The sequence below is a fragment of the Brevibacillus sp. NRS-1366 genome, from assembly GCF_050467985.1.
This window is the reverse complement of the sequence record NZ_JBITPN010000021.1, coordinates 344,708-460,050: the sequence shown is the minus strand read 5'-3', so window position 1 is coordinate 460,050 and position 115,343 is coordinate 344,708. Positions and strand designations below refer to the sequence as shown.

At 43.2% G+C, this 115,343-nt stretch carries 82 protein-coding genes, 2 other RNA genes, 4 pseudogenes and 1 riboswitch (2 of these 89 running past the window's edge); of the genes and pseudogenes, 74 read left to right on the top strand and 14 right to left on the bottom strand.

The genetic code is table 11. The features are described 5' to 3' along the window. From ACIFQN_RS16290 to ACIFQN_RS16225, 14 genes are all read left to right on the top strand, one after another. On the top strand, positions 1 to 1,376 hold the 3' portion of the coding sequence (locus tag ACIFQN_RS16290; RefSeq protein ID WP_429834080.1) for an ATP-dependent helicase. Its footprint begins 373 nt before the window's first position; the window shows 1,376 of its 1,749 coding nt (coding positions 374-1,749); its start codon lies beyond the left edge, outside the window; the stop codon is at positions 1,374 to 1,376. 198 nt (positions 1,377 to 1,574) lie between these two features. Next, on the top strand, positions 1,575 to 2,567 hold the full coding sequence (locus ACIFQN_RS16285) for a DNA cytosine methyltransferase (RefSeq protein WP_429834079.1): 993 nt from the start codon (positions 1,575 to 1,577) through the stop codon (positions 2,565 to 2,567). 25 nt (positions 2,568 to 2,592) lie between these two features. Further along, on the top strand, positions 2,593 to 5,043 hold the full coding sequence (locus ACIFQN_RS16280; protein WP_429834078.1) for an ATP-binding protein: 2,451 nt from the start codon (positions 2,593 to 2,595) through the stop codon (positions 5,041 to 5,043). Then, complete coding sequence (locus ACIFQN_RS16275) at positions 5,040 to 6,719, top strand: DEAD/DEAH box helicase family protein (protein WP_429834077.1); 1,680 nt, start codon at positions 5,040 to 5,042, stop codon at positions 6,717 to 6,719. The genes ACIFQN_RS16280 and ACIFQN_RS16275 overlap by 4 nt, the downstream gene beginning before the upstream one ends. 4 nt (positions 6,720 to 6,723) lie before the next feature. Then, the gene (locus tag ACIFQN_RS16270; RefSeq protein ID WP_429834076.1) at positions 6,724 to 7,275 is read left to right on the top strand and encodes a hypothetical protein; all 552 of its coding nucleotides are present in this window, start codon (positions 6,724 to 6,726) and stop codon (positions 7,273 to 7,275) included. Between the two features lie 427 nt (positions 7,276 to 7,702). Continuing rightward, positions 7,703 to 7,999, top strand: a transfer-messenger RNA (tmRNA) gene (gene ssrA / locus ACIFQN_RS16265). A 243-nt stretch (positions 8,000 to 8,242) separates the two neighbouring features. After that, positions 8,243 to 8,575: a helix-turn-helix domain-containing protein gene (locus ACIFQN_RS16260; RefSeq protein WP_429834075.1), complete on the top strand. Its 333-nt coding sequence runs from the start codon at positions 8,243 to 8,245 to the stop codon at positions 8,573 to 8,575. Between the two features lie 241 nt (positions 8,576 to 8,816). Then, on the top strand, positions 8,817 to 10,646 hold the full coding sequence (locus ACIFQN_RS16255) for an ATP-dependent nuclease (protein WP_429834074.1): 1,830 nt from the start codon (positions 8,817 to 8,819) through the stop codon (positions 10,644 to 10,646). Further along, a complete protein-coding gene (locus tag ACIFQN_RS16250) occupies positions 10,639 to 12,339 on the top strand; it encodes a UvrD-helicase domain-containing protein (RefSeq protein ID WP_429834073.1) in 1,701 nt (566 codons plus the stop codon). Before ACIFQN_RS16255 ends, ACIFQN_RS16250 begins: the two co-directional genes overlap by 8 nt. A 935-nt stretch (positions 12,340 to 13,274) precedes the next feature. Next, entirely contained in the window at positions 13,275 to 13,937 is a 663-nt protein-coding gene (locus ACIFQN_RS16245; RefSeq protein WP_429834072.1) for a hypothetical protein, read from the top strand. Between the two features lie 129 nt (positions 13,938 to 14,066). Then, positions 14,067 to 15,518, top strand: coding sequence for a type I restriction-modification system subunit M (locus ACIFQN_RS16240; protein ID WP_429834071.1), 1,452 nt, complete (start codon positions 14,067 to 14,069; stop codon positions 15,516 to 15,518). 12 nt (positions 15,519 to 15,530) lie between these two features. Next, a complete protein-coding gene (locus ACIFQN_RS16235; RefSeq protein ID WP_429834070.1) occupies positions 15,531 to 16,718 on the top strand; it encodes a restriction endonuclease subunit S in 1,188 nt (395 codons plus the stop codon). 56 nt (positions 16,719 to 16,774) lie between these two features. Beyond that, the gene (locus ACIFQN_RS16230) at positions 16,775 to 20,116 is read left to right on the top strand and encodes a DEAD/DEAH box helicase family protein (protein ID WP_429834069.1); all 3,342 of its coding nucleotides are present in this window, start codon (positions 16,775 to 16,777) and stop codon (positions 20,114 to 20,116) included. Between the two features lie 142 nt (positions 20,117 to 20,258). Further along, entirely contained in the window at positions 20,259 to 25,991 is a 5,733-nt protein-coding gene (locus ACIFQN_RS16225; RefSeq protein WP_429834068.1) for an ankyrin repeat domain-containing protein, read from the top strand. A 137-nt stretch (positions 25,992 to 26,128) separates the two neighbouring features. Here the strand turns inward: ACIFQN_RS16225 and ACIFQN_RS16220 are convergent, their stop codons facing one another. Next, positions 26,129 to 26,521, bottom strand: a complete 393-nt coding sequence (locus ACIFQN_RS16220) for a DUF3870 domain-containing protein (RefSeq protein ID WP_429834067.1) — start codon at positions 26,519 to 26,521, stop codon at positions 26,129 to 26,131. Between the two features lie 270 nt (positions 26,522 to 26,791). Between ACIFQN_RS16220 and ACIFQN_RS16215 the strand changes: the two genes are divergently transcribed. The 29 genes and pseudogenes from ACIFQN_RS16215 to deoC all read left to right on the top strand — a co-directional run bounded on the left by ACIFQN_RS16215 (position 26,792) and on the right by deoC (position 61,515). Then, entirely contained in the window at positions 26,792 to 27,925 is a 1,134-nt protein-coding gene (locus ACIFQN_RS16215; protein ID WP_429834066.1) for a M24 family metallopeptidase, read from the top strand. 32 nt (positions 27,926 to 27,957) lie between these two features. Beyond that, positions 27,958 to 28,734, top strand: a complete 777-nt coding sequence (locus ACIFQN_RS16210; protein WP_429834065.1) for an SDR family NAD(P)-dependent oxidoreductase — start codon at positions 27,958 to 27,960, stop codon at positions 28,732 to 28,734. Between the two features lie 35 nt (positions 28,735 to 28,769). Next, entirely contained in the window at positions 28,770 to 30,812 is a 2,043-nt protein-coding gene (locus ACIFQN_RS16205) for a hydantoinase/oxoprolinase family protein (RefSeq protein ID WP_429834064.1), read from the top strand. A gap of 5 nt (positions 30,813 to 30,817) precedes the next feature. Next, a complete protein-coding gene (locus ACIFQN_RS16200) occupies positions 30,818 to 32,554 on the top strand; it encodes a hydantoinase B/oxoprolinase family protein (RefSeq protein ID WP_429834063.1) in 1,737 nt (578 codons plus the stop codon). Between the two features lie 34 nt (positions 32,555 to 32,588). Next, a complete protein-coding gene (locus ACIFQN_RS16195; protein WP_429834148.1) occupies positions 32,589 to 33,935 on the top strand; it encodes an MFS transporter in 1,347 nt (448 codons plus the stop codon). Between the two features lie 201 nt (positions 33,936 to 34,136). Next, positions 34,137 to 34,739, top strand: a complete 603-nt coding sequence (locus tag ACIFQN_RS16190) for a uracil-DNA glycosylase (protein ID WP_429834062.1) — start codon at positions 34,137 to 34,139, stop codon at positions 34,737 to 34,739. Between the two features lie 424 nt (positions 34,740 to 35,163). Then, positions 35,164 to 36,477 carry a transcriptional regulator gene (locus ACIFQN_RS16185; protein WP_429834061.1) on the top strand — a complete coding sequence of 438 codons (1,314 nt, stop codon included), beginning with the start codon at positions 35,164 to 35,166 and terminating at the stop codon, positions 36,475 to 36,477. A 54-nt stretch (positions 36,478 to 36,531) separates the two neighbouring features. Continuing rightward, entirely contained in the window at positions 36,532 to 38,118 is a 1,587-nt protein-coding gene (locus ACIFQN_RS16180) for an N-acyl-D-amino-acid deacylase family protein (protein ID WP_429834060.1), read from the top strand. Positions 38,119 to 38,138: 20 nt separating this feature from the next. Continuing rightward, a complete protein-coding gene (locus ACIFQN_RS16175) occupies positions 38,139 to 39,377 on the top strand; it encodes an MFS transporter (RefSeq protein ID WP_429834059.1) in 1,239 nt (412 codons plus the stop codon). Positions 39,378 to 39,854: 477 nt separating this feature from the next. Next, complete coding sequence (gene pssA / locus ACIFQN_RS16170) at positions 39,855 to 40,379, top strand: CDP-diacylglycerol--serine O-phosphatidyltransferase (protein WP_429834147.1); 525 nt, start codon at positions 39,855 to 39,857, stop codon at positions 40,377 to 40,379. 417 nt (positions 40,380 to 40,796) lie between these two features. After that, on the top strand, positions 40,797 to 41,540 hold the full coding sequence (locus tag ACIFQN_RS16165) for a hypothetical protein (protein ID WP_429834058.1): 744 nt from the start codon (positions 40,797 to 40,799) through the stop codon (positions 41,538 to 41,540). 189 nt (positions 41,541 to 41,729) lie between these two features. Next, positions 41,730 to 42,881: an HNH endonuclease gene (locus ACIFQN_RS16160; RefSeq protein ID WP_429834057.1), complete on the top strand. Its 1,152-nt coding sequence runs from the start codon at positions 41,730 to 41,732 to the stop codon at positions 42,879 to 42,881. Then, positions 42,834 to 43,131: a transfer-messenger RNA gene (gene ssrA, locus ACIFQN_RS16155) on the top strand. Before ACIFQN_RS16160 ends, ssrA (ACIFQN_RS16155) begins: the two co-directional genes overlap by 48 nt. Before the next feature lie 382 nt (positions 43,132 to 43,513). Continuing rightward, positions 43,514 to 45,592 carry an ATP-dependent nuclease gene (locus ACIFQN_RS16150; protein ID WP_429834056.1) on the top strand — a complete coding sequence of 693 codons (2,079 nt, stop codon included), beginning with the start codon at positions 43,514 to 43,516 and terminating at the stop codon, positions 45,590 to 45,592. Then, positions 45,589 to 47,469, top strand: a complete 1,881-nt coding sequence (locus ACIFQN_RS16145; protein ID WP_429834055.1) for a UvrD-helicase domain-containing protein — start codon at positions 45,589 to 45,591, stop codon at positions 47,467 to 47,469. Before ACIFQN_RS16150 ends, ACIFQN_RS16145 begins: the two co-directional genes overlap by 4 nt. 559 nt (positions 47,470 to 48,028) lie before the next feature. After that, positions 48,029 to 48,424: a GNAT family N-acetyltransferase gene (locus tag ACIFQN_RS16140; protein ID WP_429834054.1), complete on the top strand. Its 396-nt coding sequence runs from the start codon at positions 48,029 to 48,031 to the stop codon at positions 48,422 to 48,424. 185 nt (positions 48,425 to 48,609) lie between these two features. Then, positions 48,610 to 48,924 carry a hypothetical protein gene (locus ACIFQN_RS16135; protein ID WP_429834053.1) on the top strand — a complete coding sequence of 105 codons (315 nt, stop codon included), beginning with the start codon at positions 48,610 to 48,612 and terminating at the stop codon, positions 48,922 to 48,924. A gap of 3 nt (positions 48,925 to 48,927) precedes the next feature. After that, on the top strand, positions 48,928 to 49,926 hold the full coding sequence (locus ACIFQN_RS16130; RefSeq protein ID WP_429834052.1) for a metal-dependent hydrolase: 999 nt from the start codon (positions 48,928 to 48,930) through the stop codon (positions 49,924 to 49,926). A gap of 169 nt (positions 49,927 to 50,095) precedes the next feature. Next, positions 50,096 to 51,568, top strand: a complete 1,473-nt coding sequence (locus tag ACIFQN_RS16125; protein ID WP_429834051.1) for a spore germination protein — start codon at positions 50,096 to 50,098, stop codon at positions 51,566 to 51,568. After that, positions 51,549 to 52,634, top strand: a complete 1,086-nt coding sequence (locus tag ACIFQN_RS16120) for a GerAB/ArcD/ProY family transporter (RefSeq protein ID WP_429834050.1) — start codon at positions 51,549 to 51,551, stop codon at positions 52,632 to 52,634. The genes ACIFQN_RS16125 and ACIFQN_RS16120 overlap by 20 nt, the downstream gene beginning before the upstream one ends. A gap of 5 nt (positions 52,635 to 52,639) precedes the next feature. Next, positions 52,640 to 53,761, top strand: a complete 1,122-nt coding sequence (locus ACIFQN_RS16115) for a Ger(x)C family spore germination protein (RefSeq protein ID WP_429834049.1) — start codon at positions 52,640 to 52,642, stop codon at positions 53,759 to 53,761. Positions 53,762 to 53,864: 103 nt separating this feature from the next. Then, positions 53,865 to 54,017: pseudogene (locus tag ACIFQN_RS16110) on the top strand (transposase); the annotation flags it as partial. Positions 54,018 to 54,479: 462 nt separating this feature from the next. Continuing rightward, complete coding sequence (locus tag ACIFQN_RS16105) at positions 54,480 to 56,039, top strand: serine hydrolase domain-containing protein (RefSeq protein ID WP_429834048.1); 1,560 nt, start codon at positions 54,480 to 54,482, stop codon at positions 56,037 to 56,039. 397 nt (positions 56,040 to 56,436) lie between these two features. Then, on the top strand, positions 56,437 to 57,786 hold the full coding sequence (locus ACIFQN_RS16100) for an MFS transporter (protein WP_429834047.1): 1,350 nt from the start codon (positions 56,437 to 56,439) through the stop codon (positions 57,784 to 57,786). Between the two features lie 119 nt (positions 57,787 to 57,905). Then, positions 57,906 to 58,163: pseudogene (locus ACIFQN_RS16095) on the top strand (LysR family transcriptional regulator); the annotation flags it as partial. Between the two features lie 93 nt (positions 58,164 to 58,256). Next, complete coding sequence (gene pssA / locus ACIFQN_RS16090; RefSeq protein WP_429834046.1) at positions 58,257 to 58,748, top strand: CDP-diacylglycerol--serine O-phosphatidyltransferase; 492 nt, start codon at positions 58,257 to 58,259, stop codon at positions 58,746 to 58,748. A 193-nt stretch (positions 58,749 to 58,941) separates the two neighbouring features. Further along, positions 58,942 to 59,682 (top strand): GNAT family N-acetyltransferase, encoded by a 741-nt coding sequence (locus tag ACIFQN_RS16085; protein ID WP_429834045.1) that lies wholly within the window; start codon positions 58,942 to 58,944, stop codon positions 59,680 to 59,682. Between the two features lie 44 nt (positions 59,683 to 59,726). Then, entirely contained in the window at positions 59,727 to 60,662 is a 936-nt protein-coding gene (locus ACIFQN_RS16080) for a sugar-binding transcriptional regulator (RefSeq protein WP_429834044.1), read from the top strand. Positions 60,663 to 60,846: 184 nt separating this feature from the next. Next, positions 60,847 to 61,515, top strand: a complete 669-nt coding sequence (gene deoC / locus ACIFQN_RS16075) for a deoxyribose-phosphate aldolase (protein ID WP_429834043.1) — start codon at positions 60,847 to 60,849, stop codon at positions 61,513 to 61,515. A gap of 150 nt (positions 61,516 to 61,665) precedes the next feature. Here deoC and ACIFQN_RS16070 read toward each other — a convergent pair whose 3' ends face one another. Next, positions 61,666 to 62,757 (bottom strand): helix-turn-helix domain-containing protein, encoded by a 1,092-nt coding sequence (locus ACIFQN_RS16070; protein ID WP_429834042.1) that lies wholly within the window; start codon positions 62,755 to 62,757, stop codon positions 61,666 to 61,668. A 186-nt stretch (positions 62,758 to 62,943) separates the two neighbouring features. Here ACIFQN_RS16070 and ACIFQN_RS16065 point away from each other — a divergent pair, with 186 nt between their 5' ends. Next, positions 62,944 to 64,392 carry an amidase gene (locus ACIFQN_RS16065; protein WP_429834041.1) on the top strand — a complete coding sequence of 483 codons (1,449 nt, stop codon included), beginning with the start codon at positions 62,944 to 62,946 and terminating at the stop codon, positions 64,390 to 64,392. Between the two features lie 156 nt (positions 64,393 to 64,548). Here ACIFQN_RS16065 and ACIFQN_RS16060 read toward each other — a convergent pair whose 3' ends face one another. Further along, positions 64,549 to 64,983, bottom strand: coding sequence for a DUF488 family protein (locus ACIFQN_RS16060; protein WP_429834040.1), 435 nt, complete (start codon positions 64,981 to 64,983; stop codon positions 64,549 to 64,551). A gap of 326 nt (positions 64,984 to 65,309) precedes the next feature. On the opposite strand from ACIFQN_RS16060, the gene ACIFQN_RS16055 reads away from it, so the two are divergent. The 3 genes from ACIFQN_RS16055 (at position 65,310) to argH (ending at position 69,808) form a co-directional block, all read left to right on the top strand. Then, a complete protein-coding gene (locus tag ACIFQN_RS16055; protein ID WP_429834039.1) occupies positions 65,310 to 66,605 on the top strand; it encodes a hypothetical protein in 1,296 nt (431 codons plus the stop codon). A 281-nt stretch (positions 66,606 to 66,886) separates the two neighbouring features. Next, positions 66,887 to 68,452, top strand: coding sequence for an APC family permease (locus tag ACIFQN_RS16050; RefSeq protein WP_429834038.1), 1,566 nt, complete (start codon positions 66,887 to 66,889; stop codon positions 68,450 to 68,452). A gap of 36 nt (positions 68,453 to 68,488) precedes the next feature. Beyond that, complete coding sequence (gene argH / locus ACIFQN_RS16045) at positions 68,489 to 69,808, top strand: argininosuccinate lyase (RefSeq protein WP_429834037.1); 1,320 nt, start codon at positions 68,489 to 68,491, stop codon at positions 69,806 to 69,808. Positions 69,809 to 70,400: 592 nt separating this feature from the next. Here argH and ACIFQN_RS16040 read toward each other — a convergent pair. Continuing rightward, positions 70,401 to 71,672 (bottom strand): helix-turn-helix domain-containing protein, encoded by a 1,272-nt coding sequence (locus tag ACIFQN_RS16040; protein ID WP_429834036.1) that lies wholly within the window; start codon positions 71,670 to 71,672, stop codon positions 70,401 to 70,403. 383 nt (positions 71,673 to 72,055) lie between these two features. Here ACIFQN_RS16040 and ACIFQN_RS16035 point away from each other — a divergent pair, with 383 nt between their 5' ends. From ACIFQN_RS16035 to ACIFQN_RS16010, 6 genes are all read left to right on the top strand, one after another. Beyond that, complete coding sequence (locus tag ACIFQN_RS16035; RefSeq protein WP_429834035.1) at positions 72,056 to 74,287, top strand: B12-binding domain-containing radical SAM protein; 2,232 nt, start codon at positions 72,056 to 72,058, stop codon at positions 74,285 to 74,287. A gap of 235 nt (positions 74,288 to 74,522) precedes the next feature. Further along, positions 74,523 to 75,749 carry an MFS transporter gene (locus tag ACIFQN_RS16030; protein ID WP_429834034.1) on the top strand — a complete coding sequence of 409 codons (1,227 nt, stop codon included), beginning with the start codon at positions 74,523 to 74,525 and terminating at the stop codon, positions 75,747 to 75,749. Beyond that, positions 75,712 to 77,007, top strand: a complete 1,296-nt coding sequence (locus tag ACIFQN_RS16025; RefSeq protein ID WP_429834033.1) for a metallopeptidase TldD-related protein — start codon at positions 75,712 to 75,714, stop codon at positions 77,005 to 77,007. Before ACIFQN_RS16030 ends, ACIFQN_RS16025 begins: the two co-directional genes overlap by 38 nt. Position 77,008: 1 nt before the next feature. Further along, on the top strand, positions 77,009 to 78,265 hold the full coding sequence (locus ACIFQN_RS16020) for a metallopeptidase TldD-related protein (RefSeq protein ID WP_429834032.1): 1,257 nt from the start codon (positions 77,009 to 77,011) through the stop codon (positions 78,263 to 78,265). Between the two features lie 14 nt (positions 78,266 to 78,279). Further along, on the top strand, positions 78,280 to 78,873 hold the full coding sequence (locus ACIFQN_RS16015; RefSeq protein WP_429834031.1) for a flavoprotein: 594 nt from the start codon (positions 78,280 to 78,282) through the stop codon (positions 78,871 to 78,873). Between the two features lie 95 nt (positions 78,874 to 78,968). Beyond that, positions 78,969 to 80,348, top strand: a complete 1,380-nt coding sequence (locus ACIFQN_RS16010) for a radical SAM protein (protein WP_429834030.1) — start codon at positions 78,969 to 78,971, stop codon at positions 80,346 to 80,348. 411 nt (positions 80,349 to 80,759) lie between these two features. Here the strand turns inward: ACIFQN_RS16010 and ACIFQN_RS16005 are convergent, their stop codons facing one another. From ACIFQN_RS16005 to ACIFQN_RS15990, 4 genes and pseudogenes are all read right to left on the bottom strand, one after another. Then, positions 80,760 to 81,644 carry an IS3 family transposase gene (locus tag ACIFQN_RS16005; RefSeq protein ID WP_429834029.1) on the bottom strand — a complete coding sequence of 295 codons (885 nt, stop codon included), beginning with the start codon at positions 81,642 to 81,644 and terminating at the stop codon, positions 80,760 to 80,762. Beyond that, complete coding sequence (locus ACIFQN_RS16000; protein ID WP_429834028.1) at positions 81,545 to 81,907, bottom strand: transposase; 363 nt, start codon at positions 81,905 to 81,907, stop codon at positions 81,545 to 81,547. Before ACIFQN_RS16000 ends, ACIFQN_RS16005 begins: the two co-directional genes overlap by 100 nt. Positions 81,908 to 82,026: 119 nt before the next feature. Further along, a pseudogene (locus ACIFQN_RS15995) lies at positions 82,027 to 82,512 on the bottom strand (SDR family NAD(P)-dependent oxidoreductase); the annotation flags it as partial. 118 nt (positions 82,513 to 82,630) lie between these two features. Then, positions 82,631 to 83,011 carry a hypothetical protein gene (locus ACIFQN_RS15990; RefSeq protein WP_429834027.1) on the bottom strand — a complete coding sequence of 127 codons (381 nt, stop codon included), beginning with the start codon at positions 83,009 to 83,011 and terminating at the stop codon, positions 82,631 to 82,633. A 447-nt stretch (positions 83,012 to 83,458) separates the two neighbouring features. On the opposite strand from ACIFQN_RS15990, the gene ACIFQN_RS15985 reads away from it, so the two are divergent. The 4 genes and pseudogenes from ACIFQN_RS15985 (at position 83,459) to ACIFQN_RS15970 (ending at position 89,520) form a co-directional block, all read left to right on the top strand. Further along, positions 83,459 to 84,082 carry a hypothetical protein gene (locus ACIFQN_RS15985; protein ID WP_429834026.1) on the top strand — a complete coding sequence of 208 codons (624 nt, stop codon included), beginning with the start codon at positions 83,459 to 83,461 and terminating at the stop codon, positions 84,080 to 84,082. A 352-nt stretch (positions 84,083 to 84,434) separates the two neighbouring features. Further along, a pseudogene (locus ACIFQN_RS15980) lies at positions 84,435 to 84,611 on the top strand (transposase); the annotation flags it as partial. A 363-nt stretch (positions 84,612 to 84,974) separates the two neighbouring features. Beyond that, positions 84,975 to 86,819 carry a M14 family metallopeptidase gene (locus ACIFQN_RS15975; RefSeq protein ID WP_429834025.1) on the top strand — a complete coding sequence of 615 codons (1,845 nt, stop codon included), beginning with the start codon at positions 84,975 to 84,977 and terminating at the stop codon, positions 86,817 to 86,819. Positions 86,820 to 87,267: 448 nt separating this feature from the next. Next, complete coding sequence (locus tag ACIFQN_RS15970) at positions 87,268 to 89,520, top strand: N,N-dimethylformamidase beta subunit family domain-containing protein (RefSeq protein ID WP_429834024.1); 2,253 nt, start codon at positions 87,268 to 87,270, stop codon at positions 89,518 to 89,520. Between the two features lie 100 nt (positions 89,521 to 89,620). Here ACIFQN_RS15970 and ACIFQN_RS15965 read toward each other — a convergent pair whose 3' ends face one another. Next, positions 89,621 to 91,276, bottom strand: coding sequence for a peptide ABC transporter substrate-binding protein (locus ACIFQN_RS15965; RefSeq protein WP_429834023.1), 1,656 nt, complete (start codon positions 91,274 to 91,276; stop codon positions 89,621 to 89,623). 366 nt (positions 91,277 to 91,642) lie between these two features. Here ACIFQN_RS15965 and ACIFQN_RS15960 point away from each other — a divergent pair, with 366 nt between their 5' ends. The 4 genes from ACIFQN_RS15960 (at position 91,643) to ACIFQN_RS15945 (ending at position 96,340) form a co-directional block, all read left to right on the top strand. Beyond that, the gene (locus tag ACIFQN_RS15960; protein WP_429834022.1) at positions 91,643 to 93,709 is read left to right on the top strand and encodes a methyl-accepting chemotaxis protein; all 2,067 of its coding nucleotides are present in this window, start codon (positions 91,643 to 91,645) and stop codon (positions 93,707 to 93,709) included. A 22-nt stretch (positions 93,710 to 93,731) separates the two neighbouring features. Then, positions 93,732 to 93,866, top strand: coding sequence for a hypothetical protein (locus ACIFQN_RS15955; RefSeq protein ID WP_429834021.1), 135 nt, complete (start codon positions 93,732 to 93,734; stop codon positions 93,864 to 93,866). 534 nt (positions 93,867 to 94,400) lie between these two features. Then, positions 94,401 to 94,955 carry a sigma-70 family RNA polymerase sigma factor gene (locus ACIFQN_RS15950; RefSeq protein WP_429834020.1) on the top strand — a complete coding sequence of 185 codons (555 nt, stop codon included), beginning with the start codon at positions 94,401 to 94,403 and terminating at the stop codon, positions 94,953 to 94,955. Beyond that, positions 94,955 to 96,340, top strand: coding sequence for a hypothetical protein (locus ACIFQN_RS15945; RefSeq protein WP_429834019.1), 1,386 nt, complete (start codon positions 94,955 to 94,957; stop codon positions 96,338 to 96,340). Before ACIFQN_RS15950 ends, ACIFQN_RS15945 begins: the two co-directional genes overlap by 1 nt. A gap of 89 nt (positions 96,341 to 96,429) precedes the next feature. Here the strand turns inward: ACIFQN_RS15945 and ACIFQN_RS15940 are convergent, their stop codons facing one another. Continuing rightward, positions 96,430 to 97,305 (bottom strand): dimethylarginine dimethylaminohydrolase family protein, encoded by an 876-nt coding sequence (locus ACIFQN_RS15940; RefSeq protein ID WP_429834018.1) that lies wholly within the window; start codon positions 97,303 to 97,305, stop codon positions 96,430 to 96,432. Between the two features lie 176 nt (positions 97,306 to 97,481). Between ACIFQN_RS15940 and ACIFQN_RS15935 the strand changes: the two genes are divergently transcribed. From ACIFQN_RS15935 to ACIFQN_RS15915, 5 genes are all read left to right on the top strand, one after another. Beyond that, entirely contained in the window at positions 97,482 to 98,216 is a 735-nt protein-coding gene (locus ACIFQN_RS15935) for an IclR family transcriptional regulator (protein WP_429834017.1), read from the top strand. A 345-nt stretch (positions 98,217 to 98,561) separates the two neighbouring features. Further along, the gene (locus tag ACIFQN_RS15930; protein WP_429834016.1) at positions 98,562 to 99,200 is read left to right on the top strand and encodes a hypothetical protein; all 639 of its coding nucleotides are present in this window, start codon (positions 98,562 to 98,564) and stop codon (positions 99,198 to 99,200) included. Between the two features lie 25 nt (positions 99,201 to 99,225). Continuing rightward, positions 99,226 to 99,927, top strand: a complete 702-nt coding sequence (locus tag ACIFQN_RS15925; protein ID WP_429834015.1) for a tyrosine-type recombinase/integrase — start codon at positions 99,226 to 99,228, stop codon at positions 99,925 to 99,927. Next, positions 99,924 to 101,393 carry a hypothetical protein gene (locus tag ACIFQN_RS15920; protein WP_429834014.1) on the top strand — a complete coding sequence of 490 codons (1,470 nt, stop codon included), beginning with the start codon at positions 99,924 to 99,926 and terminating at the stop codon, positions 101,391 to 101,393. Before ACIFQN_RS15925 ends, ACIFQN_RS15920 begins: the two co-directional genes overlap by 4 nt. A gap of 427 nt (positions 101,394 to 101,820) precedes the next feature. Then, complete coding sequence (locus ACIFQN_RS15915; protein WP_429834013.1) at positions 101,821 to 102,288, top strand: hypothetical protein; 468 nt, start codon at positions 101,821 to 101,823, stop codon at positions 102,286 to 102,288. 308 nt (positions 102,289 to 102,596) lie between these two features. Here ACIFQN_RS15915 and ACIFQN_RS15910 read toward each other — a convergent pair whose 3' ends face one another. From ACIFQN_RS15910 to ACIFQN_RS15900, 3 genes are all read right to left on the bottom strand, one after another. Next, positions 102,597 to 103,568 carry an NAD(P)-dependent alcohol dehydrogenase gene (locus ACIFQN_RS15910; protein ID WP_429834012.1) on the bottom strand — a complete coding sequence of 324 codons (972 nt, stop codon included), beginning with the start codon at positions 103,566 to 103,568 and terminating at the stop codon, positions 102,597 to 102,599. A 334-nt stretch (positions 103,569 to 103,902) separates the two neighbouring features. Beyond that, entirely contained in the window at positions 103,903 to 104,538 is a 636-nt protein-coding gene (locus tag ACIFQN_RS15905) for a CatB-related O-acetyltransferase (RefSeq protein ID WP_410713847.1), read from the bottom strand. 428 nt (positions 104,539 to 104,966) lie between these two features. After that, the gene (locus ACIFQN_RS15900) at positions 104,967 to 105,848 is read right to left on the bottom strand and encodes a hypothetical protein (protein ID WP_429834011.1); all 882 of its coding nucleotides are present in this window, start codon (positions 105,846 to 105,848) and stop codon (positions 104,967 to 104,969) included. 184 nt (positions 105,849 to 106,032) lie between these two features. Here ACIFQN_RS15900 and ACIFQN_RS15895 point away from each other — a divergent pair, with 184 nt between their 5' ends. Continuing rightward, positions 106,033 to 106,911, top strand: coding sequence for a GNAT family N-acetyltransferase (locus ACIFQN_RS15895; RefSeq protein ID WP_429834010.1), 879 nt, complete (start codon positions 106,033 to 106,035; stop codon positions 106,909 to 106,911). On the opposite strand, the gene ACIFQN_RS15890 is transcribed toward ACIFQN_RS15895, so the two are convergent. Further along, on the bottom strand, positions 106,901 to 108,193 hold the full coding sequence (locus ACIFQN_RS15890; protein ID WP_429834008.1) for an ATP-binding protein: 1,293 nt from the start codon (positions 108,191 to 108,193) through the stop codon (positions 106,901 to 106,903). The genes ACIFQN_RS15895 and ACIFQN_RS15890 overlap by 11 nt on opposite strands. A 206-nt stretch (positions 108,194 to 108,399) precedes the next feature. Then, positions 108,400 to 108,525: riboswitch (SAM riboswitch) on the top strand. A 116-nt stretch (positions 108,526 to 108,641) separates the two neighbouring features. Between ACIFQN_RS15890 and ACIFQN_RS15885 the strand changes: the two genes are divergently transcribed. From ACIFQN_RS15885 to ACIFQN_RS15855, 7 genes are all read left to right on the top strand, one after another. Continuing rightward, a complete protein-coding gene (locus tag ACIFQN_RS15885; RefSeq protein ID WP_429834007.1) occupies positions 108,642 to 109,655 on the top strand; it encodes a sugar ABC transporter substrate-binding protein in 1,014 nt (337 codons plus the stop codon). Between the two features lie 76 nt (positions 109,656 to 109,731). Further along, positions 109,732 to 111,222, top strand: coding sequence for a sugar ABC transporter ATP-binding protein (locus tag ACIFQN_RS15880; RefSeq protein WP_429834006.1), 1,491 nt, complete (start codon positions 109,732 to 109,734; stop codon positions 111,220 to 111,222). Position 111,223: 1 nt separating this feature from the next. Then, positions 111,224 to 112,222, top strand: coding sequence for an ABC transporter permease (locus ACIFQN_RS15875; protein WP_429834005.1), 999 nt, complete (start codon positions 111,224 to 111,226; stop codon positions 112,220 to 112,222). Between the two features lie 243 nt (positions 112,223 to 112,465). Further along, the gene (map, locus tag ACIFQN_RS15870; protein ID WP_429834004.1) at positions 112,466 to 113,209 is read left to right on the top strand and encodes a type I methionyl aminopeptidase; all 744 of its coding nucleotides are present in this window, start codon (positions 112,466 to 112,468) and stop codon (positions 113,207 to 113,209) included. 187 nt (positions 113,210 to 113,396) lie between these two features. Next, a complete protein-coding gene (locus ACIFQN_RS15865; protein WP_429834146.1) occupies positions 113,397 to 113,951 on the top strand; it encodes a DNA-3-methyladenine glycosylase I in 555 nt (184 codons plus the stop codon). Between the two features lie 32 nt (positions 113,952 to 113,983). Beyond that, positions 113,984 to 114,460: a DinB family protein gene (locus ACIFQN_RS15860; RefSeq protein WP_429834003.1), complete on the top strand. Its 477-nt coding sequence runs from the start codon at positions 113,984 to 113,986 to the stop codon at positions 114,458 to 114,460. A 342-nt stretch (positions 114,461 to 114,802) separates the two neighbouring features. Further along, positions 114,803 to 115,343, top strand: partial view of a hypothetical protein gene (locus ACIFQN_RS15855; RefSeq protein WP_429834002.1) — the 5' portion only. It continues 137 nt past the right edge of the window; the window shows 541 of its 678 coding nt (coding positions 1-541); its start codon is at positions 114,803 to 114,805; its stop codon lies beyond the right edge, outside the window.

Sequence of the window (115,343 nt, the reverse complement as noted above, 5' to 3'; positions counted from 1 at the left end):
TCAATGGCGCACGAAACGACTTCATTTTGAACTTTGACAAGCTGTATCCGAACGCCAGAACGATTACACTCGACATTAATTATCGTTCCTCCTCAAGTATTGTTGGGCTGGGTAACGAAATCATTCAACACAACACTAGGCGTAAAAAGAAGACATTGAAAACTACTAAGAACGGAACAACACCGAGATATATGAGTCCAAAAAACACAGATGATGAAGCGGAGAAAATCCTAAGTCACATTCTGCGTGAAGTAGGGAATGGCAAACGACGCTATAAAGATATTGCAATCCTTTATCGTAGTTCGAACAACAATCGGGCAATTTTGGAGCAGTTGATCCAGCATGATATACCTTTTGTTGATTTTGGTGGCGATGAATCTTTTTACGATCACTGGGTAGTCAAGCCTGTATTGGATCATCTACGATTGGCGTTAAATCGAAGAGATTTTGAGGCTATCGAAGGGGTTTTGCCAACCTTGTACATCAACAGGGAGCAAGGATTGCAGTTCATCCTTGACCAAGAAACCTTACAGAAGAAGCAGTGGCCTCTGATTCATCTTTTATCGCTTCAGGATACTAAGGACTATCAGAAAGAGAAAATCATGGAGCGGCTGAAGTGTATTAAGGCGCTCGAATCAATGACACCGCTTGAAGCTATCCGGCAAATTCGGCGGGAGTTCTATGACCAATTCCTTGAAACAAACAAAAGGCATAAGCTTACCCACCACAAAGAGATCATCAGGGAAACGCTCGATGAACTGGAATCATCCGCAAAGCGGTTTAATACTCTCGGAGAGTTTCTCTCTTTCATAATCGTGGTGACGGAGAAGCGGCAGGAAATGAAACATCGAAAAAAGGATGATCATGCCGATGCTGTCCAGTTGATGACCATACATAAGTCAAAGGGACTTGAGTTCCCAGTCGTTTTCCTGATCAGTGCTTCTGAAGGCAATTTGCCTCATAGTTCTGCGATAGATGCTGATCGGATGGATGACTTGTACGCCAACCTTCAAAATGTTGAGAAAGTGTCCACCGCATTAGAGGAAGAACGTCGTTTAGCCTATGTCGCTGTTACTCGTGCTCAGGAGGAATTGATTATCAGTTCGCCGCTATATTATCGGGGGAAGAAAGCAGATGCTTCTCAATTTATTATGTCTGCTTTTCCACGATATGAAGCCAATAAGAGTAAAGCTAATAGTAAACAACTCAGGGCTGAAAAGCAAGAAACAGTGTATGCTTGGCTGTGCACAACTGCCAACTGTAATGTGTGGAAACGAATACTGACATATGAAGAAACTCAATCGGACTTGGAGAACTGTCCTGTTTGCAAAGCTCCAATGGAGAAAGGTAGTAAAGAGATCTTTGGTAGTCACTGATCGAATCGATCAACTATGATACCACTTTACTTCACAACAGGGTATGTACACCTTTCTGTTATTTAAGTAAAGAAATGGTACTTGTAGCCAAAGAATTCTATCATTATACCTACACATCTAATATAATTGCATTAGTAAGCATATAGCTAACTCTTTGTTATTGCAAAACTAGGGCTATTATCATTTGGGGTGATGTTTTTGATTACACATACAGAATTACCTACCGTTACTAATAAGAAAACCTCATCCGTTCAGACCTGGCCAGTATGCTCTCTTTTTGCGGGATGTGGTGGTCTTGATTTAGGTTTTAAAGGTGGGTTCACTTTTAAAGATGAAGAATATACAGAATCTGGTTTTACTATCAATGCCGCTTATGAAATTTCTCCGCAGGCAGTTGAAACATATCGTTTAAATATTGGTGATCACATTCACGAAACTGATTTAAGTGTTGTAGACCCAAACGATATACCTTCTCATGAAGTACTCATTGGCGGTTTTCCTTGCCAAGATTTTAGTTCGTGTGGGCCACTAAAAGGGCTAACCTCAGAGAGAGGTCAATTGTATAAGGTTTTCTTAAAGGTTATGCGTGTGCATAGACCGAAGGTAGTTATCGCAGAGAATGTTCCGAATTTGTTACGAATGAAAAAGGGAGAGGTTGTTCAAACCATCCTTAATGACTTAGAGTCAGAAGGTTATAAATTTCAAGCCTGGACATTGTTTGCTCCAGATTATGGTGTACCACAAAATAGAACAAGGGTATTTCTTATCGGAGTTCGAAATGACCTAAGTGGATTCCCCATACCTCCAATGCCCACTCATACTTTGAATTATAGGTCTATTGACTGGGCTATTTCTGATCTTGAGAATGTACTTGATGAAAGTATTCCAAATCAGAGTCAATATTTTAAAGCAAATAGAGCTAAAAGAGGGAACGGCCAAGGGGATGAAACAAGCCGCATTGGAGAACCAAGTTATACAATTCGTGCCAATGCTAAGTCCAGAGTTCAATTCCACTATAGTCTACCTAGGCGATTAACGGTTCGTGAATGTGCAAGATTACAAACATTTCCTGATGATTTTGTGTTTAAACATTCGACAACGACAAATGTTATGCAGATCGGGAATGCAGTACCTCCTGTATTAGCGCATAATGTAGCACAATCTATCGAAACGTATCTACGAAGTATATAAAATAAAGTAATGAGGTGTAAGAATAATGAGTTTTTCATTATCTACCCATCTGGATATTACACCAAGCCCTAGAGTTTTACGTACTCTAGGGGAGATACCTTTTGAGCCATGGCAATGTTTTGCTGAGCTTATTGATAATAGTATTGATGCTTTTGATTATGCCGACAGGAGTCAGATTCCTCTTACAAGGCGACAAATCGTGGTCTCCTGGTCGTCTGAGTCTGCGGCCGCAATTGATAGGAGAATAGAAATAAGAGATACAGGCCCAGGAATGTCGCTGGAGATAATTCGTGAAGCTGTACGGGCTGGTTTTTCCTCTAAAAACCCCATGAGTGACTTGGGGTTATTTGGAATGGGTTTCAATATCGCTACAGCTAGATTGGGTGAAGAAACTATTTTTCTTTCAACCAAAAATGGTGATTCTGAATGGGTAGGTATTCAAATAGATTTTGACTCGATGATACAAAATAAAGATTATCAAGTTCCAATTATTCGGTTGGAAAAAAATGATCCAACAGAACACGGAACAAGAGTAATTATTAAAAAGCTAAAACCAAGTATATTTGAGCGACTTAAAAGCAAGGAAGGTCAGATAAGATCTACATTAGAAGATATATACTCTCCTATTCTTCAAGGCGATCAAGGCTTAGAACTATTAGTCCAAAGTAAAAAATGCAAGCCGCGTCCCTATTGCTTATGGGATGAAAATCGTTATGTCATTCATGCCAGCGAGAACGTTCCAGCTATTATTCCCATAGATGAAGTAGTCGGAACATCTTTGTTCTCAATAATAAAGAACCGTTATCTATCATATGAAGAGGAAGAAGAAGCGTTTCAGTATAAGAGAGAACACGGCTTCTTTCAAAGTGATATTGTTGAGCGTGAAAAGCGAATCTCAGGTTGGTTAGGTATTCAAAGATATTCCGATACGTCTTTTTTTGGTATTGATTTTGTTCGAAATGGAAGAAAAATTCTTCGCAAGGATAAATCATTATTTAGTTATTTTATTGATCTAACAGGTACAAATAAATTAGAGTACCCAACAGAACTAGGCTCAACTTGGGGTGGGCGAATAGTTGGGGAAATACATGTCGATCACTTAATGCCAACTTATCAAAAGAATGATTTTGATCGGAACGATAGATCTTGGTATGAGGTTTTAAATATTTTACGTGGAGACGGCCCGATATTACCTAAAACAAGAACTGAATTGGGATATTCAGGTGCAAATGTGTCTCCACTTGGAAAGCTAATAAAAGCATATGCCAGGATGAATCCTGGTACCAAGTGTTTAGCCATCTCCAACGCTACGGCAAAGGATTGGAGTAAAAAGTTTGATGCAGGGAATTCGGATTATCAAACGGATATTAAATGGTGGGAAGCCGCACTACAGGCCGATCAAGAGAAAGCAAATAAGGGAGCGGCCACAGCAGGGCCTGTCAATCACGGATCGACGGCGTCAGATAGTGTAGACGAGTACGGCCCGCCGGATACAAGTAGTACAACGATTACCAATACAGGCAATACTAATACTGCTGTAGTTTCAGATTTAACAAGTCCCGTTGCTACTACCATTGCTTCAACACAAAATACAACAACGGTTACACCACCATACGATGAATTTCAAGACTTGTACGACAGGTCTAGTGTAGATCACTATTTATCAAAGGATTACAGATATCGGAATTGCCCCGCATCTTTAAATGTCGAAGCTCGCAAAATGACATCTGGATTCATTGGAAGTGGTTCTAGCTCTGATGGTGATCCGGTTCGATGGGACATGCGTAATGCAAGAGATTATAAATTTTATTATAATGATGGACATCCGTTCTTCTTATCCAGAAAAACAACTCCGCAAGAAATAATGCTACTACAACTTGCACAAACATTTTCAGTACGCGATAGACTAGACCGTAGCATTTCAATTGTATATGTGGAGTTACTTGAAGAGATGTTTCCAGATGAAAAAATCGACCAAATCACAATACAAGAGCGAGCGGACAACTTTTTTGAAAGATTACGTACATCTTCCGTTAAGCTTTTAAGTAGCCGTGAGTCAGAAGTGCTAGATTCTATTCATGAACATGCTGGTGACTTAGAAGATACGTTGACGAGATTGATGTCGACACCAGATTTACAAGTTAAATTACAAACAAGGGCCCCAGGTGGAATAGCCGCTTTATTATTTGTTCCAGAACGTACCCTTGTCCGTCTTGCTTCAAGATATCCAGAAGAATTTTTTGATGGTAAGTTTTTTAATACTAACTATCAGAATATAAATCTACCTTCTCAAGAAGCGACGGATCGAGTGAGGGAAGAGGCAAAAGAGAGAATTATTGCATATATTAAAGATGCTTTATGGGTATTGAGTCCGTGGGGAACCACGCAAAGAGGAGCATCTCTAAAAAGATCGAGGGAAGAGCTTCTAAGATGTAGCCACAGTCTTGAGTTGCTGGAGGGGGTCATTAACGATTGAGCAATACTGGTAGCTTCCTAACCGAGGAGTTAATGAAGGGTACCGATTGGAGAGCCATGGAACGAGCAGTGGCACGATTAATGTCCCATTGTGGCTGGACAGATGTAAAAATAATTGGTCGGAGAGGAGATGGCGGAGGAGATATTCTCGCAAAGAGAAGGGTTGAAGGTGTTGATAAAATATTTGTCGTACAAGTTAAAGCAGTTACAGGTACAAGATATGTAGGGCCGGATGCTTTACAAGAAGCGGTGGATGCGTTGGCTCTTTATGCAGGAGATGTTGCTGTCGTTGCCACAAATGGTGACTTTACGGAGACCACCAGAAAAAGGGTTGAAGAATTACGTCGCCATGGGTTTGACTGCAGAGTGTGGAATGGTACGTTTTTGAATGAAATACTAAAAAAATGGCCTGATGAGCATTGTGAAAAGAGAAATTCACGCCCATATCAGGAAAAAGTCATCAAGGACTCAATAGAAAAGTATAGCCAAGGGGGGAAGGCTGTACAATTTGTTGTGGCAACGGGTTTAGGGAAAACAACTATTGCGGCAGAGGTCGTTTCCTATCTAAGGAAACACGGTCTCTCGAGGGTGCTTGTACTTTGCCATTCACAGGATCTATCATTGCAGTTAGAACAGAGTTTTTGGCCGCAAATAGAAAAAAATGTTCCAACTCATGTTTTTTTTGATGGTGTCCCCCCAAAGAGATTCAATGGCATTAATTTTGGCACCTATCAAACTTTAGTTAATTATCTTCCTAGTTTTAAACAGGATGATTTCGATGTGGTGGTAGTTGATGAAGCACACCATGCCTTATCTGATGGTTTTTTACTATGCTTAAACCATCTTAGGCCAAAGTTATTAGTAGGTATGACCGCGACACCATGGAGAGGCGATGGTCTTAGTTTAGACACTGTCTTTGGAGAGCCGATCGCCCAAATTTCTCTTGTAGATGGTATGAAAATGGGTTACTTAGCGAAGGTTTCCTATAAGATTTTTTGCGATACAATTGATTGGCAAAGTGTTTTTGAACAGGAAGAAGCCAAGTCTTTTACTATTCGAGATTTAAATAAACGCCTTTTTATTCCGCAAAGAGATGAAGCATTGATAAACGATACAATGGAGGTTGTCTCTAGGACTCGAAATCCTAAAGTGATTTTCTTTTGCTCAAGTATAGAACATGGGAAGAGAGTCGCAGATATTGTAAATCTGACAGGTCTCCTAAAGTGTCGTCCATTATCAGGTGTTAGTCGAGTGGAACGATATAGAACTTTAATGGAGTTTAGCGCTGGTAAAATTCAAGCAGTTACTGCAGTTGACGTATTAAACGAAGGGATAGATGTACCCGATGTAAATGTCATTGTATTTTTAAGGGTAACACATTCTAGAAGGATATTCGTTCAGCAGTTAGGTCGTGGTTTACGCTTGTCCCCAAATAAAAATGAAGTTCATGTACTTGATTTTGTATCTGACATTCGTAGAATAGCTGAAATTCTAACTATGGATGCCGAAGCGAAAAAACAAAACAACGATCCTTCTGCTACACTTTATTTCCCTAGTGGGATAGTGCAGTTTGAAAATACAGGTATCCTTCCATTTATTGAACAATGGTTACAGGATATAACGAAATTAAGTTTCGCAGAAGAAAAAATGACGCTATCTTTCCCGCCGGAGGCTTAACGTGATGAGGATACCAGATACCATACGTGATGAGATTCTTGAGAGGATTTTTCAACTTGCAGATAGGGAAGGATATTTGACTAATAACAGAGTAAATAATGCCAATTTTATGGAGAGGTTGTTATCCAATCCTGAAGTGGGTGGGATGTTAGAGGCTTTCATGCCAAAGGAGAAGGTCAGGGTTTACATCAAAGATAGCATGTTGAATCGATATGCAAAGGATCGACGTTCAGTAACTGAAGAGAAACTTCTCGAAACCTTAACTGGTACGTTTCAGGAGTCAGTACTATTAATCGAAACTAAAAATGATGTTTCACTGTTTAAAATGTCTTCTGGTTCTCATATAGTGACGACTGTTGGCTCGTATGTAAAATGGGAAACAGCTCTTAGAAAAATTTTGCTTTATATTGGGAAAAACCGATGTTTAAGAGATGGAGAATTTAGTCTAAAAAAAATGATAGTGATCTCCACTGGGGGTGTCCCTATTCCAACTGGGGAAGAAGATGTACTAAAGCGAGCTCTTTCTGAAGTAGGAGTTGGGGTACTTGTACTGTAGGCTTTAATGATGTTTAGCTTCCACTCGCTTAGACTTTCGTTTGACACGGAAAAGTGTTGGCGCTCTCCAAAGTGTGTGCAATTTATCGAAATTGATTTTGGCATAGACTGTTTAATAAGGTCGAACTGTTTATCCGTTAAACGGTTGATTCCAAAGACATCTTTGAGTGCTCTGCGAATGCCTAAGTCTAATTGAACACCTGCTTGTGTTTCCACAGTTAATAATACCTCCGCAGGAATGGTCTCATCGATTATTGTACCAGATCCCCCAGCAAGAGGTTTATATTTCCTCATATCCTTTTGTTTTATGCCAGTGATCCCCATAGTCTGCTGTTTTTGATTTTCTAATTCCACTGTGCTTACTAGTAACGCGAAATCTTGTTTTGCCAATATCGCCACCTCCTTTGAATATTTTAGCAAATTCAATAGACATTGGTAATGACCGATGCAAGTTTGTTAAACAGGCAGTTCGATAATCTATCCTGCTTAATAACCAGTGAGGCGCTACCATTCCATCGCCCATGTGGCATGACTAGCGCTCAACTTTAGTGGGATACGCCGGAGGCTTCCGTCTGGAGCCGAAGGAAGAAGATCAATCAGGCTAGGTGCTGGGTCAGCGCGTCACTCCGCGAATCCATCACTGAAATTTAAATGAGTGACTGCGCTCGGAGATGCTCATGTATCGCTGTTTTCGGACGGGGGTTCGAATCCCCCCGCCTCCACCATACATATCCACAATTATGATCTTAAAGATATGTGAGTTAAACTAAGATTTTGCCACAGTGGCAAACATATGCTTTAAATAACTCGCGGCAAACATATGCTTTAATGTTTTTTTAATCACTCGATTTTCCACTACTAAACATGTTCGTAATTAAAAATGCATGCATATTCTTGTCGGCCCGTTGACAGGAGTATGCTTTTGTTTTATAAAAATAAAATATTTACTTGCCAAGCTAGGTGGATTAATGAATTCAATTGGAGAACGTGTAAAATTAATACGGAAGCTTAATAAGTTGACCCAGATTGAATTTGCTAAAAAACTGGATATCTCGCAGGGGACACTAAGTGAAATTGAGTCTGGAAAAGCTAAGCCATCGTATGATGTATTAGTTTTTTTAGCTGAGAAATATGACATTGATTTGAACTGGTTGGTATTAAATTGCACCACAGAAAACACTTTAGATTTGAGTAATGATGAGCTAGCATTGTTAGGTAATTATCGTTTACTTGAGGACGACGCAAAGGCCGAAATGCTTGATTATACCGAATTAAAATTAATAAGATATAAAAAGAAATGAAATAAAACCTGTTCGATAGAACGATCAATTTCTCGAAATAAATAAGATGATAGATAAAAGACCTCGATATTAATCGAGGTCTTTTATCATTGTTATCTTTATTTGAAGCTTATCAAAAGCAAATGGGGGCTTACACGTAACAAAACTATTTTTGTAGTTAATTAGGATATGATTAAATGGAGAACTCATGTGACTCCGAGGTATAATAGGACTTGCACTGGAAAAATAATCAAGGGGGAATTTGGTAATTTTACTAAATAAAGTCCTACTAAATAATTTTAGGAATTATTGTAATGTGGAAGTGAATTTTAATAATAAATCCCTAATAATCGGAGCCAATGATGTAGGTAAAACAAATCTAATTGACGCTATCCGACTCTTATTAGACAAAACCCTTTCCGAAAGTGATATAGAACCTACCGATGAAGATTTTTGTGCAATTAATGCCTCTTTAAATTTTAGTGTCATTCTACATTTTACAGATGTCGAAGAGGATTGTGTTACTGCTAAACTTGGAGAGCATATTAGTGAGGAAACCAAAGAGTTATACCTTGGTTATTTTGGCTTTAGGGAAAGCCCCGGAGGAAAGAAAAAATATGCAATTAAAGCTGGCCCCTCCGTTGATGAGTTAATTGATATTCCTAGTAGACATTATTTGAAGGTCTTAAATCTAAAGTATGTCGGAGCTAATAGACAGATAGATAGTTTTTTAAGAAGCCACAAAAATAAATTATTGGAGACCCTAAAGAAGGGAAGGGACGATAAGCAAGTTGAGGCAGATCAAAAAAATCTCCAAGATGCTATTGATCTAATGTCTGATGTACAAGGATCATTAGATAAACTTTCTTATATTCAGAAAGCAGGAACTCTTCTTAACGAAGAATTACAAAAATTATCTGAACATCATGTTTCTCAAGAGATTAAACTAGGTGTAGACCTTCCGCAGGAAAATGATCTTCTTAAAAAAGTTCAGTTATTATCGTACATAAATGAAATGTCAATTCAATTAGGTGGAGATGGAAGAAAAAATCAAGCTTTCATTGCCCTATGGGCTGCTTTAAATACAGTAGAAAAAAACAATGGCAAACCGGAGGAAGTTTCAATTTTCTGCATTGAAGAACCCGAAGCTCATTTGCACCCACATCAACAACGAACGTTATCAGAATATCTGGTAAGGGATCTTGATTCCCAGGTAATTCTAACCTCGCATTCACCATTTATCACAGCTGAGTTTGATCCTAATTCGATAATAAGGTTGTATACAATAGAAGATAAAACTTCTGAAGTTGCACAAAAAGGGACTTCAAATGTAATTGCTGAGAGCATTAAGAATTTAGAGTTTCGTTCGAGTGTAATTTCATCTGAGGTTTTTTTCAGTGACTGTGTATTTTTGGTTGAGGGTTCTTCTGAAGTTATCTTTTATAAAGGATTAGCAGCTCAGTTAGGAATTGATTTAGACAAGTTAAACATCAGTATATTATCAGTTGAAGGTGTCGGCTTTAAACGATACATCGAGCTTTTTGACCGTCTGGAGATTCCATGGGTTGTAAGAACGGATAACGACTACTTTAAAGTAGTCGTTATGAAGAAACGTAAGAAAGTGGATGAATATTTCCGCTTAGCTGGCATTCAAAGAGCAATCGGCTTGTTGTTATTAAAATATAGACTCCGCAATGATACGAAAATTGGGGATGTTATAAAATCTATACAACCTGAGGTTCACGAGTTAAAGGAGATTAGAGACCCAAGTAAAGAATTTAGAGAAAAAATGTACCAAAAATATTATCCGCTATTGGAGGAACATGGGATTTTTGTTGCTGAAATTGGGTTAGAAGAAGATTTATTTTATACTTCATCCCAAGTTAAAAATGAGATTAGGGAAGAGTTAAAACTACCTGAAGAGGATTATTCAGACGAGGAAGTTATTGAAGGCATGAAAAAGAAGAAATCAACTTTCATGTATTATTTTGTCGACAATCACTTGGCATCCCTTTCTGATATTGAAGGCTATGATCTAGCAAAACCATTGTTGCATTGCAAGGAAATAATTGAGAGGTTACGCCATGTTTAATCCTACACCTCAACAAATAGCCATATTAAGTTGCAATGATAATTGCGTTATAGATGCTGGTCCGGGAAGTGGAAAGACAACTACCATTTCACATAAAATTAATCAAGTTCTTTCAGAAATTCCTTGGTATCAAGGTGTAATAGCCATTTCATATACCAATAAAGCCAGTGATCAGTTGAAGGGCAAAAGCAAATCAATTTGTGGTGATTTAAAAAACTCCTTCTTTGGTACAATTGATTCATTTTGTATTGCAAACATCATATTACCTTTTGGAGGACGTTTTTTTGGCAACCCTGATAGGAAGGTAAAGGTAGAGAAATTTATTGAAGATGAAACTCTCTTAAATAAAATTTTGCATGACCTGGATCGGGTTCTTAATTTGTACAAGGACATTACGATTGACGATATTGATCATGGCAAAATGAGACCCATCTACGATATTAAAGAAGAGTACCTAACGTTTATCTCAAATAAATTTAAAGAAGGGCTTTTTGATTTGCGCTTCGTTGGCTGCGTTGCCTATCTGATCTTTTTGAGCTCCAAAGCCTGCCGTAGATTCTTTAAAGCTAGATTTACGCATCTGTTCATTGATGAATTTCAAGATTCAGGTAAGGAACAATATTTTTTGTTTTTACGTGTAGCTGAATTAGGAATAATAAGTTGGGCGATCGGTGATGTTAATCAATCAATCTTTGGTTTTACAAATAAAAGCTCGAAATACCTTGCTAATCTAATGGTTAACAAGTCCTTTGTTTTATTTCCAATGAATATTAATCATAGGTGCCACCCTTCGATTGACTTGTATGGTAAGGTATTTCTTGGTATTACAGTAGATGAAGAACCAGATGAAATTAACGTTTTTGAAGCTGTTATTGAAGGAAATGAATGTGATCTAGGAACTTGGTTTAACAATCGAATTGATCTGATAAAAGAAAGATTCGATGTTAAAGATAATTCGTCTATCGTTATCGTTGCAAGAAAGGATATCCACCTTGAGTTATTTTCACAGAGTTTAACCGTTCCATTTAAAATCCATAGTAAGAATTTTCTTGATGATGATCAATCAATTTGGGGATCACTCTTTAAAAGGATTTTGGATTTAGCCTTCGACAGAAGAAAAACCATCTATAATTTCGTAAATGAATATCTTAATAGAGAATTATCTTCTGATGGTTCAAAAATAAGGCTCATATCACAATTAATAAATCATATTAGAAAAATATGTGATGAGGTATTAACAGGATCTCAGGTAGATCCTAAAGATATTGGTGACTTATTTAAAAAGTCAGCACTTCTTCTTTTTCCTGACTCTCCAAATGATTTTTCAGTTGAAAAAGTTGAGTACATGTTTAAAAATCCATCTTTATTAGAAGCATTTTATCCTGTAGAAACTTCGCAAATACAGCTAATGAACCTTCACAAAGTAAAGGGATTAGAATATGAAATTGTGATTCATTTAGATTTGTATAATTATGTATTGCCGGGGTTTAATTATTTTTCAGGTGGTGACACTGAAGAATTAGATGCAGCAACTCATCTTCATTATGTTGGAATAACCAGAGCGATGAAAGCGCTGCTATTACTTGTTGGTTCCAAAAGATATCAGCAAAACCGTGATAGATTTATATCAGCAGATAAATCGATGTTCTTATCTGGAGATGTGGAAAATTATCGTCTGGCGTGGATAGATTGATTAAGATTTTTATAAGCGAATAAAGTGATATGAAGAAAGTAGCCTTTATTGGCTGCTTTCTTTTTTGGCTTCATCTTGTCATTAAGATAAGGGCTGTATTTTACTATTTTTATTGATTTGAACTTGCGATAAGAGAGGGCGAAGAGGACAAGGGAAACAAACAGTCTAGTGTTTCGTTCGGATCTGAAAGCTGCTGGAGTTGTAAATGCTAATCAAAAGGCTCGCCATATTTGGGATAAACGCTCATCTCCGAGTAGACAACAACGATGCTTTATTTCACATTTCCTGCACCAAGGATCGTCAAGGATAAACCCCTTTGTATACGGCAAAATAAAAGTGCAGAGTTTGGCAACCGTTTTTTATACAATGGCAATTCATTAGGTTTTACATGGAGAGGCGGGCATGATAGGCTTAGTAGCCTTGCGAAACCTTGGTATACCGCCTTTTTGCAAGAAATCATGCCCGTAGAGGCTCCATGTCAAACGTTGCATAATTATGAATTTCAACTGCATATCCGTGAATATCGCTCATTGCCAAACTCTGCACTTTCCGTTTGCCAAATACACCCCTTACTGCGCAAGTCCTTGACGATCCTCGGTCTAGTAGCCAATAGGTGTAAAATTATAATTTGTGTTCAGTCTGCAAGGTGGGTAACTTTATGTTGAGCAAAATGGTCAACATTTTGGCGAGTGTTCACAAGTTATCGCAGGATGTCCTCTGTGATGACTGTTTTTTATTGTTAAGATCGAGTTCTTTGAAGCGTCATAGCCAAGAGGCGCAAGTACGTCAGTATGCTTGCAATGGACGCTGAGCTACTATAGCCAGTTGAATACCGCTTGCAGCTACTGGACGAATACAGGGAGATACAACAGAAAAACTGTCAGCAGAACTGATGTTCTCTGACAGTTTTTGTCCTTCTCATAGGTAAGATGGGAATGAGAACAAAAGTGAATCAGAAAGGCGTGACCAGCTTGCAAACCTCCATTCTATTCTCAATTCTTCTCGCTGCATATCTGACGGTTGGTTACCGATTGGGAGTAAAATTCTTTAGGGAGATAGAACATGAGGAAATTGAAGTGTATACCAGAAAGAGGGCCAAAGAATTGGAATTATTACAACGGTATAAAAAAGCTGCATTGGCATTCTACATTCTCTTTGGAGTATGCATTTATGCATTGTTTTTTGCAAGAGAGTTTTTCTCCAAAATTCAGAAGTTGTTTTCTACTACGTCGAGAGAATGGATGATCAGCGCTGATCTTGTTTCATATGCAGACAAAAATGACTTAATCAAATCTGAATTGCAACAATCCTTGGTTGGATGTGAAATAGCAAAAATATCAGGGGATACGGAATCCTTTGACGAAGATGACCTGATCAAAATCAATCAGCCTTTGGAGCAAAGCTTTAAGATTGATACTATATCCTGGAAGGTAATAGAATACGAGTATACTAATGACGAAAACAACCCAGAAGACATCACAATTGGAAAAGGGAGTCGAAGTAAAAATAAACGGAATCTCGATGATTCTGGAAGGAAGAACGGTAAAGATTTCGATTCATCATTTTTGGGGTATGGAATATATCAGATGTGTTTCTGAACTGGATGGGTATGAGGAGGAAATAAAATTACATGTCATACATAAACGCTGACAACAGAATACCTATCTGTTTAAACATAATGAAAATCCATATATAATGGATGTGAAACAAACGAGGGAGGCTTCTTCATGATTACAGGTGAGTTGAAAAATAAAGTAGACAAGATATGGGAGACGTTTTGGACAGGCGGGATTACCAATCCACTCACGGTCATCGAACAGTTTACCTATCTATTATTTATAAAAGGACTGGATGAAGTAGAAGAAACAAAAGAAAAAGAAGCGTTGTTTCTAGGAGTTGAGTATCAGGGACTATTTTCCGTTGAGACGAAGCATCTCCGCTGGAATACTTTTAAAGATCTCGGTGCGGAAGAGATGTACAACATTGTCTCCAAAGAGGTTTTTCCGTTTATTAAAAACCTTCATGGAGATAAGGCATCTGCCTATGCGCAATATATGGATGACGCCATTTTCATGATCCCGACCCCACAACTGTTAGCCAAAATTGTGGACGGAATCAATAACATTCCCATGCATGACCGAGATACCAAAGGGGACTTGTACGAATACTTGTTATCCAAAGTGGCGACAGCAGGAACAAACGGACAATTCCGTACACCGCGCCACATCATTGATATGATGGTCGAACTGATGAAACCGACTCCAGAGGATATCATTGTGGACCCGGCAGCGGGCTCGGCAGGATTTTTGGTTTCGGCTGGAGAGTATTTGCGGAAGAATCGAAGTGATCTGTTCCTTGTTCAAGGATTGAAAGAGCATTTTAACAACGATATGTTTTACGGCTTTGACATGGATCGTACCATGTTGCGTATCGGTGCCATGAACATGATGCTGCATGGCGTCGAAAATCCTAACATTCAATATCGTGACTCGGTATCTCAGCAGAATGAGGATAAAGAAAAGTACACCCTTGTCTTGGCAAATCCGCCGTTTAAAGGATCACTAGACTATGATTCTGTTGCTCCTGATCTGTTGAAGGTCACAAAGACGAAAAAGACCGAGCTGCTTTTCCTGGCCTTGTTCCTCCGTATGCTAAAGCCAGGCGGACGTTGTGCTTCTATCGTACCGGACGGGGTGTTGTTTGGAAGTTCTACAGCCCATAAGGAGATTCGCAAAGAGATTATTGAGAACCACAAGCTGGAGGCAATTATTTCGATGCCGAGTGGTGTGTTTAAGCCGTATGCTGGAGTTTCGACTGCGATTATCATTTTTACCAAGACGGGTGCAGGCGGTACGGACAACGTCTGGTTCTATGATATGAAAGCAGACGGTTTCTCACTGGACGACAAGCGCAATCCGATCAATGTGAACGATATTCCAGACATCATTGAGCGATTTGGAAATCTGGATGCCGAAAAAGAGCAGAAACGTACGGAGCAATCTTTTTTTGTACCTGTGGATGAGATCCGTGGGAATGGCTATGATTTGTCGATTAACAAGTACAAGGAAGTAGAGTATGAGGAAGTGGAGTATGAGAGTCCGAAAGAAATCATCAAAAAAATTAGTGATCTTGAAGGTGAGATAGTGAGAGGACTTGAAGAGCTTAAGAAACTACTATAAGGCAGTGATAATGTGAAATTTAAGAAATATAAATTAGTAGATATTGGGAAAATCGTCACTGGTAATACTCCAAGTAAATCTAATTGTTTATATTACGATTCTAAAGATATATTATTTGTTAAGCCTGATGATCTATCTGTTGATAGGGTTTCACATATTACTTCATCTAAAGAATATATATCCAATAATGCATCCCTCAACGCTCGAATTTTACCAAAAGGGAGTGTATTAGTCACCTGTATTGGAACGATTGGTAAAGTAGCCATTACTGACCTTGAAGCTGTTGCTATTAATCAGCAGATTAATGCAATTATACCTAATAAACAAATTGTTGATGAGGGATATCTCGCCTATCTCATGTGGCATTTAAAAAAGCAACTACAGTTTATTGCTAATGCACCAGTTGTTCCTATAATAAATAAGTCACAGTTTTCTGAGTTTCAAGTAGAGATCCCTGACTTAATCTATCAACAAAGAGTTTTGTTAATTTTAAACAAAGCCCAAGAACTAATCGACAAACGGAGAGCCCAAATAGAAGCATTGGACCAATTAACGCAAAGCGTGTTTTTGGAGATGTTTGGGGATCCAGGAAATAATCCAAATGAATATCAATATGAAAAGTTAGAAAACCACATTGATTTTCTTACAAGTGGATCAAGAGGATGGGCTAAGTATTTTGCTGAATCAGGCGAAATGTTTATTACAATTAAAAATGTTAAACAAGGAGAGATTATTTTTGACAATGTTACCTATGTAAATCCACCAAAGACTAAAGAGGCGGAAAGAACCAAAGTACAAGAAGGTGATTTATTGATATCGATAACTGCTGATCTAGGGAGAACAGCAGTTGTAAGTGAAGAAGTTGCTTCAAAGGGAGCTTATATTAATCAACATTTGTCGTTACTAAGATTAAACAGTAATTGTAATCCGACTTATATATCATTCTTTTTGGAATCTCCTGCTGGGCGAAGACAATTTCAATCTCTGAATCAAGAAGGTGTTAAGGCTGGTTTGAACTTTACTTCTATTAAATCCTTGGAAATAATGGTTCCGCCCCTACATCTACAAAATAAATTTGAAGAAGTGTACTTAAAAGTAAAAGAATGCAAAAAAAGTCTCCAAAAAAGCCTGACCGAACTCGAAAACAACTTCAACTCCCTGATGCAACGCGCTTTTAAAGGAGAACTCTTCAACGACTAGATAAACGTACCCGTCTAACCATGCAAGCTTATATCCTATTCAAAGGAGGAACCTCCTTGGTATCCAACTTCCAATTTCTGAACGGGAAACCCTTGTACGAAAAATTCACATCCGCATGCCTGGAAGCAGAGAAAGCATTGGTCGTCAGTCCGGCGACCAGTGCCATCCTTTCGCGTAGAGCGTTGGAGCTTTCTGTCAAATGGATATATACATATGATAGCGATCTTACTGTACCGTATCAGGATAACCTGTCCAGCCTCATTCATGATCGAGGCTTTCTTTCTATCCTGGACAGTAAGTTATTCCCACTCCTGAAATACATTATCAAACTTGGGAATGTAGCGGTTCATACCAACTCGACAATCAAGCGGGATGAGGCGGTTCTCTCTTTGCACAATCTTCACCAGTTCGTCTCCTGGATCGATTATTGCTATTCAGATGAGTACACCGCGTCCGATTTCGACGAAACGCTCTTGCTAATAGGCGAAGAGAGAAGAGAGCGACCTGAGGAACTGAAAAACCTCTACGAACGGCTAAGCTCCAAGGATAAACGCTTGGAAGAAATGATGAAGGAAAACGCGAAACTTCGCGCACATATCACCGAGAAACGCGAGGCGAATACGCAGGACTACAGCTTCCAGGTCGATGAACTCAGCGAGTTTGAGACGAGAAAGAAATACATCGATCTTGACCTGAAGCTGGCCGGATGGGAATTCAAGAAAGACATCGTGGAGGAATATCAAGTCGAAGGGATGCCGAATGAAGCAGGCATCGGCTATGTGGATTATGTCCTTTTCGGAGATAACGGAAAGCCTCTCGCATTGGTCGAAGCGAAACGGACCTCAGTTGATATCAACAAAGGAAAGCAACAGGCAAAGCTTTACGCTGATTGTCTTGAGCAAAAATACGGTCAGCGTCCCGTGATCTTTTATTCCAACGGTTTTGAAACGGAAATCTGGGATGACTTAGCCTATTCTTCACGCAAAGTCTCCGGTTTTTACACAAAAGAAGAACTGCATCTGTTGATAAACCGCAGATCCATGAAACGACCATTAACTAACGTCGAAATCAACGACACCATTACCAATCGCTATTATCAAAAAGACGCGATCTTAGCGGTCTGCAATGCATTGGAATACAAAGAAAGAAAGACACTCCTCGTCATGGCGACGGGAAGCGGGAAGACGAGAACAACGATTTCCATTGTCGATGTTTTAACCAGGCATAATTGGGTGAAAAATGTGTTGTTCCTGGCAGACCGCAAGACGCTTGTTTCCCAGGCGAAAAACAACTTTACTCATTTGCTTCCCAATCTGTCCCTATGCAATCTGTTGGATAACAAGGACAATCCAGAAGCAGCCCGGATGGTTTTTTCTACCTATCCAACCATGATGAATGCCATTGACGAAGCCAAGCGCAAAGACGGGAAACGCCTGTTTACCGTAGGTCACTTTGATCTCATTATCGTGGACGAGTCCCACCGCAGTATTTACAAGAAGTACCGCTCTATTTTTGATTATTTTGACGGCTTCCTGTTGGGGTTAACTGCCACACCAAAGGATGAGATCGATAAAAATACCTATGAAGTTTTTGAACTGGAAAGCGGAGTACCAACCTACGCCTATGAACTGGAAAAAGCCGTGAATGACGGATACCTTGTCGATTACAGGACAATGGAGACCTCGTTCAAGTTCATGGATGAAGGAATTCGCTATGATGACCTCTCCGAAGAGGAGAAAGAACAGTACGAAGCGACATTTGATGAAGAACAAGGCGATGAGATTGAGAACTCTGCCATGAACGAGTGGCTGTTTAATGCAGACACCATCGACCAGGTATTGAAGCTTCTGATGGAAAAAGGAATTCGTGTTGAAGGCGGAGACAAGCTGGGCAAAACGATTATCTTTGCCAAAAACCATAACCATGCGTTAAGTATTGAACAGCGTTTTAACAAACTGTTCCCCGAGTATCAAGGTTCTTTTGCCCGTGTGATTGACTATAGCGTGAATTACTACCAAAGCTTGATTGATGATTTTTCAGAGCGAAACAAGCTACCGCAAATCGCCATCTCGGTGGATATGCTGGATACAGGGGTAGATATTCCAGAGGTCGTAAATCTCGTGTTCTTTAAAAAGGTTCGTTCCAAGTCAAAGTTCTGGCAGATGATCGGTCGTGGAACACGTCTCTGTCTCGATCTATTAGGGATTGGCGAAGATAAAACACATTTCCTGATTTTTGATTTTTGCCGAAACTTCGAATTTTTCCGGGAGAATCCGAAAGGCACGGAGGGTGTAGGGACAACCAGTTTGACAGAACGGCTGTTCAATGCGAAGGTGGATATCATTCGCGAATTGCAGGCTTTGGAGTACCAGGAAGAGAAGTATGTGGCTTATCGCAATGAACTGATCGATGATGTACTCTCCCATATTCAAAAACTGGATGACGAGAATTTCCGTGTTCGACAACACATTCAGTACGTACATAAATTTAAGAATCGTTCGAATTGGAATTCGCTCAATGTCAAGGATGGGAATGAAATAAAGGAGCATATCACACCGATTATTGTTCCATTTAAAGATGACGAGTTTGCAAAGCGCTTTGATATGGTGATGCATACTATTGAGCTTGCTAAACTTCAGACGAAAAATGCCACAAAACCGATTAAGAGTGTGATCAGAACGGCTGAAGCTTTGTCCAAATTGGGTTCTATACCGCAAGTGATGGAGCAAAAAACCATCATTGATAAAGTGTTGACAGAAGAATTTTGGGAAGAGGCAGATATCTTTGAACTGGAGACAGTTCGTGAAGCATTACGAGATTTGATTAAGTTCCTCGAGAAAGAAACACAAGAAATCTACTATACCAACTTCAAGGACATGATGTTGGAAATCAAGGAAAACGGTCCTATCTATCATGCGAATGACCTGCAAAACTACCGGAAAAAAGTAAATCAATATCTCCATGAACACAGAGACCAGATCGCCATTTACAAACTCCGAAACAACAAGCCGTTGACGATGCAGGATCTCAAAACCTTGGAAGACATTCTGTGGAATGAACTTGGTACAAGAGAAGAATATGAAAAAGAGTTTGGGAATACGCCTGTTACAAAACTGGTACGTCAGATTGTCGGTTTGGACCCTCAAGCGGCAAATGAAGCTTTTTCAGACTTTTTATCCTCGGAGAGACTCAACACGACGCAGAGCAGATTTGTGAAACTCATTGTCGATTATGTGGTAAAAAACGGAGGCCTCGAGAAAAAAGTACTGCAAGAGGAACCGTTTAAAACGGTGGGAAGTATTGTAGAGCTGTTTAAGGACAACCTGGATGATGCACGAAAAATTATCGGAATCATTGACGAGATCAACAGGAACTCGGAAGAAGTATCTGGGGCTTAGTGCTCGAGGCTGTTCGTAGAGGGTTTACCTCAGAGAACAGCTTTTATTTTAAATCGAATTTACCCGTTTTCTATTTTCCATCACAGGGTATGGATACAGTAGGAAAAAAGCCGCATCATAAATCGTTCGTGGAGTGAAAAACATGGAAGCAAAGTCAATAGAAAATAGTATTAGATCCCAGGTCGTTCAAATATTTGAATATCTCCTTGCCGTCAAAAACATGAATGAAAAAGTGATCCGAAGTGTTAGGGATTACGAAGAGGTTTGGTGGCAAAAAGATTTTCCAAACGTGGAAGGCTGCTATTTGAATGGTACTGGTGTGAACCAGGAAGCATGGTTAGAGGTTCATAAGCAAGAAGTACCTCCTGCTCCTGCACTACCAACCGTTCTTTCTGGCTGGGTAATGAATTGGGATAACCCGGATAAGGAACCAGAGATAACTCGTACCAGATTGAATAAGACCTCAGATGGGGAAGAGAAAGAACTGTTAGAAGACAATCAGCAAAGGTTACTTGCACTGAAAGACTGGTTACAAAAGTGGCGTAATTGGGCACCTGATGCATCCATCAAGAAGAAAATACAAGCCCTTTACATGAGCTTTTTCAGTTTATATCAAAGATTTCAACGCGAAGGGGATACGATTGAATTAGCGTGGGGACATGGTACACTCCTCTGGAATGTCAATGGAGAGAACATCGAGAGACCCTTGCTTGTTACCAGACAGGAGTTAATTTTTGATGCCAAGAGAGGGATCTTTTCCTTGATTCCTACCAGTCGCGGAACATGGCTGGAAATAGATATGTTAAACAATTTGGATATCCCGCACATAAAACGCTTGCAAACGATGGAAAGGCAAGTAGAGGAGACAAATCTGGATCCGCTTGAGAAAGACTCCACCATTGTTTTTCTAAAGGAAATCGTTCATACCATTCATCCAGATGGGAAGTATGTTGAACGGGAGGAAAATGCCAAGAATTCCTCTATTCCAGTTATCATGTATAACCCTTGTATTTTTTTACGTAACAGCGGTGGGCGATTATGGCAGAATGAACTGACGCAAGCCATCGAAAAAATAAAAGAGGGTTATTCAGTTCCCGGAACCATCAAGTCTCTTGCCACTATTGATACGGATACAATGAAACAAGTCGATGAACTGGATGGGGAGTGGAAAAATGTCGGGGAAGATTTACTGTTCCCTTTACCTGCAAACCAAGAACAGAAACTGATTTCGCAACTTCTCGCTACAAATGATGGCGTTGTTGTACAAGGTCCTCCCGGAACAGGAAAAAGTCACACGATTGCCAATCTGATCAGTCATTTGCTTGCTCACGGAAAACGCATCCTGGTTACTAGTGAAAAGGAGCATGCTTTGAAGGTTCTGCGAGATAAGATTCCTGCAGAGATCCAGTCGCTTTGTGTAAGCCTTCTGGGTGGTGATTCCCGCTCCATAAAAGAAGTGGAGGACTCAATCAAAAATATTGCCGAGAACCTGGATAGCAAGCAGCCTGATCTATTACGGAAAAACATCGAACGTCTGGAATCGGAATTAAAGGAAGCGAGAAAAAACATCGCGAAGTACCAAACGTTTTTAAACCATGCAGCAGAACGTGAAAATCAAATCATTCAGATTGGTGATTTCCATGCAAACCCTATGGAATTAGCAAAATGGGTGAAAGAGAATGAAGTTCATTCATGGCTGCCAGATGCGATTGAGATCACGGATGAATGTCCTTTGGCCCTCGAAGAAATGGAGAATTTCTTCCAACTGGCAAATCGATTGAACCAAAGTGATATCGACCGATTACAGCTTTCCCGTCCAAAAGTAGCTGAATTGCCAACTTTAAAAGACTTCGAAGATTATGTAGAAGCTTTCAATTCCATTGATAAACAGTTGGCCGAGTCCACTAAATACCTGGATGGCTGGAACCTGCCGGATGTAATTCCGCCAGAACACAAGCATGTTCGAAGTGAAGTTACGCAACTGTTGGATAAGCGTGGAGGTTTTCAAGAGGAGTGGCAGCTTTCTATTCTTCGGGAACTGGAGACGAAAGAAAATAAGCGTTCCACTTGGAGAGAATTTGTCGAAGAAAACGAACAGAGACTAGCCAGATTACAAGATATTCATAAATCATTGCTTGAGTTTGAGCATGTCTTGCCAGCATCCTATCACCCAACTACTTTGCAGGAAGATTTAATGATCTTAAAAAATGAACTGCAGGGTAAAAAAGGTTTTAGCTGGATATTCAAGAATGTGACTGGGCGAAAGTATGTTTATATCCTTGATGGTTGTAAAGTAAATGGGTTGCCGATCAGACAAGTGGAAGATATTGATGTCCTTCTCAAGGTACTGGAAAGAGACGAGCTCAAGACAAAAATTTCGTTAAAATGGAATAGAACCATGGAAGAAATAGACGGGGAAAAGCTGGAAGCCGCTCATTCCAGGTTTGTATCCCATCTGGAAAACACGCTGGAGGAGTTATCCAGTTTACTGGCGTGGTTTGACAATGTTTCAACCTTGTTAAAACCGTATGCAGAACAATTTGGCTTTCCAATCCCAATGAAATGGACAGATAGTGGCTATCTTGAGAAGGTAAAGCTGGGACTGCAGGCTATCGACATTCAAGAGAGATGGAAGCATGCTAGTACAGTTTTTGCAAACTTGACAACATTATTAGATGCTGAGCGAACAAACACGCAAGCAGATTCTTCATGGGAGACATTGTACCGAGCTTGTGAACAGAAAGACGTAACCAGTTGGGTAGCAGAATATAAAGAAATCGTTCGCTTAGAGAGTCTGGAGATAAGCTTTCAGCAATTCCGTTCATTCAAGCAAAAACTGGAGAGCGTTGTTCCTCTATGGATCAATCAAATCATATCGGAAAAACGAACTGGGAAAACAGTGGCATTGCCTCCTGACTGGGAACTGGCTTGGAGATGGAGCAAAGCGAATCGTTGGCTGAATGATTTGCATGCTATGAACAATGTGGATGAATTGCAAGAGGTGATTGACCGAGAGAAGAAGGTAGAATCACGGATTATTAAAGATTTGGTTGCTGAATCTACGTGGCTCGCTCAATTGGAGAGAACGACAGATGAGCAAAAAAGAAGTTTGCACGCATGGGTCAAAGCCATTCAAAAAATAGGTAAGGGTACAGGCAAATATGTGGACGTGTACCGAAAAGAAGCTAGCAAAGAAATGAAAGTTTGTAAAGGTGCTATTCCTGTATGGATTATGCCTATTCAAAAAGTGATCGAGAATCTCCAGCTTTCCAATGAGATGTTTGATGTTGTCATTGTAGACGAAAGCTCACAGAGTAACCTGTTTTCGCTGTCAGCTTTGTTAAGAGGGAAGAAAGCAGTTATCGTGGGTGATGACAATCAAATCAGCCCGGAATCAGTCGGAACAGATCTGTCTGAGATTCACAAGCTTATTCAAAGACATTTAAGCAGCATTCCAAACTCTCAATCTTTTGAGATTACAACAAGTCTTTACGATATCACGAATCAAGTATTTTCAGGAAAAGTCGTGTTAAAAGAACATTTCCGATGTGTTCCGGAGATTATTCAATTTAGCAATGATCTGATGTATGGCGGCAAGATTGATCCGCTTCGCTTGCCTTTGTCTCATGAAAGATTCAAGGAACCGGTAAAAGCTATACGTGTTGCAGAAGGGTATCGAGATGAAAATACGCGAAAAATCATCAATGTACCGGAAGCGGAAGCCATTGTAAACTACGTCAAAGAATTGATCCGCAATGATCGTTATGACGGAAAATCAATTGGAATTATCTCGCTGCAAGCACAGGATCAAGCAAAGTACCTTGAAAATTTGCTGAGAGAAAAAATTGGGGAAGAGGAAATGATCTCACGCAGATTGATCTGTGGGGATGCCTATTCTTTTCAAGGTGATGAGCGAGACGTGATCATTCTCTCTATGGTTGCAGCTCCCAATGTAGGGATCGGAGCTTTGGTCAAGCGGTCCGATTACCAGCGATTTAACGTTGCTGCGAGCCGTGCCAGAGACCAAATGATCCTATTTCATTCAGTTGATTTGAACCATTTGAATCCGCAATGTGCCCGATTCCGACTTCTTCAGTACTGCCTCCACCCACACCGAGTGAATCTGGAAGTGGAACATGCAAAGGATTTGCTAGAGTCACCATTTGAAGAGGACGTCTATCGCTTGATCGCAGCAAGAGGATATAGGGTGATCCCTCAAGTGAAAGTTGGCAGCGTAAATAAGCGAATTGATCTTGTCATCGAGGGGATGAGTAATCGACTAGCTGTTGAGTGTGATGGGGATAAATGGCATGGGCTGGATAAGTGGGAAGATGACCTTGAGCGTCAACGTATTTTGGAGAGAGTCGGATGGAATTTCTGGCGAATCAGGGGCAGTGTCTTTTACCGAGATCCTGAGAAAGCTATGGCATCGTTGTGGAGAAGGCTCGATGAGATGGGAATTATGCCGAAAACGTACTCCCAAGTCGTTTTCGAAGAACAGATACAAGTTGAGAAAGTTGATAAGACAGATGCTATCGTCCAACTGGTACAGACTCTACAGCAGGTTAAGGAAGTTAGGTTTTATCCGCAGAGAACGACTGAAAATCTTGCTGTGACGGAAGAAATAGAGGATCTCAATCATTCTGAACTGGAGGGGCCTTTTATTGAAGCTATTGAGGAAGGCAATCTTTCATTGGTTCAAATTCTGCTACGAGAAGGGTGTAATCCGAATAGCAAGAATGGTTCCGGTGAACCTGTCCTGAGTATAGCCATTGAGTATGGATATTTTGAGATTGCACTTGAGTTAATGAAGAAGGGTGCCAACGCTAATATTGTCAATCAATACGGTACACCAATTCTGTTGAGTGTTATTGAATATGGCGAGGAAGAGCTGGTTGGACATCTACTTGCGAACGGAGCCGATCCGAACCTGACAGATAAATATGGTCAAACTCCATTAATGGAAGCACTTGATTACGATAACTATGAGATTGCAAGGCTTCTTCTTCAGCATAGAGCAGACCCTAACAAACGGGCAAAATATTCAACACCGATTGAATATGCAGTTCAGCAAAATGATGCAGATCTCTTAAAACTATTGTTGGATCATGGAGCAACTGTTCATGAAGAGAATGCATCTATCCTCATTGATGCTGTGGAAGAAGAAGATATTGACATGGTTAAAGTTATCTTGGAGTCAAAAGGGAACCCGAATGGGAAGGATACTTATGGAAATACTGCCTTACATCTAGCTGTCGAAAGAGACAACGAAGAAATCGTGAGAGCATTACTTCAAGCAGGAGCTAATCCAAATATGACGGATAATTACGAGAAAACCCCACTTGGTGTTGCCATTGACTATGCGTCAGAAGAATTGGTTAAGATTTTATTGAAGCACGGGGCAAACCCTAATCTAAAATCGTCGAACGAGTATCTCTTGATCAATGCCATTGAGGAAGAGAAGGAAGAGGTAATCAAAGATTTGCTTGCTCATAAAGCTAATCCCAATGTAACGGATAACTACGGGAATCCTGCACTTGAACTAGCCATTGAAAGAGGGAATATGGATATCACCAAAGAACTACTTGCGTCCAACATTGAGCTCAACTTGAAAAACAAATACGGAAAAACAGCGTTGTGTGTAGCGGTGGAAAATGAAGAGAGAGAATTCGCACGGATGCTCCTGAAAAAAGGCGCAGACCCCAATGTAGGTGAAAGCAGTACAGACTACTATCCGTTGCGATTTGCTTTAGACAATGGTGATACCAGTCTAATCAACCTATTATTGGATCACGGTGCAAAACATTATCTAATTAATTCCTATCATTGGATGGATCATGAGCATCTGTTAAAGAAAAGAGGACTGAAGTCGTAGAATTAGTATAAAGGCCCTGTCGTTTTACTACGACAGAGCCTTTTTTCTTAGTATAGTGAAATCTATTTTAGCGTTTCGCCTTAAACAGGCGTCCGCGGGGTGGATGAAAACAAGCCCGTTGACAAAGGAGGGGGTTGTCACGGGCTTTGCTTTTGGGTAGCTGGCTTTATAACAGTAGTGGAAGCAATATCCTGAGGGTAGTACATCGATTTATATTCTTCAAAACTTTTATAGGCGTCTTTGATCGCCGCAATAATCGCTCTTTTTCCGGTACCAAAGTATCGACGTTCGATTAATGAAACGGGTTCATCTATACCATGTTTAAGAATGTTGTGACCAATCAGCATGGAGCAGATAAAATCATTTCCTGATTTTCTAACGAGGGTCGACTCGGCAGCAACGATCTCTCCTGTCAAGAAGTCAACCATCAGTCCAATTCCAAGTACGCCATAAACTTCTTTGGCTGTCATGCCCTCCGGCAACCGGGCATATCCTGCACACGCAATGATGGAACTATTCTTGTAATCCATGCGTTATCCCCCCCTGTTTTTCGCTGAGACTTATCATTAGGATAACCGAGTTAAAAAGGAAAATGCAATAATCAAAACAATAAAAATAATCGAAATCGTATTTACAAAAAATGAAACCTGTATTATTCTTGTACTAAATTAATATGAACTGCACTGTCGTCCATGTAAGGCAGCACCTTGCAAAAACCGATGACAGATTCACAGCTTTTTTAAAAAGAGCGGAATCTGTTGTCGGTTTTTTTATTTTCTAAAAAACAGGAGGAATTGTTCATGGAAGGTAAAAAGCGACTGGAACACTTGAGAAATGTGATGGAGGAGAAACAACTTGCAGCCATTGTGATTACCGACCCGTACAATCAGCATTACATTAGTGGTTTTAAGGCGGTGATTTATTCCCGTCCCATCTATTATCTCGTTACTCGCCAAGAAACAGTGTTGGTTGTACCAGGTCTAGAGGAAGAGCACGCTCGTGCCAAATCGGTGGTAGATCGCATCTGTGTGTACTACGAGCATCCGGAAAAAGCAGGTGAAGGGATAGATCCTATTCGTACGCTTCTCCAATACCTTCAATCACTCGACATGAGAGGAAAAATAGGTGTTGAGTTTCCATCTATGTCGATCACGCTTGGGAGGGCTTTAAAACAAGCCGATTGGGAACTGATCGATATCTCGGAGGCGATTATGGCTCAACGTGCAGTAAAAAATGAAAGAGAATTGAAGACCATTCGGAAAGCGGGGCATTTAGCCAGTTTGGCGCTGCGAGCATCCTTGGAGGCGGCGCGAGTGGGGATTACGGAGCTTGCGATTGACCATATTGGAAACATAGCTGTACTGGAAGAAGTCTCAAAAACAGATCCTGACGCGGTGGTCACGCTTGACGTTATTAGTCCCTCTGGCATTGAAAGGTCGCTACTCCCACATGTATTCTCTACTACCAAAAAAGTAGAAAAGGGCGACATCATCATTCACAGCAGACAACTCTCGCTGAATGGATACAAAGCAGAGTCCGAAAGAACCTTCTTTGTAGGAGAGCCCACCGAACGGCAGAAAGCAGCGTTTGAAGTAATGGTTTCTGCACAGCAAGCTGCGTTGGATTCGATTAAGGCAGGGATTCCGATGAAAGAAGTAGATAAGGCAGCCCGTTCTGTGATCCAGAAGGCGGGGTTCGGAGAATATGCCATTCATCGCAGCGGTCACAGCATTGGGTTGGCGGTACATGAACCGCCGTATCTACGGTTTGATGAGAATGCCCCTCTGTTGGAAGGAATGGTATTTACGATTGAACCCGGCTTTTACGTACCGGGGATCGGCGGCTTCCGCCATTCGGACACAATCATCGTGACAAAAGAAGGTTATGAGATGGTAACGAATTATCCGTCCTTATTACATGATCTAATCTTGTAAACATCTCTTCAACTTGGAAAGGAGAGAACATCGTGAGATTAAAAGACAAGGTGGCGTTTATCACTGGAGCGGGTTCAGGTATCGGCAAGAGTATCGCAATCTTGTTCGCCCGTGAAGGAGCCAAAGTCATCGTAAATGACATTTCTAACCATCTAGGAATGGAAACGGTAGATGAAATTCAACGGAACGGTGGACAGGCTGTGTTTATCCAGGCTGATGTCACCGATGCTGTTCAAGTCGAGAATGCCGTCCGTCAGGCAATCGACCATTATGAACGTATCGAAGTATTGGTGAACAATGCCGGCATTTTGGCGGTGGGAGCCCTTCACGAAACGAGTGAAGAATTGTGGGATCGTGTAGTTTCTGTGAATCTCAAGGGAGTTTTTTTAGCAAGCAAGTATGTAGTACCACACATGATGGCGCGTGAGCAGGGAGTCATCATCAACATGTCGTCGATCATCGCGGAGATGGGGCTGAGCAACCGGGCAGCCTACTCCGCGTCCAAAGGAGCGGTGCTGGCTTTGACTAAGTCCATGCAGGTGGATTATGCCCCGTTCAACATTCGGGTGAATGTACTTTTGCCAGGAATCACACTGACGCCGGCGGCTGAAGCCCATTTCAATTCAATCTTTGCTGACTTGGATGAAGCTTTTGACAGCTTCAAGCAGCTTCAGCAGAGTCCCAAATGGGGGCGACCCGAGGATGTAGCATTGGCAGCCTTGTTCCTTGCTTCGGACGAATCCAGCTTCATGATGGGGGCACCGCTTTACATTGATGGAGGGCTCGCTTTTGGGAAAACAATGGCATAAGCCAAATACTTGAGGCAAGAAGAAAGGTGGTTTCTATGCGAGTAGCGACTGATATCGGAGGTACGTTTACAGATCTGGTTTATCTCGACCAAAACGGAAAAATTGGGCATGCCAAAAGCGATACGACTCCTCCACATTTTGAAAAAGGCGTTTTAGATGTTTTGGAAAAGAGTGGGGTATCTTACGAAGAAGTTGACAGCTTTATTCATGGTTCGACGGTGATCATCAACGCGCTCACAGAGCGAAAGGGAGTAAAGACCGGCTTGATTACGACAAAAGGATTTCGGGATGTCCTTGAAATCGCCAGAGGTAACCGACCCGATCTTTTTAATATCCGCTACCAGAAGCCTGTCCCGTTTGTCCCGCGTTACTTGCGGATGGAGATAGACGAACGTATCAATTACAAAGGAGAAGTCATAAGGGAGCTTTCATCTGAAAACGTAAAGGCGGCTGTGGAGCAGCTGAGAAAGGAAGGGGTCGAAGCAATTGCTGTCTCGTTCCTGCATGCATACGCGAACCCTGAACACGAGAAGGCGGCAGTCGCCATCATCCGGGAAATATGGCCTGAAGTAGCGGTTACCGCCTCGCACGAAGTGACGAAAGAATGGAGAGAGTATGAACGGACCAGCACAACGGTTCTAAACTCGTACGTGAAACCAATTGCTGCAACCTATATCGATAAACTGGATAAGCAGCTAAACGGGATCGGCATGCGAGCCAACCAGTATATCATGCAGTCCAACTCAGGTACTACCACATTTGCACAGGCAAAGGATACACCTATTCATATGGTTGAATCAGGGCCTGTCGCTGGTATCTTTGGCGCCGCAATTTTGGGAAAAATGCTGGGAGAAGAAAACATCATCGCTTTTGATATCGGCGGTACGACCGCCAAATGTTCCCTGGTCGAAAGCGGCGAGGTGAAAGTGACCACGGACTACAAGATCGAGCACGATGAACGTAATGCCGGATATCCGATCAAGGTTCCAGTGGTGGACATCGTGGAAATTGGCAACGGCGGGGGATCGATCGCCTGGATAGATGAAGCGGGTTCGATGAAAGTAGGTCCCCAGTCGGCCGGAGCCATGCCTGGGCCAGTAGCGTATGGACGGGGCGGAATGAATCCAACGACGACGGACGCCAATTTGGTGACCGGGCGGCTATCGCCGAAGAATTTTCAAAATGACTTCGATATGTTGGCAGTAAGGTCAGCCATTCAGGAAAAACTATCCAAACAATTAGATGTTTCCGTTGAGGAAGCGTCGCTAGGGATCATTCGTATTGCCAATTCTAATATGTTGAATGCACTTAAACTGGTTTCTGTTCGGAAAGGGTACGATCCCCGTGAATTTTCTCTGGTTGCATTCGGAGGAGGCGGGCCCATGCATGCCTTGGCGTTGGCAAGGGAATTGGGCGTGAAAAAGGTGATCATCCCTGTTGCATCGTCTGTCTTTTCTGCGTGGGGGATGTTGATGACGGACCTGCGTCACGATACTATTCAAACATTTATCCGCCGCATGAATGAGCTGCATCTGGACGATTGGAACAACCAATGGACCAGTATGGAGAAAGAAGCGAGGGGACAGTACGAACAGGAGGGAATCGAAGCCGATAAGGTGGTATTTGCCCGGTTTGTCGATATGCGCTATGTGGGCCAGGAACACACGGTAAAAGTCCCGGTTCCGAGCGGTGTGCTCGACCAAGATCAAGCAGAGGAAGTCATTCGTCGTTTTCACTTCCTGCATGAACAGCATTACAGCTACCAATTGGCAAATGCTCCGACGGAAATCGTTAATCTACACCTGACTGCATTGGGAGCCGTACAAAAGCCGGAAATCGCCAAGTTAACTCGAACCGGGAACGATACACAAAAATCCTTGAAGGAAATTCGTCCTGTCTTGTATGAAGGATTCGGTTGGCTCGATACAAAGGTATACGACCGTGAAGAGCTGAGTGCGGGCAGCGTCATCCAAGGGCCTGCGATTGTAGAAGAGAGCTCATCATCCACTGTCATGTACCCTGGCCAGACTCTGACTGTGGACGAATATGGAAATCTGATCATCAATACGGGGGTGTGAGCTGCATGTTTGACATGAAGACTAATGCGGATCGGTTTACGGTAGAAATCGTCAAAGATTCGTTGGTAGCGATTGGTGAAGAAATGTTTCACACTTTGTCCCGGACATCGATGAGTCCCATTATCTATGAAGTACGAGACTTTGCCTGCGGACTGACCGATGCGAAAGGACAAATCCTTACGCAAGGAAACGGATTAACCGCGTTTATTGGCATGCTGAGCTATATGGTGAAAGGGGTGTTGGAAAAGTTCGGTGAAGAGGGGCTGAGGCCGGGCGACATCATCATTGTCAACGATCCCTACGGTGGCGGCGGTTCGCACTTGTCGGACGTGGGGTTGGTGATGCCGATTTACTACGATGGCGAACTGATTGGCTTTTCCTGCAACAAGGCGCATTGGACAGAAGTTGGCGGGAAAGATCCTGGCTCCTGGACGACGGATTCCACTGAGATTTTCCAGGAAGGACTGCAATTCCCTTGCGTCAAGCTGTTCAATGAGGGACGGGTAAACGAAGCGCTGGTCGATATGATCCGATCCAACGTACGATTCCCCGACCTCTCCATAGGTGACATGTGGTCTCAGGTGGCCGCCTTGCGAACGGGGGAAAAGCGATTCTGTGAGCTTTGCGACAAATACGGGAAACAGGTGGTGATGGGTTCCATTGAGCACCTTTTGAAACACGGTGAGCAGCTCTCCCGCAAGGCAATCAATAAACTTCCCAAGGGTACCTTTGAAGCTCACGGTTTCATCGATAATGATGGCATGGGGACAGGACCTATTCACGTTCAAGTGAAAGTCACGATTACAGATGAAGAGTTTATCTGTGATTTCCGGGGAAGCCACCCTCAAGTGAAGGGACCGATTAACTGCTCATATACGACCTTGGTTTCGGCAGTGCGAACGGTATTTTTGGCTGTAACCAATCCTTCGCAGGACGTCAACGATGGTGTATTCAGTCCGTTGAAAGTAATTACAGACAAGCGTTCCATCTTTTCTGCCGAACGTCCGGCTGCCGTCTCGACCTATTTCGAAACGCAAATGTTTGGAGCTGATTTAGTGTGGAAAGCATTGGCCCCGGTTGTTCCTCACCGCTTGACTGCAGGAAATCTGGTTTCTGCCTGCTGTGTCATTTTGTCGGGCACTCACCACGATACCAACGAGCCATTTCTGATTGTGGAGCCATCAGCAGGTGGCTGGGGGGCAGGCGAAGGGCTGGATGGTATGCCGGGACAGTTTTGCATCGGTGATGGCGAGACTTACAATGTGCCCGTAGAAATTGCCGAGACGAGGTACGGTGTGATGGTGGAAGAATACAGTCTTCGTGCCGATGGAGCCGGAGCGGGTGAATTCCGCGGTGGTTCCGGTGTAGTAAGAGCGTATCGAGCAATGAGCGATGGGCAGATGCTAACGGCTTCTTTCGAGCGGCACAACTTCCTGCCTTGGGGCTATAACGGTGGTATGGACGGTTCACGAAATGAATTTATCATTGAAAAGGCAAACGGAGAAGTTGCCGGGCCGTTTGGCAAGTATGCACGTTTTCCATTAAATAAAGGGGATGTTGTCCGGTTGATTACGGCTACAGGAGGAGGTTATGGTGATCCACTTGATCGTCCTTTGGACAAAGTAGTACAGGATGTAATAAATGGCTATATCAGCCTCAAGCAGGCAGCAGAGATTTATGGGGTTATTTTGGACCCGGTAACATTTGATGTGAAAGAAACGGTACCACAGAGGCAGAAATAATCAAAACAAGATAAAGGGGGTTATCAAATTGAGTGTGCAAACGAATTACACCATGGAAAACCCGGAGAATGACAGACTGCTAGAAGTGGGAAAAGCTTACGAAGCCATGCCATTCACGTTTCAGCATTGGAAAGCGGGATTTGCTATTTTCTTTGCATACGTGATCGAAGCGTGGGAATTGATGATCATGATCTTTATTATCGGCGGGATCGCGAATGACTTTGGACTAGATCAGATTCAGACTGGGACGCTCATGGGCTCCATCTATTTAGGCATGATCCCAGGTTGCTTGTTGTGGGGGAAGATCATCGATAAGATCGGACGAAAGACATCAATTGTGCTCAGCTTTATCCTGTATGGCATCATTTCGTTGATTAGTGCTTTTTCAGTCAATTACGATATGCTGTTCTGGACGCGATTTTTGGCAGGTGCTGCATTTTCAGGTGCGACGGTAGCTACCTTTCTGTACTTTGAAGAATTGCTCCCTGTCAAATCGCGTGGAAGGGCAGCGGTATATCTTGCTGCCGGGTGGCCGATTGGCACCTTGATTGCTGTTGGTATCGCGTATTTTTTCAGCGACCTTGGCTGGCATTGGGTTCTAGGGATCAGTTCACTGGGGGGCCTCTGGTTTCTGGTTATTAAAAAGTTGGCACCCGAATCGCCCTACTGGTTAGTTGGAAAACAGCGGTCAGATGAGGCGAAAGCAGTCCTCATGCAGCTCTCAGAGAACAAATTGGAGGGCCTGCTTTCCGAAAGGGAATTGTATGTGAGACAAATCAAGCAAGGATCATTTTTACAAATTTTTAAAGGGAAGCTGGCGTCAGTGACGATGTTGCAAACACTGGTTAATTTTTGCTTCTCGTGGGGATACTGGGCCTTGTTCCTCTGGATGCCATATATGCTGGCTGAAAGCAAAGGATTTACGTTCGTATCAAGCCTTGGCTTCGTGGTCGTTGCTGCGGTAGCCCAGTTTCCGGGTTTTCTGGCCTCTTCTTGGCTGACAGAAAGATACGGTCGAAAAAAAGTCATGTTCACCTTCGTCACCCTGGCGGCAATCGGCGGATTCGGATTTGCCTCATCGGATACGCTGTCGGAATTGTTGATCTATTTGATTATTTTATCGTTCTTTAATCTAGGTGCTTGGGGCGTATGGGATGTCTGGATGGGCGAGTTGTACCCGACAGCGATTCGGGGAGCAGGCTATGGATTCGGAATGACCGCCGCTCGGGTAGCTAACTGGATGGCCCCTTCTGTGATCGGCGCTTTTCTCGCTGCAAATCAGAGTTTCCTGATAACAAACGCGTTTATAGCCAGCTTCCTTGTGATCACAGCCATTGCCGTGTTATTCCTGAAAGAAACCGAGGGAGAAATTCTTCATTAAAGCATAACAGCGAAAAATCAGCCAGCAGGGAAAAGGAGTGGAGATCTGGGGATTATTTTTGCAAAATTGTATAATTAGGGAAGAGGTCGCCGGCACCCTCTCGTGGGTGTCTTTTTCTTATAGCAAAATCCGTTTGAAATCATTTGACTCACCCCATCCTATAAAAAAGATACAACCAAAAAGCGATCGGGAGTGACCTATATGCACAACAATTGCCCAACCATCTGGCCCGAAGATATGCCCCCGAAAGGTACCGAGAACTGTATGGATTGCGGACTTTTTCAACATTCTCGGATGATCTGGGGAGAGGGGAACCCAAATGCTTCTGTCATGATTCTGCTCGATAATCCGGGGGCAAGAGAAAATCGGGAGGGGAATCCATTTCTATGTGGGACGAGGGAGACGATGCAAAAAGCGGCCTATGAGGTAGGGTTTCGCGAACAAGATTTATACGTCACCTATGTTTTAAAGCGACGGCCTGTTCGGGCTTACGACAAGGCGAAAGCGAGAGAGGCATACATGCAGCATCTGCTTGCTCAACTGCAAAGCAAGCCGCCCCGGTTTGTTTTTTGTTTAGGAAATGTGGCTACACAAGTCTTTTTCGTAGACCAAGAGGCGGAAGTTAAAAACTTGCGGCAAGAGTGGCATTCGCCAAGGGGAATTCTAACAGCAGTTTCCTACCATCCTTTGGCTGTTCGCAGGCGCCCCAACCTATGGATGCATTTTGTTTCTGATTGGAAGTTCCTTAAGGCAGCCTGTGATGAAATCTACCAAAACCAAATAATCGTCAGGAAAACCGGATAGAGCTTAGATTCGTAAGCGCTATGAAGATACTGCCATATTTTTTTGCAAGTGGCACGAGTTTGAAGGAAATTGGATATCTGTAGTTTCTCAAAAGAGGAAAGAACGGACTACGCCCTTTTCTCTTTTTCTCCTGTTTTTAAGGTCTATTAAAAGACATTTACTTTAAAATTACGGATAGTTAATATAGTCATAACGCTAAACTAACTATTCTGTTTTTTAGAAAGATTCGGTTAAGGGGCGGAGATCCATTATGCATCCATATTTTTGAAAACCAGGGGCTCCCCCTGATGGAACACCCCCTCTGAATCCATATTTATTAAGCTCGACGATATTCTTCTTGAAAGCGTATCCAGTGAGAATTTAAAAACGGTGAAATAGCGAGATTGAGAGAGAAAAACTTAATTTATAGGGGGGGAGGAATTTTATGGAAACTAGGGTAGGTGTTATCGCTCCGCAAGATGTAGTGAACCGAATTTTAGAAGTAGGAGCTTCCTATGGAGGTATTCAATTCCTACAATGTCCGTATGTACACCAACAAGAAACTTTGGAAATAGTGAAGAAGCATGCTAACGATTGCGATATTTTCTTGTTTGGAGGACCTATTCCTTACGATATGGCGAAAAAGAGTCAAATTACGGATAAACCTATGGTATATGTTCCACTTAATGGTACTTCGCTGTATAAGATTTTCTTTAAATTTATTACAGAGAACGTTCTTGATCAAAGTACTTCTTCCTTGAGATGCAGTATCGACACATTAGATCGAGCAGAGGTCGAGGATTGTTTGGAGGAACTCGAGATACCGCTTGAAAAGGTCTACATCAATCCGGACCAAGACGCAGAAGAACTGGTTCAGTTTCATTACGCATTGTGGTTGGATAAAAAAATACATGCGGCTGTAACCTGTGTAACATCTGTCTATGAAGCACTAAAAGAACTGGGCGTAGTTGTACACAGAGTTACACCAACGAAGTTGTCTATACGTGCTAGTCTTCAAAATGTCCTGTTAGAAGGAAAAACATTACACCACAGGAACACTCAAATTGCAATAGGTATCCTTCGATTAAAAGGTCCATTTGTGGATGATTATCCGCACTACGGTACAGAACGCAAGAGAGCTGCCCTACAACACCTGCTAATTGACTTCGGGGAAGAAGCCCAAGCTATTTTCGAATGGTCAGAGCGTGATGAAGTCCGATTCATCACAACCCGAGGGGCAATTGAAAAATCCACTTCCAACTTTAAAAAAGTTCCGCTATTAAATGAAATCGCTATGAAGATTGATATTGAGACCTCTCTCGGAATTGGGTTCGGCCATACGGCGCATGAAGCCGGCATCAATGCCAGGCAAGCTCTTAACAAAGCGGAATTTGATAGCCGAAGCTGTTATGTGGTGGATCTGAACGGGATCGTATGCGGACCACTTGGAAAAGGACAGCTGCAGTACTCTCTGCGCAGTGAGAATTCTTTTCGCATGCACCTTGCAAAAGCAACCGGCCTAAGCATTGCGACGATAAATAAGCTGTGTTCCTTTTATGAGAACATCGAGAATAAAGAAATCACAACCCTTGATGTAGCTAATAGTCTCGGACTAACAAGCAGGAGTGCGAACCGTATCCTCAATGTACTTGAACGCAGTCAGTTAGCAACCGTTGTTGGAGAAGAACAGCCGATTCATAGGGGGAGACCAAGGCAATTGTATAGGTTGTATCTGTTGGATGAAAAGAAAGATGTATAAAATTTCATTTTCAGAATACCAGCAATAGTTCGACTATAAAAATGAGGTGGTTACATGAACATTATTTTACGTAATTGCAGGGTTTATGATGGGAGCGGAAATTCCTGGTACGCTGCAGATATCGCCATCAGCGGGGACCGCATCGCTCGCGTTGGCAATGTTAGTGGATTTTCTGCCGATGAAGAAATTGATGTTCGGGGACTAGCGGTTGCACCAGGTTTTATTGATATCCACACACATTCAGACAATGCATCATTTCTTCCTGAACTATCGAAGGGAAAAATCATGCAGGGAGTGACCACGGAAGTAATCGGTAACTGCGGTATGAGTGCTTTTCCGGTTCGTGCGGAAAATGCGCCACTGTTAAAAAAATATCTGAGCAGCATTTTTGGTGACATAGAATGGAGTTGGTCTAATCTCGCAGAGTTCGCTGAGGTGACTACCTCCCGAGGCATTGTAACAAATATGATCCCTTTGGTCGGACACGGTTCTATACGTATTGCCGCTATGGGATTTGACAAACGTCCCGCAACAGATGATGAAATGGAATTCATGAAAAAGCTTTTGGCCGAAACAATGGAGCAAGGTGCCTTTGGACTTTCCAGCGGATTGATCTATCCACCGGGGGTATACAGCACAATGGAGGAATTGATTGAACTTTGTCAGGTTGTTCGGAACTATGGCGGTATCTATACGACACACGTGCGCAATGAATCAGATCTTGTAGAAGAATCGGTCAAGGAAGCGATCACTATTGGACGCAACTCAAATATTGCCGTTCAAATCTCTCACCATAAAGCAGCAGGCAAGGCAAATTGGGGAAAGCCCAAACGGATTACAATCCCACTGATCAAGCAAGCAAGAGAAGATGGCGTTGATGTCGATATGGATTTATATCCGTATACGGCTGGAAGCACCCTCCTATCCGTCCTATTGCCCCCTTGGTGCCATGAAGGTGGGGTAGCGGAAATGTTGGAGCGTCTTCACGACGAGGAATGCAGACAAAGAATTCGCTACGATATGGAGCATGGAATTCCAGGTTGGGATAACATCATAAAAAGCTCTGGCTGGGATCAAGTATTTGTCGCCTCAGCCAAAAACAACAAAGAAATCGAAGGGAAGAGCATGGAGGAAATTTCTAAAAAGCGCGGTCAAGATCCACTAACCGCCCTCATGGATACCTTGATTGAAGAAGAAGGCACCGCCACGATGGTTGTATTCATGATGAGCGAAGAGGATGTTCGATTCATTATGAAGCAGCCTGAGACCATGATTGGTTCCGACGGCATTCCGGACCCGGGGAAAACGCATCCTCGCTACTTCGGAACCTTCGCAAGAGTATTAGGCCATTATACAAGAGATGAGAAAGTTCTTCATTTAGAAGACGCCATTCGCAAGATGACTTCATTCCCAGCGAAAAAATTAGGTCTGAAGGATCGCGGAATCATCCGTGAAGGAGCATATGCCGATCTGGTAGTATTTGATCCAAAAACGGTGGATGACGTTGCGTCATATGAGAATCCTTCAGAAATTGCCATTGGGTTTACGCATGTGTTTGTTAATGGCTATCCGATTGTTCGTAATGGAGAATTTAGCCTAGTCAAAAATGGGAGATTTATCAAAAGGCAAAATCAAACTTAAAAATAAATTGGGGTGAAACTATGAGTCGAGTAGCACCTTTGGCGCAGAACAAATATTTTATTCTTGTTTTATTGTTTGCGGGCTGGATTGTATCTTACTTGGATCGCATGGTTGTAAGCGTCGCTCTTGCGGACATTGGAAAAGACTTGCATTTGTCCGAAGCTTCCTTAGGTGTGGTTATAAGTAGTTTTTTTGCTGGCTATGCGTTATTCCAAATCCCCGGTGGTTGGTTAGCGGATAAATACGGTTCCAAGAAAATCATGATAATTGGAATTGCTACGTGGTCTCTGTTCACCATATTCACAGGGTTTGCCTGGTCTTTAACGTCATTACTGCTCATTCGCTTCTTTTTCGGAGTGGGGGAAAGTGGTTTCCCTGCAGCAAGTTCGAAAGCCATTGCTGAATACTTTCCTAAAGAGGAAAGAGCAAAAGCCCAATCGTTTATGCTTTCATCCAATGCCTTTGGTGCAGGCCTTGCCCCCTTATTTGCGGCCCCAATGATGCTTTGGTTAGGCTGGAGAAACATGTTTTTTGTGATCGGATGTATCGGATTTATTTTTGTCGTGCTGTACTGGATATTCTTAAAAAAGCCAACAATGCAAGGTATGCAAGTAGAAAAACATACAGTGAAAAAATTGTCTATGAAAGATTTGCTTCGTACGCCCACAATGTGGAAACTGGTGATCGCTTGGTTCGGATTGGACGTCGTTCTATGGGGATTTGCTTCCTGGCTGCCATCCTATCTACTTAAAGTTCGTCATTTAGATCTGCTACATGCCGGGTTCGTCGCTTCGCTTCCTTTCCTTGCTGGTGGGATTGCCATGATTGCCGGTGGATGGGTGGTAGACAAGTATTTTGTTGGGAAGGAAAAATATTTTGCGATTGTCGTCGAAGTGTTAGGCGCGCTTTTTCTCTATCTAATGTTTAAAACCGCATCACTTGAATTAGCTGTTATATTTCAAATTTTGTCAGCATTTTTCCTATACGTTGGATTCGCTTGTATTTGGTCGCTGCCGCTAAAGGTACTTCCAACGGAGATAATGGGATCTGCAGCAGGGATGATTAACTTTGGAGGTCAAGTGGCGGGGTTTATTTCCCCAATGGTCATGGGCTTTTTGATTTCTGCCTTTAACGGTTCCTACAACGCTGCGTTCTATTTCCTAATCTTTTCCGCAATTATTTCTGTAATCGCTTGCTTCACACTTGATGATGCACATAAATCGTTGCATTCCAAGGCTACGGATACACTTGTTTCATAAGGATATAATTGTGTGGCTCCACGATCATATCAGAATGTATTCTCTGTGGCAATCCAGTCGTGTTCGAGATAACGCCGGGGTCCCTGCAGAGTGACACGATTACTGTTCCGTGATGATTGTATCCCCTTACTTTGAAGAAGATTTGATTAATAATCTCAGAAATGATGGGTCATTCGGATATGGGCACCACAAGCAGAAAATATAACCATAGGTTCGATAATACGTACAAAGAAAAGTTGAGTGTGATGAGTAAGATTTTATCTAGTTAACCGTTCGAAAGGCGAAGCTCCTAAACAAGGATGCATTCGCCTTTATTATATTTCTGCAGGACTTACTGCAGAGCTAACACCATAACATCAGTCATAATACACCTAGTCCTTTCTATTATTCTGGTTTTTGTGCAAACAAACGTTCTTCATTGTTCATTCCCGTAATGAATACTCCAGTGACTAATAGATACAATAAATATGAGATACCATTCTTGGATTTTATCGTTGTGGAAAGGGGGACTTATCCTCTCGATTTGTCAAATGGTTGCCTAATGCATTTACAATGGGAAATTTATTGAGTGGTCTATTCTCGATTACCTTTATTATGAGTGGTTATTTGCGAATGGCGGCCCTTCTAATTTTTTTAGCCGCTTTTCTCGATTTGTTCGATGGAAAAATTGCAAGAAAATTAAAAGTGGATAGTGAGTTGGGAGTTGAATTGGACTCGCTTGCAGATGTAGTCAGTTTCGGGGTTGCCCCCGCTTTGCTTTTCCACACTTTATCCCCGCATTCTTTGCTAACCTCACTTGCCTTTGTTCTTTACCCTGCAATGGGAGCCTTTCGATTAGCGAGATTTAGCGCGAAACCGACAATCGGGTACTTTCTGGGGATTCCCATTACTCTCTCAGGACTGATAATGGCGGGTATGGGGTTATTTCTCTATAGCAATTCTTTTATAACCATTTTGCTCGCTATTTTGATGGTAAGTCCAATACGCATGAAAAAATTATAAAAAGCTTAAGGCTTTGGCTCAATCTGTTGAAACAAAACGTATTCGAGATTGCAATCGAGCGCTTGCTCGTACAATAACCTGTGAGACGCTACTGTATCGCTGATTCACCATTCGGGTACTGGCGTCGGACTGGGGTTCGAATCCCCCACGCCTCCACCAATACATATCAGTGATGTCACCTGTTGAGGTGGCTTTTTTGTTTTTTTTTAAGGGCGCTTTTATGTTCAAATGTTTCGGAAAGGATCGATATAACAAGGTTTTCGATAGTACTCGTTGAAGTTAGCATTTTGTAGAATTTAAGGATTTACAGTATTTTGTCGAAGTATGAAAGAAATCATGTATTATGAAAAGGAGAAAGAAAAGGAAGGCTTTCAGATAATATTAAGTAGATAAATAGGAGGGATTCTTCTGGAAGATTTGATATCTAAATTTTTAACGGAATTACGTTTTTCCACGGCAATCATTTCTGGGCTTTTAATACTTGTAAAGATAAGACTAGTAACATTTATCACTGCCAATGATATCGAGAGAGCGATTTACTCAAAGGAACGAAGGGTTCTTTATTCAATTGTTCATTTTATTTTTAACATGATTATTATATCAATGTTCATGATAATGATGGGTGATGTATTTTCTGATCATCCAAGTTGGTATAGAAGTTGGATAGCCATTTTTGCGTCCATCGTAGTAGTTCTAGGTTATTTATTCGTGTTTTGGATGGCTGATAAAGGAATAACTTTAAAAAATGTTCCCCAAGGGAAGCAGAGGATTTGGACTGCATTAAGTTTGCTTTTATATGCTATATCTTGCATGTTTCTTCCGAGTTATTTTGTGGGAACTCAATTGTTTGATAATGTTACAAACAAATCAATTGAGTACGATATTGTCATGTTTGTCTTTTTGTTTTTAATATCTGGGTTAGTTGTTGTCCTATTTAAACCTCTTTCTAAAGTGTTTGAATTTATAGTGAAAAAAGTTGTGTATATTGAAGTGGAAAGCGCAGAAGGAATTAAGAAGTGGTACCTACTTCACCCTTTAAATAAGGATGAATTCCTTATTGGAGACCATCATCAGTCGTTTAACTGTAAGAAAGTTAAGGTGATAAAAAAGGAAGAATTGTTGAACTATGATTTTAATTTACATAGTACGGAGAATTTATAAGTAAAAGCGTTCAATTCAGATAACAACTACTTAAAGAGGTTTTTCACTATGTTATTCCCGGAAAATAGTTGTCAAGATTCATGTGGAAACTGGGCGAGTATTCCATTTGATTTACAATACGTTCCTACTATTGCAGATGCATTATAAAAATGAGATTTTTAGGTCAAACAATTTTAGGAGGGGAAACGCGTGCTATGTGTTTACTGCGGGGGAGAAAAACCAAATGAAGAGTTTACGGATGAGCACATAATCCCTAAAGCAATCGGAGGAAATATTAGTCCCGTAAATCCCTTTTTGATAAGAAATGTTTGTAGACGATGTAACAACTTGTGTGGAGTGTATGTAGATGGTCCATTTATTAAAAGTTGGATGACACAAAATAGCAGGGCTGAAGTTGCTATGAAGTATATTGATTTTTCAAAGAATCCAATACTTCCATTGACTTATATGGGAATAATGAAAGGCATATCTTATCAAAATAAAATTTGTGAGTTTTGGATGGGGCCAACAGGCGATACGATATATCACTTTCACGAACCGTATCCTGAAGAGCCAGATGTAGGCCCGATGGTAGGTATTCCAACTCATGCGAGGCGAAACCAAATCGATCATGGCTTTGCTTTTCTATTTGGACGATCCAATAATCCAAAGTGGCATCCGGCAATTGTTTATTCGTTTGTAGAAAATTTTAAACACTCTACCCTATTTCTAGGAAATGGCCCGACCCCAAAAGGTGGACGCTTTTCAGATATCCCAGCTGAACATCAAGATTTACACCAGCAACTAAGACAATTAGGTGGCAAAAACCATGAGATTTCTATGGGATTAAATATGGGATATGGAGATCGTTTTTTAGCAAAGGTTGCATTGGGATTGGGGAGTATCCTTCTGAGTGAAGATTTTATTAGCAGTGATTCTGCTATTTTACTACGTAAATTTTTGTGGACGAAGGGTTACCAAGAGCGTGAAAATATTCCGCTTCATGGTGCAGGCTTTTTTGATCATCAATTGGAACAAAATACAAAAGAATTTCTTAATTGGTCAGGGGGACACTCCTTGGTCATTATGAAGAGTGGAGAAAGTATAAATTTGTACGCTAGCTTTTACGAGCGGCAAATCGCTGTTATTAGAATATCCTCGGAGCCTGAGCATTGGAAAGGTAGAATAGGTGATGTAGGCTTAATTTATGTTATAACCCCTGGACTACAAAAATTTGCAGGGCCTATTCCACTTTCCTCTTATATTGCGCATAAGATAGAGAAAGATAGTATTCATCCAGATCTTCAGGCTTTAGAGGTGGAAATGAATTCATTTTCTGATCTCCCTCCTTTTATTATTTAATTAAAGTGAGGATGTAATAACCAGTGAGGCGCTACTACTCCATCGCCCATGTGGCGTAACTAGCGCTCAACTTTAGTGGGATACGCCGGAAGTCTCCGCCTGGGGACAAAGGAAGAAGATCAATCAGGCTAGGTGCTGGGTCAGCGCGTCACTCCCCGAATCCATCACCGAAATCTAAATGAGTGACTGCGCTCGGAGATGCTCATGTATCGCTGTTTTCGGACGGGGGTTCGAATCCCCCCCTCCACCATACGTATTCACAGTTTTGAGTTTGAATATAACATCTATGGACAGTTTATAGATTGGCTCTTTCAACAAAGTACTAATGAATTTCGTGATTTCAGGAAAGTTTTACAATGTTATATAATATTTGAACGTAGCGGACAGTTATTACAGAGTTTCTTCTGAGATGGCTGTCCTTTTTTGCTGTAGATAATTGTGTGTACTTCACTAATTGAATGACATGTATTCTTCAGATTAACTGTCAAATTGAGACTTATTTTCAAGTGATTATCTCAATGGAGGAAAAATATCTCTTTTTGTCAAATATTTTTAACATCCATTTATTTTAACGTTTTACAATATTTATTTAGTAGATCTAATAACTTTATCGATAAGATGAGGAGATGTTTATGAAACTAGTTAAAGTAAAAATCAGGAATTTCCGGGCTTTTGGGGAAGAGGAGATAATATCGGTATCAGACCTTACGACATTAATTGGGAGCAACAGTAGTGGTAAGACTACTTTCTTTAATGCGTTGCTTAAATTGTTTGGTGAATCAGGAAGAGACAGAGAGATCACAAGAGCTGATTTCCATGTACCTTCTGACGTAAATCCAGATACTATTCTTGAGAATGATTTAAGTATTGAAGTGATATTCGAGTTTCCGGAGGTAATAAAGGAAAATGGTACTGAAAAATTTACTGTACCGATATTTTTCCAAAACTTTGTTGTCGATGCTACGGACAATAAGCCACCGTATATTCGAATCCGTTTGGAATCAAGTTGGAAGCGAAGTAATCAACCTGAAGGATTAATAGAGACCAGTTGCTTTTTTATCGTTGCACCAGAGGATACAATCGTAACGAATCAACACAAGAAGGGAATTACACAATCTCAATTATCACAAATTAAAATGATTTATGTCCCTGCGCTTAGAGATCCTTCTACACAACTAAGAATGGTAGCTGGAACGTTACTATGGAGACTTATTCAACGAATTAATTTTGATAATTCATTCAAAGAATTGATTAGCGTGAAAATGCACGGTGTAAAAGAAATCCTAAATCAGCACAGTGGGATTGCGCAGGTAAAAGATATTATCAAAGACCAATGGAAGACCTATCATAAGGATGTAAGATATTCGGAAGTTGATTTGCACTTTAATACCCAAGATATCGAAAGCATCTTGAAAAAAATAGACCCTTTTTTTTCACCAACAGAAGTAGAAAATGGGTATACCGTGGATACTCTCGGAGATGGGTTACGATCTCTGTTCTACTTCTCCCTGGTCGGATCACTCCTAAAGACGGAAGAGATAACGTTACGTGAAATGCTGGAAGATCCAGAGAAGTCTATAGATGATCGCTTATTTAGCATTATACCACCATGCTTGACAATCGTTGCTGTGGAAGAACCAGAGAATCACGTAGCCCCTCACTTATTAGGGAAAATCATACACAATCTCCAGTCTATATCAGATCAAAATAATGCCCAAGTAATTCTTTCATCCCATAGTCCCGCAATTGTTAAAAGAGTTGACCCAACCGAAATCAAACATTTTCGCATGTGTAAGATTAAAAAATCTACTATTACTAGGTCAGTTTTATTACCAAAGGATGATGAAGCTGCCTATAAGTATGTTAAAGAGGCTGTTAAAGCTTACCCTGAAATTTATTTTTCGAGCCTCGTTTTACTTGGAGAAGGGGACAGTGAAGAAATTATTATTCCACGCATATTGGACTTGATTGATGTAAATATCAATGTAAATGAGATTTCGGTTGTACCCCTAGGTGGCAGACATGTTAATCATTTCTGGAGGCTTCTTTATCAGTTGGACATTCCATTCATTACACTTCTAGATTTGGACTTGGAACGAGGTGGCGGAGGATGGGGCCGAATAAAATATATTTTAGACCAGTTAATATTAAATGGAGTGAAAAAAAACGAATTACTTGAACTCAGTGATGGAACAATTTTGAGTGATGATAGACTTAAGGAAATGCATAATTGGGATCCTGGGATGAGCTATGAACTGCAGGGGTGGATAAACTACTTAGAAAGATATAATGTATTTTTTAGTACACCACTTGATATCGATTTTTTAATGCTAGAAAGTTATTTTGAGGGGTATACATCACAACTAGAGTCTAGTGAAGGTCCTAAGCTTAAGGTAGGGAAAACCAACAAAAAAATACTGGAACTGAATGAGTCGGATAAAAAAAGTGATGAATACAAAGCACGTTTAGAGCTGGATATTGCTTGTACACTAAAAGATGAAGAAAAAGAAGGTAAATACTATTCTGATCATCAAAAAGAAATGATGATCTGGTATAAATACCTATTTCTTTACCGAGGAAAGCCTTCTACACATATGAAAATGCTCTCACAAACAGAAGACGATGTTTTACGGGTAGCTTTGCCTAGCGTTTTTAATAGAATAGCAGATTCAATTAAAACAAAGCTACAAATAAGGGAGGATACAGTTTGAATAGATACATAACCATTAATGAATGGAAGCCTGCCAGTAATTTGTCTTTTGACCCAGTAACTCTAAAGGTGATTACTTCTGAAAGTAATATGATGGTCTCGGCAGGTCCAGGTGCTGGAAAAACAGAGCTATTGGCACAACGAGCGACTTTCTTGCTCCAAACAAATAAGAGTATTTATCCTCGCCAAATACTAGCGTTAAGCTATAAAGTAGATGCTGCAAAAAATTTGGAAAGTCGAGTCAAAGAAAGATGCGGTGATTTGCTTTCCAAGAGATTTGCTTCAAGAACATACGATGCATTTGCTAAAACAATTCTTGATCAATTTGGTAATTTATTACCGTTAGAATTACAACCCGCAGTGGATTATGAAATTGCTTCAATAAAAGATGTAAAAGAAGCTTTCATTGCCACTGGCTATCAGACCGAAGTAAAGAATAAATTCTACACAAATTCTTATTTGGCAGAATTTAAACTGCCTTTTGCCGAGACTGAATATGGAGATATCGCAAGGAAAGTTTGGCCAGTTATGCTAAGAGGAAAAGGTAAGTTAAAACCCAAACTTACATTTGCAATGATTGCACGATTAGCTGAATTGATTGTACGAACGAACCCAGCAGTCTGGAAATCTATCCGATTTGCTTATGGTCATATCTTTTTAGATGAGTTTCAAGACACACCTAGACATCACTATGACCTAATTAAAAGTTGTTTTATGGGGACTGACTGTATACTTACAGCTGTAGGTGATAACAAACAGCGTGTAATGGGTTGGGCAGGAGCGCTTGAGAAAGTTTTTGAATTGTTTAAGAAAGATTTTTTTGCAAGCAGTGAAACAATGCTAGTCAATCATAGATCTGCACCGCGACTTGTTAGATTGCAAAAGCCGGTCATCGAGAAATTAATAGGTCAGTCTCTAGATATTAAGCCAAACGATAGATGGTCCGGGGATGAAGGGGTATCCGAGGTATGGCAATTTCTTAACGAGGAACATGAAGCTATGGTTGTGAGTAACAAAATAAAAGTTTTAATGGATCAGAATCGATTAAAGTGCAGTGATATTTGCATTTTAACTAGAAAACTACCAGCAGAATACACCAGTAACATTATCTCTTTGTTAAAAAAACTAAATATTGAATCTCGTGTAGAAGAACAATATCAGACTTTATTAAAGGAAGATCTTATTCTTATTTATCAATGTGTATTTCAACTAGCCTCAAACGTAAAATCGCCTGATGAATGGACATTTTTGATAGGGATATTAAGGAGATTAAAGGGCTACTCAGCAAGGACACCAGACACATTATTAATCGATCTTGAAAATCGCTTCAACATTTATCTTGAGTCTGTTCGCCATAGACTTCCTACGATTTCAACTGAGGAAGACCTTTTAGATCTTACTAAAGGAATGTTGCGGTATTTTGATCAGGAACTACTACATGGACTCTACAGACAATACAATAAAGGTTATGTGGAATTATTGACAGGACAATTTGTAGGATTGGTATGGAAGGAATTTTCACAATGTAAGGATTGGATACTCTCCATTGAAAGATTTAAAGGTATCCATTCAATCCCAATCATGACAATTCACAAAAGTAAAGGGCTAGAATATAATACTGTATTTCTCATTGGTTTAGAGGATTCTGCTTTTTTTGGTAGTCCAGATGAAGAATTGTGTACATTTTTTGTAGCCATATCCAGAGCAATCGAACGGTTATATATTACTACCTGTATAAAAAGGGGTGCTGATAAGAATTCTACAAGTAAGATTAAGCTATTTTATAATCTATGGAAGTCAGCGAATATTGGACAAAGCATTTCGTTCACACGAGATTTCGAGGAGAAGTATCAAGAATATTTTGGGGAAGCAAAGTAGGGAATTCTATTGGTCTTAATACTGGGCGTCCTAGTAGAGGGAGGATGCCTTACTAAATTAATTTAGTTTTATACGACAGATCGTGGATTTGAGCTGCCACGACCCGCCTTCACCAAATACATAAGCTAAGCCACCTGATGAGAGTGGCTTTTTTTCTTCTAGCACGCAATACATCAAGCCAGAAGTACTCTCATGCACATGCAGCTTTGATTAATGGTAAAGTACAGCTTTGCAATTAACAAAAAGCTTCCTGTATTCCGGGAAGCTTTTCCGTATTATTCTCCAGAAAATTCCGCATTCATGTAAATATCGTAAAGATCTCACCTGCAATCTTCGGAAAACCTTTACCTGCGATTTATCGAATGGAAGTCATTCGCGAGTAGAGTGAAAGAGAAAGGATCACCTTGGGACAATAGCAAAGGGGGAGATCAAATGGAGAATACAGGAAAGCTCGTAGAACAGCGTCAAGTATCACTTGCGGTGAAACTGGCTGATCACGATGACGAACGTCAGCAAGTATGGAAGCTTCGCTACGAGGCTTTTATCGAAGAGGCTGGACTTGCAGACGGAGAAAATGAACGAAGGCTGGATCAGGATCGCTTTGACGACTGGTGGTTTTTTCTCGGAAACGCTGTTCGACCTCAGTCAATCTCTTCTCCCTCGCACACGGATGCTGGAGCTCGGCCGAAGCTGTGTGGATCCTGCCTACCGCAACGGCAGGGTGATTCAACTGCTGTGGGAAGGGATCGCTGACTATGTAAACGAGCATGGTTATGACTATCTGGTTGGTTGCGCCAGTTTGCGAGTGATCGATGCCGAACGGTTGAACCGTATTCATGCGCTGTTGCACCGCTTTTCCTTTCTTACCGATCGATATCTCGTTTATCCACGCCCAGAAAATCGGCGGGTGGGAATCCAACCTGTTCAGGCAGAAGAAAGTCTCAAGGAGATGTAGCGTCTACTGCCCCCCTTGATGAAAGGCTATCTCTGGCTAGGTGCCGAGCTTGCCTTGGAGCCTGCTTTTGATCCTATCTTGAGGAGCACCGATTACTTTGTCGTCCTGGAGCAAAAGCAAATCACGGAAAAATACCGTCGTCGGTTTATCGAGCGATAACCTAAGAAAAGAGAGGGTGGGTCGGCATGTACCGCTGGATAGGGTGGTTGACACGTCCAAAGCGCGTTCGTTTGCTAGGCAGGATTCTCGAATGGATCCCGCGCCCCTTTTTGCTAACTCTCTTTTCGATGGCTGCTCAGTTGTTGGCCCGTTTTGGAGGCCCCATCAGTCAACGAGTGAAAGACAACATGAGCGTCATTCTCGGGGCACAGGCTCCTGTGCAGTACTTGCGCAAACAATATTTTTACCAGGTTTGCCTGACTCTCTACGAATTGCTGTTTGTAAGCAGCCGCTTGCCGAAGCACGGAGGAAAGCGTTTTTGCCCAACAGGGGATGGATGAAAGATGGACAACCGAAGAGCACACTGCGGGGAGGTATCATCGTGGACACAGGTAGCCATCTCTTATTTGGCGTTGTTGGCGGGATTGGCACACGCGACTGCACTTGTCGGGAATGATCCGGCGGTGAGTCAGGCGCTGATGATTGCCACAGTCGTAGGATCACATGCACCTGATTTTGATACGGCAGCCAGATTGCGCGGTTTTTCCTTTTACATTCGTTATCATCGGGGCATTACTCATTCGATCCCCGCTTTATTCCTTTGGCCGCTCGTCATCAGCCTCCCTTTGGCGTGGGCTTTTGATGTGATGGGACAGATGGGCGTCTTATATTTCTGGACGTGGATCGCGGTGGTATTCCATGTCTTTCTCGATATGCTAAATGCGTACGGTGTCCAATGCGTACGCCCGATCAACCGTCGTTGGGTCCATTTGGATGTGTTGGCGATCTTTGAGCCGTTTCTATTCGGGCTTCATTCGGTAGCAGCTGTCTGGTGGCTCGCTTTTGGGGGAGAGGCATGGATACTCTTTCCTGCGGCATACGGTATCACCTTGCTCTACGTTGGAGTGCGTGCTTGGCAGCATGGGCGATTGGTCAAGCGCGTAGCATCAGCGCTCGAAAAGAAGGGCGTGTGCCATGTCATCCCGAGTTTTCACCCGTTTCATTGGCGGTTTGTCGTGGAGACGCCAGAGGTGTTTTATACAGGAAAGATCGAATACGCGCATGTGATACTGGAGGAGATTTATCCCAAGCAGCAGCGTAATGATATTATCCAGGCAACGGTCGGTGTCGACGGTGTACGTACGTTTCTCGGCTTTGCCCAGCGAATCCACGTCACCTGGAAAGAGTGTCAGGACGGCTATGAAGTGGTTTGGAGCGATGTTCGTTTCTGGTACAACCGCAAGCTGCCCTTCGGTGTGGACGTCCGGCTAGACAGGGATCTCAATGTCGTGCATCATCAACTGGGATGGAGAAAAAAAGCGTGGGCCCCTCCGTTTGTATAAGGGGGGCCTGACAAAATTGCTTTCGTTTATATGGATGCCACCTGATGAGGGTGGTTTCTTTGCGTTTCTAGGCATCTTCGCAATACAAGAAGGCTACTGCGAATGTTAGGATAATGCCCCTCTTAATGGTTAAAATAAGAAAAATTGGATGTAATTCAGGAGAAGTAACATGATGGAAGTAAGCGTATCTCTTTCTTTACAGAAAAATAAGGAACACATTCAAAACCAGCTATTTCATTCAAGTGATCTGAAGTGGCGGAGCATTCGGTTTAATCAATTGGAGGGGCTTATCTTCTTTCTGGAATCCCTGTCTGATCAACAGAGAATTCAAAAAGAGATCATTCAGCCTTTAGAAGAAACGAAAGTAGGAACGGTAGATGAGATCATTGTTTCTGTGGGGATTGAGAGGATATCGAATCTCAGCCGGTTGCCCCAAGCCTTAGTTCAAGGTAATTGCGTATTGTTATTTGAAGGTATAGAAGAAGCTTTGATTGTCGGAGTCGCTGCAGATTATAAACGAAGTATCTCAGAGCCAGTGAACGAAGGGGTCGTTCGCGGCGCTCATGATGGTTTCATCGAGCATCTCATCACGAATCTGTATCTGATTCGAAAGCGCATTGAGGATCCCGACTTGGTCGTTCGTTATTATGAGGCCGGAGAGGCAGCCAAAACGAAATTGGCGCTTCTCTATATGCACGATCTAGTGAATCCGGATCTGGTCAAGGAAGTCGATCGCAGGCTTGGTTCCATTGCGATGGATACCACTATCTCACCCGGATTCATTGCCGAATTGATTGAGGATAATCCGTTTTCTCTATTTCCACAAATCTTATTTACGGAAAGGCCGGATCGGGCGGTAGCCCATCTCATGGAAGGCCGTGTCGTTCTGGTAACTGATGGAGACCCGAATGCACTGATTTTGCCCGTTACTTTCTTTGCTTTTTTTCAAAGCCCGGATGATTATCACAGCAGGTGGATAGCCGGGTCGTTCATTCGCATGATTCGTTTGATGAGCTTTATCACCGCAACTCTAGTACCTGCTTTATATATTGCCATTGTTGGCTTTCATCCCGAAATTCTTCCATCAAATTTGATTTTTACGGTAAAAAGCAGTATCGACCGAGTTCCATTTCCACCTATTGTAGAAGCATTACTGATGCAGATTATCCTAGAGGTGCTTCGCGAAGCAGGGATTCGTTTGCCAAGCCGAGTCGGTCAAACCATCGGCATTGTTGGCGGTTTGGTCATCGGTGATGCGGTCGTGCGAGCTGGATTTGTTTCCTATCCCATGGTTATCGTTGTCGCCTTGACCGCTATTTCCTCATTTGTGGCCCCGTCTAATGAAATAAGTACGGCTACTCGCATTCTGGGTTTCCCGCTCATGATCCTTTCCGCGTTGTTCGGATTGATCGGGATCACGTATGGTTTGCTTTTTATCTTCATCCACTTATGTAAATTAGAGACCTTTGGTACCGCCTATTTTGCGCCGGTTATGCCTCTGCGAATCAAAGATTTGAAGGATACATTTGTCCGCTTTCCAATCTGGAGTTTGAATCAGCGTCCCCATGACCCGCATCCAAAACGACTAAATCAAGAAAGATATTCAAGAGGGTGGGAAAACGATGATCCCGGAAAAGAATAGAATTACGCAGGGGCAGCTCATGTTTTTTGTTATGCAGTCTCAAGTAGGGGTCGGAATTTTATCCCTTCCCCATAAAATGCAGGCAATCTCCAAGGGAGCCGGGTGGATATCTACCTTGATCGCCGGATTGGCCGTACAAGTGGTTATTTTGATTCTTTGGGCTCTTTGCAGACGGTTTCCTTCCGATACGATTTTCAGTTTCTTGCCGAAAATCACCGGAAATCTTCTCGGGAATCTGCTTGGTTTTGCTTATATTGGCTACTTCCTGTTTTTTACGGGAACGCTATTAAGCAAATTTGCCGATATTACGGGAAAGTGGGTGCTGCAAACAACGCCAAGATGGGCATTATTAATTCTCACCCTTCTCACCTGTATATATTTGGCGAAAGAAAACGTTCGAGTGATGGCCAGAATGTTTGTCATCTCTTCGTTAACGATCATTGTCATGGTGATACTATCCTTGCTCGGTTATGCAAACGCGAATTTTAGCTACATGTTTCCCATCTTGGAAGTAGGATGGTGGAAAATCATCAAGAGTGCGAATGAGGCAGTGTATCCTTTAGTGGGGTACGAAGTTCTGTTGGTGATTTATTCTTTCGTTGAAGGGAAAGAGGGTGGGAAATTAAAGGCAGCATCTTTAGGGAATATGGTGATTACCCTTTTTTACGCATTTGAGGTGTTTACGTGTTTAGTCATTTTCAGCCCGGGAGTCATGCCCTTTGTTTCGGAGCCTCCCCTTTATATGCTGAAAGGGTTTTCCTTCCAGATTATCCAACGGATCGACTTAATCTTTTTTTCTTTGTGGATTTTTATTGTTGGAACCGCTACTTCCTCTTGGTTATACATGTCAACAGCAGGCTTGGGTCGCTTTTTTCACCGGGGTGAACATAAAAAGGCAGTCCTCTATGCTGCTTTGATTGTCTTTATCCTGGCTATGATTGCGCAAGATCCAGCGATCTCCGACCTTTACGATCGAATACTTAAGATTGCACATTATACATTTGCGGTTGGACTTCCTTTGATCTTACTCATCTTTTCGTATTTTTCACGCACAAGGAGGGCGTAAACCAGATGAAAAGGATCTGCTTTTCAAGCACGGTTATTTTTGTTCTCCTATTGATGACTGGATGTTGGGATCAAGATCTTTTAAAGAATGCTCGTTTGTTGTATGGAGGAGGGTTCGATCTCGCGCCGAATGGAGAGCTTCTATCCACCTTTGTTATCCGGGACATGCCTATTGGCGAACAACAGAGTCCTAAAAACGATATTATACACACGGTTGGCAATACGCCAAGGGAAACCCGCGATAAAGCGGATGATCAGATATCCCGCCTGCTTCGCATTTACAAAAATCGGATCGTTCTCATTGGAGAAGAGCTGGCAAAACAAGATATTTATCCGATCCTCGATATTTTTTACCGCGATCCGAAAAGCGCTTTAAATGCAAGGATCGGAGTGGTACAAGGGAGGGCGAAAGACATGTTATCCCTGAAAAAAGTAGGGAATGTTTTAATTGCAGAAGAAATAGATGAATTAATCAAGAGCAACGAAGAGGCTACAGCCGTTCCAAAAGTGAACATTGAAACCATTTACCCTGTGATGATGGACCCCGGAGAGGATTTTGTTTTGCCATACCTCACGATAAAAGGGGACCGAGTAGATGCTTCGCGAACTGCCATGTTTCACAAGCACCAGTTTACAGGGACACTCAGCCATGATGAATCGACCATGTTTTTATTATTGAAAGACAAAAAGGGGAAATTGACGAGACTCACCAAAAAAGTAAGTAACCAGATGGGTCAACAAAACGCCAAGCATTTTGTGACCTTTAATATAGAAAAATCAAAGCGAAAGATGGAGGTGTTGATTCAACCGGACAATCAAATCACGGTCAGGCTGGATCTGAAGCTAAAAGTGAGTATAGTTGAATATCCTAAGGATCGCTTAAGTGATAAAAAAATGGTTGCCCAATTAAACCGGATTCTATCTAAAGAGATGAACGATTTGGGAAAAAAAACGCTAAAAAAATTGCAAGAAGCCCGCTGCGACGGATTAGGGATCGGCAGACAGCTCATGGCTTTCCATCCTGATATTTGGGAGAAGCAGAAGAAAGACTGGGGGAGCAACTATAAAAAAGTGCAATTTGTTCCTGTAGTTCAAGTAGAAATTACTAAAAAAGGGATTATTAACTAAAAAATCGGTGATGTCACCCGAACGGGTGGCTTTTTTGTTTTTGAGCATTTTGCAGAAATCCGAGCCCTTGAGCCTCAGGGTTTTACGAGCATAAAAAAGGACTTCACCCCGTGGTGCTGTCGAACATTGCAGGCAAAGTATTCTCCGAGCATTATTAGCCGCACCGCTTGAAAACATTGATTCGTTTTCGGGTTTGCATCATCGGTTGGATGTGGATCTTCGCTTCCGCTATCAGTGCGGGCTTCGGCTGGATCGAGGTCATCGGCATGATAAATGATCGTAAACAACGCCATTAGATGAAGGAAACTTCTACACGTTAAAACAACTTTATGCGGCAGCCACTCCCGTTCGCCATAAACCGGGGATCCTTCGTTCTGTTTGCGTCCAACTTAAAAATTTAACTTAACCTCGTAAAGGACAGACGAATGCATCCGCTCGGCCTGTCCTTTCCTTACGAAAATAGATGTCGCACAAGGGGAAGGGGGAACGAACAGTGTACCCATTGGATTACGATCATGATGAGTTTTCGGAATTTGTCTAATATTTGTACAACTGTAACTTTGGGGATATAATTGAATTTAGTTATTTAGCTTATATAAGGAGGTGACATCGACTCGAATATTGAGCCTCTTTTTTCCCTTAGACCTTTCTTATCAGTTAGTTAACATTATCAGAAATTTATATTCGCAAGTATCATTTAAAAAAGGAGATCTTGAATATGAAAAATGAGCTTTTACGCTGTTCACCAGAATCAGTAGGGGTTTCCAGTCAAGCTGTATGGAATCTAATAGATGCTCTTGAAGGTTGCGGTTTTAGCGAGATGCACAGTCTGATGATCATGCGTGACGGGAAGGTTTTCGCAGAAGGATGGTGGGCTCCTTATGTACCCGGTCGTGCACATATTTGTTGGTCAGTGAGTAAAACATATACAGCCACAGCCATTGGTATCGCCGTTACGGAGGGAGTCCTATCTCTCGACGACAGACTTGTCGACATATTTCCTGAATATGCACCGGAGCTTGAAAACGAAAACCTTTCTGCACTGAAGGTTCGACACCTGTTATCAATGAGTGTGGGCATGAAAGAAATGGGGCCCGAGGGCGAGGGTTGGTTGGAAAATTTCATGAAAATGAAGGTTGATTATCAACCGGGTACGGTATTCATGTACAACTCCATGGGGAGCAATACGCTTGGCGCTATTATACATAAAGTGACCGGTCAAACCATGGATGAATACCTGAGGCATAGACTTTATGACAAGATTGGAATGAACACAGAGCAGTTATATTGGACAATCATTCCCGGAAATTATGAATGGGGTGCAGGAGGGGTGTTTTCAACGACGGAAAATAACCTGCGCTTGATGCAGTTGTATTTGCAGAAGGGCATTTGGAACGGAGAGCGAATTTTGTCTGAAGAGTATGTCAAGCTGGCCACTACACCGCAAATCAATAACACAATTGCTTATTTTCCGGATGGGATGCAGGTATCCAGCGGGCCGGATGGTAATGCCGGTTACGGTTATCAGATGTGGATGTGCAGCTATGACGGCGCATTTCGGGCCGAAGGTTCTCAAGGCCAATTTTCTATCGTCTTCCCAAAGGAAAATATGGTTGTGGCAATCAATCAGACCTGTCCAGATAAAGACACACAAAATATCTTGAAAATTATTTATGACGTGCTATTGCCAGGGGTAAAGCAAGAGATACTGCCTGAAAACCCGGATTTGTTGAAGAAATTACGCCTTCGCCTGAAGAAATTAGCATTGCCTGTACCCGACTATCGACCATTTTCTACTATAGCAAATAGAATTTCAGGAAAGTCTTTTCATATATCCGAAGGTGCATTTACCTTTCTTACTGGGTTTGAACCAAGAGAATACAAAGGTACCGGTATTCGCGTATCCGGTGGTATACAGAGCTTCACGATGGAATTCTCAAGTCGTTCGTGTATGATTAAATATTTTGAAAACGATTTACCTTATGAGGTCCGGGTGGCGCTTGACGGAACTAGGGCGGCAAACCAGGTGATTGTGCCGAAACATACACCCAAAGAAGTTTTGTTAAGTGGTGCATGGACGAAGGATAACCTTTTTGAGGTGAAAGCACGCTGGATTGAAACCACCGTGGAAAAAAGCGTGTATTTTTGTTTCGAAGAAAACCATGTGGAGATTATGGCTCGGCTGACAACAGGGACACTGGGGGCTTATGTCCAGCCGGATGAAGTTGCGCACGGTGAGATAAACATTCCCACCATGGATATTCAATTTATGTCTTGAGAAGGAAGTGCTGTGAGGCATGATGGAAAAAAGTCCTCCTTTGCTTTACTGAGAAATGGTTTCGCAAGCCAATTATCAAGCAAAGGAGGGCGGTATCCATGGGTGGTAGCAGTCAGCCCACACCCGGTGGGATGCAGTTATCATATCATACTCATCTCAAAATTTTGCCGAAAAGGTTTGATCGTGCCGCTTTGGGAATAAATGAAAGGAATTACATTTTTGTGTTAAGTATATTCTAAACATTTTTAATTATGTGTCATCGTTCGGTTTCGGTGAGATTTTATGAAAGCGCTGACAAATCCTGACTGTTTATTGGGAAACGATTATACTCTGAAAGAAACGATCGGGTATTTAAAATAATGTTGTTATATTCTATTCCGTTCGGGAGGGCATACCGATGAAAAGAGGTTCAGCGTTACTTTGGAAATACCGAATTATCGTGCTATTGATTGTTTGGCTTGTCTATATTATTAATTATTTTGACCGATTGGCTGTTTTGGTTTTCCTTCCGAATATACAAACCGATCTTAATCTTACACCGGTTCAGGTAGGATATGCTGCATCCGTGTTTTTCTTCGCCTACGCCATAGCTCAGGTCGTTTCCGGATTTCTTGCCGACAAATTCGGTTCCAAAAAGATCATGACCTTTTCAATCATCGTATTTACCGCCATTACTTTTTTGACGGGCACTGTTAAAAACTTTACTCAATTCATTGTGCTCAGGCTCGGTTTGGGATACGGGGAAGGGCATCATTACACGCCGGCTTCCCGGACCATCAACCACTGGTTTCCGCTAAAGGAACGGGGACGCGCCATCGCGTTCTTTACGGGGTCATCGGCGGTCGCGCCTGCCCTTGCGCCTATCATCTTGACCTTTTTATCTGCCTCCTTCTTTGATGGCCAATGGCGACCGATTTTTTATTTGCTTGCAATTCCGGGCATGATAGGATTGTTTGCTTTGTGGTATTTTGTCAGTGATTCTCCTAAGGAAATGCTGGATAAAGGGAGATTAAGAGCAGAAGAATACGAAATCATCGTACAAGATTCCACGCAAGAAGTTGGAGACCGAAGGAAGAGCAACCGCCTTTTTCTGAAAGACGCCTATTTTTATGTTTATGCCGGCATATTGTTCCTTCATTGTATGGTTTTATGGGGACTTACGAGTTGGCTAACGACGTTTCTCGTCAAACAGCATGGCATGGACCTTAAACAAATGGGCTTATTCGCATCGGCCCCTTACATTATCGCAATATTTTCCGTTTTTCTCGGTGGATGGCTGATGGATAAAGTGTTTTTGAGAATGAAGCCGGTTGCCTTAATCTCTTATTTGGGTTGCGTCCCGGTTTTGTGGCTGCTCGGTACGGTTGAGAAAGGCAATACTGGCATTTTGCTGACGCTCCTGCTGCTCTCAGGATTTTTTGTCAATATGAACCTCGGTTCTATCATTGCATCCGCACAAAACCGGTACCCGAAAGAAGTCGTCGGAAGCGTCGTTGGAATGGTAAACGGAATCGGGCAAATGGGATCGTTTGTTTCTCCGCTCATAGCCGGATATCTGGTGGAAGTTGGAGCGAACGGTTCCCAATATTTTGGCAAAGTGTTTGTATTTTTCGCTATTTGCGCGGCTGCTGCAGCAATGTTGTCTCTTTTCCTGAAAGAAGGACAGATCAAAACCGACCAAGGCGCTTCAGGCAAAGAAGCATTGCCGGACCATCTGTCGCCAATGGATATGGCCGTCAAACAATAGATGCCGATTGAACAAGCGAAAAGCGGCTCGGCGGAGCTGCTTTTCGCGTATTCGGCAACGGGTCCGGCGGAAAAAAATCGTTTTGCCTATATGGGGAGAGGCGGTTCGAAAGATGGATATTAGACAACCCTTCCATCAGCAAGATGATCAAAAGCCTCGAAGATGAATAAGGCGTTACATTGCTTGACCGTTCTGAGAGGGAGGTTGTACTCACAGATACGGGACAGCTTGTTTATGAGAAGGCTTTAAACATTTAGCATTTGCTGGAGGACTTGTCCTCTTCTGTTAATGAGCTGCTTCAAGTGCAAAGAGGAAAAGTGAAGATGGGAATATTGCCTATCGTCGGCGCATTGCTTTTTCCCATGCAATTTCGCGGGAGTCAGCCCGCAATGAATACTCTAGTAGGTATGAGATACAATAAAGCTATACGCTTGGATTGGATTTTATAGTTGTGGAAAGGCGGACTTCTATTGCCCTCGCGCATTGTAAAATGGGTACCTAATTTATTTACGTTGGGAAATTTAATAGGCGGCTTATTTTCGATTACCTTTACGATGAGCGGTTACTTTCGAATGGCAGCTCTACTTATTTTTTTAGCCGCTTTTCTCGATTTATTCGATGGAAAAATAGCAAGAAAATTAAAAGTGAATAGTGAGCTCGGAGTTGAATTGGACTCGCTCGCAGATATGGTCAGTTTCGGGGTTGCCCCTGCTTTGCTTTTCCATGCCTTGTCACCGCATTCATGGATAACCTCTCTTGCCTTTGTCCTTTATCCGGCGATGGGAGCCTTGCGATTGGCGAGATTTAGCGCGAAACCAACAATCGGGTACTTTATGGGTATTCCCATTCCTCTTGCTGGCCTTATCATGGCAGGGATGGGGTTATTTCTGTATAGCAATTCCATTGTAACCATTTTGCTAGCTATTTTGATGGTAAGTCCCATACGCATCAAAAAATTATAAAAAGAGCAGGTCGAGTTCCTAAATGGTAAAAGCCACCAGTCGTGGCTTTTTTGTGATACAATTGAAAGTGAATTGAAATCTTTGGGGAATTGTTCAGTTTCAGAGGAAAGGACTTGAGCAGGTATGGTACTTTTGATTGCGGTGGCCCCCAAACATTTATAAAAAAGCATGAATCCATTGGGGGGACGACGACATGGAATACAACATATATACATTGGATAAGCATCCGGAAATGGCAAGTCATTTTGATAATTTGAATGAAGCGGGCTGGCCGCCGTTCATGTTATTTGATGAGGTGGCGGTACAGTATTATGCCCAGGTGGTTGAATTTTTCCCGCATTTCCAATTTTGTATCGCAGATGAAAGCGGGACTGTACTTGCTTGCTGCAATTCTGTTCCATTTTATTGGGACGGAACAGAGGAAGGATTGCCGGCTGGATGGGATGATGTATTTATCAAGAGCATCAGGGATTACCGTGAAGGAAGAGAGCCAAACGCGGTATCGGCCCTTGCGATCGTGATCCATCCCGCGGCCCGTGGGAAGGGAATCAGCAGCATAATGATACAGACGCTAAAAGATCTGGTTAAGAGCCAATCCATCAAGCATCTGTTTGCACCGGTAAGACCTTCTGTAAAATCGAAGTATCCGCTAAATCCAATGGACCAATACATCAAATGGCAAAATGACAATGGAGATCCATTTGATCCATGGATCCGGACGCACCTGCGTACAGGGGCTAAAATCATCAAGCTCGCTCCAGAGTCAATGATCATTAAAGGAACGGTTGCAGAGTGGGAAAGCTGGACAAGTATGAAGTTTCCTGAGTCAGGGACTTATATTGTGCCTGGTGCGCTTGTTCCGGTTGCGATTGATGTTGAAAAGAATGAAGGACGTTACGTTGAACCAAATGTTTGGATCCAACATTTTCTCTAAACACGATTCCTTTTACAAATATTTTGGGAAGGAAGTGTGAGACGATGGACAAAGAGAAACAGAGCCTGAGCATTGAAGCGGCCAAGCTTTATTATCAATTCGATTACAGCCAGCAAGAGATTGCCACCCAATTGGGAGTGTCCAGGCCGACGGTTTCCCGATTACTTCAGCATGCAAAAGAACAAGGGTATGTAAGAATTGATATCATTGACCCGCGTGAAGATTTACATATGATAGCGAAAGCACTGGAAAATAAGTATCGATTAGACACAGTCCGCATTTGTTATTCCCCGCTCAATGAGTATGAAGAAATAAAGAAAAGCATCAGCAAAAAAGCATCTGCCTTTATCCACGAGATTGTGAAAGACGGGGACATTATTGGTGTCACCTGGGGCACAACCATGTACGAGGTAGCTCTGCAATTGGAGCCCAAACCAGTCCGAGGGGTGGAGGTGGTCCAATTAAAAGGCGGTGTCAGCCATTCCCAAGTGAATACGTATGCGGTAGAAATCGTCAATTTATTTGCGGAAGCGTTTCAGACCGTTGCTCGTTATTTGCCGTTACCCGTTATTTTTGATCATATGACGGTCAAAAAAATGGTAGAAGAAGACCGGCACATCAGGCGAATCATCGAGCTCGGGAAGCAGGCGAATATCGCTGTTTTTACCGTTGGAAATGTAAGAGAGGATTCGCTCCTCTTCCGTCTCGGTTATTTTAATCAAGAAGAGCAGGAACTGTTGCAGCGGACTGGGATAGGGGATATTTGTTCCCGTATCTTTGATGCGGAGGGAAAAATATGCAGCGAAGATATCAATAACCGAATCGTAGGGATTGATCTATCGGATTTGCGCCAGAAAGAGAAATCGATCCTGGTTGCAGGAGGACAGAGTAAGATTGAAGCCATACAAGCGGCACTGGCTGGTAGATACGCGAATGTATTGATTACCGATCAGTTTACCGCACAAGCCTTGATAAGATAAAACAAAGGGGCATTCCACTAAAGTCGCAGGACTTATGGGATGCCCTTTTTTCTATACAGCATTCTTCATATTTTTAAAAGTACTGAATTGAACATAATTTCATTATAAAATTTACATATGTTCACACCCGTGTTACTATAAGTCTACGATAAGCAAATAGGAAGAAGGAGAAGGTGAAAGCAGAATGCTACATTTATCTGGAATGATTGACCATACCCTTTTAAGCGCGGATGCAACAAAAGCTGAAATTGCCAAACTAACGGCGGAAGCAAAAAAATATGAATTCGCGACCGTTTGCGTGAACCCAGCGTTTGTCTCTTATGCGGCGAAACAGCTGGCAGATTGCAACGTAAAGGTCTGTACGGTGATTGGATTTCCGCTCGGGGCTACCACTTCTGAAACCAAGGCATTTGAAGCGAAAAACGCGATCAACAATGGGGCCGCAGAGATTGATATGGTCATTAACATCGGGGCTTTGAAAGCCGGCGAACATGAGGCTGTTGAAAAAGATATTCGAGCGGTTGTGGCTGCAGCCGATGGCAAGGCGCTGGTGAAAGTCATTTTGGAAACCAGTCTCTTAACAGATGAAGAAAAAATTCGGGCTTGTGAACTATCGCTCAAAGCCGGAGCTGACTTTGTCAAAACCTCGACTGGTTTCTCTGGTGGCGGAGCAACGGTTGCTGATGTGAAGCTCATGCGTCAAACGGTAGGGGATCAGATGGGGGTAAAAGCATCCGGAGGAGTTCGTTCTCTGGATGATATGAAAAAAATGATGGAGGCTGGTGCAACTAGAATCGGTACGAGTTCCGGGGTAAAGATCATGGCCGGCGAGGAATCAGCGTCATCCTATTAAAGGAAATCTTGTCCTGCTCCGTCCGCTTGAAGCCGAAGGAAGAAGTGAACCCACCTACTATCTAAACGAAAAGGTCGTACCCAGTATTTCGGTACGACCTTTTTGATATTCTCTATCGCGATACACTGGGGCTTCATGGCGGCAAGGGAACTACGAGTTAAGCTTGTAGCACAAGCTCGTTCTGTTCGTTACTCCCAATTTCTTATAAATATTTTGCAAGTGCCTTTTGACTGTATTAAAACTAATGTGTAATTCGACCGAAATCTGCTGATTTGTATACCCTTGCTGCACAAGATCATAAACTTCCCACTCTTTTCGGGTCAAGAGGGCGGGCTTGTCACTATCATGCGAAGCTATTCGGCTGGCTGACTGACTTTTCGGGATAAGGTAAACGACATATTGAGGCTTTCTTTGAAAGGAAGATTGAGTCTGAATCGAGGGCAGGACATGTATCGTTATTTCCAGCAGCGCAGGCGATCGGACTGTCGTGACAAAAGGCAGAATCCTGCTGTAGGAATGATTTTCTAAAAGTTTCCCAATAAAGGATTTGATCGAATTCGTCCCTTTATTTTCCCGGGTCAATTCCGTGCAAATGTCCTGGGCAGCCGGATTCACATAGCGGATAGAGGCAGGGGGCTCGACGATAATCATGCCGATCGAGGACATATTTGAATGGGCCTCAAAAAGTATTTTTTCATGCGCAATCCCTTCCAGACGAGCAAACGTATCCAAGGGACTAACGATATATTTGGACAGGATGCCTAATACCTGGGTATCATAAGCGGTAAACCCTTTTTCCTGTTTGGAGCCTGCAAATCCAATAACGCCCAGCAATTTGTTTCCCTTTTCCAGAAAAACCCCCATCTCATCATAATAGCCGTATGCTCGCATAAATTGCTTATAGTAAACGGATTGTTCGTATTCCTGAAAGGGCATGATGTCATTGATCCGTAACGTATTACTGGTGGAAATCCGGTGAAGAATCTTTTGGGGATGCAGCAAATCGAACTGAGAATAATAGGAAACGTAATCTTGAATCAGGCTGTCCTCCAGGTTGTAGGTGAGCGGATCGTACAAATTGCCCTGACTGTCAGCTGTCCAAAAGATCGTTCTGTTAAAGCCAAATATTTGAGACAGAGACACCAACACCTGCTTACGGAAGTTTTCTTCGGGAACCATAATAGAGTCAATGAATTTCAGAACTTTCAAACAATTTGTTTTAGATACGCCCTTTTCCAGCAAAATGTCTTCCCCCCTATGGTACAGGTTCCTACAATCATGATACATGCACTCATTGGGAGCAATATGGCCTGAAAAGAGCGGGGAAGGAAACGCAAAAATGACCCTTTCGGGGAATAGTCAGCTTTCTTGGCATTTGTCATAATAAAGCCAGAAAACAAGTACCGCATAAAGAGGAGGCTTGGCACGATGCAATTTTCCCAATATTCTGCGTATGATGGAATTGGTTTAGCTGAGTTGGTCAGGCAAAAGGAAGTCACTCCAAGGGAACTGAAAAAGGCAGCTCTAGAGGGAATTGCCAAGGTTAACCCAAAACTGAATGCCATCGTCCATGTTCTTTCTGAACAAGCGGACAAGGAAATTGATTCCGGTTTGCCGGACGGACCGTTCAAGGGGGTTCCTTTCCTTATCAAAGAGATCGTTCTTCACGCCTCTGGAGTTCCCAGCAGCATGGGCAGCCGACTGGCAGACGGGATCAATTTTCCTTACGACAGCGAATTGATGGCCAGATTTCGCAAAGCAGGTCTGGTCACGGTCGGAACGACGACGACCCCAGAATTCGGTTACAACGCCACAACGGAATCGCTCCTGTACGGTGCCACTCGAAATCCATGGAATCCCGCCCATAGTCCCGGAGGATCAAGCGGTGGTTCCGGAGCAGCCGTTGCCGCGGGCATTGTCCCTTTTGCCCATGCCAACGACGGCGGAGGATCAATTCGCATCCCGGCTTCCTGCAACGGGCTGGTCGGTTTGAAGCCGACGCGCGGACGAGTCCCAACTGGTCCGGACTATAGTGAGCCGCTTAACGGTCTTGGTATCGAATTTGCCTTGACCCGTAGTGTCCGTGACGCTGCCGCGCTGTTGGATGCCGTCGCCGGACCTGATACCGGATGCTATACGTGGGCAGAATCGCCCAAGCGGCCTTTCAGTGATGAGATCAGCAGTCCTCCCCAGCGCCTGCGAATCGCTTGGACGGCGAAACCGGCTTCAGGTGTCCGTGTCGATCAGGAGTGCCTGGATGTCCTGTACGAAACCGTCAAGCTATGTGAAGAGCTGGGACACGAAATGATCGAAGCCGCACCGGAAATCGACAATGACCTGCATATGCTCGCTACACTGCGAATCTGGGCGGCAAACGTAACGAATTGGATCAACGGGGTCGCCCGCGCACTGAACCGGACTCCATCTGAACAAAATCTTGAATCGGCGATTCTCGCTTGTTACCAGTTCGGTCAGACGATTACGGCAACAGAATTTCTGGAGGCCCTTGACATTCAGAACATGGTTTCCCGATCAGTCGGAAGGTTTTTCACGGAATACGACGTCTTGTTGTCCCCGACAACGGCCCGTCCGCCATTGCCTTTGGGCGAGCTGAACGCGAATGCGTTAGGAATTGACGCAAAGCAATGGACGGAGCAGATTTTCACCTATGCGCCATTCACCAATTTGTTCAACACTACCGGTCAACCCGCCATTTCTTTGCCGCTCGGCGAAAGCAGCGGCGGCCTCCCGATCGGCATGCAGTTTGCCGGCCGCTTTGCTGACGAAGCCACTTTATTACGATTGGCTGCGCAACTTGAGCAAGCCCGGCCGTGGAAAGATAAACGCCCTTTGGTTCACGTCACGGGACAGGAATAGGATCCATTGGCATTAACGTTCGTTTTCGGAACAGGTGTAAACCCAGGATATATTTTGGAGCGGCTGATCCCAGAAGAGGGGGATCGAAAGAGGTCAGGGAAAGGCAAACGGTAAACGCCGGTTGCCTTTTTTTGAGTATGTACAAAAATGGCATCGCTATAGATGAACGATCTCGATGCGATGATCAAATTCCCGCAAATATTCCACAACCAATTTTCGGTGGCAATGATGCGGTTTCTCTTCACTGCAGAGGAAACAAGGAACGCTGTCACCCACCCAATCATTCATTCTCGTTTCGATTTTCCGCTGCTGCAGTAAATCTGTAAACGTAGTCTCGAACTCTCTCCAAGAAATTTCTTTTTGCTTGATTGCCTTCAGCAGGCTTTCGGTCGGGGCTAAAGAAAGGTCATGCAGGTAATCAATTTGCAGTAGCTCCAAAATGAATTCCAGATCATCCTTTTTGGCAAAGCCAGCGAGTTGGGATGTATTGTGCAGACGTGTATCAATCACGCGATCAACCTTGTGATGCTGAAGGGCTGAGGCAAAGGTACGCAGTGATTTTTTAGAGAAACCGATGGTGGTAACGAACATGTGCATTCTCCTTATCTACCTTTGCTCATGTCTCACGTGCAGAGTCCATGCCGGTACGAGTGATAGAGTAACCTATTCGACCAAGCGGACAGGCGCTCCTCTTTTATCACATGGAGAATAACGATGCATATTTACTCAATAATTCGTATTTTATTTCACTTAACATTCAAAATAAACTAGACAATCAGCACCAATCATAGATATTGTGGAACTAGGTTGTTTATCAAAATGTGGATCTATAGTACCTGGGTCATGCACGCGACTGTCATTTTTTTACCATTCTAGATACAATGATCGTTAGGGAGTTTCTGTAGCAGGAGGGAATCATGTATAGAGTTGGGGTTATCGGTCCTCATTCATCCGTAGAACGCATCATTCAATTCGGGAAAGAATATGAAATGACGATGGAATTTACTGCGTATCCGTATAAGGACTTCCATGAGACGGAAGGTATTGTCAGGGCACACAATCAAGATGTTGATGTCTGGCTCTTTTCCGGCCAGGTTTCATACATGATCGCGAAAAACACGTTATCCTCGGAAGAAAAATTGGTTTATATTCAGCATACAGAGTCTGGCATTTATAAAAGCCTTTTGCATATGGGATATTACCAGCAAGAATTTTTGAATCGAGTGAGCATCGACGAGATCACCACATCTCATTTGGAGCAGGCGCTTAGGCAAATCGAAATTGCACCCAAAGAAATGTATGTGAAAACCTTTGATGTGAATTCAACCATACAAGAGTTAATGGATTTCCACATGGATTTGTGGAGAAGCGGGAAGACGAAGGGCGCTTTGACCTGTTTTGAAGCGGTTTATCTCGGTTTAAAAGAGGCCGGGGTACCGACTTACCGAATCTCAACGACTGAATTGGAAATTCGCCAGGCCTTACGAATTCTCGCAGAAAAGACGAGGACCTTTTACTACAAAGACACACAAATTGGGGTTCAAATCATAGAAATGGAGCATTTCGATAAAATATCGGAGAAAGTGAAAAGCTCGTATCATTTGCAGTACTTTGAAATGCAGGTAAAAGAAACGCTGCTTCGCTATTGTGAGAGATTAGATGGCTCTCTATTAGAGAAAGGGAACGGCCGTTATGTAATTTTCAGCTCACGAGGTGCAATCGAACGGGAAATTAAAGTGTTGCAAAAGACAATCTACCAGCTTTCCAATGAATCTGATGACACAGTTACGGTAGGAATCGGGTATGGGGTAACGGTTCATTCAGCCGAAATAAACGCGCAGCGTGCCATTCAGCTGTCGAAAGAAAGAGTCGAGCACGGAATCGTCATTATTCGAGAGGACGGGACGATGATTCAATCGGCAGGGGAAGAGGAGGAGCTTAGCTATTCCTACCGTTTTGATGACAAACAACTGAGCGAAAAGCTCAAGGATGTCAAAATCAGTGTGAAAAACTATAACAAACTTACGGCCCTCATCAAGAGAATGAATTGGAACGATTTTACCATCAAAGATCTAGCTACGCATCTCTATTGGGATGAACGCAATGCGAGACGCTTTATGGTGAGCTTGTGTGAGGTCGATTTAGCAGAACATATCGGAGAAGAGTCATTTACTTCACGTGGAAGACCAAGTAAAAGATATCGCTTGAAATAACCATTCAAAATCTGGATGGTTATTTTTTTTATTAAATTTTCAGAATGCGCATTGAAAAATACAAATGATTCAAATATAATCCTTTTAGGTTAATTACCCGTTTATTACCCTTAATTGATTTCATCTGATTCAAAGAGCTCATTCAAAAACGAAAAATCAATCTGGATTGAAGGATGCTCTCCGTGTCAAAAAATAAGGAGAAAGGAGAAAGCGTGTTGCCTATTTTCATGATTGTAAAAGGGAAATACCGATAAATACGAAGCGAAGAGAGAGGTACTTTCATGAATCAAGAACAATACTTGAAAAAGAAGATGGGATTTTGGTCTCTTACGGCACTTTCTCTTGGGGGAATTATTGGATCAAGCTGGCTTTTTGGTCCTTGGGCAACAGCGAAATTAGCTGGTCCTGCTGCAATCATATCTTGGCTGATCGGTGCAATCGTCATTACTTTTATCGCTCTCGTTTATGCGGAATTAGGAAGAGTCAAGCCTGAATCAGGTGGTTTAGGTCGCTATCCACTCTATTCGCACGGAAAAATGCTGGCAACAGTGACCAGTTATTCGATTTGGCTTGGGTATTGTGCCACGGCGCCAGTGGAATCGGCAGGAGTGATCCAGTACGCCAATCAGTTCTGGCCCGGACTTTATGATGTTGCCAAAGAGCAGCTTACAACTACAGGCATGTTGGCAGCATGCGTTTTGATGATATTCTTTGTCATTTTTAACTATTTTGGTGTGAAGCTGTTTGCTGTCACGAATACGGTAATTACCGTTATTAAATTCGTAGTACCTGTGCTCACGATTATCGCCTTTTTTATGACGGGTTTTCATACGGAAAACTTTACGAGTCAAGGGTTTGCCCCGAATGGGTATAGCGCAGGCTTAAGCGCAGTATTGACGAGTGGTATTTTCTTTGCTTACACCGGATTTGGAAACGTCATCATGATGAGTGGAGAAGTCGTCAATCCTAGACGGAATATTCCGTTAGCCCTGATTGCCTCGCTTGTCGTTGCAGCGATTATGTATGTACTGCTGCAAGTGGTCTTCATCGGAGCCGTTCCACCGGAGATGCTGGCTAACGGCTGGAGTGGCATTAAGTTTGATTCTCCATTTGCGAATCTCGCTATGATAGCCAATATGGTATGGCTGTCTTGGATCATTACAGCAGATGCTATGGTTTCGCCAACGGGCTCAGCCCTCGCTTATACGGCTGGAACTTCAAGACATGTCTTCGGTATGGCGAAGAGCGGTTTTCTGCCCTCTTACTTCAGCGTGATCAACCCGCGATTTGGTGTGCCGACTCGTGCACTCGCTTTCAACTTCGTTATTGGCTTGCTCTTCTTGTTCCCGTTGAAGAGCTGGACGGCCATCGTCGCCATTGTAGGGGCGATTGGAATCTACAAGTATGCCTCGGCGTGTGTAACCGTAATGGTATTTCGCAAGGTTGGCCTGACGAAAGATAACGGTCTTCCGGGTATGAGTGTGATTGCTCCCTTAGCCTTTGTCTTTGCGACACTTCTCATTTATTGGACGAAATGGAGCAAGGTGCAGCTTGGAATTACAGGCCTCATCATCGGAGTAGGCGCCTATTTAATCATCCATTTCATCAAGAAGCATAAATCAGAAGAAATCCTCGGTGGATTGTATCTGATTGTTTATATTCTCTTGCTTATCGTGATGTCCTATATAGGTAACTTTGGTGGTATGGGCATCCTTCCAGAGCCTTATATGTCTATTCTTGTGGCGATTGTAGGGTTTATCTTCTTCAACTTCGCGGTGTACAACGGCGTATGGTATATGCGTAAAAAGGGGAACATTACAGAGCTTGCGGAAAGTATAACCCAGTAATCGCAAACATTCACATCTATAAAGGAGAACTTGGATATGAAGCTTTGGGGAGGACGTTTTAGAAAAGAAGAAAATAAATTGATGGAGGACTTCAACAGCTCTCTTCATGTTGATAAGAGACTATATGCGGAAGATATTAAAGGGAGCATTGCTCACGTAAATATGCTCATGCAATGTTCCTTGCTCACACAGCAAGAGGGAGAAGACATTGTCCAATCGCTGATTTCGATCCTCGATGATATTGAAAGTGGAGCACTACCGATCGAGGGAAATTATGAAGATATTCATAGTTTTGTGGAAGCGAATCTGACAGAGCGAATTGGAGCAACAGCCAAAAAGCTCCATACAGCACGGAGCCGAAATGACCAGGTTGCTGTCGATATTCGGTTGTATGCGAAAAATAAAGCGCTGGAAGTCATCGAAAATATTGAAGAGCTCCAGAACAGCCTGGAAAAAAAGGCAAAAGAAAACAACGTCATCATGCCAGGCTACACCCATCTCCAGCGTGCGCAAGTCGTTACGTTTCAGCACCATCTCATGGCGTACTACCAGATGCTGAAGCGTGACCAAAGGCGAGTTCAAAATGCGATCGAAATCATGGATGAAAGTCCACTTGGCTGTGGGGCGCTGGCGGGCACGACTCATCTTATCAACAGAGAAATGACTGCAAAAGAGCTGGGATTCACAAAGCCGGTCGATAATTTCCTGGATGGGGTAAGCGACAGGGATTACCTTTTGGAATTAATGTCTGGTTTCTCCATTCTCATGATGCACCTCAGCAGACTGAGTGAAGAGTTGATTTTGTGGAGCAGCCAGGAATTTAAGTTTGTTCAGATCGATGATGCATACTCTACAGGGAGCAGTATCATGCCGCAAAAGAAAAACCCGGATGCGGCGGAGCTCATTCGAGGCAAAACAGGACGTGTTTACGGATCGCTGACATCGCTGTTAACCACGATGAAAGGCTTGCCTTTGGCCTACAATAAAGACATGCAGGAGGACAAGGAGCCATTCTTTGATGCACTTGATACCATACTCTCTTGCTTGAAAATCATGTCCAAAATGATCTCTACGATGAAGGTCAACAGTGAAAACATGAAAAAAGCGGTGAAAGAGGGCTTCCTCAATGCAACAGAGGTTGCTGACTATTTAGTTAGCAAAGGGGTTGCCTTTAGAGATGCCCATAGTATCGTAGGTTCCATCGTCATCTATTGTGAGGATAATCAAAAAGCGATTGAAGAATTGACGCTGGATGAATTGAAGCAGATCAGCTCCTTTATCGATGATGACATCTATGAATTTATTGACTACCAAAATATATTAAACAAAGGGATTAAGGTGGGCTTACTGAGATAATTACTTTGAGCTCACTGAGTCAGAAGAGAATAGTAAAGCCGGTACACCTTTTCATATGGTGAAACCGGCTCTTTTTCAGTTTGGATTGTTTAACGTTTATTTCTTAATAGTCAAATCAGCTCCTCGCTACTAGCCTTATTACTTTTCCCTAGTATGATGTTCGGCGACCTCCAATTCCCTGGGAGTTAGAAGCGAGGCATTTCAGTTAGTCTTTGTCGCTTCTATGCTGTCCATGACAGGCATTCAGATGTCCATATCCATCGTCTATTACAACAATTCAATCCAAATGAAATGAATCGCATCTTACAAACAAACAATTTACGAATAAAAAAAGCCAGTGCGCTTCGGTTGACACACTGGCTGCTGCTGTTTACTTGACAGGTGTATGACTATTAAGCGTAAAAACCGTGTACAAATGAAATCGATTATACGAAAGTCTTATCAATGATTTTGTCGATATTAGAAAAATTGCTACTGATAATCTTTGGCTGACTCCGTTCTGGTTTAGGATCAGGATAGTCTTCCGCAAATACTGGAAAAGCACATAACATACTAATGAGAAATGATACAAGTAAAGAAGATATGAGTTTCTTCATAAATCAATTGTCACTCCGTTCAATTTTTTTCGTGATTCATTGGAAATAGCATAATAATGACTTGATTTTTTGTATTGGTATCTCTGTGAATATAGATCAGCAAGTCTCTCTGAATAAGTGCTGATAAAGTAATACTCACCACCTTTCTGTTGAAAGAATGGAATAGCCTCATTCTCCAAAAAACGAATTAATGTCTCATCTTCAGTCTCCTTTAGTTGATGCAACAAATAAGTAAGTTTGATTCGGTAGTCCTCAAGGTCATGTTCGCCTGCTATTTTTAGACCTTTACGTATCCATTTCATTGCTTCCGTCTTGCGACTACAGAAATGGAGTTCTTTAGAAAGGAAGTAGACGGTATTTACAAATCTCGGGAAATCCTTTTGATTTCTTACTTTTAGACAGTGGAGGTAGTATTCGATTGCCGTTTCATGATCCTTTTTAATTGAATATAGATAGCCAAGGTTATGCAATACGATTCCAGTAGTATGAAGACAATTATTTAATTTTGCAAATTTGAGTGCGCTTAACAAGATGGACTCCGCCTTCTGCAAATCGTGTATACGAATGAGATTAATTCCCAACAGTATCTTACAATCAATGCTACGCATATAATCAGCACTATGGTCAAAATGCCCGATGGCTATTTGAGCGTAGTGAATACTAAACGGAATCTGATACAGACGTGTATAAACTAAAGCAAGTTGATAGTATAGTTCTGGCCGTATTTGTTGGTCCTTTCCTCCCATATTGAGTGCATTGAGTAAGTGTCTTAAAGAAGATTGCATGTCATTAAGTGCGTATTTTAACAATCCTTGAAATTGGTGATATAAATACAACTGTTCAGAGGTGAAAAATTTACTAATTACTTCCAATTTTGAGTAAAGTACCTCAGCTTGACTTAAGTTTTTCACTAGTATTTGAAAACCAAAATCAAGGAGTAAAGCAAATCTTTCAAAAATTGCACTGAATTTTTTATCTTTTAACTTCTGATCTATTTCTATCTTTAGAACTCTTGCGCGACCAACTTCTCGGCTTAGAATCACTTCCTTCCAATTTGTTAACAATGCATCGAAGTCATCATCTACTGTTAAAATATCTAGTTCTGAAATGCCGAGTCTTGAAAATAGTAGGGTGACAACCTCTTGACTCGCTTGAATTTTATTATTCTCTATTTTACTGAGATATGAGATGGAACATATGCCTCTTGCTAAACCTTCTTGGGTGAACCCGTTTTGTATTCTATGTGTATATATAATTTCTCCTAGCACTATGGTCACTTCCTTTATGAAAAATTGAGAAATATTCCCTAACACTACCTACTAATTTTACCATTTTTCAAAATGTTTCCTCAATACCCCTTTTCTACTCAATTTGTTATTATCTGTATAAATCCAAAAACGAAGTGAGGAATGGTAATTTTTATACCTTAATGTATCTAGATTAGGTCATTGAACAAAGTTGCGAAGATACATCCTGATACACTTTTATTTACATAATAAGTATTCAGGATCTAAGGTTAGATTTAAAAATTCAGATAACTAATTAGGAAAATCAATACACAATTCGTAACGTCTTATAAATGGGATAGTTCGTTATTTATTTTAAAACCATAGTGGACCTATTTTTCTTTTTTCGAAAGGAAGATAAAAAAATGTCGACTCTACTTATTTACCCACCGATTTGTGATCCGACATCAGGATACCATAGCTTGTGTTATTTAGAGACGTACGCGAGGACCTGTGGTTTTAATGACATCGACATCGTTGACACCAATATCGAAGCGTTTTTATACACGATCAGGCCAGAACAATTTCAGTCGGTTAGGAAGCACATTGAAAACCGGTATGAAACTTTAAAGGGTAAACACTTATTAAACGGATATGAACAATTAGAGCTTCAATATGCATGGAGACTGCGGTCGCTAGACTTCGACAACTTACCACAAGCTATAGATACCCTAAGAAGTCACGAGGTCTTCTACGATTACAGTAGATATAGATTAGCTGTCCAACTAATAACGAGCTGGATGGATGCTCTCTCCTTATTGGCGTATCCAGGACAATTTAACGGATTTAATTTATCCGTCAGTGCGTTCTTCAATCTACAAAGTTCAGTGGACATCAGTAGCCATGAAATCTGTGAAAAAATAACTGCCCCTTTTGAACCCTATTTCCGAAATGTTCTACTACCTAGAATCCTCGAGTCTGGTTATAAAACAGTAGGGATTAATGTTACATATAATTTTCAGTTGCCTTTTGCCCTTACTATCGGACGTATGATCAGGAATACTTTTCCGAATATTGTGGTTTTATATGGAGGCACGGAAGTATCAGATGTGTGGAAGTATTTGCAGGATAAAAGTAAGTTTTTTTCTATATTTGATTCGGCCGACGCATGTGTGATCGGCGAAGGGGAAGTTGCATTTACCAAATTACTTGGAATGATTTATGAGGGAAAGGGGTTCAGTGTAATTCCTAACGTACATTTTCATCCCAGGCATTCTGTTACAACTGAGCTTCCAAGTATCAATTATTTCAATCTCGCAGAAATGCCTACTCCTGATTATTCCAAGTTGAACTGGAGCCTATATTTATCTCCAGAGCCTTTTGTATATTATTCGCCTTCACGTGGGTGTTATTGGAACAAATGTACATTCTGCGATTATGGATTAAACGGCGATTCTCCAACTAGTCCTTGGCGTCACAACTCTATTGATAAAATAATAGAAGATTTAGAAATATTTTCAAAAAAATATAAATTTGTATACTTTTCTGTGGATGTACTTAGTCCATCGATGTTATTACAGTTAGCTGAAGTTATTATAAAAAAGAAGATAGATATCCGCTGGGGCGCGGAAATTCGATTGGAAAAATATTGGTCAAATGAGCGATGCGAGCTTTTGAAAAATAGTGGGTGTGTAGCTATTTCCGTAGGATTCGAATCAGGTAATCAACGAATATTGAATCTTATTAATAAAGGAACTCAAGTTGAGCGGGTTGAAGAAACTATAAAAAATTTCCATAGTGCAAACATCGGAGTTCAGATAATGGGTTTCACAGGCTTTCCTACAGAAACTCTCGAAGAAGCTATGGAATCAGTCAACTTTTTGAACAAGTTACGTGCTCATTGGACATTTGGGGGCCTAGGAACATTTGCGCTAACACCTGGAGCGATTGTAGCGAAGAAGGAACAGGAATTCAATATTACTGATGTTACCCCTTATGATCAAGAAGATATTGTAAGAAATCTTTATTACAAGGAAAAGGGCGGTAGTAGAACAAACGATGAAAGAGACTTTCTGAAGAAACAAAAAGGCAAGCTAATGCTGACGCAATTCGATCGACCGTGGGTTGGAGGTGTAGACTCTTCGCATTCATTCTTTTATCATGACCGTTTTGGAACAGCTATTCTGCGCGAATTGAATCTTCAGGCAAATCCAATTACTTATGATCAACTGTATATACTAAATGGATATGTGGTTGAGGATATTAAAACCTATCCTATTGAAAAACTCTTAAAAATGTCAGATGTCACTTCCTGGATGGTTAATAGTAAGAGGGAACATAAAAAAGGCTTTCTTTTAAAAGATACAATGAGCATGCTCGAACAACATGTAATAGAGTCTGCTCCAACGGCTTCTCCCAAGCGTTTTCTAATTAGAACGGATGGGAAAATAATCAGTCATGTGGATCAATTTATACAGTTTCTCTACTTTTTTACAAATGAGAAGTCTTTTAGCGACTACCTTAAAGAACATCCGAATGCAGAAGAAGAGTTATACTATCGGCTTCTACGGATTTCTGTAGCAAAAGACTATATTCGATCGGTAGGTTCTTTGAACGTTATTGAAAGATTAGCTTCAGAACAACCCCTGATGACTTAAAGGTTAATATCAAAGCGCCTTGAAAGGAGGTGATACTTATGGAAGATCTGAAAAAAGAGATCGAGGCTTTAGAACTAGATTTGATTGACCTGGCAGACGATGAATTTTTTAACAACACGAACAATACACTGTGCTGATGGCTGTAAACTTGTGTAAGCAAATAGGCTCCCCCTATTTGCTTACACACCTTTTTTAGTGAACATGGTAAAAATCTTTACTGGTTAGGAGTGGCTTTATGAAATTTCGCAACCGAAATATTTTATTAAGTGCTCAATTCTTGTCTGAAATTGGTGACTGGGTAGTTTTTAGTGCTCTTATGTTACAGATTTACAATATTACTCACAGTCCGATTCTGGTAAGTCTTTTAATGGTAAGCCAGAATGTTATGATTATTTTCGCCTCAGGATTCGGAGGAATTATTGCTGATCGTTACAATCCCAAAATGTTGATGATTGTAACAGATATTCTTCGGGCTCTTATGATAATTCTTATTCCCTTTGTTTTTAATACTATTTGGCTAATTTATCCAATATTAATGCTTGTTATTTTATGTTCATGTATATTCAACCCCGCGAAAATGAAAGTAATTCGGAGAATTTCCTCAGACGATGAACTAGCGACAATAAACAGTTATTCATTTGCTATTTCTGGTGTGGTAAAAATACTAGGTTTTCTGTTTGGGGGACTCTTAATTGGATTTTATGGATACAAAATCCCCTATTACCTCGATTCACTGACTTATATCCTCTCTTGTATCATTTTGACCTTTATAAGTTATCCTTATACCAAGATCAGAGCGGAACGACAGCAACAAAGCTCTTTCTATAATGACTTCAAAAGTGGAATTAGTGAATTAAAAGGGATACCGTTTATTCCGAGGCTGATAATTATCTTTACTACAGGTAGCTTTATTATAGGAATGATAGTAACCCAATTAGTGGTATTTAACAGTCAATCTCTAAGTGGGAATGAGTTGACATTTGGTTACTTAAATGGTGCAATCGCAGCTGGAATGATTATAGTTTCAGCGTTTTATTCCAAATACGCAAAAAACTGGGAGCCTTACCTAACTATTATTTTCAGTGCTTTTTTAGGAATTGGTACTTCTCTAATACTTATAACAACGCTTCCGTACCCATATGTACTAGTTGTCATGTTTTTGCTTGGTTTTTTCCAAACTCTCCCTAATTTAGTTGCTTTAACACTTTGTCAAAAAATAGTACCTGAAACTTTTTTAGGTAGATTCTTTGGTGTGCTCAATATTTTTACTACATCATTCTACGTTATAGGGATGCTTCTAGGGGGGACACTTGCTACGTTGTCAGTAACATGGATGTATCGCGGTCTGGGTTTTTTTTCCATCCTAGTTTTTATTATCGCTTTTGTATACCGAGATAAATTTCTTGGGAGGGAAGCAGGCTCCAATGCTAAAGAAACTGCAAGATCTTTTGAGTCGATGTGAATACATGATAGAAGTGATGTGGAAACAAGGTGAATTAATTTATACTGATGCTTCAAATTTTCATATGCCTCGCGTACCTACATATCACCAAGGGGGGAGGCTTATCATTACTGATGGGAATTACGAAGGCAACGCATCATTTGATAGCATCTCTAATTTTTCGATTGCTTTAGAAGAAGCAAAAAGAAAGCTTTCTTCCAGACAGTTTATTACCACGGCTATATTTAACGATCGTATGAGTAGAAAGAAAATTGAGGATAACTATTTGCCTGAACCAATTCCAGATGTCGATACTACCAGTAAATTAGACGAATTATCTGATTATTTACGCTGTATTTCTGACGGTTTATTAGTCTTAAATTCCACAATTGATTCATCTCAATTCTATTACATAAACTCTCGGGGTGGAGAATACGTTCGAAAAGAATACTATTCAAGTATCATCATGGAATTAATTGATTCCAAAAGATTTGATTCAATTAACTCTATATCAGCGAGTTCTTTGGCTCATCATATTGATAGGATCCGCCCGGAGTTAGTGAGTTTGATCACACGAAGGGAAAGGATATCGAAGACGATTCAAGCAGGTGAATACCCAGTTTTGTTCTCTAACTCTGCATCTGGAATATTTGCTCATGAGGTCGTGGGTCACATGTTTGAAGCAGACACTTCTACAGCGCAACGTTTGAAATCCAGAACTGGTGAACAAGTTGGCCCTTCCTTTTTATCAATCGGGGATCATCCAATATACTCCAGTGACGATGAGGGTGTCCCAACAAGTGAAACATGGATGATACGAGAGGGGAGAATTGAACAGTTGTTACACTCGCGTGAAACCGCACGAATTTATGGTGGCGTGTCAAACGGTCATGGAAAAGCAATATACGGTTGGCTGAAGGCAATACCGAGAATGAACCGTACCGTAATACAAAAAGGAGAAGCATCGAGGACCGAGCTAAGAAGCGTATTCAACCGATACATCTTTGTCAAGAAAATTGACAATGCCCATTCCTACTTAGGTAGTTTTGTCTTGCATGTTGGGAACGCTGAACTAATGGAGAACGGTGAGAGTATTTGCCAATTAGGAAAAATAATAATCAGGGGTGATTGCATGGAAGCACTACGTAATATCCTACTGGTTGGAGATCAGATTAAAGAGCATTTTTTTACATGTGCAAAGAGAGGGCAAAACGGATTGAAGGTGTCTTCAGTCTCACCAGAAATCTTAGTTAAGTCATTGTGGATAGGTGCAAGCTGAGATGGGAAATCAACAAGTTTCGACTGAAACATGTTCAATTTGCTTTGAAACTGAAATAATTAATAGCAGTGATTCGGTCCAGTCACCCTTCAAATCAGTTAATAAAATAAACACAATTCGTCTCGTTAATGACGGTAGATTGGGTGTTGCAGTTTCAACTGGCTCCTTTAATTCGGATTTGGTGGCTTTTGCAACGGACTATTCCAAATTTGGTCCAAAGGTACCGAATGATTTTCTGCGTTTTCCCAAACCTTGTCGTCAAAATAATACAAGTGATAGTGATAGAGAACTACTATTTCGTTTATGGTTGAACAATGTAAATAATTTTTTTAATCGTAATGTTTATGAGTATAAATATATAATACGAAAAATAAAGCGGACTTTACAGCTTGCAGTTGATGAGGATCAATTCTTATATTCCGAACATCTCCATATTGAATGCATTTTTCGTTTGCGTTACGAAAGCGGAAGTCATGAAATGATCATAAAGAAATCTTGTATGAATCATTTTCCAGATCCACTGGAATGGTTTAACGTCCAGCCTTGGAGATTCGAGACCTATCATAAGGTTAGAATAGAATCGGGTATATACGAGGTTGTCTTTGCGCCCGAAGCATTCCAAATTCTACTAGATATGTTACTCCATAATTTTTCTGCACAAATGTATCCCGTCAAAGACTTACTGATTACAAAAGAAAGTATAGGGGAAAAAGTATTTTCTTCTGAATTATATATTGAGCACTCATCTGGTTCTGAAATTGACTTTGATGATGAAGGAACTCCCTTTTCAAAACAACCTTTGGTACAGGAAGGTATCCTTAATGGATATTACAACGATCGCTTTCTAAGCGTAAGGCAGGAGGTAAATACTTCTGGTAATGGGTTTAGATGTTTGACTCCCGACTTTGAATTGAAGGAAGGCATTCCTTCTCCGCGCTATCCTTTTGCAAAAGTTAAATGCGGAAATCATGATCTGATGAATGTAATTGAAAATATGAGAAATGGCATTATCATAGAAGAATTATCACGTTCTCACAACTCAGACTTTCTTATTTCTTTTGCACATATTCCTATTCATAAGGCGTTTTATGTAAAAAACGGAAAAGTTGTAGGTGAGTTATGCGGTCACCCAATTCTCTTCTGTATCCTTAAAGATCTGTTTGCGAACATTACTATTGCTTCCGATCGATCTTACTATATCGGAGGTAGAACGCTGCCGTGGGTCTACGCTCAGACTCATATCATGACCAGATTCTAATAACGGAGGATATTATGGAAAATAATGATGGAAGAATAGAGAGACTGTTGATTGGTGCAACAGGTTCAATTGGAATCGTTAATCTGATTCCATACATTGTTGAATGGAAAATGAATAATTGGGTTAAGGATGTTCAGGTGATCCTAACAGAAATGGCAACGTCTTTCATACCACCGTCCACATTTGCATATTTTTGTAATGATGTGCATGTTGAAATGAGAGATTTCAGTGGAGGAAGAATTAAGCATATCGAATTGGCAAGTTGGGCTCAACTATTTCTGATAATGCCGGCATCAGTCAACATCATTGGAAAAGCTGCATGCGGGGTAGCGGACGATTTACTAAGTACAAGTCTAGTAGCCTCATCTTGTCCTACAGTCTTCGTTCCAAATATGAATCCCATTATGTACGCTAAGCCGACAGTTCAAAGGAATTTACACCAACTAGTAAAGGATGGTTATTACGTAATCAAGCCCACTAGACAGAAAGGATTTCAGGCTTCCATTGGGGAGGTCGTGGACACCCTAGGAATACCCCAGCCTCATATAATAATGCAAGAATTATTGAAAATCTTACAGTTGAGTCAAAAAGTTAGTGAGATGAAGTGAAGAGCTTAGTTATAGATTAATAAGTCGGAATGATTTATTCGATTAGACCTTGGGCTTATATGCATAAATCGTACGTAAAGAAAGGGCGTGAAGAGATGGTTCAAAGAATGAAAACGGAAAATTTAACAAGTCAGAACAGTTTACGCTACATTGCTTCGAGATATAATGTTAGGACTTATGATGATCAGGAAAATTTGCTGCTGTATAACAGTTTTACTGGCGAATTTGTCACTATCTTAAAAGATGATTGTGAATTTATAATTAATATTTTAATGAAAGGGACTGACAAGTGTACCGACTTTCGTGTGCAAGAATTGATCCAAAGAGGGTTCTTAGTCGATGAAAAAACCGATCAGATTCAAATAGCTAATTTTCAACAAAAGCAGGCACTTGTCAATAACCGAGTATTAAACTTAATTCTTATGCCTAATGAAGATTGTAATTTTCGTTGCATCTATTGTTATGAATCATTCGCAAAAAACAAGATGGAAGAATCCGTGCAGGAAGGAGTGATCGAATACGTTAAGCGAGAAATTCGGAAGTTTGAACTGTTGCACATCTCATGGTTTGGCGGGGAACCTACGACAGCTCTTGAAATCGTTGAAAAGTTGTCTGTACAGATGATAAAAATATGCAAGGAGAATGGCAAAGCATACACTTCAAATATGACGACAAATGGCTACAATTTGAATTTGGATGTTTTTAAACGTTTATTACGCTTAGGTGTACGCTCTTATCAAATAACCTTTGATGGGACTATAGATGAACATGATCAACATCGCGTCTTGATTGACGGTGGTCCAACATTCGAGAGGATATATTCTAATTTAATGGATATTAAAAACTCTGACTTAAAAGGATTTAAAATCATCATTCGGACAAATGTGGACGAACAAAATAAAAGCAACATGAATCAATATATTAGATTGATGTCCGAATCATTTGGTGGAGACCCCCGCTTTACCAATCATTTTGTTCCTGTACAAAAACTCGGAGGTACTAATGACTCCAATTTGCATTTATGTGATACAAAAGAATTATTACCTTTTATTGACCAGGCTCTCGATGCAGGATTAGATTTTAGTCTTTATCGACAGCTATTTAAACCGCATGGAAGCGTTTGCTATGCTGCCAAACCAAACTCGTTTGTGATCGGTTCAGACGGAATGGTGTATAAATGTACAGTTGCTTTTGACGACGAAAGGAACCATGTCGGCCAGTTAAATAAAGATGGAAAAATGGAGCTATATCATAATCGACTAGCCCTTTGGGTTGCAAATGGAGCTGCTGAAGATGTTACGTGTCAAAGTTGTTACTTTCGCCCATCTTGTCAAGGTGAAGCTTGCCCGTTAGAACGTATTGAAAATGGAAAGACACCTTGTCCTCCTACGAAAAAAAATCTCAAGGGATATTTAAGGGTACTTGCAAAAGAAAAGAATCATGTGGTATTCTCGCATGGCGATGACATCTCTTAATTAGTATTATAGTTTTGGTTGAATTTAATGGGGATAATGGTATATAGATCCTGAGAAAAATATTACAACTTATTTCAGTCTGCTAGTTTTACATATGCTATTTCTTAAAAAATTTTCTTATAAACAGGTCTTTGGGTCATATGAGGTTATTTCTCAGTCGATCCAAAGATATTTTTTTGAGCGAGACAACGGAAAAGCAGAGACAACTGATCGCGAAAGTGGAAGCTGTTTTTATGTAGGAGAACTGATTATTCCACTCCTTACCAACATGGGCACTGGGTGCAAAACAAGCGAAAAAAGGTGTGTAGCTTAATGCTCTCGGCTATGCAGATTTTAAATGGGCACGGGAAAAGAGAGGAGCCATGTCCCATTCTGGTCAAGACCCCAAATTGTGGACATCTAAGAAAAACCCTACCCAATAAGCTGGCACCGGTACTGTACCGGGGTCAGCTTGTTTAACTTTCTTTGTGGTCGGCTGTTGTTGTAAAAATGAATGTATTCTTCAATTCGCCTTTGTGCTTCTTCCACAGATCGAATATGATAGGGATAGAGTGCTTCTGTCTTGAGATGCGAGAAGAAGCTCTCCATCGAGGCATTGTCATAACAATTCCCTCGGCGAGACATGCTGATTTGGGCGCCAACCTTTGGCAGCATGTCGTGGTAATCGTAGGACGTGTACTGGAAGCCCTGATCGCTGTGTACGATCAGTCCGGTCACGTCCTTTTCCTTTTCAAACGCCTTGGTGAAGGTTTGAAGCACGAGTTGTTTATCGTTGCGTAGACTCATGTGGTGTGCCACGATTTCGTTCTGAAACAAGTCCTTAATCACGGAGAGATATAACCATGTATCACCGACCCGGTATTGCGTTACATCTGTCACCCACTTCTGATTGGGGGCATCGGATTCAAACTGTCGCTGTAATAAGTTTTCGGCGACCCGATCGCTTATCGTCGAAACGCTGTGATGACGGTATTTACGGCGCATCCGGGAGCGAAATCCCATCTCCTGCATTAACCGAAGAACCTTTTTATGGTTTATCCATACACCATGGTCTTGTAGGACGAAAAGTTGAACCTGGCGATAGCCGTAGACGCCATTATAGCGTTTGTATGTATCTCGAATCATTTGCTTAAACGCTCCATCCGTATCCATTTTCTTGCGGCTTAAATAAGCGTAAAATCCGCTTCGTGAGACGCCTACTTCTTTGCAGAGAACTGCAACGCTGAAACTTTTCCGGAGTTCATCAATGAGCCGATGCTTGTCTGGTACACCTCCCCCTTCGTAATCGCTAACCACTTTTTTAGGACGGCATTCTCCATCTCCAACCGTTTGATATAACGCTCCTGATCGACGTACTGCTTACGACGTCCCCGTGTATCCAGCAACCCAAACTCGCCTTGCTGCTTGTATTTGCGCATCCATACCTTGAGTCGTCCCATATCTTTAATCCCTAATTCCTGCGCCACTGCTGCCTTCGTCATCCCCTGTAGTCTCATTTCAATAGCCCGTTGCTTTAACTCCGAACTGTACCTTTCATATTTCTTTTCCTTTGTCCCCATTACGAAAAGCACCCCCTAGAATAGAGATCGGCATTGAGAGGTCTATTCTCAATGTCCATTCTAAGGGGTGCACTTCATTCAGGAGGGTGGCTCTTCTTTGTTTGAAAAAGGTCATTTTCCTAAAAGGAAGACGGAATGACGAACGTCGGATTTTGCTGATTCAATATGTCTTCCATCCGCTGTTGTACGGTCTTTTTGTAGGTTGCATCAGTCATAATGTAAAACCGATTATGTTTAATTGCAATAAAGATCAGCTCAGCCACTTCTTCTGGAGAAATTCCTTGTTCAACGCCTGCGCGGATAAATTGGTCAATCGCATTTGCCATGGCCCAGGGGGTCGAGATATCGCCGGGCCTTTTGAATTCGGCAGGGCGATTGCGGTGAGCATCGCATATTTGCGTGCGTACGAATCCGGGGCAGAGAACGGAGACTCCGATGCGTGCGCGAATGATCTTCAACTCGTGGTAGAGGGTTTCTGTCAGGCTGACTAGTGCGTGTTTGCTCACACGGTAGATGCTGTTCCCCGGATCCGATTCAAGACCGGCCTGGGAGGCAGTATTAACGATGTGGCAGTCCGTTTCCTGTTCGAGCATGATCGGGACAAAAACCCGGGTGGCAGTTTGTGGAGGGCATTCCTACCAATTTGTTTTGTCACCGTTTCGTTGTGTTCAATGTACTTTTCCTCCTCAATCATAATTGAATACTGGATTATGTTTAATTTCATTAATCCCCATTTGAAGAATATAATCTAAATTCACCGATTACAGTTTTACCATCAGACTTATACAGTGGAACAGATTTGTAACCGATTGCCTCTATTGATTTTTGGTAGGCAATAGCCTCTTCCGGTGAAGAAACCTTTGGATCCAAATCGGTGGCTTTTACATATCCAACAACGCCATTTTCTCCTGTTGCCGAAATTAAGTCTGGTAAATGTGTTGATTTAGAAGAGTGAGGTACTGGTCCATAGGTTTGTCCTTGTTCGTTGAATGGATAGTTAGAAGCTGAATCTGCGTTTGCTGCATGATTTAAAGTAAATACAGTAGGGATACCAATTATAGTTAGTGCCAATGCGCCCAAAACTGTGATGTTTTTCATCTTCATAATCAACACACGTCCTTTCTTTGATGCTTTTTAACGTTAATACAATGGGTGTCCGGCAGATGCTAAGGTCCCTTCAAAAAAATCTGTCTCCGGTTTCAGCACAAGAAAGTTCAATGTCTCGTTTTAGTCAGTCGGTTATTTTATTAGAAGTACCAAAAAATAATTTTTGCTGGAATGTGGATAAAATTGTATAATCTAACTGATTTTGGTATCGTAACACGATTTTTGAGGGGAATGTTGTCAAATTATAATTATGCTGTTCACGGAAATTTCAAAATTTAAACGTTATATTCTTCCAAATTACACTTCCTCTTATAATTGACGGAAATAACCTGTACAGCGTTTCAAAAAATGATACATTCACCACGAAACACGACACATAATGTTTCTTCTGTGACGTGTTTCGTGGTGAAATATAGGTAATAGAGCATCGTGGATGGTACATAAGTGAGTAAAAACACGTCACGAAAGTTATTGGCGGCCTACGACCCAGTCGAGGATAGCTTGCAAATTTGGAAGGACCGGTATATCCAAACGGTAATTTCTATGGATCGGTCCCGAGAAGTGGAACAAAAAATTGAGTTGCAGCTGCAGCGATTCGTGGATTTCCTCCAGAAGAAGATGGGGCATGACAAAGTAACCACGATTGTACAGCGAACGGTAAAAGAGTGGCTGTCCGACTTGTACCGAGAGGGGAAGGGGTTTGCCCCATCTACGGTGAATCATCATCAAGCCAACTTGTCAAAATTTAAGGGATGGTTAAAGTTTCATGTCCCGCATTTACTACCGATGGATCCAACCAAGAAGATCAAAGCCATGGGGCTGCCAGTACCGGAGCGGCGAGCCTATAACGAGGACCAGGTTTGCTCCTTGAAAAGCGTTTGTGACCGGCTGGAGAGATTCCACCAATTGAAAGGCCGGAAGTGGAAGGGAGTGGATGCGCCTCTAAAAGCCTATGCGTGGCCTAAGCGCGATCGTTCAATTGTGTTTACGCTTCTGTCCACGGGGCTGCGCCGTGAGGAACTGGTAATACTGGATTTGGATCAGCTGCAGCCAAACGATCGCTCGTAAAGTTGGAGGGTGGATTTTAGAGCGCTTTGAATACTTACTATTTAGTAGCCAAATATTTGGATAGTCTCCGTGATTTAGTAGTCATCACTGCTTCCTAGGAAAACATTACATACAAATGGATGAATGTGTAGATCGGCGGCTGAAGGCAAATAGAGAGCAATGAAAAAAGGCACTCCTTATCAGGTGTGCCTTTTTATTGTTTCAAGCCAGATTGACGTGCATGTCGTTGAGCCGGTAGTTCTTTCACGCTACAATCTTTTCATCTTCTCCAGCAAATAGTTGACTGCAAACCGGACGAATGCCCAATTCCCCCCCATAAACACGTCAAAATTACGCTGCCAAAACAAAAGACTGCAAAATATGCCCGTTGCGAGATCAGTGTTTTACTCGATCAAAGCCATACCGAAAAATAAAGAGAGTTCTCTTCCACGAAGTATTAGAGCGTAAAAAAGAACGGGCAAAGACGGAAGATTATCGCAACATCAGGCGACTTCGTAGCATCTGGTGCGAGGGTCATTTGGTACCATGAAACGCGCACACAATTTAGCGAAAACGTACAAGAGGGGCATTTGAAAAGCACTCGAGCACTGCCTCTTTTCAGCGTTGTCTTTAAACATAAAACGAATGATAAAAGCCGGTACATAATAGTTGATAGGACAAAATTTTCGAGTCAAAAAGACAATTGAGGCAAAAAAACCGACAACAAAAGGGTTGGGACAAAAATCCCAACCCTTTTGTCAACACCCCCCTTTAGGGAAAGGGGCTTTTCTAGGTGCAGGACTTCTGTACTGTTCTTTGGATTGTATTTCTATAACGGGAATAAACGGATACCCGTCCTAGTAAGGATGTAATATATTTCTGAAAATTTGGAATTTTAGAGGAGCGATTACAGTTGAAGCGTTGGATTCCCGGACTTCTGGTCACCATTCTCGTGTCACAGGCAGGACTGGTTTCGGCTGCTTCTCCAGCCGGACAGGTGCCATTTTTGAAGCGGCCCTTTATCCCGGCCCAGGCAGCCTTTGAAGTGGATCAGTTTGCCTATCCCGAGACCAAGCCGAAAAAGGCAGGCACTTTCGACATTCAGCACTATCCGCTTTACGATGAGGTATTGTACTGGCTGGAGACGTGGGCGAAGCAATACCCCGGCCTGGTCGAGCTGTATTCCGCCGGGAAGTCGCTCGAAGGCAGGGATATTTGGCAAATCACGATCACCAATAAAAAGACCGGATCTGCTACTGACAAGCCGGCCATGTGGGTGGGGGCAAACCGGCATTCCGGTGAGGTGACTACGCGCGTAGCTGCTCTCCATTTTGCGAATGAGCTCCTGTCCAAGTACGGCAAAGATCCGGAGATTACCCACCTGCTGAATACGCGCACCTTTTACGTCAGGCCTGTAGAGAACCCGGACGGTTCGGAGCTCTACCTGAACACGATTCAAACGAACCGCTCGACCAATCGCCCGGTAGACAATGACGGCGACGGCGTAATGGATGAAGACATCCTCGAGGATCTGGACGGCGACGGGTATTCCCGGCAGATTCGGAAATATGTCGGGATGGGCAATGGCGATTACACGAAAGACCCCGCAGACCCCTCCGGACGATTGATGAAACAGGTAGGCCAGGGGAAAGGCGATTATCTGGTCTTGCCTGAGGGGATTGACAATGACGGGGACGGCAAATACAACGAGGACGGCATCGGCGGCCTGGATCTGCACCGCAATTATCCGGAAAACTGGCGGCCGATGTCCGAAAATACAGGAATGGGCTGGACTCAGGGCGGAGCGGGCGAATACCCGTTATCCGAGCCGGAGATGCGCTCGGTCGTCCTGTTCCTGCTGGAGAATCCCCATATCTCCGTAGTGGAGACGATGGATACGACAGTGCCGATGCATCTGCGTCCGCCATCCACGAGCAAGAGTGAGGAATCGATGTTTCCCGAAGACCTGGCGTACTATCAGCATCTGGACAAAAAAGGACAGGAGCTGACCGGGTATCCGTGGGCGGGCGACGTCTACTACGACTACAACACACGCAGGGGCGGCACCGAAGGGAATCCGCTTTTTGGCCATTCGCCGGACTGGGGCTATTTCCAATACGGGACGATCTGGTACGGCGACGAGCTCTGGGGAAAACAAGAGTACGTCAAGGACTACAACAAGGACGGAAACGTGGACGAGTTGGATCAGCTCTGGATGAACGACCACATGCCTGAATTGAAGGGCAAGCTGTTCCAAAACTGGACTCCTGTCGAACATCCGCAGCTGGGGAGAGTGGAAGTAGGTGGATGGAACCCTAAGTTCTGGAACCAGAATGCGCCTGCCGGCAGCATGTTGAAAACGGCCGTAGAAAAACAGAGCGCGTTTAACCTGGAGCTGGCCAAATCACTGCCGCTGCTCACCATCAAGGGCAGCGAGGTGAAAAAGAATCCGGACGGGACCTCGACCATAAGTGTCACGGTGTCCAACGAAGGCTTTTTGCCGGATGCCTTGAAGCAGGCTTGGCTGGTGAAAGTGGTCCGCAAAGGGACTGCCAGCATCAAACTGGAGGATGGACTGACGCTGGCGGGTGAAGAGGCAGGGCAAACGCAGGATGCCGGTTTCTTCGGCGGGGCGCTGGATGATGGCGAGGAGCGGACGAAGACCTTCTCCTGGACGGTCGAAGGAAAAGGAAAGGCCCAGGTGACAATCCGGTCCACCCGCGGCGGGACGGTAAGTGTGACGGTGCCGATTCCTTAATTGAAAGGCATCCGGTTCAAACAATTGTCGCAACTCAGGCACAGACTCCATTCGTTCATATGATTAAGAATTTAGTCATCGATGAACGGATTAGTTTGGATTTTGACGAGTGGGATGAGGTGAGGACAGATACATAAATATACGTGATTCATCCGGAAAGGCTGATGTCGTGGAAAACGGTGTCAGCTTTTTACGGTTGTAGCTGAGCATTGGTATAATCGGGTTAAATAGGGTTGTTTTATCCCATTTGCATTCGTTTATTTAGGAAGTTCGTTTGTAAAAGTCGATAAAACATACCGTTTCACATTTGGCATCAATATTGCTTTCAACTTTGATTAACAAATAAATATTTACATAATTTCGAATAGACGGACAAAATGTGTGTAACGATTATTGAATCAACGGCGGAATAGGGAGTCAACCATTCTTTCATGGAGGCGATGGAAATATGGAAACGAATGAAGAGAGCTTACAGGAGCATATGACAATTGTCGGTTACGCAGATCAAATCAGCGTACAGCCCGGGCAAGAGCTGAACTTTATGATCAGCACTGCACGTCCTACTTACACAGCAGGTGTCGTTCGATTAAAGGGAGGTATGACGGACCCGGACAGTCAGAAACTGGAAAGTGAGCCGATAGCCACTGAAATTGCAGGAGAATACCCTGGTCGTCTCCAAAAAACAACGGCCGGATCATATGGAGAGCTCCCTCTCCCTACCGACTGGCTGGACCAAGGTCAGTTCACGGTACACCTGTGGGCATGGCCGACAAAGCCGGCTTCAGGTCGTTGGCAGACGATCTGGTCAGCACGTGCAACAAATGGGGATTCGGGTGCCGAGATGTCTCTGGATGCGGACGGGCGTCTTGTATTTATGTTGACAGACAAGAACAGGGAAGCGATTCAGGTGTGCTCCGAGAAGCCCTTAACGGCTAGGGTTTGGTATGAAATAGTGACTCAATACTGTGCACAAACAGCTACTCTCACCCTGCGTGTAAATCGATGTGACGGATGGACTTCCGCCGATGAAGCCCAGTTATCTGCCGTAAGTGCAAGGCTGGATTTCTCAGAGGTCATCATTTTACGTGTACTGCTCGCCGCAGCATCAGATACGAATGGGACCAATCAGGTTCATCAACACTATAACGGTAAAATCGAGAACCCGAGCTTTTTCCGAACCGTATTAGATTCGACCAGTTTAAAGGAGCTTTCTGCAGGAGTAGACCCACTCATGATCGCGGGGGACAATCTCGTCGCTCAGTACGATTTTGGGCAAAAGATCTCTTCCTCCCAGCTTGTCGACCGCTCGAATAATGGTTCCCACGGGATTCTTCATCAAGGGCCGACACGTGCGGTTACCAGCCACTCTTGGAACGGTGAGCATCTGGACTTCTCAACCGCACCGAATCATTATGCCGCGGTGCATTTTCATGATGATGACATGGAGGATGCTGGATGGGAAATAGATATCAGCTGGAAGGTGCCGGACAATCTGCCGAGTGGGGCATATGCCCTGCAACTCATTGCTGACGATCAAACAGATTACATCCCGTTTTTCGTACGACCTGCACGTGGTGCGGCTGCGTCTCCAATCCTGTTTCTGGCGCCGACCAATACCTATTTGGCCTACGCCAACGAGCGATTGTTCGAGCTGGGACTCGAGCCTCTGATGGGGCACGAGCTAAGACTCTCTTCGCAGGACCGTTACCTGATTGATCATCCGGAGCTTGGCAAGTCTATCTATGATACACATAGCGATGGAAGCGGGGTTCACTACTCCTCTCGCTTGCGGCCGATTATGAATATCCGTCCGCATTATCGGAGCTGGCTGAATGGTGCCGTACGTCATCTGGCTGCTGATCTCTACATTACAGGCTGGCTGGAGAATCGGGCAGAGGGCTATGATGTAGCTACTGACGAAGACCTTCATCGAGACGGAATAGAACTGCTCTCCAATTATAAGGTACTTGTCACTGGCACCCATCCGGAGTATTGGACACGACCCATGATGGAGGCGCTGCAGGAATATTTAGCGAACGGCGGGAGGCTTATGTACCTGGGGGCCAACGGCTTCTACTGGGTGACCAGCATTGACCCGCAGCGGCCGCATCTGATCGAAGTGCGTCGCGGCAACGCAGGAACACGCTCGTGGGAGTCCCCGCAGGGCGAATTGTATCACAGCTCGACAGGGGCATCAGGAGGATTGTGGCGTCACAATGGCATTATTCCTCAAAAATTGGTAGGTATCGGCTTTACAGCCCAAGGATGGGGTCCAGGCAGCGGATACAGGCGTTTACCGGACAGCAACAGCCCGGAAGCCAGCTTTATCTTCGAAGGAATTGGCGAAAACGAAGTCATTGGTGACTTTGGTTTGGTGATGGGCGGAGCTGTTGGCGACGAAATTGACCGTCTCGATTTTGAGCTTGGGACCCCGCTCCACACACTGTGGCTCGCTACGTCCCTTGGAGTTGACAACCGATACCAGTTAGTGCACGAAGATCAATTGTTCACATCACCCGGCCAAGGAGGCGAGGAACACCCTTTTGTACGGGCAGATATGACCTGCTTTGACATCAAAGGCGGAGGCGCTGTTTTCTCCGTCGGCTCCATCAATTGGGCTGGAAGCATGGCCTGGAATGAATACAACAATAATGTAGCTCGTATAAGCGACAACGTCTTGAATCGCTTTTTGGATAAATGAGTTTGAGGGAGGAACCCCAGCAGATGTGGGGGACGAAAGCGGGCAACACCTTTTTTTGTAGGTGTTGCCCGCTGTTATTTTTGGGTATTTGTGCGTCAGTTTATTTCTCTATAAACGCATATTTAAAGTAAGAACCACCCAACGGGAAAATGACAAAGTCTTTTACTTTATCGTTCTTTATATACGCATTTCCGCGGAAGTGAAGAGGAGCAAGCGGCATTTCTTCCATTAATATCTTCTCAGCATCAAACATCAGCTTTTTGCGTTTTTCTGGATCAGTTTCGTAGTAGCTTTTGTTCAAAAGATCGCGGTACTCCTTGTTGTCGAAGCGAACCACGTTGTTGCCGCCTTCCTTGTCTTTGTACATCTCCAGGAAGTTGATCGGGTCGTTAAAGTCAGCTCCCCACAGCCAAATGCCGAAGTCGAATTTTCCGCTTTGTACGTCGGTATTAAATACTTTCCACTCAGATGTGCGGATGTCGATGTTGATGCCCAGCGTCTTTTTCCATTCGTCTTGCAGCGCTTGTGCAATTTTTTTGTCTGTTTCTCCAGTATCGTAGTAATAGGTGACTTTGGGGAACTCTTTTAATCCCAGCTCTTGCATTCCTTCGGCGAGCAGCTGCTTCGCTTTTTCCACGTCTTCCTTGAAATATCCATCTGGATTTAGCCCCATAGAAGTCGGTACCCATCCGTATGCGGCAGGGACTCCTGTTTGCAGGATGTTATCAATTAGCATTTTGCGGTCGATCGAGTAGGCGAAAGCCTGGCGAATTTTTTTATTGGTAAACGGCGGCTTTTGTGTATTAAAGATGACTGCTTTGGTGCCAGGGTTATCGGCAACGACCAGCTTGCCTTCTTCCTTGATTTGTCCAATCGCATCAGGCGATAAGCCAAAGGACGGATATCCGCCCCAATCCAAGTCGCCATTTTCAAACATGGACAGCGCCGTATTGTTATCTTCAATCACGGCAATTTCGATCCGGTCCAGCTTGACATTGGTTTTATCCCAATATGTCGGGCTTTTGCTGAAGGCCAGCTTGGCCTTATGCTCCCAGGTGTCGATTACAAACGGACCATTTCCGACGATGGAGGAAGCTTCACCTGCCCACTTCGGATTGCTTTCAATCGATTTCTTATAGAGCGGATAATAAGTAGTGAAGGAGGTCAGCTCACGGAAAAAAGGCGTTGGCGAGCGCAAGGTGAAATCGAGTGTGTAGTCGTCCGTTGCTTTGACGGCGACATCCTCCGCCTTTCCTGTTCCGTTGAAGAATTCCTCGCCGCCTTTGATGTAGAAGAGCTGGTAGGCATACCCGGAAGCCGTTTTTGGATCGAGGTTTCGTTTGATAGCGTATTCAAAATCATGCGCGGTAACAGGGTCGCCATTGCTCCACTTGGCATCTTTACGGAGCGTAAAGTGAAACTGAGTGAAGTCTGGAGAGTTGGTGTAGCTTTCCGCCACGGCATTGATCATTTGGCCTTGCCGATCAACAGCGGTTAACCCTTCAAACGCGAGATTGATCATATCCATTGAAGAAGCATCAGTCGCAATGCCTGGGTCCATGGTCGGCGGTTCACCGGTGACACTCCAATGCAAGATCATCGGTTCTGTTGAGGGGGTTTCGGCAGGCTTTGCCGATTGTGTATTGGTCTGGGTTCCGGAAGCAGGCTGTGCGTTCTCTTGTGGATTCGTACTGCATCCTGTTACAAGACTAAAGAGTAATGCTGCTCCAGATAAACCTAGTAGCCATTTTTTCATACAGGCCCTCCCGATTGTTTTTTAAAAATTATAAAAATTAAAGCATTAAAACATATGTACAGGTTAAATCAGGGGAAAATGGGTGTCATTCACCAAAATGTATAAATATGCATGATATGCAATGGAATTTCAAATAGGTTATTTCATACAACTTGTCTCTTTGCAATGATGGAAACAGGCGGGAATGGTTCACTTGTTTTTGTTCTTGTCCAAGGCGTTCCGAAATAAGATCCTTTAGGGAATTGGTCCCCTTTTTGTTGTTATTTTTGCATAATAAGGTCAATTCCTAAGACTATTGACAAGTATAGATATGGTAAATTATGTTGAGATATGGTAAAAAACAAAAATATCCAGTGGAGAAGACCAATGACTCGAAAAATGATTTCGTTTCGCACGAAGCTCACCATTACCATTTCCCTATTTACCATGCTAGTGGCCACTGTATTGTCGATTATTGACTACTCGCAGCTGAAAGCAAACATTATTTCGGAAAAGTCTGTGCAGTATCAATTGGTTGAAGACCATGTCACGAATTCGGTTAAAAATGTGGATTTGGTGTACGGTGTATTTGAAAAAGACATGGAGACTCGCATGGAAAGCACATTAACCATGCTTGCGAAAACCTATGAAACGAATCCAGAGATTCAATCGTGGGATTATGCTGCGCTACGTAAACAATTTGGCATGGACTTATTCGTGATCGATCGGAATATCAAGGTCGTTCAGTCCAGTGTCCAAACCGATGTAGGCCTTGACTTCAGCAATGCAGGGGCGTTTACCGACCTCTTGAAAAAGAGGATAGATGGAAAGGGTTTTACGGCCGATGGGATGGAAGTATCTGTGAATACAGGGGAAATCAAAAAATTTGCTTACTTCCCTACCCATGATCATCAATACTTGCTAGAAGTGAGCGTGAATCTTCAAGAAAGCGAACTGTTTCAGACCTTTAATTTTCTGGAGGTATCGGAGGAGATCTCGAAAAAATACAGCATCGTCAAAGACATCACGGTGTATTCGCATGATGGCTACGCACTCGGCAGAAAGGGCAGTGATGGCAAAGCCTTGCGGATATCCGAGCGTTTATTGCCAACCTTCACGGATGCCTTTCAATCGCAACAGATGAAGCAGTTTGATGACGTGGTGGACGGAATGAATCAGACATACCGATTTATCCCGTATAAACAAAATGAACAATCGGATGACCTCAGCAGATCGCGGGTGATCGAGATCCAGTATAACAATGCCGAGTTGGAGCAGATGTTAGCGGATAGTTTGACGGCAGCACTCATGAAAATGGTCATAGCCGTTGTAGGGGCAGTGGTTCTGTCATTCCTGCTCAGTCGCTGGATCACAGGACCAATTGATAAAATGCGGACATTGATTGGAAAAACGGCGCAATTCGACTTGAGCGAGCAGATTCTCGTTACTGATCAGAAAAAACAGGATGAAATTGGGCTCATGGAGCACTCCATCTTGATCATGAGGGAGCAATTAAACGAGGTCGTGCACAAATTGGTTTCGGTATCCCATGCTGTTGCTGACAATGCTCAAAAAGTGAAGCAATCTACAGACGAGGTCAGCGAGCAATCGCGAGGAACGGCGGAGGCGACCTCCGTGCTTCTTGCCCACATGCAGGAAACGATGGCTTCTACAGAAGAAATGAACGCTACCTTGAACGACATTCAAGCAGTGATTCACAGCATATCACAAAAAACAGTAGAGGCTGCTGCTAACTCTCAAGATGTCAGCTTGCGGGCAGATCAACTGAAGGCGAGCTCGGTTGCGGCCAAAGAAACATCGACTCATATTTATACAGAGGTAAAGCAGCAAACAGAATCGGCGATTACGCAATCGACGGAGTCCATGGAACAAATCAATCAGCTCGCAGACGCGATTCTGCATATTTCTCAGCAGACGAATTTGTTGGCGCTGAATGCGGCGATAGAAGCGGCACGTGCCGGGGAAAGTGGAAAAGGCTTCTCCGTCGTTGCGGATGAAATAAGAAAGCTGGCTACTCAGTCTGCGGAGGTAGTCTCGGATATCCAGCACATTATTCAAGAAGTACGTGAATCGGTGACACATTTGGCTACCAGCTCGTCCAGTGTTTTAGAGTATATTGATCGTCAGGTTCGTCCGGACTATGTCAAGTTGATTGATACTTCGGAGCAGTATAATCGGGATGCACACTATTTCCATACACTGTTGACCGAATTCAGCGCTTCGTTTGAAGAATTGAATGCTGCCATTAGCAGCGTGAATTTGGTTGTGGAGCAAGTGACAAATTCCATGAGCCAAAGCGGGCATAGTGTGGAGGCCATAACAGAACAATCACGAATTATTGCCGATAGCAACCACCAAATGGCAACCATCTCTGAACACAATGTCAGCTATACCGAGACGCTAGAGGGGATAGTCAGTCGGTTCAAGCTATAGCGTAAAAGCAGCGGAGGGGTAAATGAAAAAGGGAGACCGGACAGCTATCAACTGTTGGTCTCCTTCTTTTTATATCGCACTCGCTCAGCTTCTCTTATCTGGCATGGAAGGGGGAGGGAGTTCCATCCAAATCGGCTCGCTCCATTTTGCGCCCTAGCTTGGAGGGCCCTTCCGGGAATAGTCTGTTTTGTGCGTTCAGCAAGCAGACCTTCACGGCAGACGGGTCAATCCAGAGTCTCTTCGCTTCCTCGCGCATGGCATTAGCCAGCTCGGCAGAAGTCTTTGAGCGCCTTTTTCATATTGGCGAGCCACGTTTCGCGGATGGCTGCTGCTTTTTCCACGTTTGCCAGCGCAATGCCACCTTGTTCAGGCTCTGTTTGCCGAACGATGCTGCCGACAGCCAGGACGGGAAAGTCATAACGTAGCGATTGCTCCTGTCCGGCTTAATCTTGGTAGTACAGCAAATGCTCATCTTTCTTTATCGCTTTGCCACCTCCGATGACTACACACGTTACTTTTTTCATGGGAAACAGCTCCTCGTTGCGTTTGACCATATAACCAGGGAGGCGGCGAGGTTGTGACATGAGGAAAGGGGGGCAGGAGGAAGCAAACAAGTTTTTTTCGTGGTTTGTCACAAATCTGTGCGCAGAGGGATCGTATTTAGTAGAATCCAATCATTGGGGTGAACAGGTTGAACGGAGCAGAAACGATGCCGGCCAGCTTAGCGGAGACGCGGGAAGCCAGGCTGAAATGGCTGATGCAGCAGTACGGGGAAAAGGTATTTCACCTTGTCTGTCTTACGGTCAAAAGCCGCGCGCTGGCAGAGGATATTACGCAAAATGTGTTTATCAAGGCGTATCGCCATTTAGATCAGTTTCGTGGAGAAGGAGAGATCAAGCACTGGCTCTACAAGATTGCGATGAACGAAAGCAAAAAGCATTTTCGCTCGTGGTCCTTCCGTCATATTTTCCCAACCGTAGACGATCATCTGGGCAGTCTCTTGGACAGACAGGCCAAAAATCAGGTGGAAGAGGAGATTTTAAGCCGGGTCAAGCGGGAAGAGGTCGTCACATACATTCACTCTCTCGCACCTAAATACAGGCAGGTCATCTTGCTGCATTACTATGAGGACTTATCGATTCAAGAGGTAGCGGATATTCTTTCGGTATCCCAGGAGGTTGTCCGTACACGGCTGCATCGGGCCAGAAAGCAATTACGAGAGAGTATGTCCAAGGAGGTAGAATGATGAGCGAGGATCGTGTGTGGAAAGATTGGAGTCAATTCGCGAAGCAAGCGGTACGGGAGCAGTACCCGTTTCATCTGCATGAACTGGAGTCAGAAGTTCTGAAAAAAATCGAGAAGCAAAATAGGAACATACGCTGGCAAATTATCTCGTGGACAGCGGGAGTGGCCGTTGCTGCTACATTCTTCTTGCAAGTGATCCAGCCTTTCCATGGAGGGAACAGCTTATTCGGCTTCTCGGGGGCCAGGCAGTATCCCGCGCAATTTGAATGGACGACACCGGATGAAGGCTACACCTATGCTCTGCAGCGCGGCTACCCGATTTTGCCTGAGCTAAAGCTGGAAAAGGACGGTTATACGTTTCAATTGAAGGATGTCATGGTCGATCAGCGGCGAATCATTTATACGCTCCTGATCTCCGGTGAACAGATCGAAGCGATTGCAAATGAGAAAGATGAGTCCAAACAATTCTCGATGCTCTACGCAGGGCTTACCGTAGAGCTGGACGTGTTGAGTCATTCTGGAGGGGCATCAAAGGATCTGCAGCTCATCGATGGCACTCACTACTTTGTCATCAAGGGCAGCTATATGCTGAATCCGCAAAAAATGGGGGAGCTACTGAACCAGCCAAATCCTGTTCTACCTGTGCGCATTGAAAGACAGAGCAAGGAAACAAAAGAGGTACTCGCAGAAATGTTGATGCCGCTACCCAAGACAGTTACTATAGCTGAAAAGGTGATCAAACCTTCGGCAGACCTAGACGGAGATTCTGTTTTGGACGCATTGGGACTTCTGACAAAGCTTTCAGTGACCCAGATCGAAGCAGCCCCGACCATGATGCAAGTCGAGCTGGAGGCAAAGCTAAAAGAAGGATTCGAGCTCAAACGATTGGAGCAGGCCAAGCTGGTCGATGAAAAAGGAAATGAATATAGCGCAATAGATGACAAGCTCAACCCAAACGTCAAAAGGGTGCAAGGGACAAACAAATATACGATGCAGTTCATTCCGTCACTCTACTATGGGGAGCAGCCAGAGAAGCTGGAGCTTCGCTTTGAAGGCGCGGTTGCCAATCAGGCCAAAGCAGACAGCTTCGTACTGAATCTGAAAGACAAGTATCCACGCGATATTCCATTTGGGAAGCAGACATTGCATATTTTGAAGGCGTATTACGAGAAAGACAAGCTGTTTGTTGTCATTCCAAACAAGGCGCCGGAAGAGATTACGTTGCATGTCGACGAACAGAGCTACAAAGATCTCATTGTCGCAGATTCTTTGGAGACGGTCACATTTGGATTCCCGCTGCCCAAGAAGGACTCCTATACAGTGAAGATGAGCGGGCTGAAATGGGAGACACTCCATTTTAGTGGGGTAGTTCCGATTATTCGTTAACGAGTGTATTAGGCAATACCATTATCGAAAGCAAAAAAAGCCACTGTCGAAGTGGCTTTTACTTTTGAGCTGGTAGAAAGGATAGCTTGCTACACTCTTTCCACAGGGCATGTGAGGCAAGTAGGACCGCCTGTGCCTTTATAGGAAATCTCGTCACCCTCATAGTCGTATACGGTGGCGCCAGCGTCCAGAAGCAGCTCTTTGGTAACTGGATTTCCGGCAACGACCATGCATACGCGAGGGGCCAGAGCCAGTACATTGCTGCCGAGATTTTCGTATTCGTGATCGGGTACCTCGATCAGCTGGATGCCTCTGTCGATGAGCAGTTGACGGAAGAAAACAGGCATCAGCTTGGAGTAAACAACCGCCAGATCATGATCTACCATGCTGATGACAGACATCAGATGCAGACATTCTTCAGGTCCACGGTCGTACGGGAGGGGAACGACGATGACTTCTTCTGTGAAGTCTTTGACCATTTCCGTGATTTGTGCGATGGCAGCTTGATTCGTGCGGAAGCCAAGACCGATCGCGAGCGTTTTCTCATCCAGCCAGACCAGATCGCCGCCATCTGAGAGAGCATCGCCTGTCAGTTGTCCCAGGATAGGTATATGGTTGTCTTGTAAAAAGGCTTTGTACGCTTCGGCTTCTCCCTGACGAAGCTGTTTGCCTGATTTTAAAATGATCGCGCCTTTGGAAGTGAATTTCACCGGGTCGTGCGCATAAATCGAGTCGAGGCCCGTTTTGTCAGACTGCGGGAGGTGCAGGACATTTTCAACATGTTCCCGTAGAATCGCTTCGAATTTTTCATATTCATTCAATGCTTTATCCCAGTCGGGACGATCTGTATAGTTGAAAGTTTTCGAGGATTGATCAAGATGCTCCTGACTGATGAAGGCTTGGTGAGGATGCTTGATAATGACCGTTTTCATCTTTTTAACCATGGATTGGCTGCCTGCGAACATAGTTGCCTCCTTGAATTCCACATTGTAGAATAATATTCATATTTCGAAATATTATACTTAGTTTACACATTCTCAAAACTCACTGTCAATTGTGGTGTTTATCTTTTTTAATGATTCACAAAATTATAGACAATCGTTTAAGATATGAGATATGTGCAGGTAAAGGGGAGATGACCGTGATCCAATCGTTTGATCGAGCGATGGCGATTGCGACGGCACTTTCGTCGGACGAACAGAGAAAATGGTGGACCATCAACGATTTATCCAAAGAATGTCATCTTCCGGTGAGTACGATCTATCGGCTACTGTACACCTTGATGAAGCATGGGTTGGTGGAACAGGATGCAACCGGCAAACAATACACGTTAGGTGTCAAATGGATGGAGTTTGGCCTGCGTGTACTGGATCGGATCGACTATCGCAAGGTGATTAAACCGATGATAGAGGAGCTTGCTAGAGAAGTGGAGGAGAGCGTGTATTTCAGCCAGCCAAGCGGGCATGAATCCATCGTAGTAGATCGCATCGACAGTCAGCACAATATTCGTGTCTATGACCAGCTAGGATTGCGTATCCCGCTCAATATCGGTGCCGCGAATAAAGCCATTCTAGCCTATATGCCGGAATCAGAAGCGAAGCAGGTATTACATCAGCTCATTGAGGACGAGCAGGTCCCTGCCTTTATGGAAAAACTCAAAGCGATCAAAAACCAGGGCTATGCGGTTAGCTTTGGGGAGCGGACTGAAAATACGGCCTCCGTTGCATCCCCTGTATTAGATTACAATCAAAAGGTGATAGGCGCCCTGAGCATTGGAATATTGACCTATGATTTAAAAGAGGAGCGTTTGCAGTTTTTGATTGAAAAGGTGAAGGAATTCGCCCATAAAACATCGCAAAGATTAGGCAGCCACTAGTCTTTCTTCTTTGTTCTCATAATGGAATTTATTCTAGGATGCGAAAAAAGAGCGGGGATTATGTGAACTTAAATTGAAGAAGGGGAGCAGAACGTCAATTTAAATTAGGGATTCAATATAATGTGTCACATTTTATGTAGGTAGGGTATTTCAACTCAGTTGAGATGCCCTTTTTTTGTTTAATTATTGCGTAAGAAATTGACCAGAAGATGGTGCAGAAGATGCCTTTGGTTTGAGAATATTTACCTCTATGTAATAAGTGTTTGCGAATTTATAATTATGACACAACTTGAATGATGTGAATTTTAATAGATGATCTCTGCTTTAAAGGTGGTCTTAAATAAGATGGACGTAAAGAGGTATATGCATATCTGGCGGCCCGCAGGAGTGGAGAGTAAATATACAATCATCGTGCTAGACCCTTTAAACAGACCATTTCTGCCACTGACAGATTTTTATGACGATCAAATTGGTCGGGTTGGGGATAAGACCGCTCTGTCTTATCTGACGTCGTTAGAAAATTATTTTAGCTGGCTGGATATTTACGCAAAATACCAAGGCAGGAATGTGAGTTGGGATGAACATCCTGAGGTCGTAAGAGAGATCGTTCAAGATTACTTGTTCAGTGAAATGGAGTGCAAAGTAAGGGACAAGGACAGCTATCGATTGGTGAGTTTAACAAACAAAAGTCCAAATACGGTGGCGCGAATGCTTTCTGCATTAAAGGCTTTTTACAAGTCAATGATCCGCCTTAAATACTATCCCCACCCCAATCCATTGTTTCACGCGAATGGCGATCTGGAGGCGTACCAAGACATACATATAGGCGTCCGAAAGGACAAGCCTCGCTTGCCAGTTGCTGCTGGTACTGAGGAACCGATCCATCATCACAGGCGTCTCACGGACTCGTATTTTAAAGTAATTAATGAAGAATGGATTCCTATCATTATCGGCGATTGGGATTTTGCCCTATCAGGTCTATAATGCTGGCAGGCGAATCCATTGGAGTTTGCGGGACGAGGTTATTACCCGTCTGCTATTTGAAACGGGCGCTAGAGCATCAGAAGTGATCGAATTAACGTTTGACGACTATCGAATGAGGGCAAATCAAACGGAAGCCCGTGCGCCTAATAAGGGAAGCCATAAAAAAAGAACAAAATACATTCGGTTCAGCCAAGAAACCCTGAAGCTGCTCATTCGATACGTCAATTCCGAACGAAAGTCGTACACTAAACAAAATCTCGGTTTCGAAGACGTACCAGACACAGAGCCAATCTTTGTTACCACACACGGCCGACCGTTTAATTACCCCGCCTACTACGCTCAGTGGCTAAAGGTAATTCGTAACGCAGGCTTGAAGCTCAATCCGCATAAAGCAAGACATTGGTACGTGACAACGATGATGCGGAGCATTTTTGAAACTTCGAAAGATGACGCGGAAATCGTTAGGAAAAAGAAAGAATTGATTCACTACATGCGCTGGCGCGACGAGTCCACGATCGAAGTGTACGAGCACTACTTTAACGAAATGGAATTCGGTGAGATTCAAAATGCTATTCATGATAATATGCGTTTGAAAGAAAAGGAATATACAACAAAGAAATGCTCTGCTGCAAGAAAGAAGATAAAGGTTTCCCCGAAGTCGGAGTCGGCAGAAACGGTCGATGATGAGAAATGGCTGATGGAACTTATGGAAGGAATCGCGCAATGACGACACTAACAGGACAAAGCTGGTATACACAGCTGCAAGGAAGAATTGCCGAAGAGATTCTTGAGTTGAGGGATCCTAAAGGTAGCTACTACTTCGACAGTATAGATGCGAACCTGTTCAAATATTTCGAAAAAAATATTGCGGATTTGCCTTGGGCCAACCCTCTCGCACTTGAAATGCTCGTTGCAACCGCGCACAATTTATCGCCTGATTCTGTGAGATGGGAAATTAGAAATATATCATCCAGGTTACAGGATATCTTTTCCCATTTTAAGATGGTTGACTTCAATGATTTTGACCCTGACTTTCACTTGTATAAGTATGTTAAAGGTGAAATTTTTGCGGATCATTCATTAAGTCAAAGAAGCAAATTTTCAGGCGCATATAGCACAGTTAGTTACAGAGTCAGTAGTTGGGTTCGCCACAAAGCAAGCCCTGATACAGTCGATATTCTGGAACGGTTCATACTCCCACCTCCTTCGTTTGACCTGAGGGATTTTTCATTACAAAAAAGAGCCAGTGAGCTCGCACAACAAACAAGAAAACTTGAAACGTCTGCAATCACCCCTTTGCTCCCACAATTTCGAGCGGAAGGCCATTTGCGAAGAAATCAACTGCTGCGCCTTAGGAATAAGGTTCGTGAAGTATTGGTAGCCGCTCAGGAAAATGGTTGGCCTTTCCCGATCGAATTTGACTATGAGGAGTCGAGTGGCGAGCGGTTTTTCTTTAGATTGTGGGATAAACCATCTTTTGTACTGATGCATTCCGAAAAATACTCACCAAACTCCATCCGAGCGGCTTCTAAGAAAACAGGCGCGTACTCCGATAAAAACAATGAACATTTTGTGGAATTTGTGAGATCAGAGCACACGGATGACGGGGTTGAAGCCGAAGGATTATGGTTCTTAGTGCTCCTGAAAACGGGCGTGTTGGGGTTGTGGTACCGAAATAAATCGGATGAGGAATTACAAAAGCGGCTGTATTTCCTTTATCAGTGGGGATACGGAAACGAGAAGAATGAGTCATATCCAACACCTTTCTGGGCAGGTCACAAAGGCGTACTCGGGCAAAGTCGTTTCATCGCTGAAGCCCAAGGGAAAACGGAAGGGATTTTGTTTCTTGTTGAACCTTTTTATGTCGCTGCAACCTTTGCGCTGCTTGCCTTGAATCTGTTTACAAGCTCAGGGATTAGGATCAACGAACTTTTGCAAATCACGCATTCTCAACGGTGTCTCGTGGTGTCCAAAGACAGAGATCGAGTGAATTATATTCTTCGCCTCATTCCTAAGGGCCGTGATGAACCCGAGAATTTTTATATCCCCAAAGAAATATTCCAATTTATCAATGAAATTGTGAAGCTCCTGCGAGAACATTACGGTTTGGCAGAAAAGGATCCTTTGCCTGCAGTTGAGTTTAATTATGATAAAAGGCAACATATGTTCAAAAAAGACGCATACCTTGTGTAGGTCACGGGGTATTACGCACAGCCGACGCAGGGCCAAATCAGGCAGGCGGTTAGTGATCTGCATGATAACTGGGTTTCTCATATCGACATCCAGCAAGGCATATTGCGCGGCCCTGAGGAGCTCAAACAATTTTATGATATATATTCCCAAAAGGTCGGCACAATGAGCAAAGTAGTGGGGGGCGTTTGCACAACGGATGCGGTGTGCCCTACCAAAATGGCATGTGTCGGATGCGCAGCTAAGGTACCCATGCCAGAGTCTAAGGGTGAACTCCAAGATTTTTATAATTGGGCTTCCGAAAGTGAGGAGCGCTTCAAAAAGATGAATCTGTCTCTTGAGGTCCAGAAGATGAGACTTGCCAAAAATCGAACGCGAAACGAACTAAAAGAAATTCAACTTATTGAAGAGTACCAGAGGGATGAGAAATATGACCCAGTTGTTCGAATTTCAAAGCCAAAACGTTAGCAAGCCTTTGTTGGAAAAGGAATATGAGGAGAAAAGGAACAGGGCGTTTACGATCGGCAAATCTGCCATCGATGAATTGATAAAGCAAGGCAAGCGAGTGTCTTATCGTAACATTGAGGCCGTTTCGAAAACCTTGGACCCTGTCGGCAGAGGCATACATGCGAACACGGTAAGATCCAATGAAGTGCTGTATGAATATTACCTTCAGTTTGCCCGCACTGTGAAGACTACGAAAAGTCGCACCAAGCCCACATCACAGGGTATCTCCTCCTATCAGCACTTAAAGCCGAATCGCGATCTTGTACAAGTTCAGAAGCGATATTTAAAGATGTCACGCGGGGATTTGGTCGCCAGGCTGATTGAAGCGGAAGAATACATTGCTCAACATCAGACGGCTTGGCAAAGAAGTCTGTTCGAAAAATTTAAATGACAGCTTCCTCAATGGACCCAATGCGACTTATAGACACAAACAGAACCAGGAGGCGGTAAGGCGGGCTGCAGATCTCAATGTGCAGCAGGTATGATGAATCATTCTTTTGCTTCTAGAACAGCCCCAGGAACCTCTGGTAGCTCAATGTGAATAGCGGCCAGAAATGGAGGCAATTGCAGAAAGAAATGCCTCCATTTCATTACTGGGGATTAAACTAACGTACCCGTTAGCTAAACGCACGAGGAGTCTTCGTCTTTCGATTTCGAAACGTATTAATTCTAACTTTTCAAGGATTAAAGGAGCGAATCCTATAAACCTTGTTGGACGGTTAACACCACGTTGCCTTTCTTGTGGCCCTGCTCCACATAGTGGTGGGCCTCCGCCGCTTGCTCCAACGGATAAACGCGGTCGATGATCGAACGCAGCTTGCCGGCCTCAATCAGCTCCTTAAGATACCTCAAGTCTTCCGCGTTTTCCCTCATTGTTCCACCGATCACCTTCTTACCGCTCGTCAAGTTGACCCATAACCCGAGAACGACCGGCAGAGGGCTAAAATGGACTGCTCGCAGGTATAAACCGTTCGGTGTCAGACGCTCGACGCAAGCCATGAACGGACTCTTTCCAACCGTATCGAAAATGATATCGTAGGCCGTACCGTCATCCGCGAAGTTCTCTTCTGTATAATCGATGACTCGGTCGGCGCCCAGCGATCTTACCAAATCCAGGTTCGATGTGCTGCATACCCCGGTCACTACCGCACCGAAATGCTTGGCAAGCTGCACCGCATACGTCCCAACACTGCCGGATGCTCCGTAGACGAGTACGCGCCTGTTGCGCTGGATATTGCCCTTTCGGAGAAATTGCAAGGCAGTATAGGCACCGACCGGAACCGCGGCCGCCTCCTCGAACGTCATGTTTGTCGGCTTCAGCGTGACGCTGCCGTTCTCAGGTAGGCATCTGTATTCGGCATACGCACCGAAGCCCATTCCGCTGGCAGCATAGACGGCATCCCCCGGTTTAAACCGAGTAACGCTACTGCCCGTTGATTCGACCACGCCCGCTAATTCGAATCCGAGAATCTTGACTCGCTTCGGTCTCCACAGACCATTGAACAGCCGCGCCAGGAAAGGATCTGCCTTTCGTAAGCGCCAATCCCCCGCGGCGACAGTTGCAGCATAGACTTTAATCAATATCTCGTCGTCCTTCGGTACCGGCTTGGCGACATCCCGAAGCTGCAGTACATTTGGCGGTCCGTACCGCTCATATACGATCGCTTTCATCTCTTCCCCTCCAGTCACCCTTCGCTATTTTCCCATTTTATTCGCTGTAATTAGATTAAAGTTCTGCAGAATATGCTAATTCCAGTATATGAGTGGAGTGCAGCTACGAGCTACTACTAAAATAAGATGTTAACGGCTCCGTATAGAATAACTCGGTCTAGTTTGACATAAAAAAACCGGAAAGACTTCGTAACGCTACGCGCTGATTAGTCTTTCCGGTTTTTTTATGGAGTGAACACGCTTCCTCAAACAAGTAAAGACAAAATCACGATATGGAGTTCCTATCCAGATCGTCTTTTCAGCTATCGTACCCGTAAGTTTAATACATTTTTTATTATGTGTTGAGAAGTTCCTTTAACGATTCCGTATTATTGCTTGTCAAAACTGGAATAAATTCAGTTATTTTTTCAATATCCCATTCCCACCACTTCAAAGTATTGAGAATATCAATCGTTTCCTCGTCAAATCTATAACGTATTAATTTTGCAGGGTTCCCTCCTACAATAGAATAAGACGGAACATCTTTGGTTACTACAGCATTTGTTGCAATTATGGCACCATCACCTATATGAATACCTGGCATAATTGTAGCATTATAACCTATCCAAACATCGTTTCCTATAACTGTATCACCTTTGAATCCACCACTTAAATTCTTTAATCCGACTTCCCAATCTCCACCAAATGCCCCAAAAGGAAAAGTTGTAAATGAATTTGTATTATGATTCGCACCATTCATAATAAATTTAGCGGTAGATGCAATAGCACAAAACTTTCCGATTTTCAGTTTATCTCCTATAAAGTCAAAATGATAAAGGACGTTTTTCTCAAAACCTAAAGGGTTATTCAAGTCGTCGTAATAGGTATAATCCCCAACTTCAATATTTGGATTAATCACTACATTTTTTAAAAAACAAAGGCTTCTGATATTTTTCATCGGAAAAACACTATTTATATCTGGACCCATCATTTTCCCAACCTTTCACAAAACCCTTTTCCTTATTTTCACATTATACTATACTCCATTTCACAAAACTGCCCGTTAGCGCAACGAGGCTACCGTTCTTTGCGGTGGCAGCTTAGTGGTGCAGGTTATCAGCATCAGTTCTCCGTGAGTAATGAATCACCGTTCTCATGCCTCGGTGTACGCCTCATTACGTTGGTTAATTTTTGACCCCCCAATTTTTCGCAAGAGTTTTGTAAAGATATCCAACAATTTATTCCAACTATCCTGCGAATTAAAACAAATAGAACGGCTGATTTTTCAGCCGTTCATGGGGGGGTGAATTCTAAGTGAAATCACCTTAAAGAATTGTGTCACATCGTAAAAAATATCTAGCCAAACAAAGATTTTTTGTGCCGTGGCTGTCATTCAATAAAAATGATTTCCGCTCTTTTTTACGGTTTCAACACAGTCCAATGCTCATAGGAATGAATGGCTGTACCCGCAAAGGACGGGTGGGAAGACATCAATTCCGAGAGCCTGGAGAGCATCTGGTCCATATAAGCTTTTCCTTCTTCGTAAAATGAAATGTAATTGCCTTCGCTGCTTTCCTTGGTTTCAACGGCAAGCACTATTTTTTTGCCCAGCTCATCAGCCCAGCCGATTTCTTCCGTTACCAGAGAAGAAATGCTGTTTGGACCCTCCACCCGGTCGCGGTAGGACATGATCGTCACATGATCGTGCTTGGAGATGAGCCATTTGCTGAGGGCGGTAGAAGAGTCATCCGGCAGATAGATCTTGTCGAGCCAGAAAGGAATGTCACAGCCAATTTCCAGTGCAGGATACTGTTTTACGCGTTCCGTGTAGGCCGCTACATTTTCCTTCCACTGCGAAACGACAGAAGCTTGGTCTGTTTTCCATTCCGGCAACAGGTACGGCTCAATATCGAAATGAATGCCGCTGAATTTCTCCCCATTCGCAGCCGCCTGGTTATAGGCGATTACCCAATCTACCAACGCCATGATCCTGGAGCGGTTTTCTACCAAGCCCCACGCAGGACTTCCGCTTAATGCGTGGATTTTTATCCCAGCTTCATTTGCCTTTTTGAGAAAAGCTTGATAATACGCGGGCTTACGAGAGATGTCGATCCGCAGGTAGAGCAGGTTGACGCCCTGTTCTTTGCTAAAGGAAATGATCTGGTCGGGTTCTGAAGCAATCAGCGTCGTGTGCCAAATCCATGTGGCTTTTATTTTCTTGTCTTCAGATGAAAAGCCTGTCAAAAAAACAAAAAACGAAATCAGTGCAAAGATGGAAAAGGAACGGGATGTAAACCGCATGAAGCTTCCCCCACGATGTCGAGTAATGTGCCAGCACTTGCTGGCGATGTGATGCACATTACTCATATCGGCAAAGGGAGTTATTTTCATAAGCAGCATTTTCTTTAGCAGAAAATATTTTATTAATTAGAAATTTTTAGTAAAATAAATACTGATGGTACCATACCTTTGAGGAGGCGAGCCCATGATCACGTTCAAAAGGCTGAATCAATGCACCTTAGACGAAGCTGTACTTGCTTACAACCGAGGATTTGAAGGGTACTTTTTCGACCAATCGAAGACGGCGGACAGCCTTTCTGCCAAAATTGGAAAAGAAGAGCTTTCCCCCACGTATTCTATCGTCGCATGGTTGAACGGCGAGCCTGTGGGTATCGTGCTAAACGGCATTTGGCAGCGTCATGGAAAAAAGATTGCCTGGAACGGCGGTACGGGAGTAGCTCCTAGTTACCGGAAGCAGGGAATCGGGCAAGCTCTGATGGAGGAGACACTCAGGATTTATCACGAGCAGGACGTGGAGCTGGCGGCGCTGGTAGCCATCCGAGAAAATGAAGAGGCGATCGCTCTTTATGAAAAAATGGGATTTGAAATCGTGGCTGGATCGATCTTTCTAGAAAGCAAGAGCTCGCTTCCTGAACTCAGCTGTAGGGATCATTCGGGCTACCACATCCAGCATGGAATCCCCCAGGATGTATACCAGTTACCGTTTTGGACGAAACCGATCTGGGACATCCAATGGCAGACGATTGAGAACAGAGAAGCGCTGCTCGTCCTGGATCAAGAGTCAAAAGTGGTTGGATACGCACTCTACCGGCGAATATTTGAGGAAGCTGGACATCCAGCGACGACGCTGCTCTTTCACTGTGAGGCAGCTCCCCAGAGCAAAGACCCAAAAGCGATTGTACGCCTTGCGCTTGCCCATGTTTTTGCTCCACTCGATCAATCGTTTTATCGCTTGACAGTAAATCTGCCGACAAACAATCAGTTGGCAGTCTCCTTCCTGCAAGAGGCTGGCTTTACGCAAATGGCGGAGCAAGTGTTTATGACAAAAGCAATCAGGCAGTAAGTCCGTTGTTCATTTTTTCGATCATATCCACATGACACGGAAAAATAATCGTAAATTGAGTTCCGACAAAAGGTTCACTCGTCACTCTCACTGAGCCCCCAATTGAATGGATGACGTGGTAGGAATAAGTAAGGCCAAGGCCGGTTCCGCTTGATTTGGTAGAGAAATAAATAGAGCCTAAGTAATTGATTTGGCTTTCGTCCATACCGATGCCATTGCCATTGTCATTGATCATGAGAATGGCGTTTCCTTTTTCCATCAGGATCGAAAGGATGACTCGTCCATTCGGTACATCTGTGCAAGCTTCTATAGCGTTTTTCACAATGTTTACCAGAACCTGCTTGATCTCGTCTGGATTGGCAAAAATCATAACGGGAGTGTCGTAGATTTGCACGTCCAGCTCAACATTATGCATATTGGCAAAAGGCAGCATGATTTCCTGAATGACATGGAGCTGCTCAGAAACATTGATTTGATCAGAGCGGTCCTTGAGTGGCTTGGAGATGGAGAGATATTCTGTCAAGATGGATTCGGTTCGCTGAATTTCGTCGAGACTAATCTTGATGTATTGTTCCGTCTTGGTGTGTTCCTCTGGACTTTCCTGGATCAATCGCAAAAAGCCTTTGACCGCAGTCAGCGGGTTTCTCACTTCATGGGCGAGTGAAGCAGCCACGTGGCTCATGGCTTGAAATTTTTCATTTTGCGCATGCTCGATGAATAGCTCTTTGTCTGCAATCGCTTTGCTAAATAACGACATTAACAGCCAAATTCCTACTGAATTTTGTATGGGAATAACAAACAGATGATAGGCAAGATGCTGTTTGACATAGGCAGGAAAAAAGATGAATGTTAAGCCTAGTGCCACAACGGAAAAGAGGATTCCAGCCAAGAAGGTATAGAGGGATTTCCGATAGGTGGTTTTGTAAGGTTTAGTAATGATCAGGCAGAGGGTGAATGTACATACGAGCATAAGTAAGGCGACCCGTGTTCCTTCGCCTCCGAGGTATAAGCGGTAGATGACGAATTCAACGAGTAGAAGCAGCGCTGTTTGTACACCACCGTAAACGAGTCCAAAAAACATAATGACATAACGAATATCAAAAATGACACCGTCTACCACACTGGAAGCAAAAGTCATGGCGAGGAGCAAACTGAACGAACTGGTTACGAGAATGAAAGATTGGCTGTAATTTTTCAATTTGTCGCGGTAGTAAATGTTATACAAGACAAACGGAGTGAGGGCAAAGAAGATTTGCAGAATCACTTCTTTTAATAGGCTCATTTGACATCCCCATACCAGACTGTTTAGGTTATGTACCATCATTTCACAATATTTCGACAAGACACAACAGAATTCCTTTTCAAGTAAGGTGGACCTCTTACGCAAAATGAGAGTAATGATTTTTTGAAAAATCCCAGTTGACAGATGGGTAATACAAGAATTATATTCTGTATATACGAATACAAACGTTTTGAAAATAATAACTACTCTTATCCAGAGAAGGCTGAGGGAATGGCCCTATGAAGCCCGGCAACCTAGCACGCGAGACGACGATCTCCCGCGCCAAGGTGCTAACTCCAACAGGTAGATGGTAAGTACCTGACAGATAAGAGGCGGGAATCTTGTTGATTAAAGCCTCTTTCATCTGCAGAAAGAGGCTTTTTGGGTTGTTGAAAACATGGCTGCTCGATGTCGGATACGGGAAAAAGTAAAAGGGGGTACATCTTATATGAAAAAGAAATTTGGTCTGGTTACGTCTGTTGTTTTAGCATTATCGGTCATAGTGACTGCGTGCGGTGGGGGCGGCGCTACAGGTGATGCGGGTGGAGCATCCGGCGACAAAGCGAAAAAAATCGCGCTGATCATGCGTCAAAATGTAGGTACGTTCTCAGCACAATACATTAACGGTGTAAAAACAGAAGTAGAGAAAAATGGCGGACAATTGACCGTATTTAATGCCGATACTGATCTGTCTAAAATGGCTTCCAATCTGGATGCAGCGGTTAACCAGCATTTTGACGGCATCCTGATCGACCACGGTACAGCAGAAGCGCTGCAGCAAGGTACGCAAAAAGCAGTAGATAAGAAAATCCCAGTCGTCTTGTTTGACACTGACATCAAAATTCCGGGCGTTCCCGTAGTCGAGCAGGATGACAACAAGCTGGCAGAGCTGAGCTTGGAGCAACTGGCAGCTGAGAACAATGGAAAAGGAAACATCGTGAAAATTTGGGTAGCTGGATTTGCCCCAATGGAAAAACGTCAGGTCACGTACGATGCCTTCTTGAAAAAGTATCCGGATATCAAAGAAATCGCTGCGTTCGGTTCAGCTACCAACAACACCGCTTTGGACACCCAAACACAGATGGAAGCGATTTTGAAAAAGTACCCGAACAAAGGCGATATCACAGCGGTATGGGCTGCGTGGGACGAATTTGCTAAAGGTGCGACACGCGCCATCCAACAAGCAGGGCGTACTGAAATTAAAGTATATGCGATTGATTTGAGCGATGAAGACCTGCAACTGATCCAGGAAGCAAACTCACCTTGGGCAGCGACCGCAGCAGTAGACCCGTCCAATATTGGACGCATTCATGCGCAAACTGTGTTCCAAAAAATCAAGGGTGAGCAAGTGCCTGACAATGTGAAGCTGAATCCTGTGCTGGTGAAGCAGTCTGATTTGCCAAAGGATAAAAAAGTAACGATGGGCGATCTGTCAGAGTATGTGAACGAGTGGGGCAAATAAGCTTCGGCAAAAGTCTGGTTTGGTTATTCCCGTTGATCAGTCAACGGGAATCTTCCATATTCGGGGGGTGTAAAGATTGTCTACCTTACAAATGAAAGGGATCGTGAAGCATTTTTCCGGGGTTCCTGCTCTTCAATCCGTTCAATTTGAAGTAAAGGCTGGCGAGGTTCACGCGCTGCTCGGAGCAAATGGCGCCGGGAAAAGCACGCTGATGAAAATCCTCACAGGCGCGTATCAAGCAGACGGAGGCTCTATTTCTATAGACGGCCGGGAGGTGGCGATCCAATCACCGCAGGATGCCAAAGCGCTGGGAATCCAATGTGTGTATCAAGAGGTCGATACAGCCCTGATCCCGTATTTAAGCGTCGCGGAGAATATTTTGCTGGATCAGCTCGTTTCGTCTAAGAGAAAGGGATTCGTAAACTGGCATAGCCTGTACGCCGAAGCGGAAAAGATTTTGCAAGGCTTTGGGTTTTCCATCCCTGTGAAAATGCTTGTGGAGCAATGTACGTTATCGGAAAAACAGTTGATCTTGATCGCGCGGGCAACTGTCCAAAAAGCGAAATACGTCATTTTCGACGAGCCGACAGCTCCGCTCAGCACCAAGGAAAGCGAGCGACTGTTTCAAATCATTGCGCAGCTAAAAAGTACAGGAGTAGGGATTATTTATATCTCTCACCGGCTGCCGGAGATCTTTGAAATCTGTGACCGGATCACCATCATGAGAGACGGGCAGAGAGTCATCACGACAGAGACGGCCGCTAGCAATATGGATGAGGTCATCTCGCATATGCTGGGCAAAAGCTTTGCAGAGGAGTTCCCGAAGGTCGAGGTCCCGATCGGGGAATCGATTCTGGAAGTTCAAGGCGTCGCTGGCGGCAAAGTTCGCGGTGCAGATTTAGAGGTGCGCGAAGGTGAGATTGTCGGTGTGGTTGGACTGGTGGGAGCCGGAAAAACCGAGCTGGCCCGGTTGCTGTTTGGAGCAGATCCGAAAGAGTCCGGCGAGATTCGGTTAAAAGGAAAGCCTGTGCGATTGAGCTCGCCAAAAGATGCAGTCGACGCAGGAATGGTGCTCGTACCGGAGGAGAGGCGAAAGGAAGGCGTTTTTGTAGAAGAATCCGTCAAAAACAACTTGTCGGTCGCCACTCTCGCTAACTGGTCGCCACTCGGTTTTATTCGTAAAGGCATCGAATCCAGACAGGCGAAGGATTTGGTGAAAAAGCTGGGTGTGAAAACGGCAGATATCGGTCAGTTGGTCGGGTTTCTCAGCGGTGGGAACCAGCAAAAGGTTGCAATCGGGAAATGGCTCAACACCGATTCGAGCATTTTTATGTTTGACGAGCCGACCAAAGGCGTCGATATTGGTGCCAAAAGTGATATTTATCGTCTGATCGGCAATCTGGCAGAGCAGAAAAAGGGCATTCTCTATTTTTCTTGCGAGTTTCAGGAAGTGATCGGAATCGCTGATCGCATTCTCGTCATGTTTGAAGGGAGAATCGTCAAAGAGCTGAGTCAGGGGCAAGCGACCCAAGAGCTGATCATGTATTATGCAAGTGGGGGTGAGTAACGTGGAAGGAAAAAAATTTAGCCTGTTTGATTTTGTTTATAAATACGGTACAGTTGCCGTTATCGTCATCGTCATGCTGGTGTTTAGTCTTACCAATCCGTATTTCTTTACGTACGACAACATTACCGATATTTTGAGGTCGATTTCGATTGTGACGTTTGTGGCAATCGGGGTTACGTTTTCGCTAATTGTAGGGGGATTTGATCTCTCTGTCGGATCGACTGTTTCCCTCACGACTGTAGTCTCTGCTTCGATGATGGTGTGGTATGAGCAGGGCCTTGTTGCGACCTTTGTCATCCCGATTGCACTGAGCCTGCTGGTTGGTCTAGTCAATGCTTTGCTCGTTGTAAAGATTCGCATTCCTGATCTATTGGCAACACTCGCCATGCTTTATATCGTCAACGGAATTCATATGACTTATTCCAAAGGGTATTCGATTTATGCCAACATGCCAATGGCTAACGGAACAACCGCACCAGGCAAATTCCAGTCGTGGTTTCTTTGGCTGGGCCAAGGGGAAATTCTCTCTGTGCCTGTTCCGGTGATTTTAACCTTTCTGCTTGTCGCGATCACCCATGTTTATCTGACCTATACGAGACAAGGGCGAATGCTGTACATGACGGGTGGTAATCTGGAGGCTGCCCGGTTGTCGGGTATTCCGGTCAATCGCTATCGGACGCTGGCCTATGTATTGTCGGCACTGTTCGCCGGGCTGGGCGGAATGCTCCTCGCAGCGCGCATCGGAACCGGACAAGTAAGCAGTGGCGGCTCGATGCTCATGGACGCCGTTGCTGCTGCATTTGTGGGCTTCTCCGTATTTGGTGCGGGTAAGCCAAACGTTTTTGGTACCTTTGTCGGAGCGATTTTGATCGGTGTTTTGCTCAACGGAATGACCATGCTCAATCTCCCGTATTACGCCTACGATATTATTAAAGGGACAGTCCTGGCACTCGCACTGGCCGTTACGTATTATCAGCTGCGCCGGAAGAGAAAAGCGTAGCAGGCGTTAACCAAAAGCAGGTAAAAGCAGACCGTCAAAGCATCGCTAGGCGATTGAGAAGACAGAACCACAGTGATCATAGCTGGGGTTCTTTGTCACAGGCTTGGGGGCTTGCTTTCTCGCTTACCTTCTCGTAATGGATAAAAAAGGTATAATCATATTCACAACGTCATGAATATGATCGAGAGTGGCGATGATAAGGAAAGAATAATTGGAGCTATCCAATGAGTAGGGGGAAAGTACATGTCCATCCAAAATGAGCAAGACATCATCTGCTTAAAACGTATTGGCAAGATTGTGGCCGAAGCGAGAGAAGCGATGATAAAGGCAGTCCGAAGCGGCGTGACAACAAAAGAACTAGATCAGATCGGGCAGGAGATATTGGCGAGACATGGAGCCAAATCAGCACCGAAGCTGGAGTACAATTTTCCGGGATACACATGTATTAGTATCAATCATGTAGTGGCGCATGGGATTCCCGACCGTACCGTCCTCCAAGAGGGAGATGTCATCAATATCGATGTTTCCGCTGAGCTGGACGGATATTACGCAGATACAGGAGCCTCTATTGTGGTCGGATCTGGTGACGCCATGAAGGAATCGCTATGCAAGTGTGCACAGGACTCATTATACAAAGCATTGGAATCGGCAAAAGCGGGCTCCAAGCTGAGTCAGATCGGGCGCATCGTTCATAATGAAGCGCGAAAAAGTGGCTTTACAGTCGTGAAAAACCTGACAGGTCACGGCATAGGTAAAAGTCTGCATGAAGAACCGGAGCATATCTTGAATTACTATGATAGTACAGATAAAAGGCTGCTTACGGATGGAATGGTGCTGGCTGTAGAGACGTTCATTTCCACTGGAACCGAATATGTGAAGGATGGCAGGGATGGCTGGGCGTTTGTTACGCCGGACAAGAGTTACGTTGCACAATATGAGCATACCATTGTCGTAACGAAAGGAAAGCCGATTATTTTAACGGCGTAAACGATCACTTTGGGTCATGGCAGCAGCAATAGTAGACCTCTGAGTACAGGAGGTCTATTTTTTGTACGATCGTATAGGCAAGGATACTGTAGAAGAGTTTTAAAAAGAAAAACTTGCGGAATATCCAATGTTTGTATATCATCTAAATAAGAATATATGTTCGTAAATGCTAGGGGGTATGTTTTCAATGAATCGCTGCGGCTGGGTGAACCAGGATCCTCTTTATATAGATTATCATGACCACGAATGGGGAGTACCCGTTTACGATGACCGTCTTCTGTTCGAATACTTGAATCTGGAAGGAGCGCAAGCAGGTCTGAGCTGGTATACCATTTTGAAAAAAAGAGAGAATTACCGCAAAGCATTTGATAATTTTGAACCGGAAAAGATCATTCATTACGATGAGCAAAAGATTGAGGAATTGCTCAATGATGAGGGGATTGTGCGGAACAGGCTGAAGGTTCGAGGAGTCGTCACGAATGCCAAAGCTTACTTCAAGGTAGTAGAGGAGTTTGGTTCTTTCAGCAGCTACATTTGGTCGTTTGTAAAAGGCAAGCCGATTCACAACCATTTTCAAGAGATGAAGGACGTGCCTGCTTCTACAGAAATCAGCGACAAGCTGAGCAAGGATTTGAAAAAGCGCGGCTTCACCTTTGTCGGTACGACGATCTGCTATGCATTTATGCAGGCGGTAGGCATGGTGAATGACCATGTAGCGACGTGTGATTGCTACCAGGAATAAATAAGCAAGAGAACCCGAGAGGAGGGGATGGCATGAATGAAATTGATCTGCTCATACTGAACTTCGAGGAAGTAAGACGTAGAAGTATCAAAGTGTGGAGAGCCATACCAAATGATCTTCTGAATTGGAAGCCGGATGATAAAGCTTTTACTTGCGCGGAGATGATTCGTCACGTGATCGAGGGAGAGTTTCTTTATCACCAGATTTTGATTCATAGAGGGAGTGCGGCACTATCTGCCATTCCCAATCCTTTCGAGACGAAAGAATTTACGACAGTAGAAGAAGACCTGAATTTTGCCCAACCATTTCGTACAGAGTTTTTAAAGTATGTCAAAACCTTGACGAAAAGTGATCTAGAGAGCATTCGAATCGATCGTTCTGAGGTAGGGTATGTCCGGACACTCGGTGACATGCTGCTGCGGATCGCTTACCATGAGTCTGTACATACGGGGCAGCTCTTGGATTACATGAGGACGATGGGAATCGAGCGTCCGAATATTTGGGATTAGATGAAAGGATACGAATTTCCATAAAAGAGTCCGTGTTTCTGTTGAATGACAGGAGCACTGACTCTTTTTTTGTTTCCGTAGCCATCGTCGGCATCCGGCATTACTTCTGTGAAACCTTCCTCAAAAACATAATCGCACTTCGTTTTGCTTGGAGACCTGCTTTTCTATTTCCTACGGGTCCGGCGTTTTTCAGCATTTTATCCCGTCATCACACGCTGTGGTGGAAAAATCTTGAACTATTGTATTTTGTATGAGATACTTGTACATAAATAAGAACAAACGTTCCTGTCCCTTTCATTCAATTACCGAACACCACATATAAGCGACTAAGGAGGAATTAGGATGGCACCAACTACCATGATCAGCAAGGATGTATTAATGGAGAAAGTATGCGAGGTGTGCCCTGCAACGTGTTGGGGGAAAAAAGCACACTGCCAGGTCCATGATAAGCATGTAGGAAAAATCGAAGCTTGTCCAGAATGGGACAAGTACATGCAGGATCAAAAGGGAAAAGAGAGAGCACAGATACAAAAGACAATCATCAACAGATCAGACAGCTTGGATCGTCTGGATGAGCTGGAGCCTTCACTAGATATTCTCCAAAAAACGGAGGATGAAATCCGCGACTACAATTACATGCAGATTGAGGTTGCTCGTATCCAAAGATATTTGCGAGAGGCGGGCGAAGGAATAGTCGGACAGTACGGACTGGAGGCGGCGATGCCGAAAGGAAAAGGCGTCAACGGAGACAAGACACATGCAGAGGTGGTACGTCGGGAACGCAAATGGAAGCGACTGCAAAATCTTCAGGATAAAATCGAGCGGATCAATAAAGCTGTAGAGACGATACCGGGAGAGCAGGAGCGACTAATCGTAGAGGCAC

Bases quoted from the DNA above. Each gene is read 5' to 3' on its own strand.
- ACIFQN_RS16220 (WP_429834067.1), bottom strand. From the start codon at position 26,521: ATGGATTACAAGAATAGTTCCATCATTGCGTGTGCAGGATATGCCCGG.
- ACIFQN_RS16020 (WP_429834032.1), top strand. From the start codon at position 77,009: ATGGGAAATCAACAAGTTTCGACTGAAACATGTTCAATTTGCTTTGAA.
- ACIFQN_RS15890 (WP_429834008.1), bottom strand. From the start codon at position 108,193: ATGAGCCTATTAAAAGAAGTGATTCTGCAAATCTTCTTTGCCCTCACT.
- ACIFQN_RS16125 (WP_429834051.1), top strand. From the start codon at position 50,096: ATGATGGAAGTAAGCGTATCTCTTTCTTTACAGAAAAATAAGGAACAC.
- ACIFQN_RS15990 (WP_429834027.1), bottom strand. From the start codon at position 83,011: ATGAAGATGAAAAACATCACAGTTTTGGGCGCATTGGCACTAACTATA.
- ACIFQN_RS16000 (WP_429834028.1), bottom strand. From the start codon at position 81,907: ATGGGGACAAAGGAAAAGAAATATGAAAGGTACAGTTCGGAGTTAAAG.
- ACIFQN_RS16250 (WP_429834073.1), top strand. From the start codon at position 10,639: ATGTTTAATCCTACACCTCAACAAATAGCCATATTAAGTTGCAATGAT.
- ACIFQN_RS16225 (WP_429834068.1), top strand. From the start codon at position 20,259: ATGGAAGCAAAGTCAATAGAAAATAGTATTAGATCCCAGGTCGTTCAA.
- ACIFQN_RS15940 (WP_429834018.1), bottom strand. From the start codon at position 97,305: ATGTTCGCAGGCAGCCAATCCATGGTTAAAAAGATGAAAACGGTCATT.
- ACIFQN_RS15885 (WP_429834007.1), top strand. From the start codon at position 108,642: ATGAAAAAGAAATTTGGTCTGGTTACGTCTGTTGTTTTAGCATTATCG.
- ACIFQN_RS16200 (WP_429834063.1), top strand. From the start codon at position 30,818: ATGTTTGACATGAAGACTAATGCGGATCGGTTTACGGTAGAAATCGTC.
- ACIFQN_RS16240 (WP_429834071.1), top strand. From the start codon at position 14,067: ATGATTACAGGTGAGTTGAAAAATAAAGTAGACAAGATATGGGAGACG.
- ACIFQN_RS16100 (WP_429834047.1), top strand. From the start codon at position 56,437: ATGAAAAGAGGTTCAGCGTTACTTTGGAAATACCGAATTATCGTGCTA.
- ACIFQN_RS16175 (WP_429834059.1), top strand. From the start codon at position 38,139: ATGAGTCGAGTAGCACCTTTGGCGCAGAACAAATATTTTATTCTTGTT.
- ACIFQN_RS16035 (WP_429834035.1), top strand. From the start codon at position 72,056: ATGTCGACTCTACTTATTTACCCACCGATTTGTGATCCGACATCAGGA.
- ACIFQN_RS15915 (WP_429834013.1), top strand. From the start codon at position 101,821: ATGACCCAGTTGTTCGAATTTCAAAGCCAAAACGTTAGCAAGCCTTTG.
- ACIFQN_RS16280 (WP_429834078.1), top strand. From the start codon at position 2,593: ATGAGTTTTTCATTATCTACCCATCTGGATATTACACCAAGCCCTAGA.
- ACIFQN_RS16050 (WP_429834038.1), top strand. From the start codon at position 66,887: ATGAATCAAGAACAATACTTGAAAAAGAAGATGGGATTTTGGTCTCTT.
- ACIFQN_RS15910 (WP_429834012.1), bottom strand. From the start codon at position 103,568: ATGAAAGCGATCGTATATGAGCGGTACGGACCGCCAAATGTACTGCAG.
- argH (WP_429834037.1), top strand. From the start codon at position 68,489: ATGAAGCTTTGGGGAGGACGTTTTAGAAAAGAAGAAAATAAATTGATG.
- ACIFQN_RS16150 (WP_429834056.1), top strand. From the start codon at position 43,514: ATGAAACTAGTTAAAGTAAAAATCAGGAATTTCCGGGCTTTTGGGGAA.
- ACIFQN_RS16135 (WP_429834053.1), top strand. From the start codon at position 48,610: ATGTACCGCTGGATAGGGTGGTTGACACGTCCAAAGCGCGTTCGTTTG.
- ACIFQN_RS16025 (WP_429834033.1), top strand. From the start codon at position 75,712: ATGCTAAAGAAACTGCAAGATCTTTTGAGTCGATGTGAATACATGATA.
- deoC (WP_429834043.1), top strand. From the start codon at position 60,847: ATGCTACATTTATCTGGAATGATTGACCATACCCTTTTAAGCGCGGAT.
- ACIFQN_RS16215 (WP_429834066.1), top strand. From the start codon at position 26,792: ATGGAAGGTAAAAAGCGACTGGAACACTTGAGAAATGTGATGGAGGAG.
- ACIFQN_RS16080 (WP_429834044.1), top strand. From the start codon at position 59,727: ATGGACAAAGAGAAACAGAGCCTGAGCATTGAAGCGGCCAAGCTTTAT.
- ACIFQN_RS15905 (WP_410713847.1), bottom strand. From the start codon at position 104,538: ATGATGGGTCCAGATATAAATAGTGTTTTTCCGATGAAAAATATCAGA.
- ACIFQN_RS15970 (WP_429834024.1), top strand. From the start codon at position 87,268: ATGGAAACGAATGAAGAGAGCTTACAGGAGCATATGACAATTGTCGGT.
- ACIFQN_RS16245 (WP_429834072.1), top strand. From the start codon at position 13,275: ATGAGAACAAAAGTGAATCAGAAAGGCGTGACCAGCTTGCAAACCTCC.
- ACIFQN_RS15965 (WP_429834023.1), bottom strand. From the start codon at position 91,276: ATGAAAAAATGGCTACTAGGTTTATCTGGAGCAGCATTACTCTTTAGT.
- ACIFQN_RS16030 (WP_429834034.1), top strand. From the start codon at position 74,523: ATGAAATTTCGCAACCGAAATATTTTATTAAGTGCTCAATTCTTGTCT.
- ACIFQN_RS15930 (WP_429834016.1), top strand. From the start codon at position 98,562: ATGGACGTAAAGAGGTATATGCATATCTGGCGGCCCGCAGGAGTGGAG.
- ACIFQN_RS16105 (WP_429834048.1), top strand. From the start codon at position 54,480: ATGAAAAATGAGCTTTTACGCTGTTCACCAGAATCAGTAGGGGTTTCC.
- ACIFQN_RS16270 (WP_429834076.1), top strand. From the start codon at position 6,724: ATGAGGATACCAGATACCATACGTGATGAGATTCTTGAGAGGATTTTT.
- ACIFQN_RS16130 (WP_429834052.1), top strand. From the start codon at position 48,928: ATGGACAACCGAAGAGCACACTGCGGGGAGGTATCATCGTGGACACAG.
- ACIFQN_RS15865 (WP_429834146.1), top strand. From the start codon at position 113,397: ATGAATCGCTGCGGCTGGGTGAACCAGGATCCTCTTTATATAGATTAT.
- ACIFQN_RS15895 (WP_429834010.1), top strand. From the start codon at position 106,033: ATGATCACGTTCAAAAGGCTGAATCAATGCACCTTAGACGAAGCTGTA.
- ACIFQN_RS16260 (WP_429834075.1), top strand. From the start codon at position 8,243: ATGAATTCAATTGGAGAACGTGTAAAATTAATACGGAAGCTTAATAAG.
- ACIFQN_RS16115 (WP_429834049.1), top strand. From the start codon at position 52,640: ATGAAAAGGATCTGCTTTTCAAGCACGGTTATTTTTGTTCTCCTATTG.
- ACIFQN_RS15955 (WP_429834021.1), top strand. From the start codon at position 93,732: ATGAAAAAGGGAGACCGGACAGCTATCAACTGTTGGTCTCCTTCTTTT.
- ACIFQN_RS15960 (WP_429834022.1), top strand. From the start codon at position 91,643: ATGACTCGAAAAATGATTTCGTTTCGCACGAAGCTCACCATTACCATT.
- ACIFQN_RS16065 (WP_429834041.1), top strand. From the start codon at position 62,944: ATGCAATTTTCCCAATATTCTGCGTATGATGGAATTGGTTTAGCTGAG.
- ACIFQN_RS16060 (WP_429834040.1), bottom strand. From the start codon at position 64,983: ATGTTCGTTACCACCATCGGTTTCTCTAAAAAATCACTGCGTACCTTT.
- ACIFQN_RS16085 (WP_429834045.1), top strand. From the start codon at position 58,942: ATGGAATACAACATATATACATTGGATAAGCATCCGGAAATGGCAAGT.
- ACIFQN_RS16205 (WP_429834064.1), top strand. From the start codon at position 28,770: ATGCGAGTAGCGACTGATATCGGAGGTACGTTTACAGATCTGGTTTAT.
- ACIFQN_RS16120 (WP_429834050.1), top strand. From the start codon at position 51,549: ATGATCCCGGAAAAGAATAGAATTACGCAGGGGCAGCTCATGTTTTTT.
- ACIFQN_RS16185 (WP_429834061.1), top strand. From the start codon at position 35,164: ATGGAAACTAGGGTAGGTGTTATCGCTCCGCAAGATGTAGTGAACCGA.
- ACIFQN_RS15945 (WP_429834019.1), top strand. From the start codon at position 94,955: ATGAGCGAGGATCGTGTGTGGAAAGATTGGAGTCAATTCGCGAAGCAA.
- ACIFQN_RS16015 (WP_429834031.1), top strand. From the start codon at position 78,280: ATGGAAAATAATGATGGAAGAATAGAGAGACTGTTGATTGGTGCAACA.
- ACIFQN_RS16180 (WP_429834060.1), top strand. From the start codon at position 36,532: ATGAACATTATTTTACGTAATTGCAGGGTTTATGATGGGAGCGGAAAT.
- ACIFQN_RS15900 (WP_429834011.1), bottom strand. From the start codon at position 105,848: ATGCGGTTTACATCCCGTTCCTTTTCCATCTTTGCACTGATTTCGTTT.
- ACIFQN_RS16010 (WP_429834030.1), top strand. From the start codon at position 78,969: ATGGTTCAAAGAATGAAAACGGAAAATTTAACAAGTCAGAACAGTTTA.
- ACIFQN_RS16055 (WP_429834039.1), top strand. From the start codon at position 65,310: ATGTATAGAGTTGGGGTTATCGGTCCTCATTCATCCGTAGAACGCATC.
- ACIFQN_RS15860 (WP_429834003.1), top strand. From the start codon at position 113,984: ATGAATGAAATTGATCTGCTCATACTGAACTTCGAGGAAGTAAGACGT.
- ACIFQN_RS15920 (WP_429834014.1), top strand. From the start codon at position 99,924: ATGACGACACTAACAGGACAAAGCTGGTATACACAGCTGCAAGGAAGA.
- map (WP_429834004.1), top strand. From the start codon at position 112,466: ATGTCCATCCAAAATGAGCAAGACATCATCTGCTTAAAACGTATTGGC.
- ACIFQN_RS16190 (WP_429834062.1), top strand. From the start codon at position 34,137: ATGCACAACAATTGCCCAACCATCTGGCCCGAAGATATGCCCCCGAAA.